This is a genomic window from Burkholderia cepacia, from assembly GCF_029962485.1.
Taxonomy (GTDB): domain Bacteria; phylum Pseudomonadota; class Gammaproteobacteria; order Burkholderiales; family Burkholderiaceae; genus Burkholderia.
Map to the genome: position 1 here is coordinate 283,402 of NZ_CP073638.1, position 114,953 is coordinate 398,354.

Genomic DNA, 114,953 nt, shown 5'->3' on the forward strand with positions numbered 1-114,953 from the left:
CGAGTCGAACGAGGCGATCGACCGCAGCCTGTACACGACGAACGGCCGCGGCGCGAATCAGGCGGCCGATTGGGTTCGGCTGCGCGGGCGCGTTTACGCGCTGTATCGCGACAGCCACTATGGCGTGGACGAGTTTTACCTGCTGCGGCCATTTACCGTCATCGACCAGGTGCCGATACTGACCGTGCACTACCGCTACCGCCTGTCGGTGCCGATCGCGCAGCACAAGGAAGGCAAGGCCGGTTCGACGATGCTCGACGGCACATTGCATGCGGCGCTCGAACAGGCGTTGCACGACGTGAGCGACCGTGCCGCGCGCGATGCGGGCGCCGACAAGCCGCTATGCCCGATTCCGCCGTCGGTGCAGGGCGATGATCGCGACGCGTATTCGAACTATGGCCCCGGTCACTATTCGTACGAGATCGTCGGCGACATGCCGGTGCATGTCGGCGGCACGTGCTACATCGGCCGGTTGATCGACTGGTTCGGTCAGTACGGGAAAGACGGCCTGATGGCGCAGTTGTCGATGCGTCTTCCCGCCAACGATGTGGACCGCGAGCAGACGTTCAGCGTGAACGGTGTCCGGACCGCGACGTCCGTCGCGACGTCGATCGGGAAAATGACGGTCAACAGCGGGAACTGACGCACGCGGCTTGCGTTCGGCCGCTTCGGCTTGAACGTGGCCGGCGCGTCACCGGTTCGCCATCGCGACGTCCTGGTTGCCTCGCCCGGTCACCAGGCAGCCCGACATGAAGGCCTCGCTCTGGCTGCCGGCGGCGGCGGCGCCGAAACCACGACCAAGCGCGTCGGCCCTGACCTGCGCGGCGCCTTGCTCACATGCGAGCGGGCTGGCGTCGCGGCCCTGCGCATGCAGGATTGCCCGATCGCCGATGAGATAGGCCAGCAGCGCGAAAACAGCGATATGTACGGCTCGTCTCATGATTCGTCTCCTCGTCGCTCAAGCGTAACGGGACACGTTCGACGAAGCACTTGGGGCTTCCCCCGGTAAACGTCTGCTGAAAACGGTGGCGGGGCGCGGTGACCCTGTCCCGATTTTCCATCGGAACCCGGTACGGCGATGATGCGCGCGAGTTTGACGAATGTCAGGGTACGGGCGGGAGGAGACGGTCGCGCGACCGTTCAAGGCGATAGCATGAATGCATGATTTGACGGAACGCGATGGCCGGTGAATGCATCGGTTCCGGCAAGCCGGTATGTGTTGAATATCGCTGTCGAAATAGTGAGGAATCCAAATGTTGAACGTCTCTTCCGTGCTGATCAGCCTTGCTCCGATGTGGGCCATTCTGCTGGTGGCGTCTTCGGCGGCCGCCTATTTCGTGTTCTGGCGAAAGGTCATCGACTGAGCGCTGCCTGATGGCGGGTACACGCGCGATGCACGATGCGCACACGTACCTCGTCGCTCGTTCGACGGCCGCGGGTGCAAGCCCGCGGGCCGGTCAGGGGGGCGGCTTCAACTGCGCCGCCCGCCGTGCCTGATGCCCGTCATTGCACGGCCGTCACCGGCACATTCGAAATGCGCACCAGCCGGCCCATCACGCTGCGGCGAAATACCGACATCAGCGCATGCAGCGGGTCGTGCCGCGGCGCGACCACCACGATCTCGTCGAACCCGGTCTCGGCTGCGGCGGTGGCGATCGTGTCGGCCACCGGGCCGACCTTCATCACGACGGTGTATTTCACGCCGGCCTCCCGCAGGATCCGCTCCGCCATCGCCAGATCGTCGGACGCGAACTTCTCCTCGATCGAGCGCAGCCGCGAAAGCGGGTGATAGGCCTCGAGCCGCGTCGATTCGAGCGGCGCCTGGACGTTGATCAGCACGATTTCCGACGCGCAGCGCTCGCGATACAGGAATGTCGCGTGGCGAACGGCCTGGAGCGAACGCGGCGAGTGGCCGACCGGAACCAGCAACTTGAGCATGAACGGTGTCCTGGGAACGAGATGCTTTCAGCGTAGCGCGCAGCCGGAGCGGGCAATCTAAAGAGATCGGGCGGCCGCGTAAAAATGTCGTTAACGTGCGCCGCCGCATGACACGTCTATTAGAAATATAAGAAATTTAAGTTTATGCGCATAAACGATTTCATCGGCCGGGAGGGTGTGAGCGGCCCGGCGAGCATCGCCCCGATTTAGTCGGATCCGCAATGAATCGCGACGGAAAATATCGGAGGTCGCCGATCCGGCGTCGCGTAGAGTAGAGCATCGGCCGCGGCGGCGGCCTCTCCCGGCCGGTCCGGGAGCGCCCGCCGCCGCCACGCGGCCCGCCATTCCATTCCGATTCCAGGAGACCCCGCATGCCGCACGGCGCCCCGCAGCTTCTCGCTCCCGCTTCCATTTCCGTCGATCCGATCGTGCGCCTGTCGGCCGGCGAGCTCGCCGCGGCGATCCGCAGCAAGGCGGTCTCGTGTGTCGAGACGATGCGCGCGTACCTCGATCATGTCGAGCGCGTGAACGGCGCGGTCAACGCGATCGTCGCGCTGCGCGACCGCGACGCGTTGCTGGCCGAAGCCGCGGAAAAGGATGCCGCACTGGCGCGCGGCGAGTATCACGGCTGGATGCACGGGATGCCGCAGGCGCCGAAGGATCTGGCGATGACGAAGGGGCTGCGGACGACGTACGGCTCGCCGATCTTCCGCGAGAACGTGCCGCAGGCCGATTCCGTCGGCGTCGCGCGGATGCGCGCGGCCGGCGCGATCTTCATCGGCAAGACCAACACGCCCGAGTTCGGGCTCGGCTCGCACACCTTCAACGAGGTCTATGGCGCAACGCGCAATCCGTACGACCTGACGAAGAGCGCGGGCGGCAGCAGCGGCGGCACGGCGGCGGCGCTTGCGGCGCGGATGCTGCCGGTCGCGGACGGCAGCGATTTCGGCGGGTCGCTGCGCAACCCGGCCGCGTTCTGCAACATCTACGGCTTCCGTCCGTCGCAGGGCCGCGTGCCGCGCTGGCCGGGCGTCGACGTGTTCGTGCAGCAGCTCGGGATCGAAGGGCCGATGGGCCGCACCGTCGGCGACGTCGCGCAGCTGCTCGCGATCCAGGCCGGCTACGACGCGAACGATCCGCTATCGCTCGCGGAAGACCCGGCCGTGTTTGCGCAGCCGCTCGATGCGGATCTGCGCGGCAAGCGCATTGCCTGGGTCGGCGACTGGAACGGCTATCTCGCGACCGAGGCCGGCGTGCTTGCGCAGTGCGAGCACGGGCTCGCGACGCTGCGCGAGATCGGCTGCGACGTCGATGCCGCATTGCCGGCGTTCGCACCCGACCGCATCTGGCGCCTGTGGCTTGCGCACCGGCATCTGCTGTCCGGCGGCGGGCTGCTCGCGCACTATCGCGACCCGGCGCGCCGTGCGCTGCTGAAGCCCGAGGCGATCTACGAAGTCGAAGGGCTGCTCGCGATGCAGGGTGCGGCGGTGTTCGACGCGAGCGTCGAGCGCACCGCGTGGCATCAGGCCGTGCTGAGTTTCTTCGACCGCTACGACTTCATCGCGGCGCCGACCGCACAGGTGTTCCCGTTCGACGTCGACCAGCGCTGGCCGAAGGCGATCGCGGGCCGCGCGATGGACACCTACCACCGCTGGATGGAGACGGTCGTGCCGTGGACGCTGGCCGGCTGCCCGGTGATCAACGTGCCGGTCGGCTTCAACGATGCAGGGTTGCCGATGGGGATGCAGTTGATCGGGCGCCCGCGTGCCGATCTCGCGGTGTTGCAGCTCGCGCGCGGTTACGAGCAGGCGGCCGACTGGGTCGGCCAGCGGCTGCCGGCGTGGATGGCCGCGTAACGTCGCGGCCGGCCGTTGGCCGGTAGCAGGGCGATGAAGCGGGCGGCGCGAGCTGCCCGTTTTGCGTTGATCGCCGAACCTGACGCCCGGCGGCGATGCATTTTGCTGCGCTGCGCACAAAGACCGGATGTCGCCTGCATTGCCGCAACCGGAGAACGAATGCCGGTGCGCGCGTGACATCGCGCGGCAAACGTGGACGAATCCACGTGACGACGTCTGCCGGTCGCGGAATTGCAAGCGGCCGCGCGCCGTGATTTCGTTTCCATGTGTTTCAGTCGTTGCGGCACCGCGCGACGCGCTTCGACAATATCGGCCTCAATCATTCGGGCACGAGGAAAGCACATGAAGCACATTCGCGCGACGGGCCGTCACCTGGCCTCGGCAGGTATCGCGTTCGGCATCCTGATCAGTAGCGCCGCGCACGCGCAGCTCGACCTGCAGTCGCTCGGCGCATCGCTGCTCGGCGGCGGGCAGCAACAGCAGGCAGCCCCCGCGCAGGGCGGCGGGGTCGCGCAGTTGCTGCAGGCCTATGTCGGCGCGAACCAGCAGGTGCTGACCGGCCAGTCGTCGCTCGCATCGGCGATGGGGCTGACCGGCGCGGCCGGGCAGGCACAGCAGGCCGCGAGCCAGCTGTCCGGCGGCAATGCGCTGACGCCGGCCGCGCTGTCGCAGATGGGCGGCGCGCAGCAGTCGGTGTCGCAGGCGCTCGGCCAGGCGTTCGCGAGCGGCGGTGCAACCCACGCCCCGGTCGACAAGCAGGCATTCAGCAATGGCCTCGCGTCGCTCGGGCAGGGCCTCACGCAGTATTCGCAGTTGCAGTCGGGGCTCGGCAATCTCGGGTCAACGAGCGCGGCGTCGCTGCTGCAGTCGGGCCTGAATCCGCAGAACATGCAGGCCGCGTCGTATTTCGCGCAAAGCGCGCCGGGCCAGCTGCAGTCGCTCGCGGCGACGCTCAGCCAGGCCGTGCAGTTCGCGACGAGCCAGGGCATTTCGGTGCCGTCGGTCGCATCTTCCGCGCTGAAGCTGCTGCCGTAACGTCATGCGGGTGCGCGCGATGCGGTGACGGCATCGCGCGACGGCGGACAATCGCCCTGCCCAACATGGGGGTTTCGCGCGATGCTATCGTGGCGTATCCCTTTATCGGTGCCGGTTCATGACTGACTCGTTCGACCTCTCGCGCTATTTCTCCCGCATCGGCTACGACGGCCCGGCCGAGCCGACGCTTGCCGTACTGCGCCGGCTGCATCTGCTGCATCCGCAGGCGATCCCGTTCGAGAACCTCAATCCGCTGACCGGTGCGCGCGTCGCGCTCGACCTGCCCGCGATCGTCGACAAGGTGATCGGGCACCGCCGCGGCGGCTACTGCTTCGAACTCAACAAGCTGTTCTACACCGCGCTCACGGCGATCGGTTTTCGCGTGACGCCGTTGATCGCGCGCGTGCGCTGGATGCTGCCGCCCGAGATCGTCACCGCGCAGACGCACATGGTGCTGCGCATCGATCTCGACGGCGCGGTCTGGCTCGCGGACATCGGCTTCGGCAGCGCGACGTTGACCGCACCGCTGCGCTTCGTGCCGGGCGAGCGACAACCGACGCCGCACGGCGCGTTTCGCGTGGTCGACGCGCCGGTCGACGGCGAATTCGACCTGCAGTTCGAGATCCCGGACGGCTGGCAGACGACCTACCGTTTCTCACTGAAACCGGTCGAGTGGATCGATTACGACGCCGCGAACTGGTTTACGTCGACGTACCCCGAATCGATCTTCGTGAACGACCTGATCGCATGCCGTGTGCTGCCGGAAGGCCGCGCCGCGTTGCGTAACACCACGCTGACGCTGCGCGACGCGGCGGGCACGGGGCGCTCCGTCACGTTCGACAACGCGACCGAGTGGGGCGCGTGCCTGCGTGACACGATCGGCATCGATACGGCGGGGTTCGATCTCGACGCGCTGTTTGCACGGCTGGCGGCGCGCACCGCGCAATAGCGCGAACACGCGATAGCCGAGCGGCGGTCCGCATGCGGCCGCGCCCGTTTTTCGTCATCCATCCCGTCGTACTTGCGATTGACTTTTGCTAGATTGCTAGCATACTAGCCTTCATGACCGACGAAGAAGTGAAGCAATTCAACGTGTACCTGCCGCTCGGCCTGATCCGGCAGGTCAAGCATCGCGCCATCGAAACGGAGCAGTCGCTGTCCGCGCTGGTGGCCGATGCGTTGCGCGCGTACCTGGCCGCGCCGCCGCCAGGCGCGGAACCGTCCACCAAGGAGGAGTGACATGTCATCCGAGCGAATCGAAGCCGTGTACCTGACGACGCACAACTGGGGCAAGTCCGCGAAGTTCTTCCAGGCGCTGGGCTTCAAGCTGGAATTCGAAACCGATCACAGCTCGGGCCAACTGCGCAGCGGCGACGGTCCGTTCCTGTTCATCGCCGAAGTGCCGCCGGGCGAGACGCCGGACATGCAGGTCGTGCTCAAGGTGTCCGACGAGCAGGCGGTGCAGCCGCAGCCGATCGTCGATGTCGTCACGCCGTTCGAGGACACGCACTGGGGCACGCGCGACATGACCGTGCGCGATCCGGACGGTCGCGTGTGGCGCCTGCAGGCGCCGGGCAAGCAAGGCGCGTGAGGCCGGCATGACCGATATCCGCGAAGACGCCCCCGACAGCACGGCCGCGCGCGTCGCGCTGTGGCGCGCGCTGCACGTCGAACTCGACGCGCCGCCGCACGTGCTCGCCGACGAGGTCGGGCTACAACTGCTCGCGCCGGAACCGGGCTGGCAGCAGCGCGGCGACATGGATCCGCAGTTCACGCGGCCGTTTCGCGCGTCGATCGTCGCGCGGGCGCGCTTCATCGAGGATCTCGTGGCCGAGCAGGCCGCGCGTGGCGTGAGCCAGTACGTGATCCTCGGCGCGGGCCTCGACAGCTTCGTGCAGCGCCGGCCCGACATGGCGTCGCGCGTGACGGTGTTCGAAGTCGATCCGCCGGCGCCGCAGGCCTGGAAGCAACGCCGCCTCGTCGAGCTCGGTTTCGGTGTGCCCGACTGGCTGCGTTTCGTGCCGGTCGATTTCGAGGCGAAAGAGTCGTGGCGCGATGCGCTCGTCGGCGCGGGCTTCGATGCCGGCAAGCCGGCCGTCGTGGTGTCGACCGGCGTCAGCATGTACCTGACGCGCGAAGCGAATGCGGCCGCATTGCGCGAGGTTGCGTCGCTCGCGCCGGGCTCGACGCTCGCAATGACGTTCCTGCTGCCGCTGGAGAACGCGGATCCGGACGTGCGTCCGGGGCTCGAAATGGCCGCGAAGGGTGCACGCGCAAGCGGCACGCCGTTCATCAGTTTCTTCATGCCGGCGCAGATCCAGGCGCTGGCGCACGAGGCCGGCTTCGCGAAAACCGAGCACATTTCGGCTGCCGAACTGACGCGCCGCTATTTCGCGGATCGTGCGGACGGCCTCAGGCCGCCGAACCACGCAGAGGAACTGCTGGTTGCGACGGTCTAGCGTCGCGCGCACGCAAGCGGGCGCGCGTGCCGGCTCCGGTCATGGCGGACCGGCGACGCTCATCCACTGGGCGCCCGCCAGCCCGGTCACGCGCGTTCGAGCACGGCCATTTCCCGCACGACCACGAGCAGTACCGCCAGGCTCGCGCCACCCGACGCGCGCAGATCCGCCAGCAGGTGCTCGTAGCGCGCGAGCGCGGCGTCGCGGCGCTCGCGCCACGCGACGACGATCGTCTCCACCGTCGTCGAATCGGGCGATTCCGCGAGCGCACTCGTCGTCAGCGTGCGCTTCAGGCGCGCGACTTCCGCGAGTGCGGCCGCGCGCGCGAGCATGTCCCAGTGCGTCGGCGTCGGCAATGTCGCCGCACGTTCGCTGATCCACCCGTAATTGAGCAGCGTACCCAGCGAGAAATAGACGCCCGCGACGAGTTCGAGGCTGCGGTTGCAGGTCGCGGCCACTTCGGCGATGTCGAGCAGCGCGGCTGAAATATCGCCGCTCGCGACGCGCACCGCGAGCGCGCTGTCGACGCCGGCTTCGACGAGCACGCGCTGCCGTTCGGACAGCGCATCGAGATCGTCGGCCGGCAGCAGCGACGGCAGTTGCGGTGCGAGCCGTTCCGCTGCGTCACGGCAGCGTGCGATCAGCTCGGCGACGCCGCCGTCGGCCACGGCGCCGGATTGCAGATGGCGCAGGAACCACAGCGCCGCGCGCTCCAGCAGCCGCGCGACGTCGACGAACATGCGCGCCTGCACGTCGTCGGCCACGCGGTTGTCGAGTGCGTCGATGTCGCGCCACACCGCATCGAGGTCGAACACGTCGCGCGCCATGATGCATGCGCGCACGATGTCGCCCGGCTTCGCATCCGTTTCCTCCATCAGCCGGTGCACGAACGCGCAGCCGACGCGGTTCACCAGCGCGTTGGTCAGGTGTGTCGCGAGAATCTCGCGCCGCAGCGGATGGCGGCTCATCGGTTCGCTGAAGCGCTGTTGCAGCGGCTTCGGGAAGTAGTCGACGAGCATCGCGGCCACCAGCGGATCCTCGGGCACGTCGGATTCGAGCAGCGCGTCGTAGAGCCACATCTTGCTGTACGCGAGCAGCACCGCGCGCTCCGGCGACGTGAGGCCGAGCTTCGCGGCTTGCCGCTCGGCGACTTCGTCGTCGGTCGGCAGGAATTCGATCACGCGGTTCAGGCGGCCCGCGCGTTCGAGCCAGCGCATCAGGCGCGCTTCGGCGTCGAGCAGCTCGACCGCATAACGACCGGCGATCGACAGCGCCTGCGTCTGGTAGTAGTTGTCGCGCAGCACGAGCAGCCCGACTTCGTCGGTCATTTCCGCGAGCAGTGCGTTGCGCTGCTTCTCGGTCATTTCGCCGTCGGACACGACGAGCCCCAGCAGGATCTTGATGTTGACTTCGTGATCCGAACAATCGACGCCGGCCGAGTTGTCGATCGCATCGGTGTTCATGCGCCCGCCGCGCTGCGCGAACTCGATGCGGCCGAACTGCGTGCAGCCGAGGTTGCCGCCTTCGCCGACGACCTTGCAGCGCAGGTCCGCGCCGTTCACGCGTACGGCGTCGTTCGCGCGGTCGCCGACCTGCAGGTGGGTTTCGCGCGCGGCCTTCACGTAGGTGCCGATGCCGCCGTTGTACAGCAGGTCGACCGGCGCCTGCAGGATCGCGCGGATCAGCTCGGTCGGCGGCAGCGCGTGCGCGTCGATGCCGAGCGCGGCCTGCACGGCCGGCGACAGCGGGATCGTCTTCGCGGTGCGCGGATATACACCGCCGCCCGACGAAATCGCGGCCGGATCGTAGTCGGCCCAGCTCGAGCGTTCGAGCGCGAACATGCGCGCGCGCTCCGCGAAGCTCGTCGCGGGATCGGGGTTCGGGTCGAGGAACACGTGCCGGTGATCGAACGCGGCGACGAGCCGGATATGCGGCGACAGCAGCATCCCGTTGCCGAACACGTCGCCCGACATGTCGCCGACGCCGACCACGGTGAAGTCGGTCGTCTGCGTATCGATGCCCATCTCTCGGAAGTGCCGCTTCACCGATTCCCATGCGCCGCGCGCGGTGATCGCCATCTTCTTGTGGTCGTAGCCGACCGAGCCGCCGGACGCGAATGCGTCGTCGAGCCAGAAGCCGTATTCGTGCGAGATCGCGTTCGCGTAGTCGGAGAAGGTGGCCGTGCCCTTGTCGGCGGCGACGACCAGGTACGGATCGTCGGCGTCATGGCGCACCACGTCGGGCGGCGGCACGATCGCGTTGCTGACGAGGTTGTCGGTCAGGTCGAGCAGCCCGCGCAGGAAGGTCTGGTAGCACGCGATACCTTCGCGCATCCACGCTTCGCGATCGCTTGGCGGCGGCGGGTTCTTCACGACGAAGCCGCCTTTCGAGCCGACCGGCACGATCACGACGTTCTTCACCATCTGCGCCTTCATCAGCCCGAGCACCTCGGTGCGGAAATCCTCGCGGCGATCCGACCAGCGCAGGCCGCCGCGCGCGACGCGCCCGCCGCGCAGGTGCACGCCCTCGACACGCGGCGAATACACCCAGATCTCGAACATCGGCTTCGGTTCGGGCAGGCCGGGCACCTTGGCCGGATTGAACTTGAACGACAGATACGGTTTCGATTCGCCGTTCGCGTCGGCGAGGAAGTAGTTCGTGCGCTCGGTTGCGTTGATCACGCCGAGGAACTGGCGCAGGATGCGATCCTCGTCGAGGTTCGGCACCTGGTCGAGCGCGCCTTCGATCGCCTTCAGCAGGCGTTCGGCCTGCACGTCGCGCGTGTCGCCGGTGGCCGGATCGAAGCGCAGCAGGAAAAGCTCGACGAGTTGTCGGGCGATCGCCGGATTGCCGGTCAGCGCGCGTTCGATATACGCATCGCTGAACGTCGAACCGACCTGCCGCAGGTATTTCGCATACGCGCGCAGGATCGTCACTTCGCGCGCGCTCAGGTGCGCGCGCAGCACGAGGCGGTTGAAGTCGTCGTTCTCGATCCGGCCGCTCCAGATCCGGTCGAACGCATCCTCGAACAGGCCTTTCACGCGCTCGATGTCGAACTCGGTATCGTCCGCGAGCTCGAGGCCGAAGTCGTGGACCCACGCGTGCGTCGCGTCCTGCGTCTGGATCCGGTACGGCCGCTCCTCGTCGACACGCACGCCGAGATGCTCGAGCATCGGCAGGCTGCGCGACAGCGCGATCGGGTCGCCCGCGCGATAGACCTTGAAACGGAACGCGCGCGGCTCGGCCTCGATCGGCCGGTACAGGTTCATCGCGAGCTGGCCGGTGTCCTTCACGCGCTCGATCAGCTCGATGTCGCGCACGGCCGTGCGCGCCGGGTAGTCGTCGCGATAACCGGCCGGGAACGAATCGGCATAGCGCTGCAGCAGGCGGTTGCCTTGCTCTTCGCCGAATGCGTCGAGCAGCGCGTCGGCGAGATCGTCCTGCCAGCGGCGCGCCACTTGCACGAGCCGCGTTTCGAGCTCGCGCGTGTCGACGTCGGGCATCGTGCCCGGTTCCGCATGCACGACGAAATGAATGCGTGCAATCGCCGATTCCGACAGCAGCGGCGTGAACTCGACGTTCACGCCGTTGTACGCGTCGATGAGCAGCTTCGCGATGCGGCGGCGCAGGTCGGTGTTGTACTTGTCGCGCGGCACGAACACGAGGCACGACACGAAGCGGTCGAACCGGTCGCGCCGCACGAACAGCCGCGTGCGCTGATGTTCCTGCAGCCGCAGGATGCCGAGTGCGATGTCGTAGAGCTGGTCTTCGTCGGCCTGGAACAGTTCGTCGCGCGGATAGGTTTCGAGCACCGTCACGAGCGACTTGCCGAGATGCCCCTTCGGCAGGAAGCCCGCACGCCGCACGATGTTCGCGCACTTGCGGCGCACGATCGGGATCTCGGCGCTCGACACCATGTAGGCGGTGGACGTGTAGAGCCCGATGAAGCGGCGTTCGCCGGTCACTTTCCCGTCGGCGCCGACGAGTTTTACGCCGACGTAATCGAGGTAGCCGGGCCGGTGCACGGTCGCGCGCGAGTTCGCCTTGGTCAGGAAGATCGGCCACGCGCCGGTGATGATGTCGGCGGCGGCCTGCGGCAGCGGCGTCACGTCGGGCGCGCCCGACGTGCGCAGCGATTCGCGCAGGATGCCGTAGCCCGAGCCTTCGATGCCGCGCAGGCCGAAGCCCGTGCCGTCCGACACCAGTGCGTAGTCGCGCTGGCCGAGGAACGTGAAGTGATCGGCGGCCATCCATTCGAGGAACGCGCGCGCCTCGATGTCTTCCGCGGTCGATTCGCGCGCCTTCATTTCCTTGATCGTCGCACGGGCGATGTCGACGATCTTCGGCCAGTCCTCGACCGACGCGCGCACGTCGCCGAGCACGTGCGCGATGTCCTCGCGCAGCGTGTCGAGCAGCGCGGCGTCGCCGCAGCGGTCGACTTCGAAATGGATGAAGGAAGCGAGTTGCGACTGGCCGTCGCCGGGTGTCGCGCCGCCCGCATCGACGCGCTCGATGCCGCCGCCCGCGCCGCGCCAGATGCGGAACACCGGGTGCAGCGCCGAGTGCAGCGCGAGCCCGAGGCGGTTGACGGCCATCGTCACCGAGTCGACGAGGAACGGCATGTCGTCGTTGACGATCTCGATCACCGTGTGATCGGAATGCCAGCCGTGCTGTTCGAGGATCGGGTTGTACACGCGCAGCCGTTCGCTGCCGGGGACGAATTTCTGGGCGGTCTGCCAGTGCGCCATCGCGGCGCCGTACAAGTCGGCGATGCTGCGGTTCTGCAGATCGTCGGCGTCGACGAAATCGTAGTAGTGACGCAGGAAGGGTTCGACGATCCGGAAGGTGGCTTCGGGCAGGCGCCCGCGCGCGAATTCGACGACATCGGAGAGCAGGTGTGCGACGACTTCCTCGTTCTTCGCTTCCATGGCGGTCTCCTCGTCGGGTGGCCAATGGCTGCTGCGTGTGTCCGGCATTATGGCGCTGATTGCGTGACAAAGCGATGTGCGAGCGCACAACGCACGCGGCCGGAGGCGGCCGCGTGCAGCGCCCGTCGCGGGCGCCGCAGCGTGTGTGTGAATCAGCGCGGGGCGGGCGGTGCCGAAGCGGCGGCGCCCTTGATGGTTAGCGCTCGTCGCTCCACAGCTTCCCGGCCGTCGCCCAGTTCTCCTTCTTCACGTCGGTGAGGATGATGTCGACCGAGCCCGGCTCGCAGCCGAGCGTGTCGCACGTGACGCGCGTGATTGCTTCGACGAATGCGCGCTTCTGGTCGACGGTGCGGCCTTCGAACAGCTGGATATTGAAAGTCGGCATGGCAATGCTCCGGTTGAGGTTGAACGATTCGGCAGGATGAGGATGAGGCAGGTGGCGTCAGTCGCGATACGACGGATCGATCCGGTCGAGCCGGCGCAGCAGCGCCGGCCATTCCAGTTCGCCCTCGATCGCGCCGCCGTCGCGCAGTTGTTCGGCGGTGCGGTCGGCCACGGCCGGGGCGGGCATCACGAGCGGCCCGCCGCCGGCCTGCGCGCGCACCTGGATGTCGCAGGCCTTGATCAGCGTATCCATCAGCACATAGGCTTCGGCCACGGTGCGGCCGACCGTCAGCGTGCCGTGGTTGCGCAGCAGCATCGCGGATTTCGCGCCGAGGCTCGTGGTGAGCCGCGTGCCTTCGGCCGGCGAGAACGCGAGCGCCTCGTAGTCGTGGTACGCGAGGTCGCCATGAAACCGCAATGCGTGCTGCGACGCGGGCAGCAGCCCGTCGCGCTGGATCGACACGGCGATGCCGGGCGTATTGTGCAGATGCATCACGCAGACGGCATCGGTGCGCGCTGCATGCACGGCCGCATGCAGCGCGAAGCCCGTCACGTTGACCGCGTGCTCGCTGTCGCCGATCCGGTTGCCGGCCAGGTCGATCTTCACGAGGTTCGATGCGCGAACCTCGTCGAACGTCAGGCCGAACGGGTTGATCAGGAAGTGGCCGGGCTCGCCGGGCACGGTCGCGGAAAGGTGCGTGTAGATCAGGTCGTCCCAGCCGTTGATCGCGACAAGCCGGTAGGCTGCGGCGAGATCGACGCGCATCTGGCGTTCGGCGTCCGAGATCGGGCCGCCGGGTTTCACGACTTCAGGACGGTGTGCGAATGACGACATCGGGTTCTCCGAGGGTGAAGCGGCGCGCGACGTAGACGGTCACCCATGATGCGAGTGCGAACGGGGCCGTGAACACGGGGATGTTCGCGCGCATCGCGAGCCACTGGATCAGCGCGGCGAGGGCGGCGGCGGCAAGCGCCGCGCGCGGGCCGCGCGGCATCAGCGCGAGCGCGGCGAGCGCGCCGTTGAAGCCGAGGAGACCATCGGCGAACAATGCGCCGTTTGCGCCGAGCGCGACCAGCAGCACGGTCGACACGATCGCACCGCCGAGCGCGAACGCGGCCGCGCGGCGCGACGCAACGGCGATGCCCGCGGCGATCAGCACGCCAGCCCATGCGCCTTGCGCGAAGGTGGTCTGCGCGACGCCTGAAAGAAGGGCGTCTGTGGCGGAAGCAAGCGTCAACGCCGGGGCAACCGCCGCACCGCTCGCATGCTGCAGCGCGACAAACGGCAGCCACAGGGCGGTGACGGCGAGGCACGGGCTCGAATACGGGCACTGGCGCCAGCGGGCGAGCGGCCCGCGCATCGCGCGCTGCACGAGGGCCGCGCCGATCGAGACCAGCGGCACCAGCGCGATGGCGGCGAGTTGATGGGGCGCGAACAGTACGGCGATCAGCGCGGCAAGCGCGCCGTTGAAGCCATGCAGCCCCTGTTCGACGTCGCGGCGCTCGGCGCCCGTCAGCACGGCGGTCATGCTGGCGGCGGCCGAGCCGACCAGCGCCGCGCTCGCGAGCCGCAGGTCGGTCAGCGCCAGCGCGGCGAGCAGCAGCGCGCCGGTGAGTGCATTCGCCTGCAGCACGATCTGCCCGATGCCGCGCAGCAGGATACGCAGGTCGATCGACGGCGAAGCGGGGCGGGCGGTAGGCATGATGGCGGCGGAACAGGACGAGCCGCGAGCATAGGACACAATCCGATGCACCGGAATAGGGAATTCTGGATAGTCAGGATTTGTCGTCGGTGCCCCGAAATGGGGAATGTGGACGGCCGCTCGTCGCTGGCCGACGTGCATCGACACGAGGACGTCCTCGTCCGAAACACCGGCCGCCGCATTGTCTGACGATTCGACATATTCGATCACCTTGATCGCCGATAGCGCATCGAATCGTGAGCAATTCGTCATTTGCTTCGACTCGGCGGAGAATTCGCGGGGGACGTATCCCGGCCACCGGGACCGACGTGCCGCTCCGGCGAGTACGTCGCGAGGGCGCGTCGCGACCCATCGGCATACTGGATTCATGCACGTGAAACACGGTGTCGAGGAGGAGATATGCGTTTGACGGAAGACAACGCCGAGAAGACGTTGGTCGATGCCGACGCGGTGCGGGTTCGCCTGTTGCAGGCCGCGCCCCTGGTTGTCTCGGCGCCGGTCGAACTGCAGGAACATCTGGCCGCCGCGTGGTTCCGCAAGGTCGATGCGCTGGACACGCTTGGCCGGCATGCCGATGCGGCGGCCGAGGCCGATGCCTTGGCGCGATATTTCGACCAGGGCGCCGCGACGCCGGAGGCCGCGGGGCCCTGGTTGGTTCAAGCCGCGTGCCGCAAGGTCGTGGCCCTGGCCTCGCAACGCGAACTGGCGGACGCGCTGGAGATCGCCGAGGCCGTCCAGGCGCGTTTCGAGCACACCCGGGCGCTGGCGGTGCGCGAATGGCTGGCTTTCGCCGCGCTGGAGGAGATCAAGATCCGCACCGCGATGGGCGGGACCTTCGCGCGCGTGGACATGGTGCGCCGCGCGCATCACCTGGTCGAACGATTCGACAACGACGACTGGCCGGCGACGCGCGTGCTGGTTGGCCGGATTCGTCTGCAGCAGGCCCGGCTGCTGGGCGCACTCGACTACGATGCCGATGCGCTGAAGGCGTACGCGACCTTGCACGCCGATCTCGCGGGGGCGGACGATCCGGATTTGCAGGAAGTGGCGGCCGATGCGTTGCATGAACGCTCGCGTCGGCTCAAAACGTTCGATCTCGATGAAGAGGCGCGCGCCGATCAGCAGGCGCTGATCGCCGGGTATGCGCACAGTACGCATCCGGGCACCCGGTACACGCTTGCATTGGCCCGGTTCGACGCGCTCGAATGGGCGGAGACGGCGGCCGGCAAGGCTGGCAACGACGCCGAGCATCTCTCGGCATGGATCGACGCGTGCGATGCGCTGATCGCGAGCCATGCCGACAGTCACGATGCGTCGGTGCTCGAACTCGTCAATATCGCACTGCGCCGCAAGGCGCGCGCACTGCGCCGGCGCGCCGAGGCAGCGGACGACGAGGATGACCTGAACCGGGCCGACGAGGTCGCCGACGAACAATGGACGCGTTATCGCGATCATCCCGATGCCGCGGTGCAGGCCGTCCTGATCGATGCGATGCTGGAGCGGTTCGAGGCTGTGGAAGGCCCGCAGCAGACGCTCGACGGGGCCGAGCAGTTGTTGCGGCATCTGCGGCGCGACGGATCCATGCCGGCCGTGTCGCCGCAGTTGATGCGCATCCTGCTGCTCAAATCCTGGGCCTTGCGCGCGCTGGGGCATCCCGAGCAGGCGCTCGATGCGTTGACGTTGCCGTCGGCCGGCGCCGTATCCGGCACGACGGAGCCAGCCTTGACCGCGCTGCGGATTCGCGTCCAGGTCCAGCGCGGCCATTTGCTGCGTCAGATGAAGCGGCCGGAGGAAGCGCTGCGGGCGTTGGAGCCGGGTTGTCTGGAGGGTGCCGCGGAGCCGGAGGACTTCGGCGCCAACGTATTGCTTCGTCGTACCGTGGCGCGCGCGATGGATCTGCGCATCGACATCCTGGCCGATGCCGTCCCGCCGAAAGCCGATGGCGTGTCGCCGGAACAGCTGCCGCCTGAACCCGCCGAGCAAGCCTACGCACGGGCCGTGCATGCGCTGGACGAACGCTTTCATGCCGATACGGACGGGTCCATCCGTTCGCGGGTGGCCGATGCGTTGTATCAGTTCGCGTGCCACCAGCGCGAACGCTTACGGTTCGACGAGGCCATGGCGAGTTACGACCTGCTGCTGGAGCGCTTCGCCGCGGACACGGAATCCGCCATCGAGCCGCGTGTGGCGAGTGCGTATCTCAACAAGGCCTATCTGCTCCTCAACGAACTGGATCGTCCCGGCGACGCGTTGCCCTTGTACGACGCACTGATGGCGCGCTTTGCGAGCGCCACCAGCCCCAAACTGCGCGATACGCTGGCCAAGGGCGCGGCCAGCCGACTGACCTGCATCAACCGGTTGCGGGACGGCGGCGCGTCCGTGGACTATGGGGATCAATATGAAGACCTGACGCCGGAACAGCGTGACGCGATCAGCGGCACGCTGGATCGCGCCGATGTACTGAGAGACGAAGACAAGTATCGCGACGCGATCGCGCTGTATGACCAGGTGCTGACGCAGCATGTCGAGTCGCTTCACCCTGAACTGCGCCGCCAATGCCGCAAGGCCATGACGAACAAGGCGTTTTGTCTCGCGCGTCTGAGCCAGCGCGAAGCGTCGCTGGCGGTCAACGAGGAAGTGATTGCGCGCTATGGCGACGATCTGTCGATGACCGCCGAGAAGGACGTGGCGCTGGCCATGTCGAACAGGGCCATCGACCTGAATCGGCTGGGCCGTCACGATGAAGAACTGCAGGCCTATACGCAAATCATCGAGCGCTGGCGGCATGCGGACGTCGCCTATTTGCGCTTGCGCGTGGCTGCCGCGATGTACGGCAAGGCATACACGCTGGCCGACCGCGATCCGGGCGCCTCGGAGGCGGGATATCGCGAGGCCCTGAATCTCTATCTGGGTGCCGGCGAGGCGAACGTCAGGCTGCAGGCTGCGATGTCGGCGGTCAGCCTCGGCATCCTGCTGCGCAAGCTGGGCCGCCATGCCGATGCGCTCCACCCGTGCGAGCGGTTGCTGCAGGCGTGCGGCGGCGAAACCGACGAGCAGATCAACGCGCAGTTGACCAGGGCGCGCATCAGCCTGGCCCGTAGCTATGCGCCTGCGGGCGAGCCCGACAAGGCGGAGGCGATGTATCGCGAATTGCTCGCGCTGCCGCCGCAGCAATTGAGCGATACGCAGCGAACGGAACTGACCAACGAATTGCGGGCGCTGGCCGGCGGGCGAAGGGGGCTGCGTGGTTTGCTCGGTGCCGTGCGAGGCTGGCCGTGGTCGAAATGAAGCATCTCCTCGTTGCGCTATCGATCGTCGGTCTGAGCGCGTGTCAGGCCGGCCTGCGCGCGGCTGCTCCCGCAAGCGGCCCCACGCCTGCCGTATCGCAGACGGATACCGGGCCGGGCCCCGAGCTCCATCCGTTCGAAGGCGATGTCCCCCGCCTGAAGGCCGGTGATGACGCGTCGTCCGCCGCGGCTGCTTCAGCCGTGTCCTCGGCGCCGATGTCGCAAGAGGCACGCGTCGAAGCCTGCAGGACCACCGACCCGAGCCGCTGCGAGAAAGTCGGGCTCGACTATGTCGCTGCCGCGAAGGAGGCGTCCGATCATGCGGCGTATTTCTACGGCCGGGGTTGCGACAATTCGGATGTCGCGAGTTGTACGCGCCTGGGGACCATGCTCATGAACGGCGAGGGTGTGGATAAGGACTGGGTTGCCGCCGTGCAAGCCTTCGAACGAGCCTGTGCGTTGAGCGACGGCACGGAATGCTCGAATCTCGGTCTGGCGTACGAATTCGGCAACGGCGTGCTGCGCGATACCCGGCGGGCCGCGCAACTGTTCGACAGGGCGTGCCGCCGCGGCAGCGCATCGGGTTGCTCGAATCTCGCCACGGCCTATATGAAGGGGCTCGGTGTGCGCCGCGATCGCAAGCATGCAATCTTCCTGTACAAGGGCGCGTGCAGCGACGGCGATCCGCTCGGCTGCTTCAATCTCGGCGTGATATATGCCACCGGCCAGGGCGTCGCGCGCGATCCGAGCCAGGCCGTGTCGTATTACCGGTCCGCATGTAATCGCAGTCATGGCGAAGCGTGCGGTAATCTCGGGCAACTGCGGCAGGCGGGGCGGGGCATCGGCGTGCGCGACCCGCGAAGCGCGATACCGATCTTCCTGCGCGGGTGCGGTCTGGGCGATGCCGAAAGCTGCTTGTACCTGGGGCTGGCCTATCAGGCGGGCGACGGCGTAGCGGCCAACGCGCGCGATGCACGGCGCTATTTGTGGCTCGCGCTGGCGCTCAACCCGAAGCTGCCTGCCGCACAACGTGCGCTTGTCGGCATCGAACGCGGCGCCGAAGACGAACATGCGTTGCCGCCGGTCGGCACGCAACCTCGGGGAGAATGAATGCGCCCGGCCAGCACGCTTGTCGCGACCCTACGAGGCTCGTGGATTGCGCGGACCCTGATTTCAGGCATCTCGTTCCTCGTGCCGTTCATCTGGGTGCTGTCGACCGATCTGATCTGGGAAGCATTGAAGAACATTTCGCTGGTCACGATCGATGCGGCGATCAATATCCCGACCGGCATCCCGTTGATTTCATGCGTGGCCGGTGCGTGGCTGCTTTGCGCGTTCGCGCTCGCGCGCGCCGTCAAATCCACGTTACGCACGGTACTCGTCTGCAACGTGGTGGCGACGATCGTCTTCGTCGTCGCCTCCACGGCGACGGTCGGCGCGTCGATCTGGACCCTCGTCTCGGGCGAATTCAATATCTATCCGATTCGATTCGGGCTGGCCATATTGATTGCGTTTGCCGCGAGCATCATGACGAGTCGCGTTTTTTCGGGAACGAAGGATACGTGAGCGTGAATGTGTTCCGTCCATCGCGCGCCAGCACCGGAGTCGACGCCGACACGCTTGCGGCGGCGCGCGATGGTCATGGCAGTGTCCATGGTTTGCGCTTGGGCACGGAGCAATCGTCATGAAACGCCTCATTGCCGATCAATCCCCGTGGAGCGACCCATTCGACGTCGAATTGCGTTCGCGCCGGTTTCGTCGGTTGGCGCCGTTCCTGATCGGTGCGTTTGCGCTCCTGGCATGCGGATGTTCGGCAGGCGAAACCCCGGAGGTTTGGCCGGACGGGCTGATCGGACAAGCATGCGGTCCCAACGATGCGCCCGTGGGTGTCATCACGTCCACCAGGAAGGACGGCGTGAGCGTGTGGTTGAATGGGCCGGATGCCGAAGTCGACGCCGGATCGGCGCCCGGACGCTCCGATCCCGGGAAAGGCAGCGTTTATCTATGCGATGCCAAAGGCCGCGATCCGGGAAAGGCGGCCGGTTTCAAGGTTCGCGCGGTCGGCCCCGATGCCTGGCGAGTCGATTTCAAGGGTACCTTCATGCGAGCGGGCCGCACGCAGGTGGTTCACGGGTCGTTCATCGCCCATCGATCCGGTGTCGGCCCGGCGATGCCATGCGGGTAGCGGAGGTTGCCATGCGCGGGCATCGTGCCGGAATCAAGAGGGCGTGAAGGCGTCGCCTGATGGCATGAGCCCGTTTCCGGCTGATCTCGAATCGAACGCGGTTGACGTGCGCAAGGCACGCTGTGCGACGATGCCCGACATGGCGGAAACCGAGGAGGTGCAACGATGCGAGAAGTGCGATGGGCGTCGCTCGAAGGCGACGGGGTCGAACATCTGACGTTCGACCGGAGCGGCGGCGGGATCGTCGTCGAAAGCGCGGTGGTCGGCCAGCGGTACGGCCGCGCGTACGGGCTCGCGTATCGCGTCGAGTGCGATCCGCACTGGCGCGTGACGTATGCGGTGATGAAGGTGATGGGCGGCGGCACGCTCGAACTGCGCGGCGACGGCGAAGGCCACTGGCGCGACGGCGCGGGCCGTGCGCTGCCGGAGCTCGACGGCTGCATCGATATCGACATCGCGGCGACGCCATTCACGAATTCGCTGCCGATCGGCCGCCTGGGGCTCGTGCGTGGCGAGCGGCGGCCGATCGACGTCGTGTACATCTCGACGCCGGACCTGAAGGTCACGCCGGTCAAGCAGGCTTACGCATGCATCGAGCCGGGCCGGCGCTACCGTTACGAAGGCATCTTCCGAAATTTCACCGCCGAGATGGACATCGACGACGGCGGGCTCGTGATCGACTACGAGACGCTGTTCAGACGTCTGCCGGCGCCGACGGGGCGCTGAACCGCCGCATTCGCGACCGCCGGCCGCTCCTGCGCGGACGCGAAGCGATCAATCCGCGACGCAATCATGTCCGGGTGGCGCAGCACGACCCAGTGGCTGCCATCGATTTCCTCGCGCACATGGTCGCCGAGCCAGCGGTCGAGGTCGACCGACATCTCGGGTGTGACATAACGGTCGCGCACCGGCACGAGGATCTGCACCGGCGCCTGCGCGTACCGCTCCCGCGGCTTGCGCGCCCGTGCGAGGAAGTTCGCGCGGTACAACTGCAGCCCGTTCAGCGCGTTCTTCAATTGCACGGGGTCGCGCTCGGCGCGCACGCGTTCGGTGATCTGCAGCCAGCGCGGCCACAGCGCCGCACCGCCGAGCCGCCACACCAGCGACGGCACGACCGGCAGGTGGAAGAACGCGATGTACCACGACTTCAGGCTCTGCTTGAGCCGCATCTTCGCGCGGAACACATGATCGAGGCACGGGCCCGAGATCGACGTGTACGACGCGATCCGGCCGCGGAATGCGGGATCGGTCACGGCTTCCCAGCACTGGATCGAACCCCAGTCGTGGCCGACGAGATGGAACGGCCGGCCGCCGCAGGTCGCGTCGGCCACCGCCTTCAGGTCGGCGGCGAGCCGCTCGAGCGTGTAGTCGGCGCGGCGGCGCGGCGCATCGGACGCGCCGGCGCCGCGCACGTCGTATGCGATCACGCGGTAGCGCTTCGCGAGCCGCGCGCGGATCGGCGCCCACACGGCCGCCGAGTCGGGGTAGCCGTGCACGAGGATCAGCGGCGGCGCGCGACGCGACCCGCTTACGTAGACGGCGAGTTTCACGTCGCCGGACTGAACGGTCAGCATCTCGTGGGCGCGCGCCATGGCGTCATGCCTGCGGGACCGGGTGCAGCGGCACGCGGCGCGGAGCGGCTTGCGCCGCGTAGCGCGCATTGGTCGCGTCGATGTTCTCGAGCAGCGTGTCGAGCCCCTGCAGGTACTGGTGGTTGTCGTGGTCCCACGGGTGGAAGCCCGGGCGGAAGTAGTCGAGCCATTCGCGCGCGATGCTCGGGAACACGCCGTGCTTCGGGCCGTACAGATACTTCACGAGGCGCCACATGCCGCCGAACTTGCCGTGTTCGCGACGGTGCGCGCGCATCAGGCGCACGTGGAAGTCGAACACGATCGCCCAGAAGAATACGGTGGTGGTCAGCATCGTGCCCGTGCGCAGCAGGTAGCTGCCGAGGCCCGGCTTCATCACGGTGGTCCACACGTCGTAGGACACCGCCTTGTGCTCGGTTTCCTCCATCGCGTGCCACATCCACATCTGCTGGTAGCCTTCGACCGAGCCGTCGATCCGGTGCTCGTGGCCCGACAGCAACTGGTTCGCGAGAATCGCCGTGTAGTGCTCGAGCGCGATCGTGATCGCGAGCTGCATCGAATGCGGGAGCGCCTTCTTGAACCAGCCGAGGATCGTCCACAGACGCTTGTCGAGCTTGTGTGCGGGCAGACCCGACGACTGCAGCAGATCGTTGTATTCGATGTGCTCGCGCGTGTGCATCGCTTCCTGGCCAATGAAGCCGAGCACCTGTTTCTTCAGCTCGGGATCCTCGATCCGGTCGCGGTAGTTGCGCACCGAATCCATGAAGAAGCGTTCGCCGGCCGGGAACAGCAGCGACAGCGCATTCATGAAGTGCGTGACCGGCACGCCCTGCACGTGCCAGTCGCGCGCGCGTTCGGGGGGCAGTGCGAAACGGATGTCGCGCCGTACGGGCATCATGTTCGGGGTCGTCATGATTGTTCTCCTCCCTGATTGCCTGCATTGTTGTAGGTGGCGTGCAGCGGTGCGGGCGCCGGCGTGCCGCGCGCGGCGTCGCGGCGCGCGCGGGCGGCCTCGCGGCGCGTCGCGAGCACGACGAGCGCCTGGTATGCGGACGGCAGCACGCGCGCCATCCAGTCGCCGGCCTTCGCGTCGCGGCCGATCAGCACGCGGCGCTTGTTCTTGCGCACGCCCGAGAGGATCGTGCGCGCGGCATCGTCGGCGGTCGTGATGAAGAACTTCTCGAACGTGTCGCGGCCTTGCTGCTCGCTCGCGACCATGAAGCCGACCATGTTCTTCGACACGCGGCTTGCCTGCGCGATGTTCGTGCGGATGCCGCCCGGATGCACGCAGGTCGCCGATACGCCGCACTTCATCATGTCGAGTTCCTGGCGCAGCGATTCGGTGAAGCCGCGCACCGCGAACTTGGTCGCGTTGTAGCCGCTCATACCCGGTTGCGCGAAGATCCCGAACAGGCTCGACGTGTTGATCACGTGGCCGTCGCCCGATGCCTTCAGGTGCGGCAGGAACGCCTTCGTGCCGTGCACGACGCCCCAGAAGTTGATGTTCACGATCCACTCGAGATCGCTGTATTCCATTCCTTCGATCGTGCTCGACAGCGCGACGCCCGCGTTGTTGAAGATCAGGTTGACCTTGCCGTGTTCCTTCGCGGTGTCGTCGGCCCACGCGAACATCGCGTCGCGCTCGCCGACGTCCAGCACGCGCGTCGATACGCGCGCGTTCGGCGCGATCGCGCGGACGATCCGCTCGGTTTCGGCGAGACCGACGCCGTTCTTGTAGCGACACGTGGCAGCCGGCCTGCGCGAGCTGGATCGCGAGCGAGCGGCCCATGCCCGAGCCGGCACCCGTGATCGCGGCGACCTTGTTGGCGAAATCTCTCATGTCAATGGCTCCTTGTCTGGCTCAGGCCGCTTCGGCGGACGTGGAAGTCGAAGCGGAAGCGGCGGGCGCGGCGGCGGGCCGCGCGGTCGTGTCGTGTTGCGGCGCGCGATACGCGTGGTAGTCGGCGATCGAGAAGTGCGCGGTCGCCTGGCGGAAGCGCCACGTGAAGCCCGGCCACAGCGTCGTGTTCTTGCCGGTGCGCGGATCGAGGTACCAGCTCTTGCAGCCGCCCGTCGACCAGATCGCCTTCTTGAGCCGGCCCTGCAGGTCGCTGTTGAACTGCGCCTCGACGAGCGGGCGCACCTCGATCGCGTCCGCCCGTTCGCGGTGCATCGCCTGCAGCGCGCCGAGGATGTATTCGATCTGCGACTCGATCATGAACACCATCGAGTTGTGACCGAGGCCCGTGTTCGGGCCGACAATCATGAAGAAGTTCGGGTAGCCGGGCAGCGTCGAGCCGAGATATGCGTGCGCGCCGTCGCGCCACGCGTCGACGATGTCGAGCCCGCCGCGGCCGATGATCGCGCCGCGCGGATACGGATCGGCCACCTGGAAGCCGGTGCCGTAGATCAGGCAATCGACTTCATGACGGCGGCCGTCGGTCGTCACGACCGCATCGGCCTCGATGTGGTCGATGCCGGTCGTGACCACGTCGACGTTCTTGCGCGACAGCGCCGGGTAGTAGTCGTTCGAAATCAGCACGCGCTTGCAGCCGAGCGTGTAGTTCGGCGTGACGGTCTTGCGCAGCTCCGGATCGGGAATCTGCTTGCGGATGTGGCGCAGCGCGAGTTTCTGCACGTTCTTCATCAGCGACGGATGGATCGCGAAGCCGAGCACGCGCGATTCGAGCATCCAGTAGATGCTGCTGCGCACGGCTTTCTGCGTGAACGGCAGCGTGCGGAACAGCCATTTCTCGAGCCCGGTCAGGTTGCGGTCGGGCTTCGGCATGATCCACGGCGGCGTGCGCTGGAACAGCGCGAGTTCCTTCACGCGCGGTGCGATCTGCGGCACGAACTGGATCGCGCTCGCGCCGGTGCCGATCACCGCGACGCGCTTGCCTTCAAGCGCATAGTCGTGATCCCACTGTTGCGAGTGGAACGCGCGGCCCTTGAAGTTCTCGACGCCGGGAATCGACGGCAGCGCGGCGCGCGACAGGCCGCCCATCCCCGACACCAGCACGCGCGCGGACAGCCGCTTGCCGTTCGCGAACGTGAGGCGCCAGCGCTGCGCGGCTTCGTCGTACTCGGCGCGCTGCAGCTCGTGGTTCAGGCGCAGGTGCGGGCCGACGCCGAAGCGCTGCACGCAGTCTTCCAGGTACGCGCGAATTTCCGGCTGCGGCGCGAACATGCGCGTCCAGCGCGGGTTCGGCGCGAACGAGAACGAATAGACGTGCGATTGCACGTCGCATGCACACCCAGGGTAATGATTGTCGCGCCACGTGCCGCCGACCGACGCGGCCTTCTCGAGGACGACGAAGTCGGTCACGCCTGTTTGCCGCAGGCGGATCGCCATCCCGAGACCGGCGAAGCCGGTGCCGATGATGGCGATGTCGGTGGTTTCGTCCTGGCCGTCGTGGCCGGGTGGACCGAAAGGCAACGTGCGAGCATTCATCCGGGTGTCTCCGATTTGGCTCATTTTAGAATGTTACATTGTTTGATGTAACGATAGTGGGTGAGCCCGGAAACCGCAAGAGGCTAGAAGCGGCGCTCTAAGGGCCGGAAGCCAGACGGGAAAAGGCTGAGCGGGGTTTGGAACGGTCTGATTTCCGCGATGCGGGATGGGCGGAAAGGGCCGTCGGCAGGACGAGACAGGCGGTGGACGAGACCGCCGGCGCGCGGCGGTCTGTTTGAAACAGTATCAGGGACGGATCGATCGGGCGGCCGTCTCATGGAAAACCCCGGCCACGATCGTGACCTGCGCGAGCGCGTAGAGGCCCCAGATCAGGTAGTCGATGCCCGGAAAACCACCGAGGAACCGGCCAACGCCGATCAGCGTGTCGGAGCCGACGAAGATCAGGCTGCCGATCGCGACCAGCGCGCCGTGCGTGCGGGCGGCGAGCGCGAAGCTCGCCATCACGCACAGCACGAGCATGTAGACGGCGACCGGCGCCAGCAACTCGCCGAGGTGCGGGAAGAACGCCACGTAGAACGACGGCGCGGCGATCCACAGCCCGATCAGCGCGACGATGCGCCAGCCCTGCGGCCGTGCGCGCCAGCGGAAGAAGATCGCGCAGTAGCACACATGCGTGAGCAGGAACGCGCCGAGGCCGAGGACGAACGACAGCGGCCAGTCGGGCAGCGCGAGCAGCACATCGCCGAGCACGGCGGTGACGAGCGCCGCGCACAGCCACGCGCGCTCGCGCGCCGCGCCGCAGGTGCTGCCGGCCGCGAGCAGCAGGATGCCCATCGCGGCTTTCGCGACGGCCTGGCCCGGATAGGGCGCGGCGGCGAGCGACAGCCCGTAAAGCAGCGCGGCGGCGATGGCGAGCGGCCAGAGCCGGCGGTAGGTGGCGGGAAGCGTGGCGATCAAGGCGGGTGTCTCCGGTTTGTTGTTGTCTGCGGCGGACGGCGCGCCGTCGAGGGCGCGGCTGCCGGCCATTATCCGGAAGAACGGGCGTGCAAAAACCGGTGAATCCTTCTAGGACGCGGTCGGGATGGCATGCGCAGGCGCGTGCCCGCCGTCGCGTCGGTCCGGCGATGCCGCACTCCGATCCGCGGGCGTGGCCGCCGGAATTCTTCAACGCGTTGCCCCGGCTGAACCGGGGCAACGACTTCAATTCGGCTTGCTATGATCGCCGCGGTATTGCCGTTGTCGTTGTCCTGCCCGGCCGCGCGACTGGATGCGCAAGCCGGTGCGTGCCCGATGAATCCATGCCGTGCCCGGCCCGCGCGCCCATAGAAAGCGGGGCGGCGCCGGCTCCCCACGAAAACAGGTCCGACCCATGACCGAACTTCTCCACGGCGACGGTGCGATCCGCCGCACGACGCCGTACGGCGCCTCGATCGAAAACACCTATGCGGGCGTGCTGTCATTCATGCGCCGCAACTATTCGCGCGTGCTCGACGGCGTCGACGTCGCGATCTCCGGCGTACCGCTCGACCTTGCAACGACCTATCGTTCCGGCGCGCGGCTCGGCCCGGCCGCGATTCGTGCGGCGAGCGTGCAGCTTGCGGAGCTTCATCCGTATCCGTGGGGCTTCAACCCGTTCGACGACCTCGCGGCCGTCGACTACGGCGACTGCTGGTTCGACGCGCACAACCCGCTGTCGATCAAGCCCGCGATCATCGAGCATGCGCGCACGATCCTGCGTTCGGGCGCGAAGATGCTGACGTTCGGCGGCGACCACTACATCACGTATCCGCTGCTGGTCGCGCATGCGGAGCGCTACGGCAAGCCGCTGTCGCTGATTCATTTCGACGCGCACTGCGATACGTGGGCCGACGACGAGCCGGACAGCCTCAATCACGGGACGATGTTCTACAAGGCCGTGAAGGAAGGTCTGATCGATCCGGCGACGTCGGTGCAGGTTGGCATCCGCACGTGGAACGACGACTTTCTCGGGATCGAGCGGCTCGATGCCGCGTGGGTGCATGACCATGGTTCGCGCGCGGCGGTCGAGCGGATCGCCGAGATCGTCGGTGCGCGGCCCGCGTACCTGACGTTCGACATCGACTGCCTCGATCCGGCGTTCGCGCCCGGCACGGGTACGCCGGTCGCGGGTGGGTTGTCGTCGGCGCAGGCGCTGGCGATCGTGCGCGGGCTCGCAGCGGTGAACCTGGTCGGCGCGGATGTGGTCGAGGTTGCGCCGGCTTACGATCACGCGGATATCACCGCGATCGCCGCCGCGCATGTTGCGTGCGATTTGCTGTGCCTGTGGCGGCAGAAGAAGGTGGCGGGAGCGTTGAAGTAAACGGGGGTGCGTGGTCCCGCAATGCAAAAGGCCAGCGGGTAATTTGCCCGCGGCCTTTTGCCCGCTGACCATGGATTTTCATGCGTTTTGCGTGGCTTCCCGCGGTGCCGGTAAAAGCGTGGCTCGCGGAATGCCGTGATTGGTGTTCTCCGAGCAGTAGCAGTCTTGCGCGAACTCGGAATAGGGGGCGTTTGCGAACCCGGGCGGCCGCCCGCATGAGGCACCCGGGATCGTGCGCAAAGGCCGCGGCGCCCCCCTCGGCGGCTAGCCGAATTTGACGAGATTCAGCACCGGCAACGGGCCGCCCGGGATTTGCACGAGCCGCCCCCCGCTTTCGAGCAAACCCAGGTCGATGCCGAAGAAGCCGAGCCGCCCGATCAGTCCGCTCACAACCGATTTCGCCTGCACGTCGTCTCCCGCGAAGAACAACACGCGGTGCCCGCCCTCGGCCTGTGGATCGTCGGAAAGGAGGTGCGCCGGCAGATGATTGAACGCCTTCACGACGCGTGCGCCCGGCACGAGGTCCGCGAATACAGCGCTCGACGTGCGGCCATGCAATTCGGCGGGTTCGAACGTCGGCGCCTCGATCGGGTTGTTCGCGTCGATCACGATGCGTCCACCGAAGTCCGGCAATCCGGACAGCGCGGACGGCAGCTTCGCCCAGTTCACGGCGACGAGGACGATGTCCTGCGCGGCCGCTTGTTCGCGGGTTCCCGGCGTGATTGATGGGCCGAGTTCGCGTGCGAGGCCCGCGAGCGAATCCGGGCCCCGGCTGTTCGCGATGATGACTTCGATGCCTTTGCCCGCCAGCGTTTTCGCGAACGCGGACCCGATGGCGCCTGCTCCGATGATACCGATGGTGCTCATGTCGATGCTCCTGGTGAAGGGGATGAATCAAGTGATAACGCCGATGCCTGTGTCGACAAGGGGACGAACAGGTGACGTTCACTCCCCAAGGTCAGGTGAGCGAATGTTGCCGCCTTTATTGCTTGACGATTAGCGGGTAATTGTTTGAATTATTTTCAAGCAATGCTTTAAGATTCACGCATGGAAACGCTCGCCAACCTCGAATCGTTCGTGCGCAGCGCCGAAACGGGCAGCTTCTCCGCGGCCGCGCGGCGTCTTGCGCTGACACCCGCCGCTGTCAGTCGCAACGTTGCGCTGCTGGAACGCAATCTCGGCGTGCGGCTGTTCCAGCGCTCGACGCGCAAGCTCACGCTGACCGAGGCGGGCGCGCGCTTTCTGGTGGAAATCGGCGGCAATCTGGACGCGCTGCAGGCGGCGATCGCGTCCGTGTCGACCGATCGCAGCGAGCCGGCTGGCGTGCTGAAAGTCAGCATGGCGCCGACGTTCGGCATGACGTACGTCATGCCGCTGCTGCCGGCGTTCCTCGCGCGCTATCCGATGATTCGCCCGGACTGGCACTTCGAGAACCGACAGGTCGACCTGATTGCGGAGGGATACGATGCCGCGCTGGGTGGCGGGTTCGATCTCGCGCCGGGCGTCGTGTCTCGCCCATTGGCGCCTGCGCATCTCGTGGCGGTTGCGTCGCCGGCCTACATGGCCGGCCGCACACCGCCCACCGATCCCGGCGATCTGGCAGCACTCGGCGGCATCGTGATGCGCTCGAGCCGCACCGGCCGTGTGCGTCACCGGACGATGCGCGACTCGGCAGGCGTTGAAATGCCTGCGCTGCTCGGCGAGACCATCGTGGTCAACGACCCGGCCGCGATGCGCCAGGCGGCGATTCTCGGGCTGGGCGTCACGTTGCTGGCCGTGTCGGACGTGCTGTCCTCGATCGAACGGGGGGAACTCGTCCGTCTGCTGCCGCGCTGGTACGTGGATGCGGGGGCGATTTCGATCTATTTCGCGACGCGAGCGCTGCTGCCGGCGAAAACACGCGTGTTCGTCGACTTCGTTGTCGAAGCGTTCGGCCGGGAGCGGTTGGCCGAAAGGTTTGCGGGAGGCGTCGCATGACTCGAATCCCGGCAAGTCGATGCGCTTCGGCTGTCGCAGCGTCATGGCAGGGATGGGCGGGAACAGCTGCTCGTGGCCGAGCGGCGACGGTTGGGCCCGCGCTTCACGCAAACCAAAAAGGCCGACGGGCAGGGTGCCGGTCGGCCTTTTGGGAATGAGTGCGCGCTGCGCCGCCTGTTACTTCGCCGCGAGCGCGCTCGCCACGCCTTTATCGATCCACGCATTCTCCGCAACATTCAGCTTCTGCGGAATCAGCTTCGCCGCATGGAACGCATCGGCAACCCCTTGCTGCGCAGCGACGATCCGCGCATCGAGCGGCACCGCACCGAACGGCACGCGCTTGATCCACGTCTCGACCAGCGCTTGCGGCAGGCCGACCTTCGGTGCGAGCAGCGCGGCGGTGTCGGCCGGATGTCCGTTGACCCACAAGCCCGTCTCGCGTGCCTGCTTCAGGATCGCACCGACCACGTCGGGATGCTGCTGCGCGAAGTCGCGCGTCGCTTCGTAGAAGTTGTTGGTCGCCGCGAGCCCCGTGTAGTCGGACAGCGTGCGCACCTTCAGCGCGCTCTGCGCGGCCGCGTAGTACGGATCCCACACGGCCCACGCATCGACATTGCCGCTTTCGAATGCGGCGCGCGCGTCGGCGGGCGGCAGGTACACAGGGCGGATCTCGTCATAGCGCACGCCGGCCTGCTTCAGCGCTTCGAGTAACAGGTAGTTCGCGCTCGAGCCTTTCTGCAGCGCGACCTTCTTGCCCCGCAGGCCGGCGACCGAACGGATCGGCGAATCGGCTTTCACGAATACGGCTTCGTTGTGCGGCGCCGGCGGCTCCGCGCCGACGTAGACGAACTGCACGCCGGCCGCCTGCGCGAACACGGGCGGCGGCGCGCCCGTGTAGCCGAAGTCGATGCTGTTCGCGTTCAGCGCTTCGAGCAGTTGCGGGCCGGCCGGGAATTCGAACCATTGAACGCCATAGCCGAGCGGCTTGAGCCGCGCTTCGAGCGCGCCCTGCGCCTTGACGACCGACAGCAGGCCGGCCTTCTGATAGCCGATGCGCACGACCTTGTCGGCGCTGCCTTGCGCGAAGGCCGACGCGGCGGCGAACGTGACGAGCGTGACGGCAGCGGTGCGGGTGATCCAGCGGGTGAAACGAATCATCGAACGAACTCCATGCGAGATATCTTCCGGGAGCGGTGGGTGCCGCTCGGTTGGAAGAATCGTCGCATGGGCGATCGCGCCCGCAAACGAAGCATTGCCGATATGAATATGACGGCGGCGACCCTATGCTTTGTCGCCGGCGCCTGACGGATCGGACGTATCCGGCGTGCCGGACTGGCGCGCCGCTTCGTCGCTGAGCTTCTTGTCGAGGATCGTCGCGACGCGGCCGCCGAGATACGCGCTCGCCGCGGTTTCGAGCGCGCGGTTCGTCTCGCCTTCGACGAACACGGCCGCGAGCGGGCGCAGACGCCAGATCGCGTCGACCAGCTCGGGCACGTCGGTGGCGGGCGGCAGCGTGCCGGCGTCGTAGCGGTCGAGCCGCTTCACGACGAGATCGACGAGCAGCCGCGCGATCGCGTCGAAGTGCGGCCGCGCGAGGCTGATCACGTCGAGCAGTTCGCGCGGCGGGATGCCTTCCTTCGTCATCGCGGCCGCCGCCTCGAGCAGCGCGGGGCTCTTCGCGACGAACGACAGGCCGCGCCGTTCGAGCAGGCCGAGATCGGTGACGCGCGACAGCTGCGTGGTGGCCTGCGGGCCGAACATCTGCGCGAGCGCGGCGAGCGAATAGGTTTTCGGCAGTTCGTGCGACCAGCGGCCGCCGATCGCGTTTTCGAGGCCGAGGATCGAGCGCAGGTCGTGGCCTTCGTCGATTGCCTTGATCAGGTCCTGGATGTTCGACAGCGTGTAGCCGCGCGCGAGCAGATGGTTGATCAGCTTCAGGCGCGCGACGTGCGTGTCGTCGTAGATGCCGACGCGGCCGCGTTTTTCCGGCGGCGCGAGCAAGCCGCGATCCTGATACGCGCGGACGTTGCGCACGGTGGTATCGGACACGCGCGCGAGTTCGTCGACCGTGTACTCGTTGCCGGAATCCGGTGCAGCCTCGTCGGGCGTGGAATGAGTCTGTTTTGACATGCGGCCATTCTAGCGCGACGCGGCGGGCTCGGGCGAGGCAGGGAGCGCGTGTGCGCCGTCGCCGAGCGGCCGTTGCAGCAGCGCCGTGTCGATCCAGCGGCCGCGCTTGAAGCCGACCGCCTTCAGCACGCCGGCCGGTTCGAAGCCGAATGCGCGATGCAGCGCCGTCGAGCCGCCGGTGCCGCCATCGGCGATCACCGCGATCATCTGCCGCCACGGGCCGGCTTCGCAGCGCGCGATCAGTGCCGCGAGCAGTGCGCGGCCGATTCCGCGCCCGCGCTGCGCATCGTCGATGTAGATCGAATCCTCGATCGTGAAGCGGTATGCGCTGCGCGTGCGGTAAGGCGTCGCGTAGGCGTAACCGGCCACGCGGCCGTCGCAATCGGCGACGAGATACGGCAGCCCGTGGCCCAGTACCGCATCGCGGCGCGCGCGCAGTTCGGTGGCGTCGGGCGGCGTTTCCTCGAACGACGCGACGCTGTGGTGCACGTGGTGCGCATAGATCGCGTGGATCGCATCGAGGTCGGCGTCGGTCGCGTCGCGAACGACGCAGGCGGGAGCGGTGGACATGGCGGAGGGTCTGGCGAAATCAAATCGCTACTATGCCGGCCGCCGAAGCGCGTGGCAAAGCCGTTCGCCGTTTCGGTGACTCACAGCCGGCCGTCCGCCGCATGAACCGCATCGGCGATCGCATCCGCGACACGCTGCACGCGCGGCGAGCGGCGCACGTCCGGGTGCACGACGAGCCAGATCTCGCGCTCGATGTCGCAACGTGGCGCGGCCGTCAGTTCGACGAGTGGCGCACCGGCTTGCGCGGCCGGATCGTCGACGAGAAAGCGCGGCAGCAGCGCGACGCCGGCGCCCGCCGCGCACGCGCGATGCTGCGCGGCCAGGTCGTTGGCGATGAACGCGAAACGGCGCCCGGCCGCGAAACGTTCGAGCCACTGCTGCTGCGGCGTTTGCGCGAGCGCGTCGTCGTAGCCGACGAACGGCCAGGTGTCGGGCGGCGCGCTCGCCCATTCCGGCGACGCGCACAGCGCGAAGCGCATCGTGCCGAGCCGGCGCGCGGCGAGCCCCGGTTCGGTCGGCCGCGACAACCGCACCGCGAGATCGGCTTCGCGCGCGTACAGGTTCGCCGCATGCATCTCACCCATCAGGTCGATCCGCAGCGCCGGCCATGCCCGCTGCGCGCGGGCCAGGCGCGGCGCGAGGAAGTGGCTGGCGAATACCGGCGACGCCGATACGCGCACGACGCCGTCGAGCGCCGCCGCACCCTGGGCGGCGCGCGCGAACGCATGCGCGTCGGCTTCGAGGCGCGTGGCGTGCTCGGCAAGGTGCAGCCCTTCGTCGGTGGGCGGCCAGCCGCGCGGCAGCCGGTCGAACAGCCGGATGCCGAGCGCGGACTCCAGTGTGTCGATGCGGCGCGCAACGGTCGAATGCTGAACCTGCAGCGCCCGCGCGGCGGCCGACAGGCTGCCGCCGCGCATCACCGCGAGGAAGTAGCGGATGTCGTCCCAGCTCATCGGCGGCGCGGACGCGGGTGTGGGTGCTTGATCGGTCGAATTTTGCACAGTAGATGGGCAATCAACGGGAATTCCGATCGATTATGCACGATGGGATGATCGTGTCACTTCATTCGATTGTGAGGAACGTCATGACCCAAACCATTACCGCCATCCGGATCGGGATCGACCGCTACGGCGACGCTGGCGTGCTGCGCCGTGTCGATGCACCTGTTGCGCCGCCCGCTGCCGGCGAGGTGCGGATTCGCCAGACCGCGATCGGCGTGAATTTCGTCGACATCTATTTCAGGACGGGCGCGCATGCGTTGCCCGCGCTGCCGGATGCGCTCGGTGTCGAGGCGGCCGGGGTGATCGACGCGGTCGGGCCGGGCGTGACGGATCTCGTCCCTGGCCAGCGTGTCGCGTATGCGGGTATGCCGACCGGCAGCTATGCGAGCCTGCGCACGATGCCGGCCGAGCGCGTGGTGCCGATTCCCGACGGTTTGAGCGACGACGCAGCGGCCGCCGGGCTGCTGAAAGGGATCACGGTTTACATGTTGCTGCATCGCGTCCGGCAAGTCGGCGCCGGCGACACGGTGCTCGTGCATGCGGCGGCCGGCGGGGTAGGGCTGCTGGCGACGCAATGGGCGCGCGCGCTCGGCGCACGGGTGATCGGCACGGTCGGATCGGCGTCGAAGGCCGCGCTCGTGCGCACGCATGGCGCCGAGGCAGTCGTCGATTATCGCGAGGAGGATTTTGTCGCGGCGGCACGCGCGTTCGGGGGCGGCGCCGGGGTCGATTACGCGATCGACGGGATCGGCGGCGACGTGCTGACGCGCACGCTCGGTGCGATCCGGCCGTTCGGGATGGTCGCGAGCATCGGGCAGGTGGCCGCGATCGGCGCACGGCATACGTTCGATCTCGACGAACTGGGGCCGGCGCGGTCGATCGCGCTGGCGCGGCCGAGCGTGCTCGGTTTCATCGCACGCGACATTGGCGGGTATCGGGAGGCTGCGCGTGCGACGCTCGAACGGCTGGCGGGCGGGATGCATGTGGAGATCGGCGCGCGATTGCCGCTCGAACAGGCGGCCGATGCGCACCGGCTGCTGGAGTCGCGTGCGACGACGGGTGGGGTCGTGCTGGTGCCTTGAAGACGGGTGGAAGGGGATCGCGATGCAGCTCGACGCTCGCGTCGCGATCCACGGGAAACTCAGTTGTGCTTGCGCAGCGGCGCATCCTCGACGAACCACGCAAGCACGAACGCGATCGCGATCACCGTCGCGGCCGACAGATACACGACATGAAGCGAACCGGCGAACGCATGCAGGTATGTGTCGCGCACGGCATCCGGCAACTGGTGCACGGCGGCCGGGCCGAGCGCGGGCGGCAGCTCCGTGCCGGCCGGCAGCGCCTCCATCACCCGCGACTGCAGCCCGTGCGAGAACAGCGCACCAAACGCCGCGACGCCGAGCGAGCCGCCGATCGAGCGGAACAGCGTCGCACCGGACGTCGCGACGCCCATGTGCCGGAATTCGACCGTGTTCTGCACGGCGAGCGTGAGCACGGGCATCACCATGCCGAGTCCGATCCCGAGCAGCGCCATGTATGCATACATCGTATGCAGCGGCGTATCGAGCGTCAGCGTCGACAGCAGCGCCATCGCGATGCCGCCGGTCAGCGTGCCCAGGATCGGAAACATCCGGTACGAGCCGAGCCGCGAGATCAGCCGGCCGCTGACGACCGACGTCACGAGCATCCCGCCCATCATCGGCAGTAACTGCATGCCGGCCTGCGACGGCGTCGAGCCCTTCACGACCTGCAGGTAGAGCGGAATGAACGTGACCGAACCGAACAGCGCGATGCCGACGACGAAGCCGATCAGGCTGACCAGCACGAAGGTGCGATGACGGAACAGTTCGAGCGGCATGATCGGCTCGGCCGCAAGACGCTCCTCATATATGAAGCCGCCGATCGCGACGAGCCCGAGCACGAGCGTCATCCACAGTTGCGGCGACGTCCACGGCAGCAGCGAGCCGCCTTCGCTCGTGAACAGGATCACGCAGGTGAGGGCGGTCGCGAGGAACGTGGCGCCCATGTAGTCGATCCGGTGCTTCACGTGCGCGGTGTGCGGCCGGAACGCGACGCCGATCACCGCGAGCGCGAGAAAGCCGAGCGGCAGGTTGATCGTGAAGATCCAGCGCCACGAAAGGTGTTCGACGAGGAAGCCGCCGAGCAGCGGGCCAATGATCGTCGCGAGGCCGTACACGCCGCCGAACATCCCCTGGTAGCGCGCGCGGCGATCGGGCGGCACCAGGTCGCCGATCGCGGCCATCGTGACGACCATCAGGCCGCCGCCGCCGAGACCCTGCAGTGCACGCAGTACGATCAGCTGTGTCATGTCCTGCGCGACGCCGCACAGCGCCGAACCCGCGAGGAACAGCACGATCGCGGCCTGCAGCACGATCTTGCGGCCGTACAGATCGCCGAGCTTGCCGTACAGCGGCAGCACGACGGTGGACGACAGCAGGTACGCGGTGACGACCCATGACAGCTGGTCGAGCCCGCCGAGCTCGCCGACGATCGTCGGCAGCGCGGTCGACACGATCGTCTGGTCGAGTGCGGACAGCAGCATGACGAGCAGCAGCGCGGCGACGATCAGCCCGGTCGGCGCGTCGCGGCGGGCCGCTTCCGTGGCGGGCGGAGTGAGGAGGGTATCGGTAGTCATCGATATATCTGCCATGGCAGGAAATTGATTCGAACTATAGCGATGGATAGTTGACCAGTCAATTTCTGCTCAGCCTCGATATGTTGCAACCGTAACAGGAGATTGCCGGCATGGGAAATTGACCGGGATCAGGCAAGAAACGGGGACGGACTCAAGTTTTCTGCAGGCAAACCGTAATCCAGAGTGCTGCGGACCGATTGCCGCGGCATTTTTCACCGCTTACGTGCCGTCATGAACCTGAACGCCTTGTTTTCCCGTTTCTCGATCCGTACGCGGATCTTTTCCACGCTCGGTCTCGTCGCCGTGCTGCTCGTCGTGTCGGGGCTGATCGGCCTGGCCGGCATGCAGAGCTCGAACCGCGCGCTCGACGAGGCTTATACGCAGCAACTGGCTGCGAAGACCGCGCTGTCCGCGGCGAGCCTGAACCTGACGATCGTGCGCACGACGCTCGATCGCGCACTGTTGCATCCGGAAGCGCCGGAAGTGCCGGATCTCGTCAAGAAGGCCGAGAACTATCTCGCGAAGGCCGACACGGCCTGGCGCAACTACGCGGCGATGCCGCACGACGGCGACGAAGGCCCGCTCGCGAGCCGCCTCGAAGCCGCGCGCCAGGCGCTGATCGGGCAGGCGCTGAAGCCGATGATCGACGCGATCCGCGAAGGCCGGCGCGACGAGGCCGACCGGCTGCTGATGACGGTCGCGCCGCCGCTGTCGGTCGCGCTCACGCAGGCGACCGATGCGCTTGACGCGTACCAGGTCGCGCGTGGCAAGGACGTGTACGACACCGCGCAGACCTATTACGGCTGGATGCGTATGGGCGCGATCGCGGGCATCGCATTCGGCCTGGCCGCATGCCTTGGCTGCGCGATCGGTCTGCATTTCGCGATCACGCAGCCGGTGAACCGGCTGCTGTCGCATTTCCGCCGCCTGTCGGACGGCGACCTGACATCGGAAGTGCGCTGGTCGTCGCGCGACGAGATGGCCGAGCTGGTGAAGGGGGTGACGGGCATGCAGCGCAGCCTCGCGGATACGGTGCGCCAGGTCAGCCAGGGTTCCGAAGCGATCTCGACGGCGACGCACCAGATCGCGGCCGGCAACACCGACCTGTCGCAGCGCACCGAGGAGCAGGCATCGGCGCTGCAGGAGACGGCCGCGAGCATGGAGCAGCTGACGGCGACCGTGAAACAGAACGCCGACAACGCGCTCGAGGCGCAGGCCTGCGCGGACAGCGCAAGCGAGATCGCGACGCGTGGCGCGACGGTGGTCGGCGAGGTGATCGGCACGATGAACGAGATCGACCAGAGCTCGCAGAAGGTCGCCGACATCATCGGCACGATCGAGGGCATCGCGTTCCAGACCAACATTCTTGCGCTGAATGCGGCGGTCGAAGCCGCGCGTGCTGGCGAGCAGGGCCGCGGTTTTGCGGTGGTCGCCGGCGAGGTGCGTACGCTCGCGCAGCGCTCGGCGTCCGCGGCGAAGGAAATCCGCACGCTGATCGGCGAATCGGTCGAGCGTGTCGCGACCGGCTCCCGGCTCGTCGGCATGGCCGGCACGACGATGCAGGACATCCAGCAGGCGATCGGTCGCGTGACGGGCATCATGACCGAGATCGCGTCCGCATCGAGCGAGCAGCGCGACGGGATCGAGCAGGTGAACCGCGCGGTGTCGCAGATGGACCAGGTGTCGCAGCAGAACGCGGCGCTCGTCGAGCAGGCTGCGGCAGCGGCGGCGTCGCTCGAGGAGCAGGCGGACGGGTTGCGTCGTGCGGTGGGGGCGTTCCGGGTGGCTTGATCGACCGTGGGCGGCGACGGGACGGGCGCTTGCCCGTCTGTCGCCTACCGATTGCGTCAGCCCGCCGCGAGTTGCGCGGCCGCGCGCGACGACGCGACGATCAGCAGCTTCATCGTCGCGCGCGTCGCACCGACGAACAGCTTGCGCGCGGCACGCGCGTCGAGCGTGTCGAAGTCGACCTCGGTAAGGATCACGCACGGCGCCGACTGGCCCTTGAAGCGGTAGATCGAATCGAGCAGCACGTCGCCTTCGCGGTATTCGGGGTTGCCGAACAGGTCGTACTTGCCGGTAAAGCTCTTGATCCGGTGCGGGCCGAGCTGGTCGAGCGGCGCAAGCACCGAGCCCTCGCGGCCGCGATACGACAGTACCGCGATGTCCTGCTTGCGGAAGCCGAGCGACAGCGCCTGCGTGACCGCGCGCTTGGTTGCGTCGATACAGGCTTCCGACAATGCGTCGGCCGACGCGCCTTCTTCCCCGTATGCCGATACCGACGGATCCGACCCGTCGAACGGGCTGCCCGAGCGCAGTTCGGCCGCGAGCGGCTCGACGCGGCCGACGACGTCGCGCACGAATTCGAGCAGGTCTCGCGGGCTGCGGTAGTTCGTCAGCGCCTTCAGCGTGACCCAGCCGGGCAGTGCGACCGGTTCGCGCATGTACAGGTTCTGCAGCGGATCTTCCAGCCACCACCATGCGCCGTCCGGCGCCAGCAAGCGCTCGAGCGCGTCCGCCCACGGCGCATGGAAATCCTGCCCTTCGTCGACGACCAGCACGTCGAAGCGCCAGCGCTCGGGAATCGGCGCTTCCGCGAAACGCGCTTCGAGCCGCTCGAATTCGCCGGGCACCTGGAAGTCGGGTGTATAGCCACCGTCGCGTGCGACCCAGTCACACAACTGGTGGTAGTTCGCGATTTTCGCGCCGGGCGGCGCGATGCGCGCGATGTAGTCGGCGAGCGGCCGGTTGAAGCACACGTACAGCACACGCTTGCCGGCTGCGACGGCATCGCGCATCGCCTGTACCGCGAGCTGCGTCTTGCCCGAGCCGGCCGTGCCGGTGACGTGCAGCCGGAACGGCGCGAATTCGAGCTGGCGCGCCCACGCGGCCAGCCCGCCCGACAGCCGCGTGACGAGCGTGCCGGCCTGCCCGACGAGCGCGCTCGTGTCGGGCGTGAGCGCGAGTTCGTCCGCGAGGAAATGGTGGAGCTTCGACGCATTCGGCAGGTGTTCGTCGTCCTCGGGCAGGATTTGCAGGATCACTTGCGCGAGCTGCGCCTTGCGCGACGCATCGACGATGCGGTCGGCCGCGACACCCGCGATCGACGCGTCGCGAATCGAGTAGTCGGGGCAGTACAGCAACGCCTCGACGCCGTAGACGCCCGCGCCGAGCGCGGCCGTCAGGCGCCGGTGCAGCGTCTCCTGCGTGCGCGCGAGCTGGATCGGGACGTTGCGCTCTTTCTGCAGGTAGACCTTCACGAGCCCCTTCGGCGTTTCGCGCAGGAAGCCGGCTTTCTGCTCGATCAGCAGCACGCGGCCGGCCGGGCTCACGACGACGAACGCGGCTTCGCCGAATACCGAGAACGCCTGGTCGGCGCGCGTCCAGTGGACGCCGTGATACACGGTGTAGCTGTCGGGCAGCGCGTGTTCGAGCGCGGCGAGCGTTTCGCGCTCGCGTTCGGCTGCGCCGGTCGCGGCGAGGCTTTTCCAGTCGTCGGGGATGAGGCGGGCCATGGAGTCGAGCGGCGGATGCCGGCGTGGGCGTGAACAGGTGCGGCTATTGTACTGAGGAACCTGTTCGTGCCCGCGGCGCGGCGCGTGCGTTGGCCGCTCGAAGGGCGGCCGGCCCGGCGGACGTTATCCGCGTGCGAGCCGTTTCGCGAGATCGGCGCTGAGGATCGCCATGCGCGCGGGCTTTTCGTAGCAGACGACGTCGAACGCGCGGATCACTTCGCTGATGTCGGCTTCGCTCGCGCGGCCGGTGAGCAGGTCGCCCGTCAGCACGAAAATCGGTGCGCCCGGATTGTCGGACGTGCGCACGGCCTTGATCGCGGTGGCGGCCGTGCTGTCGTCGAACAGCCACTCGGTCAGCACGGCGTCGAAGGCCTGGCCCTGCAGCGCGTCGACGAACGGCGCGAGGCCGTCGAACGCGGCCGTCGCGAAACCCTGCCGTTCAAGGTAGCGGCACAGTTCGGTTGCGCTGACGCGATCGGGGTCGATCACCGCGACGACGAGTTTGTCGCTCTCCGCCCGGCGCGGATAGATTTCGATCTTGTGCACGTCGTACGCGTTTTGATACAGCACGCCGGTGTGGCGCAGTACGCGCCAACGGCCGTTCTGTTCGTAGGCGACGAACTCGGGGCGTGCGCCGGCTTCGAGCGGCGCGCCGATCCATGCGGTGCACGGAATCTCGGCGACGCCCGCATAAAGTACGGCCTCCTGCGAATAGGCGCCGACCATGCCGGGGTCGAGCGTTTGCGCGCCGAACAGCTGCGCGGCGGGTTCACCGTACGCTTCGGCGACTTTCTTGATCTGCGCGAGCGTCCAGGGGCTGCTGCCGCGCAGTTTGCGGTGGCCTTGCGAGAAACTCAGGTCGAGGATGCGACACAGCTCGGTAGTCTGCTGGCGCTTGCCGATGCCGTTGCGGGTCATCAGCTCGCGCACGCGCTCGGCGACCGCGAGGGAATCCGTGGTGATTGCTTCAATGGTCATGCTACGGGAACGGATCGTGACGTTCAGAACGACGCCTTGCGGCAGTCTCGACGGACAGTCTTCATGACGTCCAATGGCGAGCCGACCGGCCACGCGCGGAAAAGATAACTTTACCGCAAAATGGTCGTCATTCAGTGTCGCGTAAGGTGCGTTTGTGTGAAAGGTGTGTCATGACGTTACCGCCGCGCCCGCATCTCGCAGGAATTAACGACTGACAGGAAACAATGACGACAACCTATCCGCTGCACGATGCCCTGACCCGCGCCGAAACGGCGTTCCCGGCCGAAGCCGATGTCGTGATCGCCGGCGCCGGCATCATGGGCTGCGCAGCCGCGTACTACCTGAGCCTGCGCGGGTTGAAGGCCGTCGTGCTCGACAAGTCGCGCATCGCCGGGCAGCAGTCGACACGCGCCTGGGGCTTTGTGCGGCAGCAGGGCCGGGAGTCCGCCGAAGTGCCGCTGATGATGGCCGGCATGCGGATCTGGGAAGGGTTAGAGGAAACCCTCGGTTTCGATCTCGAATGGCGGCAGGGCGGCTGTCTTTATATTGCGGACAACGAAGCGGACTGGTCGTCGTTCAATGCGTGGCTTGCCGTCGCGCGCGAGCACGGGCTCGACACGCGCACGCTGACGCGCGCGCAGATCGACGCGCGCGTCAGCGGCCTTTCGCCGCAGGCGCGTACGCTCGGCGGGTTGTACACCGCGACCGACGGGCAGGCCGAGCCGCGTCGCGTGGCCGCCGCATTCGCCGCGCGCGCGACCGAGGGCGGGGCGCGTTTCTTCGAAGGCTGCGGCGTGACCGCGATCGAGACGGCAGGCGGCGCGGTGGTCGGCGTCGCGACCGAGCGCGGCACGATCCGCACGCAGCGCGTGATCTGCGCGGCCGGTGCGACCAGCTTCCGGTTGCTCGACGGGGTCGGCATCCGGCTGCCGCAGCAGGCCGTGCGCGGCACCTGCATGCGCACCAATGTGGTGCCGCCGGTGTCGGCGGCGACGGTGTGGGGGCATGGCCTCGGCATCCGACAGCGCACGAACGGTGCGATCAATCTCGCCGACGACATGCAGGTCGACGTCGACCTGACGCTCGGCCATCTGCGCGGGTTGAGTCTCTTCTGGCCGGAGTTCTGGTCGCAGCGCGACAAATTCCGGCTGCACGTGAGCGCGGCCGCGTGGCGCGATGTGCTGGCACGCATCAACGGCGCGGCCGGGCCGATCGAGCCGCGCGATCCGCAGCCGCAGCCGAATCGCGCGCATGCGCCGCGCGCGCTCGCGAAGCTCAAGGCGATCTTCCCTGCGTTGAAGGACGCGCAGATCGTCGAGGCGTGGGCCGGCCTGATCGACGTGCTGCCCGACGGCATTCCGGTGATCGATGCGCCGGGCACGCCGTCGGGGCTTGCGATCGCAACGGGGTTCTGCGGTCACGGATTCGCGATGGGGCCGATCGTCGGGCGGCTGCTCGCCGAATGGATCGACACGGGCGCGCCGTCGCTCGACCTGTCGGCGTTTCGCGCGCAGCGCTTCGTCGACGGAACGATGGTGCGGCCGCGCAGCATGCTGTGACGACCGGGTGCGCAGGTTCCCGTCGTAGAATCGAGCCCGCATTCATCAGGAGACTCCTCGTTGGCAACGCCCTCCGACCAGCGCCGCTCGTTGCGCTTACGCCTGCGTCGCGCCCGCAATCCATGGCAGGCGCCGCGCGCGCGCACGCTGTTCACGCGTCCCGCGACGTCGCCGCGGCGCACGCTGATGTTCCGCATCGGCGCGGTCGTGCTGCTGTGCACGCTCGCGTTCATCGTGCTGTATCTCGATCGCGACGGCCTGCGCGATTCGACCAAGAGCACGCCGATGACCGTCGCCGATCTCGTGTACTTCACGATGGTGACCGTCGCGACGGTCGGCTACGGCGACATCGTGCCCGTCACCGCGCGGGCACGCCTGCTCGATGCGTTCTTCATCGTGCCGATTCGTATCGTCATCTGGTTCATTTTCCTGGGCACGGCGTATCAGTTCGTGATCCAGCGCGTCATCGAGGAATTCCGCATGAAACGCCTGCAGAAACAATTGTCCGACCACATCGTCGTGTGCGGTTATGGCCTGTCGGGGTCGATCGCGGTGCGCGAGTTGCTGGAAAGCGGCGTCGATCCCGCGACGATCATCGTGATCGATTCGCAGCAGCAGGCGCTCGAAGCCGCGACGTCGCTCGGCGTGACCGGATTGCTTGGCGATCCTGCCCATGAGGATCTGCTGCAACAGGCGCAGGTGCGCGCGGCGAAGGCCGTGATCATTTCGGTGACCGACGATCCGACCGCGATCCTGCTGACGCTGTCGGTGCGCAGCATTGCACCCGACACGAAGATCGTCGTGCGGATCCAGGAGAACCTGTATCAGCGGCAACTGCGGCAGGCCGGCGCGGACGTGATCGTGTCGTCGACGAAGATCGGCGCGCTGCTGCTCGCGGATGCCGTGCACAGCCGCTACATCGTGCCGTTCGTGAACGACATGCTGTCGACGCGCGGGCGCGCGACGCTGCTGGAGCGCGAGGCGTTGCCGCACGAGATCGGCTGCATGACGAACGTCGTGCCGGGTGCGATCGTGGTCGGGCTCGATCGGTGCGGGAAGATCTTTTCGTTCTACGAGGACCCGCCGTGCAGGATCGAGGCGGGCGATACGCTGGTGGTGATTCAGTCGGCGCGGATTCCGGATCCGGATGTTTGAAGGAGAAGCGGATCGCGCAGGTATCGATGCATTGCTGGCGCCGGGAGGGCATGACTAGGACGCCATCTCCCGCGCAACGTCCGCAATCTGCTGCCGCAGCCACGCATGCGCCGGATCGTCGTGCGTGCGCTCGTGCCAGATCATCGACAGCGCGAAAGACGGCACGTCGACCGGCAACTTCACGAGCGTGACCGGCATCGACAACGCGACATGCCGCGCAAGCCGACGCGGCAATACCAGCGTCATGTCGCTCTTCGCGACGACCATCGGCGCCACCAGGAAATGCGGCAACCGCATTGCTATTCGTCGATGCAGGCCTTGCCTCGCGAGCGCCGCGTCGACCAGCTCACCACCGCGGCCACCGATTGTCACCAGCACGTGCGATAGCGCCGCGAAGCGTTTCGCCGTCAGCCGCGCCGACAGCGCCGGATGCCCGTTGCGTACTATGCACACCAGATCGTCGTCGTAGAGCTTTCGACGATAGATGCCGGCGGGCAACGTATCGTCGTCGAATACGCCAAGTGCGACACCAGCGGTGCCGTCCGTCACGAGTTCGACGTTGTTGCCGCGTGAGGGCGGAACGTTGAGATCCATGCCGGGCGCGCGCTGTTCCAGCCGCGCATTCACATCCGGGATCAACGTCAATGCCATGTGATCGAGGCTCGCGATCGAAAACTGTCCACGCGCGGTAGCCGGATCGAACACGGCGGGTGCGACGATGCCGGCCGCGTCCGTCAGCACACGCGATACGCGCAGCGCCAGCGATGCCGCGCGCGGCGTGAATTCCAGCCCCTTCGGCGTACGCACGACGACGCGATCGTCGAGCAGGGCGCGCAACCTGCCCAGTGCACGGCTCGCGGCAGGCTGGGTCAGGCCGAGCCGCATCCCGGCGCGCGTGACGCTGCGCTCCTGGAGCAACGCGTCGAGCAGCTTCAGCAGATTGAGGTCGACGGCGCGTAAATCCACTTGGTGCATGCTAGACATGATCGGTATGCATTTGAGTTATGTATGGCCAGCGTACATCATCGAAACCATCGCTCCAACAGGTGGAGCGGCTGTCGGGAGAGCACATGTACGTTGTCACGGGTGTTACCGGGCGCACGGGAGCCGTCGCGGCCCAGGCGCTGATCGATGCAGGGGTCCCGGTTCGCGTGGTCGTGCGCGATCGCGCGAAGGCGGCGCGCTGGGTGGAGCAGGGTGCAGAGGTGGCGGTCGCCGATCTGGCCGATTCCGCCGCGTTGACGCAAGCGTTCGCCGGCGCGCGCGGCGCGTATCTGGTCAAGCCGCCCAACTACGCGCTGGAGAATCTGTTCGAGCACGCGGACGTGACGGCGCGTGCCGTCGCAGCAGCGGTCCGCGCGTCGGGCGTGTCGAAACTCGTGCTGCTGTCGTCGGTCGGCGCGGACCGGCCGGACGGCACCGGCGTGATTGCGACGAACCGGGCGGCCGAACGGCAACTGGCCGAACTGGACATCCCGGTCGTGTTCCTGCGCGCCGCCTACTTCATGGAGAACTGGGCGCGCGTCGTCGATCCGGTTCGCTTGCAGGGCATTCTGCCAAGCCTGCTCGGGCCGGTCGACCGCGCGATTCCGATGGTCGCGACCGCGGACATCGGCCGTGTCGCGGCAGAGATTCTGCAGGAAGACTGGAGTGGCATCCGGAAGATCGGGCTGGAGGGGCCGATCGCCTATTCACCCGCCGACATTGCAGGCACCTTCGCGCGCGTGTTGAATCGGCCGGTGCGACCGGTGGCGCTCGAACCGTCCGCGTGGGCCGGCGTACTCGCGATGAATCCGTTCTCGACCGCGGCCATCGATGGATTCATCGAGCTGAATCACGGGCTGAACAACGGCCATATCGGCTTCGGAAGTGACGACACGATCGAGATTCGCAAAGGGCGCGTGCCGTTCGAGCGTGTCGCCGACGATATTCTGAGGGAGTGACATCTCGCGCATCCCGGCTCCATCGCGGAGCTGGTTCGCGGTGCGCCTCAACAAGCGCCGGGAGATATCGTCCGTGCTCGCGGGCGATGTCTTCCGGCGCGGGGCGCAGCCGTGTTTATCCGCGACCGACGAACGGCATCGCGGTTGCCATGATCGTCATGGTCAGGATGTTCGTGTCCAGCGGCAGGTTCGCCATCTGGACGATCGCGTTCGCGACATGCGTGACGTCCATGCGCGCCTCGGGCGCGAGGCTGCCGTCCGCTTGCGGGACGCCTTGCGTCATCCGTTCCGTGAGCGACGTCGCGGCGTTGCCGATGTCGATCTGGCCGCACGCGATGTTGTACCGGCGACCATCGAGCGCCAGCGATTTGGTGATGCCGGTGACCGCATGCTTGGTGGCCGTGTACGCGATCGTATCGGGGCGCGGCGCGTGCGCGGAGATCGAGCCGTTGTTGATGATGCGGCCACCCTGCGGCGTCTGCGCTTTCATCAGGCGCCACGCGGCCCGAGCACACAGAAAGACGCCGGTCAGGTTCGTCGCGACGACGCTGTTCCACACGTCGATGTCGTATTCGTCGAGGGACACGACAGGCGCATTGCGGCCGGCATTGTTGAACAGAACATCCAGCCGGCCGAACTGCTGCGCAATTTGCGCGAACGCGTGGTCGACCGAGGCTTCGTCGGTGACGTCGGCGGGAAACACCTGCGCGTCGCCGCCGGCGGTGCGGATCGCGTCCTGAGTTTCGCGCAACGATGCTTCCTTGCGTCCGAGCAGCGCGACGGTGAATCCCGCCTGGGCGAGCGCGAGGGCCGCTGCGCGACCGATGCCGGAGCCGGCGCCCGTGACGGCTGCGAATTTCTTCGAGACAGACATGGCTTGATTTCCTGCTGGTTGAATGAGGAACGAGGCGACCGAGGGGCGATGGCGTCACCCCTTCGGCAATGTAGTCGAAATGCGCGGCGCACGGATTCGAGCATTCGAGCGATGTCGTAAAGCGCATGCGACCGCGCGGTGACGGCGATCATTTCTTCCGGCCGGGCAAGGCCTTCCGCGCCCGCGCGCCCGTCTCCGCGAACAGGTCGACCACCACGTCGCGCAGCCACCGGTTCCCTTCGTCCTGATTGACGCGCGTATGCCAGAGCATGTGGATCGGCGCACCGGGCAGCGTGACGGGTAGCGCACGCCAGCCGAGCGAAAACGGCGCGGCGAGCTGCAGCGCGAGATGTTCGGGCACCGTTGCGATCAGGTCGGTGCGCTGCAGGATGTAGCCCACGCTCATGAAATGCGGCACCGTCAGCCGCACCTGGCGCTTCACGCGGCGCCGTTGCAGCCATTCGTCCACCTGCCCGTGACCGGTGCCGGCCGACACCACGACCAGATGTTCGGCGTCGCGCCAGGTTTCGAGCGTCAGCGGCGCTTCCTCGAGTGGATGGCCGCGCCTGAACAGGCACACGTAGCGCTGATCGAACAGCCGACGCTGATAGAACCCGCCCTTGAGCTGGGGCAGCAGGCCGATCGCGAGATCGACACGGCCGTCGGCCATCTCGTCGCCGAGGTTGACGCTCGTGTTGCGGACAGTATTGAGCGCGATGCCCGGCGCCGCATGCGACAGGTGTTCGAGCAGCGCGGGCAGGAACACGACTTCGCCGATATCGGTCATGCCGATGGTCAGCGTGCGTGTTGCGCGCAGCGGATCGAAACCGGTCTCGGGATTCAGCGCGGCGTGCAGCGTCGCGAGCGCATGTGCCACCGGTTCGGCCAGTTGCAGCGCAAATGGCGTCGGCACGACGCCGCCGGGCCCGCGCACGAACAGCGGATCGCCGAGCCGGCGGCGCAGTTTGGCGAGCGCGTTGCTGACGCCCGGCTGGCTCATGTTCATCTGCTCGGCGACGCTCGACACGCGCCGCTCTTGCATCAGCCGCTGGAAAAGCAGCAGCAGGTTGAGGTCGATCTCGCTCAGTTCCATGGGTTTTGCGTGGCCCGGCTCATTGCATTCCGTGATGAAGTAGATTCATTTCATTTTATTGCGGGATGAAAGTCCACTCCTGAAAATACCGATACGGCACATGCATTCGACATGACCGCTGCGCAAGTCGCGCGCCCCACATATGAAGATCGGAGACACCTTCATCATGCAGACGAACCTGAAGATTGCGATCGTCGGCGCCGGCATCGGCGGCCTGACTCTCGCGCTCGCATTGCGCGAGCACGGCATCGACGCACAACTCTACGAACAGACTCATGAATTGCGCGAAGTCGGCGCGGCCGTCGCGCTGTCGGCCAATGCGACGCGGTTCTACGAACGCATGGGCTTGCGCGTGGCCTTCGATGCGGTGTGCGCGGACATTCCGGGCCTCGTGTATCGCGACGGGCGCAGCGGCGCGGTGATCGGCCATCATCGCGGCGAACCCGACTATCGCCGGCAATTCGGCGGCGCGTACTGGGGCGTGCATCGCGCGGATCTGCAGGCCGTGCTGTCGAAGGCCGTCGGTCTCGAATGCATCCATCTCGGCCATCGTCTGGTCGATCTCGCGCAGCATCCCGATCGCGTCACGCTGTCGTTCGACAATGGCGCGCGCGTCGAGGCCGATCTCGTGATCGGCGCGGACGGCGCGCGTTCGATCACGCGGCGCTGGATGCTCGGCTACGACGACGTGCTGTATTCGGGCTGCTCGGGCTTTCGCGGCGTGGTGCCGGCCGCGCGCATGAACCTGCTGCCCGATCCCGACACGATCCAGTTTTGGGTCGGGCCGCATGGGCATCTGCTGCACTATCCGATCGGCGACAACGGCGACCAGAACTTCCTGCTGGTCGAGCGGCATCCGTCACCGTGGCCGTCGCGCGACTGGGTCATGCCGGCCGAGGAGGGCGAGCAACTGCGCGTGTTCAGGGACTGGCATCCGGCCGTGGTGCAGATGATCACCGCGGTGCCGGTCAGCCAGCGCTGGGGGCTGTTCCACCGTCCGCCGCTGGGCCGCTGGAGCCGCGGGCGCGTGACGCTGATCGGCGATGCCGCGCATGCCTTGGTGCCGCACCACGGGCAGGGCGCGAATCAGTCGATCGAGGACGCGGTGGTCCTGGCGGCGCAACTCGCGAAGGCCGGGCCGGGCAACTGGCGCGAAGCGCAGGAAGCCTACGAGCGGCTGCGTCGCGGCCGCACGCGCAAGGTGCAGTACGCGTCGATCTCGGCGGCCGACGTGCTGCACCTGCCCGACGGGCCGGCCGCGCAGGCGCGCAACGCGCGTCTGGCCGAACGCGACAGTGTGCTGCATCACCTGGACTGGATTCACGACTTCGACGCGCTTAACGAGGAACCGAGCGAGCGGCAGGGCGGCACGTGGCTTTGAGCCAGCCGATTCAGCCCAGCAGCGGCGGCAGCTCCGCCTTCAGAAAATCGACCAGCGCGCGCACGGCCGGCATCATGCCGCGCCGGGTCGGGAACAGCAGCACGAGCCGCCCCTCCCGCGAGCGCCACGCGGGCAGGACCACCTGCAGCGTGCCGGCCGCGATTTCGGTACGGCACGCATACAGCGGCAGGCTCGCGATGCCCAGGCCGGCCAGCGCGGCCTCTTTCAGCGTGGCGACATTGTCGCTCTGCACGCGAGGCCGGATCGTCCGCATGACGACGTCGGCGTTCGCGCCGATCAGCCGCAGCGACGCGACCGGGTCGCCGATCGGCGCATGGATCAGGACATCATCTTCCGGGAGCGCATCGGGCGCGTCGATCGGGCCGGCCGCCACCAGATAGGCCGGGCTGGCGACCAGCCCCCAGCGCGCCGTGCATAGCGGAACCTGGATCAGGCTCGACGATTCGACGTCGAAACCCACGCCGCGCACGGCCACATCGATGTGCTCGTCAACGAGATCGACTTGCCGATGGCTCGCTTGCAGCGCGAGCCGGACCTTCGGGTAACGCTGCATGAAACGCGGCAGCAGGCCGGCCAGCACGATATCGGTGATCGCGATCGGCATGCTGGCGCGCACCAGCCCCGACGGCTCGGCCGTGCGGCGCCGCACGGCCTCCTCGCCGGCCGTCGCCTCGTCGATCATCGCACGGCAATGCACGTAGAGCGCTTCGCCGGCGTCCGTCAGGCTGAGCCGGCGCGACGTGCGGTGCAGCAGCCGGGTGCCGAGACGGGCCTCCAGATCGGTGACGCGCCGGGAAATATGCGACTTGCTGACGCCGAGCGCGTCGCCGGCCGCGGTGAAGCCGCGATGCTCGACGACCTTGGCGAACAGGTAGAGGTCGTTCAGATCGGAGGAGGCCGGAGGCACGCTGGATTCACCACGGAGAAAACGTCGATTGATCGTTTCCATTTGGAAACGATAGGTTGATTGATAGTGTATTTATCGTTTGTCGTTGCGTAAATATCATTCTTTCCAACCGGCGCTGACATGCACCGGGCGATTCGGCGGGTGGTTCGGGCCGCCGATCTGTCATCTCAAGGTCAACGTGAGGAAAGACATCATGAAACGCTTCGCACTTCTGAAATCCGCGGTGCTCGCCATCGCGCTTGCCGGCTCGGCCGGTGCAACGGTACCGGCCGCCAACGCTGCGCCGGTATCTGCATCCGCGCCGGCCGCCGTCGCGCCGTCGGGTGCGCCGTATTCGCTGCTGTCGCGCGACAACACCGTGCTGTTGCTGGTCGATCACCAGGTCGGCCTGTTCACGGGCGTACGGGACATCGACGTCGGGCAGCTCCGCCACAACGTGGTCGCGCTGGCGAAGGCCGCGAAGACGCTTGGCATCCCGGTCATTGTCACCGCGACGATGCCCGACGGCATGTGGGGGCCGACGATTCCCGAACTGAAGGCGGCGCTGCCCGGCGTGCCGGTGATCAGCCGCACGTCGATCAACGCGTGGGACGACCCGAACGTGCGGGCCGCGATCGAGAAGACGGGCCGCAAGCAGGTGGTCATTGCCGGCGTGTCGCTGGAAGTCTGCGCGACGTTCCCGGCGCTGGCGCTGAAGGCGGCCGGTTACGACCCGCGTGTGGTGCTCGACGCGTCCGGCACGTTCAGCGACGCGAAGCGCACGGCCGGGCTGCAGCGTCTCGCCGGTGTCGGCATCCCCGTGACCGATTACGCGACGGTCGGCGTCGAGCTGCTGCACGGCAACGACGATCCGAAGGCGCAGCAGGTGTATGCGGACCTCGACATGCCGTTCGCGAACCTCGTGTGGCAGCTCAGGAACGCATCGGGCAAGTGACGATTCACGCAGTCTCGCGGCCGGGTGGGGGCGCGTAGCGTCCACGCTGGCGCGCGGCGGACCCATTGGATATCCAGCAAGGAGCACGACGATGAACGACTTTGTGCGGCTGTCGCGCGCGGTTGCCGGCCGCGACTTGACCATCGGCGAATCATTCCGCGCGAAGAATTTCGACGAAAGCATGCTTGGCGGGGCGATGGACCCGGTCGTCATGCTCGATCACTTCGAGATGACGGCCCCGACGTTCGAGCCGCACCCGCATGCGGGCATCTCGGCCGTGACGTACGTGTTCGAGGATGCAATGGGCGCGCACGTCAATTACGATTCGCTCGGCAATCACGGGCCCATCGAGCCGGGCGCGCTGCACTGGTTTGCCGCCGGCCGTGGCGCAGTGCATACGGAGCAGCCGGAAGGCATCGGGCATCGGGTTCATGCGCTGCAAATCTTCGTGAACCTGCCGGCCGCGAAAAAGTACGATGCACCGTATGCCGTTCACGTCGAGCCGCACGAGATTCCGGAATTCACGGCGCCCGGCGTGCGCGTGCGGGTCGTCTCCGGCAGCAGCAACGGCGTGAACGCATCGGTCACGCCGAAGCTTCCCGAGCCGTTCACGTTGCTGGACGCGTTCGTGTCGCGCACGGCGTCGTTCGGCCACGAGCTGCCGCGCGGCTGGAACGCGACGATTCACATCGTGTCAGGCGCGGTGCGCGTGGAGGCTGCCGGGATGACGAGCGGCGTGAAGCAGGGGGAGGCGGTCAGTGTGACGTTCGATCGCGAAGCGTCGGCCGACAGCGTGCGGATTCGCATCGTTGCCGACGAGGACGCACATTTCGTCGTGCTGTCCGGTGCCGCGTTGCAGCAGCCGATCGCCCGTCACGGCCCATTCGTGATGAATACGCACGCGCAGCTCGACGACCGGATCAGCGCATACCGGAGCGGGGCGTTCGGGCAACTGCGCGGGCCGGTCGGCGCGCCGTGAGCGGCGCATGGCCTGATGCCCGCGCGTTGCTTGCGCATCATGCGGCCGGTCGTGTTCCGGCAATGAAGGTCATCGCTCGCCGGCACGGGCGGAGCGTCACTTCACGCACTCGAGCGCGTACTTCAACCCCTGCCCGAGCAACCCGCGCCACACGTCCCACGTATGCCCGCCGTCGACGATGCGCAGCTCGGCCGGGTTCTGCGCGCGGCGCAGGTGCGTGTACAGCACGCTCGATTCCGCCTGGATCGTCAGGTCGTCGTCGCCGGCCGCGATGAACATCGGCACGCGCCAGGTGCGCGCGAAATAGCCGCGCAGCAGCGCCGGGTAGTTGAGCTCGTGCCACACGCGCGCGTCGAACTGCCGGTCGCCGAACACGCCGACATAACGCGCGGCGGAATTGAGCGGCGGCTCGTTCGCATAGATCGCGGGGCTCAGCAGCATCGCGCCGCAGAACAGCCCCGGTTCGAGCAGCGAGAAGCGCAGCGCGCCGAACCCGCCCATCGACACGCCGCCGATCGTGCGGCCCGCGCGCTGGTTCGACACCGCAAAGTGCGCTTCGACCTCGGGCAGCAGGTCGTTGAGGAACGCACTCTGCATCTTCTCCTTGCGATCGACGTACCAGTCGGTGCCGCCCTGCGGCATCACGATTACGACGGGCGGAATCTCGTGGCGCTCGATCAGCGTGTCGGCGGTGGCCTGCAGCCGGCCCTGCGTGACCCAGTCGTTCGCATTGCCGGCATTGCCGTGCAGCAGGTACATCACGGGGTAGCGCGCGCCTTCCGGGTTGTAGCCGGGCGGCAGGTAGACCGTGTACGACCATTCGCGCTTCAGCGACGCCGACCGGAACGTGCGCAGCACGACGCTGCTGCCCGGGTTGACCGGCGGCTCCTGGGCGGTCGACGGCGTCGTCGCGGTCTGGACGGCCGGTGGCGGCGGCACGGGCGAGACCGGCGGCGCGGCCGGCGTGGCGCGGGCGGTGGCGATGGAGCCGGCGATCAGGGCGATGGCGAACGGAAGGGCGAGTCGGCGCATGGCGAAGCGTTTCAGGAGAGGCGCCGGCTATCGTAGCAGCGGCGCATGACGGCGCGGCGCGTCATCGCCGCGAACGGAACGGCAGCCGCGCGACGAGCGGCCCGTAGAGTTTGGCCACGAGATACAGCAGGCCCATCGCGACGACGTCGGCGATCAGTCCGAGCTTCACGTCGAGATAGCCTTCGGTCGCCTGGTAAAGCAGCGAATCGACCGCGAGCGAGATGCCGGTGCCCGCGACGAAGCACAGCAGCCCTTGCCGGCCGATCGTGCCGATCCAGGGCATCGCGTGCGCGACCTTCTTCATCCAGCCGAGGTGCACGAGCTTGGCGGCGAGCCACGCGATCGCGAGGAAGTTCACGAGGCGCAGCGCGCCGAGGTTCTGCTTGATCGACGGATCGGTCGGGAAGGGCTCGATGCGCAGCCGGTAGTACGCGCCGGCCGCGACGATCGCGAGCGATACGGCCGTCAGCAGCCAGCCCTGCGGCTTGGGCGCGAGCGTCTGGTACACGGGCTGACAGCGCGCAATCACGCCGAGCACGAACAGGAACTGCCACGCGAACGGGTTGAAATCCCACGGCGCGCCTTCGACGGTCGGCAGGAAACGCGCGACGTGCGGCGCCGCGTACCAGAGCGACCCGCTGAACGCCAGCATCAGCCACGGCTGCGTGCGCGCGAGCGGCAGCGCGAGCGGGACGAGCAGCGCGAAGAACGCGTACATCGGCAGCACCGACGCGAGGTAAGGCTGGCGGCGGAACAGCAGGATGTCGCGCAGCGCGGCAAGCGGTTTGTGCAGCAGGCCGTCGAGGTCGTTGGTCGGCATGTTCGGGCCGTCGATCGCGAACGCGTTCAGCGCGGCGGTGATCAGCAGCATCAGCCCGGCCGTCACGAGGAACGCGCGATAGATCTCGAACGCGCGCCGGATGAAGCGCTGGCGCGCGGCGGCCTCGTCGTGCCGCTCGGCGAGCGAGTTGTACGCAATGGCGGTCGCGAAGCCGCCGAGGAACACGAACACCTCGGCCGCGTCGCACAGCGCGTACGCATGCAGCGTCACGCGCGACAGGATGCTGCCGCCGATATGGTCGACGACGATGACGAGCAGCACGAGGCCGCGGAAGAAATCGAGTTCGGCGTAGCGGCCGGCCCGGGCGGGCGCGGTCATCGGGCCGCCACCCGGCGCGGGCCGCGGGCGCGGCCGACGCATGCCGCGCGTGAATCGGGGTGAAGCATGACTTCGTGAAGAAATGGCGAACGGATGCGCATTGTGCCACCGATGCGACGCCTGCCGGGTTTACGCGGATGGCGGGCCTGCCTGCCGCTGCCGATAAGCCCGGTCAGGCTGTCCGCGCAACGGGGCAGTTGGACGAGCGCAACGCTTTGCGCGCGGTGACGAACCCCCGATGGACGGACGGTTTGCGACGTGACACCATTTTGTCCTCACGCGGCCGCACACCGCGTCGTCCGCCCTGCGGGCCAAACATACAACAGATCAAACATTCGCCGGGCGCTCGGCCTGCCCGGCCCTCGGCTCCGGAGATCCGTCATGAAGAAGCACGTCATTTTTGCCGCCGCGCTCGCTGCGTTCGCCGCGCCGGCCTTTGCCCAGAACAGCGTGACGCTGTACGGCCTGATCGACGAAGGCTTCAATTACACGAACAACGTCAACGTCAATGGGGTCGGAAAGACGAATTACCAGCTCGCGAGCGGCTACGCTCAGGGCAGCCGCTGGGGCCTGAAGGGCAGCGAGGATCTCGGCGGCGGGCTGAAGGCGATCTTCACGCTGGAAAACGGTTTTGACGTGAACAACGGCCGGCTCGGCCAGGGCGGCCGCATGTTCGGCCGCCAGGCGTTCGTCGGGCTGAGCCAGTCGCGCTTCGGCACGCTGACCTTCGGTCGCCAGTACGACTCCGTCGTCGACTATCTCGCGCCGCTGACCGCGAACGGCAACTGGGGCGGTACGCTGTTCTCGCACCCGTTCGACAACGACAACACGGACAATTCGTTCCGCGTCAACAACACGGTCAAGTACGCGAGCCCCGACTGGAACGGCCTGACATTCGGCGGCACGTACAGCTTCAGCAACAGCACGGGCTTCTCGAACAACCGCCAGTACAGCATCGGCGCGCAGTATTCGCTGGCCGGGCTGCAGGTCGCGGCCGCGTACCTGCAGGCGAACAACCCGGGCATCGGCAACGCGGGCGCGATCGCGGCCGACGACGCGAACTTCGTCGCCGACCGCCTGCGCATCTTCGGCGGCGGCGTGAACTACACGTTCGGCCCGGCCACCGTCGGCTTCGTCTACACGAAGACGGACGTGAAGAACCCGGTGTCGACCGTCTACCTGCCGGCCTCGACGTTCGCCGGCCTCGGGCTGACCGCGACCAAGTTCCAGAACTTCGAGATCAACGGCAAGTACCAGCTCACGCCCGATTTCTATCTCGGCGCGCAGTACGTGTACACGGACGGCAAGTTCGATGCGACTGCCGGCTCGTTCAAGCCGAAGTACCACACGGTCGGCCTGATGGCCGACTACAGCCTGTCGAAGCGCACCGACGTCTACCTGCAGGGCGCGTGGCAGAAGGTGGCCGGCGACAAGACCGGTACGGCGGCCGACGGCGGTTATGTCGTCGGGACGGACGGCCCGTCGGCGTCGTCGAACCAGTTCGCGGTACGCGCCGCGATCCGCCACAAGTTCTGATCGTTTCGACCGGCCGGCGACCGGCGGCCGGCGACCGGCGACCGACGGCTGGTGATCGGGGCCGGGCGCCCCGGCGCCGGCCCGCGTCAGCCCGCGCGGTGCATGCCGCCGAGCGTTTCCGCGAGCCAGTCCACGAAAATCCGCACACGCGGTGCCAGGTGCCGGCCGGTCGGAAACACCACCGATACCGGCAGCGCCCCGGCACTCCACTCCGGCAGCACTTCGACCAGCGACCCGTTGGCGAGTAGCGGCGCGAGCCCGTCGCGCGGTGCCTGGATCAGTCCGAGGCCCGCGACGCAGCACGCGAGATACGCCTGCGAGCTGTTGACCGACACGACGCTTTGCATCTTCACCGTGTGCACCTCGCCCGAATCCATGTCCGCATATTCCCAGTCCAGCTCGCGGCCCGTCCGGCTCGAGAAATAGCCGACCGCGATGTGGTCCGGCAGCTCGTCCGGCGAGCGCGGCGTGCCGTGGCGGGCCAGATACGCGGGCGACGCGCAGTTGATCTGCGCCATCTCGCCGACGCGCCGCGCGACGAGCGACGTGTCGGACAGCACGCCGACGCGTACCGCGCAGTCGATGCCGTCGGCGACGAGGTCGACGAAGCGGTCGGTCGTGCTGATCACGACGCGCAGGTCGGGGTAGCGCGCGTGGAAATCCGGCAGCGCCGGGATCACCTGGTTCAGCGCGAAACGTTCGGGCAGGTCGACGCGGATCACGCCGCGCGGCGACGTGCCGGCATCCTCGAACAGCGTTTCCACATCGTCGAGATCGGCGAGCAGTCGCGCGCAACGCTCGTAGTAGGTCGCGCCTTCGGCCGTCAGCGCGACGCGCCGCGTCGTGCGCTGCAGCAGGCGGATCTTCAGGTGCTTCTCCAGATACTGGACAGCATTGCTGACGGTCGGGCGCGGCAGTTGCAGCTGCTCGGCCGCTTTCGTGAAGCTGCCGAGGTGGGCGACGCGCGCGAAGATGCGCATTGCTTGCAGATGGTCCATGCGGGCGGAAGTCTCGGCGGGGATGGGAACAGGCTCCATTGTTAATCAGCGTCGAATGGTTTGGTGGAGCGTTTCGCGTTTATCGCGCATGGCGAAGCGTCCAGAATCCGGTCCATCCACTCACCACTTGAAGGAAACGGACATGGACACGCGTCAACTGGGCCGCACGGGCCCGCAGGTTTCGGCGATCGCGCTCGGCTGCATGGGGATGTCGGATTTCTACGGGCCGGCCGACCGCGACGAAAGCATCGCCACGCTGCACGCGGCGCTCGACAACGGCATCACGATGCTCGACACCGGCGATTTCTACGGGATGGGCGACAACGAGATGCTGATCCGCGACGCGCTGCGCGGCCGCACGCGCGACCAGGTGCTGATCAGCGTGAAATTCGGCGCGCTGCGCGATCCGGCCGGCGGGTTTGCCGGCTACGACGCACGGCCCGACGCGATCCGGAACTTCGTCGCGTATTCGCTGAAGCGGCTCGGCACCGACTACATCGACATCTACCGGCCGTCGCGCGTCGATCCGGCCGTGCCGATCGAGGACACGGTTGGCGCGATCGCCGATCTCGTGAAAGCCGGGTACGTGCGTCATATCGGGCTGTCCGAAGCCAGCGCCGACACGATCCGCCGCGCGGCGGCCGTCGCGCCGATCTCCGATTTGCAGATCGAATATTCGCTGCTGTCGCGCGGAATCGAAGCCGACATCCTGCCGACCTGCCGCGCGCTCGGCATTGGCGTGACGGCCTACGGCGTGCTGTCGCGCGGGCTGCTCGGCGGGCGTTGGAGTACGGCACGGCAGGGCGAGCGCGATTTCCGCGCAGCGAGCCCGCGCTTCCAGGGCGAAAACCTGGCGCACAACCTCGCGCTCGTCGACGCGCTGCGCGCGATCGCCGACGAGAAGGGCAGCAATCCGGCGCAGGTCGCGATCGCATGGGCGCTGTCGCGCGGCGCCGACATCGTGCCGCTGGTCGGCGCGCGCAAGCGCACGCAACTGCAGGACGGCTTGCTGGCGACTAAATTGCAACTAACGGTCAATGATCTCGCTCGTATCGAAGCGGCGGTGCCCGCCGGGGCGGCTGCCGGCGAGCGTTATCCGGCCGCACAGATGGCGCACCTCGACAGCGAGCAGGGTCGGGGGTGATCCGTGGGGCCGGATTGGCGGGCGTGACAGGCCCGTGCGGCGGGCCCTAGCCAGCCTCAGGCAAAACCAGATGGCGGGCAGCATGGCGGGGAGGCACCATCGGCGCCGTACTCAACCGGACGGAATGCCTTCCATGCAAATTCATACGCTGACGATCATCGTGCTGGTGTTCCTGCTCGCCGGCGCGGTCAAGGGCATGATCGGGCTCGGACTGCCGACGATCGCGATGGGGCTGCTGACGCTCGCGATGCCGCCGTCGGCCGCGGCCAGCCTGCTGCTCGTGCCGTCGTTCATCACCAACGTGTGGCAGTTGTGGCTCGGCCCGTCGTTCGGGCCGTTGCTGCGCCGGCTGTGGCCGCTGCTCGCCGGTCTGACGATCGGCACGCTGGCGGGCGGCCTGCCCGCGCTCGCGGCCGGCAGCACGTGGACGCACGCGGCGCTCGGCGTCGTGCTGATCCTCTACGGGCTGTGGGGGCTGGCCGCTGCACGCTTGCCCGCGCCGGGTCGCCACGAGAAATGGCTGTCGGCCGTGGTCGGCTACCTGACGGGCGTCGTGACGGCCGCGACCGGCGTGTTCGTCGTGCCGGCCGTGCCTTATCTGCAGGCGCTGCGCTTGTCGAAGGACGACCTGATCCAGGCGCTCGGGCTGTCGTTCACCGCGTCGACGATCGCGCTTGGCCTGCAGCTGCACGTGTCGGGCGCGTTGCAGACGGTCGACCTCGGTGTGTCGGCACTCGCGCTCGTGCCGGCGTTGGCGGGGATGGCGGGCGGGCAGTATGCGCGACGCGTGATGAGCGAGAAGGCGTTCAAGCGTTGCTTCTTCGTCGGGCTGATCGCGCTCGGCGCGTATATGGCAGCAGCCGGGTGGCTGTGAGCGGGTATCGCGGGTAAAGGGGGATGCCGGTGTTGTTTCGAAGCGCCCGAAGCCGGTTTCAGCGACCGGCTTCGGGCGGGTTCACATGGCGTGGATCACACGGTTCAGGCCGGATCGGCGTACTTCAGCGACCACCCGAACGTGCGCGTCGTGCCTGCGCCGAGTGCAAACGGCTTCGTCGTGCACGCGAAGTTCGAATGCAGCTGGCCGATCGGCGTCGTCGACAGCGGGTTCGTCGTGCCGTTCGCCGTGTCGAAGGCGGACAGCGCGCAGGTGTCGAACCCGGATGCCGCGTAACCGGTCGCGGCGCTGTTGGCGTAAGTCACCGACACACCGTCGCCGTTGGCCTGCGTCGACGCGAAATCAGCGAACGACGTGAAGTCCGTCTCGACCGCGAGGTTGCCCGTGAGCGTGCCCGAACTCAGCGTATCGCTGCGCGAGACGGTGCCGTGCGCGAACGTCAGCACCGTATGCACCTGCAGGTCGAGATCCGTCGTGTATGCCGCGTTCTTCGATGCGAGACGGAACTTCGTCGTATCGAACGACACGATCACCTGGCCGTTGCTTTGCTGCACGTTCAGGTTCTTGTAGTACGTGACGGGAATGTACGTCTTCGCGTTGTACGTCACCTGCGGCACCAGCAGCGCATAACCGAGATCGGTCGTGCCGTAGATCAGCTTGTCCGAGAACGGTACCGGGTAGTACGGCGTGAACGAGTTGTAGTCGGGCGCCTGGCTCAGGTTCAGGTTGATCACGCGCCGGCCGTCGCGCACGGTGAGCAGCGCGGCGCTGTACGGATGGGCCGCATCGGTCGGCTGGTTGTACCAGGTAAGCGTGTAGCGCGGCAGCGCGTCGAGCCATGCGCCGTAGTCCGCATCGGCCATCGGCGCCTTCCCGCCGAAGCCGAGCTTGTTCCACCACGCGTTCACATACAGGTACTGGTGCAGCAGGCTGAAGTTCTCGCCCATCACGCGCGGCTTGCCGCGATACGCGTCGGTGCCGCGGCCCTTGACCCACATGTTCACCGACGGCGTCGGCAGCGACGGGTCGTACCAGTACGTGTCGAAACGATGCGCGGCCTGGTAGATGAATGCATACGCGACCTGCTTCTCCTGGTCGGTCAGCACGCCGGCGTTGGCGGCGGCCGTCAGCACTTCCATGAATGCGGAATCGCCGTACGGGCCGATCGAGCGGCCGTAGTTGAAGCCCTGGCCGTTGGCGTTCAGCTGCGGCAGGATCAGGTCGACCGACTTGCGCAGATAGCCCTTCAGTTCGGGCGTGAGATTCGCCACGTTGTCCATCTCGAACGTGCGCTCGACCACTTCGCCGATCAGCAGCGTGCTGTAGCGGTCGAAGCGCGCCTGGTCGTAGTAGGTCGTGTGCGTGTTCGACGCTTCGTCGGAGAAGCCGCCCGACGAGTCGTTGCGGATGTGGTTCGTCAGCGTGTACAGCAGCGCGTCGCGCGCGCCCATCGTCGCGACGGACGGATCGGTCTTCGAGGCGAAGGTCGGGCTGCTCCAGCCGAGCTTCTGGCGCAGCCCGGCAATTCCGTAGGACACCGCATAGTAATTCTGCGCGGTGTTGAGCGACGCAATGTCGATCGGCGTGCCGGCGGCCGGGCACGTACTGGTCTTGCCGCTCGCATCAGGGCCGAACATGTCGCAGAAGGTGAGGCGCTGCTGCAGCGTCGCGAGCATCGCGTCGCTGAAGACTTCGTTGAGCATCCCGTGCGCCTTCAGGTTGTTCAGCGCGACGAGGTAGTAGTACTCGCCCCACGACGTGTTCGCATACGTGTAGTTGCCGCCCGACTGCGCCATCATCGCGGTCGTGATCGTCTGGTACGTCGCGAGGTAGCTCGCATACTGCGGGTCGTTCTTCGACTTCATGTCGATCAGGATGTACGACAGGCCGAGCGCGAGCTTGCCGGGCAGGAATTTGTCGCCGGTGTTCGTGTCGAGCACGTGGACGGGCGTACCGTCGCCGAGATCCATCACGACCTGCGTGAAGTCGGGCGATTTCCGGATCAGGTCGAACAGCGCGCGCATCTGGCCCATCATCGTGACCGGAATGTTCGTGCCGGCCGGCACGCTCGTGTCGGGCGCGCCGTAGACGAGCGCCTGCAGCGAGTTCGCCGCGAGCGTCGGTGTCGTGGACGGGGGCGGCGATGACGGCGGCGTGTCGGTCACGTCGTTGCCGCCGCACGCGCTGACGAACACGACGGAAAGGGCGCTGAGCGCGGCGCCGAGCGCGAATCTGCTGCGCGGATGCATTGTGTCTCCAGTTTTGAATAGTGATGAAGGACGGGCGGGTGTGGCCGCTGCCGCGCTCGATGCCCGTACCCGACCGTTGCCTTGAAACCCTGATCCCTGAAGGCGGACGGCCTGAATCACAACTCGAGCGGGCAAGCGTTCCCCCTGCACGGGCCGTGACCGGCGTCGCGCTGAAGCATTGGAAAACGTTTTCCAAATTTAGGCATCCAGCGACGCGATGTCAATGATCTTTCACGCAGGATGCGCCGGTGAAAACCCGAATAGTGGGAACGAAGAGGCGGGCGTTCTGATCAGAATTGCGCGTGAATCGCCCAAAATTCTCTCGATGAGTGAGCGCGTATCGTGCGGGTGGCGTGCGCTGAAGCGGCAGGAGGCAAGACTGAATGTCGACGTGCTTACGATGGATAATGAGAGAAAACGTTATCCATAAGGATCGAAGCACATCACGACGGATATCGGCGTGTCGGTCGCGACCGGCGAGCGGCCGCCGCGACGGGGCTAAAGCTGCGCCTCGATCGCCGCCTTGTCGATCACCGACCAGACCTGGCGGATCTTGCCGTCATGAAATTCGTAGAACACGTTCTCGGCGAAGGTGACCTTCCGGCCGTCGACAGCGAGCCCCATGAACGTCCCCTTCGGCGAACAGGCGAAGCGCAGCCGGCACGCGATGCGAGGTGGCTCGCACGCGAGCAACCGGATGTCGAAGCGGAGATCGGGAATGTCGCGGTAGTCCTGTTCGAGCATCGCGCGGTAGCCGGCGAGGCCGAGCGGCCGGTCGTTGTGGATCACGTCGTCGGAGACGTACTCGCCGAGCGCCGGCCAGTCCTGGCGGTTCAGGCAGTCGATATACGCGCGATAGCGGGTGGCGAGATCGGTTTCGGTCATGGTCATGCCTCCGTATAACGACGATGCGGCGCGCGTTACCGCGACGGTGTCGCGCCGGACAGGAACGCGACGAACTCCCGCGTGTATTTCGGCAGCGCGTCGAACGACCGCGCGCACAGTGTCAGATTCCGGTGGCTCCACGGATCGGACAGCTCGACGAGCCGCACGTCCATCGTCTGCACGCTCGGCCGCGTGCCGCGACACGATGCCGATGCCCACGCCGCTCGCGATCACGCAGCAGATCGCATCGAAGCTCTTCAACTGCACGCGGTAGCGGATCCGCTTGCCGAGCGCGCGCGCCTGGTCGGCGAGATGCACCTGCAGCGCGCTGCCGTCGGTGAGGCCGATGAAATCCTCGCCGGCGATGTCGTCGAACGCAACTTTCCGGTGCGACGCCAGCGGATGCGCGGCCGGCACGACGACGATCAGCCAGTCCTCGCGGAACGGCTTCTGTTCGAGCCCGCCCGAGCCCGACCGAATCGGCGACGATGCCGACCTCGGCCGTCTTGTTGCGGATCGCATGCACGATCTCCTGGCTCGAGCGCTCTTCGACGCTGATCGACAGCTTCGGATGGTGCGGCAGGTAATCGGCCAGCGCGTCGGGCAGGTATTCGCTCAGCGAAGCCGTGTTGCACAGCAGCCGGATATGGCCGCGCAGCCCCTGGCCGTATTGCTGCAGTTCGCCACGCATGTGGTCGATCTGCTGCAGCACGGTGCGCGCGTGGTGTTCGAGCGCGCGGCCCGCGTCGGTCGCTTGCGCACCCGACTTGGTCCGGTGCAGCAGCGGCACGCCGAGCTCGTCCTCCATGCCGCGGATGCGCTCGCTCGCGGCTTGCAGCGTGATGTGCGTGCGCTCGGCGCCGCTCGTGATCGTGCCGGCCTCGCAGATGTTCAGGAAGAGCCGCAGGTCGGTCAGGTCGAAGCGCATGATGGGCCGGGAGTGAAGGCGTTGAATGGCCGATAAGTTAGCAGGAACCGCCGCGCCGGTCTCAGGCTCAGCCTGAGACCCGATTCGCCAGGTCCGCATTTTCGGGGTGCGATCGATGGCCGATCATGAATGCACATCAACCGGGGAGCCTGTCATGCAGATCGATTCGTCGTGGGGCGTGTCGTTCAAGATCGCGTTGCATCTACTGTTCCTGTGCGTCGGCATCGCGTGGGCCTGTTCCGAATTCGTCCGATGGTTGCGTTGAGTGTCGATTCGCGCCTATTGAAACAAATCTGTCATAGTTTTTCGCGACGAAAATTCTTCCGCCTTCCTGCAAAAAGACCATCAAGTTTTTCTGAATCGGACCGTATTACCGGTAGCGTATGCCGGCCGGCATCCGGTTCGTGATCGTTTGTCATCATTGTTTGCATCCGGTTACACGTCGGCCGTTCCGTTTTTGAGATGCTTGAAAGATTGTCAAACCGGAGTCGGATCGTCCATGAAAACGCGCGAGATTTACCGCAACGCGGCGTGGCTGCCAGGCCTGGCAGCCGTGCTCGTCATGGCCGGTTGTGCAGGCACGCAGTCCGTCCCGCCGAGCGATACGCTGGCAGGCTCGTCGTCGGGCCAGCCGGCTGCCGCGCCGTCGGCTACCGCGTCCGCCACGCTGCCGCCGGCGCCGATTCTCGTCGCGCAGAAGTACGTCGTGAAGCGTGGCGACACGCTGTCGGGCATCGCGTCCGCGAACGACTGCAGCGTTGCCGACCTGCGCACCTGGAACAAGATGACCGCGAACGGCCGGCTGCGGATGGGGCAGGTGCTGCGCATCGTCAAACAGCAACCGCTGCCGCCGGCGGGCGCGGCCGGTACGCAAACGGCCGCGGGCAACGGGGCCGCGGATGGTCATGCAACTGCGCAAACCACTGCATCGAACGCGAACGATCGCCAGGTCGTCAAGGAAACGAAACGTCATGCGGGCGGCGTCGCGCTCAAGTGGCCCGCCAGCGGCAAGATCGTCGACGGGTTCCGGCCGGGGCAGAACCGCGGCATCCAGATCGCCGGCCGGCCGGGCGACCCCGTGCGCGCCGCGGCCGACGGCCGCGTGATGTATGCGGGCACCGGCCTGAACGATTACGGCAGCCTGATCATCGTCCAGCACAACGCGGATTTCCTGACCGCGTATGCACACAACCGCAAGCTGCTCGTGAAGACGGGCGACATCGTGCGCCAGGGCGACGAGATCGCCGAGATGGGCGACCTCGACAACTCGCGCGTCGCGCTGCTGTTCGAGGTGCGGCGCGACGGCAAGCCGGTGAATCCGATGCCGTACCTGCCTTCGTCGCAAGGGTGAAGCAGGGCCGTTTTGCTGGAACGTGGCGGCGGTCGCTGCTACGCTAGGGTCTGTTCATGCGAGTCCCGTGCATTGCGGGGCCGACGGGCGTCTTTCGGGGATGCGCGGCGAATGCCGTCGCGGGCCGGCCGTCGGCGTGAACGGGCGCGCTTCGCCGAGGCACGCCCGCGTCGCTTCGCGCCACTGTTTCCGACAGAACACACCTCATTCATGGAACACTCTCCGACACGCCGCTCGCTGTTGCTTGCCGCCGTCGCCGCGCCGTTCGTCGCCGCGTGCACGTCCGCGCCGGTGGCCGACCAGGGGCGCGCCCACACCGCACAAGCCGAACTGGCCGCGCTCGAAAAAGCATCGAACGGCCGGCTCGGCGTCGCCGCGCTCGATACGTCGAACGGCGTACGCATCGCCCACCACGCGCGCGAACGCTTCCCGCTGTGCGGCACGTATGCCGTCATGGCGGCCGCCGCGGTGCTCGCGCGCGGTTCGCTCGACGCGTCGCTGCTGCCGCGCCGCATCCTGTATCGCCGCTATGAAGTGGTGTCGGGCTCGCCGATTACCGAAAGCCACGTCGACACGGGCATGACGATCGCGCAGCTGTGCGAGGCGATGCTGCAGGCGGGCGACAAGGGTGCGGGCAACCTGCTGATGGGCGTGCTCGGCGGCCCGCAGGCCGTCACGTCGTTCGCGCGCGAGAGCGGCGACACGACGTTCCGCCTCGATCGCTGGGAGCCCGAACTGAACAAGGCCGCGCCCGCCGACGAACGCGACACGTCGACGCCGGTCGCGATGGTCGACACGCTGCAGCGGCTGCTGCTTGGCAACACGCTGCAGGAGCCGCAGCGCACGCAGCTGACCGAATGGATGGTCGGCGGCGCGCGCGGCGCGACCGGCATCGCGGCGGGCGTGCCGCCGGGCTGGCGCATCGCGGACAAGGCCGGGACCGGCGGTTACGGCACGACAACCGACATAGCGGTGCTGTGGCCGCCGTCGCGCGCGCCGATCGTGATGGCCGTATCGTTCACGCAGCAGCAGGCCGACGCGGCGGCCCGCGCGGACGTCGTCGCGTCGGCGGCACGCATCGCGGCGGGTGCGCTGACCGCGACGGCCTGAGCGTCCGGCGTCTCGCGCAAAGCGGGCGTTTGGCTTATCGTGTCGGTCTGCGCGCGCCGGTGTCGGCGCGCGGTCCTTCCGCGTCGTTTTTCCTTGTTCCGTTCGCCATGCGCCGACTTCCGCCCCTGCACGCGCTGCAGATCTTCTCGACCGTGGCTCGCCACCGCAGCTTCACGCGCGCGGCCGAGCAGCTGTGCATCACGCAGGGCGCGGTGAGCCGGCAGATCCAGACGCTGGAGGCGCATTACGGCTTTCCGCTGTTCAAGCGGCATGCGAAGGGCCTGACGCTGACGGCGGAGGGTGAACAACTGCTGCCGGTCGTCAACGAGAGCTTCGCGCGGATCGAGGACATCTCGATGAAGCTCACGCGGCAGCGTACCGATCTCGCGCTGATGGTGCCGACCTGCGTGATGCGCTGGATGCTGCCGCGCATCATGCGTTTCCAGGGCGAGCACCCCGATCTCCATGTGCAGATCACGACCGCCTGGCAGCACGTCGTCGATTTCTCGACCGAGCCGTTCGATGCGGCGATCGTCTACGGCACGTCGCCGGGCCCGGGCGTGATCGCGCTGCCGTTGTTCGACGAGCGGCTCACGCCCATTTGTTCGCCGGAATTGCGGCAGGCGTCGCCGCTCGATGCGGTCGGCGATCTCGCACGTCATACGCTGTTGCATCCGACGCGCGACCATCGCGACTGGCGCGCATGGCTCGATCATGCGGGCGAGCGCAGCGTCGATCCCGCGCGCGGGCCGACGTTCGACACGCTCGATCTCGCGACGAACGCCGCGATGCAGGGTTTCGGCGTCGCGATCGGCGATGTGATGCTCGTCGACGACGACGTCAGCGCACGCCGGCTCGAACGGCCATTCGACATCGTGCTCGAAACCGGCGCGCGCTACTTCTTCGTGTATCCCGAGGCCATCGGCAGCCAGCAGAAGATCCGCGCGTTCAGCGACTGGATCGCACGCCATCGCGACTGACGCACGGCGTCGGCGCGGGCGCGTCCGGCAGCGGGCTTTACTGGTACGTCACGACGGCGATCATCGGTGCATGATCGCGGCCCGGACGGTCAGGTAAAACGATTGCGCGCGAGGCCTGCGTAAAGGTCGTGGTCTTGATCGTGCGCAGGCTTGCCGCATCGACGAACGCGACTTGTCCGCTGGCGGGACGCGGACAGTCGGGGCGTACGTGTGCGTGAGCGACATCGGCCGTTTCGAGCGCGAACGAGCACGGTGGCTCGACGATCATGCCGGAGAAGTGAATGATGCCGGACGTGCCGCCGGCAAAGGACGAGGACGTGGCCAGAAGCGAGGCAGCCAGGACGAACGAGGCGGCGAACAGGCGATGCTTCATGACAGGCTCCAGAGAGGAAGCGCGTCGCAGCGGGGCCGCTCGGGTGGCAGTCCGTCAACGCTGCGATGCTGTATGCGTAAACGGCAAAACCATCGGACCTCTTGAATCAAAAAACGGAAATATAGGTAATAAGCACATGACCGCGTATTGCTTCAACCAATGTAGGCCGAATCTGCGCAACTGCAAGTCGGGGAAATGCCGGGCGGGATAGGATCGTGGGACGAACGGTCGCCGTGACCGTTGCGCGGGCAACGGCCTTGCGCTGCCCGGAAAGCAAAACGGCCGCTCGTTTTGAGCGGCCGTTTTGCATTGGCGCGATGCGTGCGGGGTTCAGCCCGCGCGCTTGCGAATCGCGCCGACAACGACGAGCAGCACGATCGCGCCGATGATCGATGCGATCCAGCCTGCGCCCTGGCCCGGCGCGTACCAGCCGGCTGCGCGGCCGACGTAGCCGGCGACCAGCGAGCCGACGATGCCGAGCACGGTGGTCATCACGATGCCCATCTTGTCGTCGTCGGGCTTGAGCGCGCGGGCGAGGAGGCCGACGATGAGCCCGACGACCAGGGTTTCGATGAATTGCAGCATGAACGCCTCCCTATTGCGGTTGAGCTGTTGACGAAAGGAAGTTGACCCGTGCGACGCACAAGGGTTCCATGCGGCGGCCTGGCCGGCGCGTGGCGTGCCGAGTATCGCATGCCGGTGCGTCGCTCGGATGTCAGGCGGCCGGCGCGCCGGCCACCGGGTCGAGACGGCGATAACCTTCGGTCGCATTCAGCAGCGTGCGCGTGTAGTCGCGTGCAACCTGCCCGGCGCGCACGTCCTCGATCCGGAGCTGCTCGACGATCTCGCCCTGCTGCATCACGGCGACGCGCTGGCACAGGAAGCCGATCACCGCGAGGTTGTGGCTCACGAGGATCATCGTCAGCTTGCGTTCGCGATGCAGGCGGCGCAGCAGGTTCAGGATCTCGGCCTGCACCGACACGTCGAGCGCGGACGTCGGTTCGTCGAGCAGCAGCACGCGCGGCTCGACGATCAAGGCACGCGCGATCGCGACGCGCTGCCGCTGGCCGCCCGACAACTGGTGCGGATAGCGGAAACGGAACGCGGGGCCGAGCCCGACTTCGGACAGCGCGCGGGCGATGCGTGCATCGGCGTCGCCGATCGCATGAATCGACAGCGGCTCGCGCAGTGTCTGGTCGACCGTGAAGCGCGGATGCAGCGACGCGTACGGATCCTGGAACACCATCTGCACGTGGCGGCGAAACGCGCGATCGGGCGTGCCGCCGACCGGCCGTCCGTCGATCGACAGGCTGCCGGACGCGAGCGGCACGAGGCCCGTCAGCGCGCGCAGCAGTGTCGACTTGCCGGAACCGGATTCGCCGACGAGCCCGAACACTTCGCCGTCGCGCACCGCGAAGCTCGCGTCGCGCACGGCGTCGACGTGACCCGTGCGGGTCGGGAAACGGATCGATGCGTGATCGACGTCGATCATCGTGCGGCCTCCTGTCGGTCGGCGGGCTCGAGCCACGCCGGATCGCGGCGCAGCACCGGCAGTTCGTCGGGCGGGTTCGCGAGTGGCGGGTTCGCCGCGAGCAGCCCGCGCGTATAGGGATGCGATGCGTTGCGCAGGTCGCGCGCGGCGCAGGTTTCGACCACGCGGCCTGCATACATCACCGCGACGCGGTCGCAGAACGACATCACGAGCGGCAGGTCGTGGCTGATGAACATCAGGCCCGTGTCGTGGCGCGCGATCATCGCGTCGAGCACCGCGAGCACCTGCATCGACACCGCGACGTCGAGCGCCGAAGTCGGTTCGTCGGCGATCAGCAGGCGCGGGCCGGTCGACACCATCATCGCGATCATCACACGCTGGCCCATGCCGCCCGACAGCTCGTGCGGATACGCATCGGCGACGCGTGCCGGGTCGCGGATCTGCACGGCCTCGAGTGCTTCGACGATCCGTTCGCGCAGCGCGCGGCCGCGCAGCCCGGGCTCGTGCAGCCGGAACGCTTCACCCATCTGCTTCGCGACCGTCATCACCGGGTTCAGCGAATATTTCGGGTCCTGCAGGATCATGCCCATCTGGCTGCCGCACAGCCGCCGGCGCTCGCGCGGCGACATCGCGAGCAGGTCGTGGCCTGCGAAGCGCATCGTGCGTGCCGACCAGCGCGCGGCGTCGGGCAGCAGGCCGAGCAGCGCGCGGCCCGTCAGCGATTTGCCGGAGCCCGATTCGCCGACGATGCCGAGCCGTTCGCCGGGCGCGAGCGTCAGCGACAGGTCGCGCACGGCGTCGGTGACGACGCCGTCGTGGCCGCGAAAGCCGATCTTCAGCCCGTCGATCTCGCAGAGCGGCGCGGGCGCGGTGGCGGAATGCATCGGCATGTCATGCTCCATGGCGGGGATCGAAGACGTCGCGCAGCCCGTCGCCGAGCAGGTTGAATGCCAGGCTCACGAGCAGAATCGCGATGCCGGGCAGCGTCGCGACCCACCAGGCGTCGAGCAGCACGTTGCGGCCCGACGCGACCATGAAGCCCCACTCGGGGCTCGGCGGCTGCGCGCCGAGGCCGAGAAAGCCGAGGCCCGCGACGGTCAGGATGATGCCGGCCATGTCGAGCGTCGCGCGCACGATCACCGACGACATGCACATCGGCATGATGTAGCGCAGCAGGATGCGCAGGCCCGACGCGCCCTGCAGCCGCGCGGCGTGGATGTAGTCGGCCTGTGCGATACGGATCGTCTCCGCGCGTGCGAGCCGCGCATACGCGGGCCACGCGGTGATCGAGATCGCGACGACCGCGTTGATCACGCCAGGCCCGAGCGCGGCAGCGAATGCGAGCGCGAGCACGATCTTCGGGAACGCGAGCGCGATGTCGGTGATGCGCATCAGCACGCTGTCGACGAAGCCGCCGCAATAGCCGGCCGTCGTGCCGATCAGCAGGCCGATCGGCACGACGATCACGACGACGAGCAGCGCGATGCCGAGCGTCAGGCGCGACCCGTCGATCAGCCGCGAAAGGATGTCGCGGCCGAGCTGGTCGGTGCCGAACCAGTGCGACGGCGAGCCGGGCGGCAGCAGCCGGTCGGACAGCACCTGGCGCAGCGGGTCGTGCGGCATGATCAGCGGGCCGACGATCGCGACGACGATCAGCGCGACGAGGATCGCGAGCCCGAACAGGTTGAGCGGATTCGTGGCGAACCGGCGCCAGCGTCGGTACGCGAGGCCGAGTGCGGCCTGCGAGCGCGACGCGGGCGCATCGGACAGCAGCCACGCGCGCAGCGTGAGGCGCTCGGCGTTCATGATTGGACGACCTTCGGCATGGACGATGAAAGAAGCAGGGAGGAAGCGGTCATGTCGGGGCGGCCCTCAGCGCGCACGCGGATCGAACACGCGGTACAGCGCGTCGGTCAGCAGGTTGACGGTGATGAACATCGCGCCGATCACGAGCGTCGCACCGAGCACCGCGTTCATGTCGGCGTTCAGCAGCGCGCCGGTCAGGTACGAGCCAAGCCCCGGCCACGCGAACACGATTTCGGTCAGCACCGAGCCTTCGAGCAGGTTGCTGTACGTGAGCGCGATCACGGTCAGGAGCGGCACGGCGATGTTGCCGAACGCATGCCGCCAGATCACGCGCCGCTCCGGCAAGCCTTTCGCGCGCGCGGTGACGATGTATTCCTGGCTCAGCTGGTCGAGCATGAACGAGCGCGTCATGCGGCTCAGGTAGGCCACCGAGTAGTAGCCGAGGATCGCGGCCGGCAGCGCGATGTGCGACACCGCGTTGCGGAACACGTCCCACTCGCCCGCGAGCGCCGCATCGATCAGCAGGCTGCCCGTGCGCGGGTCGACCATTCCGTCGTACACGGGGTCGAGCCGGCCCGGCCCGCCGACCCAGTGCAGCCGCGCGTAGAACAGCAGCAGCCCCATCAGCCCGAGCCAGAACACGGGCACCGAATTGCCGATCAGCCCGACGAAGCGCGCGATGTGGTCGATCGGCCGGTTGTGCTTCACGGCGGCCGCGACGCCGAGCGGCACGCCGATCGCGATGCCGATCAGCGTCGCGATCGTCGCGAGTTCGAGCGTGGCCGGGAACACGCGCTTGATGTCGTCGAGCACCGGGTTCGCCGTCAGCAGCGATACGCCGAGATTGCCGTGCAGCACGTCGCGTACATAGATCAGGAATTGCGTGACGAGCGGCTTGTCGAGCCCGAGCGCGATGCGTTCGGCCGCGTATGCCTCGGCCGACGCACGATCGCCGAGGATCGCGAGCACGGGATCGATCGGCACCTTGCGGCCGATCACGAACGTCAGCGCGAGCAGCCCCGCGAACGTGACGGCGAGCGTGAGCGCCCAGCGCAGCACGCGCAGTGCCCAGCGGACGGCCGGGCGCCGCGCGGGCAGCGTGCGCAGTGCTTCGAGGGAGGAGGCGGGAGTCGACATGCGGCGAATCTTATTGCTTCTTCAGGTTGCGGTACGACACGAGATCGTTGATCGGTCCGACTTCGAGCCCGCTCACGCCGGGCCGCGTCGCGACCTGCGCGACTTTCTCGAACATGATCACGAACGGCGAGCGCGCGAGCATTTCCTTCTGCATCGTCTGATACAGCTGCGCGCGTTTCGCGGCGGCCGGCTCGGCGAGTGCGGTGTCGGTTTCCTTGGTCAGTTGCGGGATGTCCCAGCTGTTGCGCCAGGCCAGCATTTTATAGCTCGACTTGTCGGAGTTGTCCGGATTCCACGCGAAACCCTGCGCGTTGCTGTGCGGATCGATGTAGTCGGCCGACCATTCGCCGATGTAGATGTCGTGCTGGCGCGCGCGGTATTTCGCGAGCGTCTGCTTGTTGTCGCCGGGGATCAGCTGCACCTTGATGCCCGCCTGCGCGAAGTTCGCCTGCACGGCCTGTGCGATCTCCGTGTACGGATAGTCGTTGCGCACGTCCATCGTCACCGAAAAGCCGTTCGGCACGCCGGCCTTCGCGAGCAGCGCCTTCGCCTTCGCGACGTCGAGCTTGTACGGGTTCGTGTTCAGCGTGCCGAGGAAGCCTTCGGGCAGGAAGGTCTGGTGCACCTTGTAGGTCGTCTTCACGACGTTGCCCTGGATACCCGCATAGTCGACGAGCCATTTCAGCGCTTCCTGCACGTCGGGCTTCGCGAGCGTCGGGTTCTTCGTGTTCAGGCCGAGATACAGGAGCGTTGCTTGCGGCGAAGCCGAAACCTTCGCCTTGCCCGATTTCACGACCGAGGCCAGATCGTCCGGGCTCAGGTCGCGCGCCGCGTCGACGTCGCCGTTTTCCAGCAGCAGGCGCTGGCTCGCGGCTTCGGGTACATGGCGCAGCACGATGCGTTTCATCGCGAGCGGCAGCCGGTAGCCGTCGAAGCGCTGCAGCACGATGCTGTCGCCGGCCGCCCACTTGACCAGCTTGTACGCGCCGGAACCGGCTTCGTTGGTCTTCAGCCACGCATTGCCGAAGTCGGCGCCTTGCTGGTGCGACAGTAGCAGCTTCTTGTCCAGCACCGACGCGGGCCACGAGCCGAGCACGTTCAGCACGAAGGTCGGCGCGTACTTGCGGTCGGTCGTGACCGCCACCGTCAGGTCGTCGAGCTTCCTCACGTTCGCCGCGACGTTTGCCTTCGTTAGGCCGATGCCGGTCAGCACGGCCGCGGGCCCCTTGTCGAGCAGCACCGCGCGCTGGATCGACCACGCGACGTCGTCGGCCGTCAGCGGATTGCCCGAGTGGAACTTGAGTCCGGGGCGCAGCTTGAACGTATAGGTCAACCCGTCGGTGCTCACTGTCCACGACTGCGCGACGTCGCCGTTGAATTTCGACGGATCGCGCAGGTCGACGCGCACGAGCCGGTCGTAGGTGTTCGCGACGTATTCCTCCGGCACCAGTTCGTAGATCTCGCCCGGGTCCAGCGTCGTGAATTCGTCGAGCAGCGTGGCCATCACGAACAGGTCCTTCGGCGTCTCCGCATGCGCGGCGGACAGCGGAACGGCGGCGAGAACGGATGCGGCGGCCAGCGCCGCGACGAGCCGGGATGTCAGGGGTTTCATCTGCGCTCCATGTGTCGTTGAAATCGTTGAACGTGAACGGTGAGGAGAATGCGTCGGGCCATCACATCAGGCGCCACGGGCCGCTCGCCGCGTTGTCGATCTGCGGCAACGCGTGCGAGCCGGGCAGTTCGTAGTGCCACCATTCGCTGTCGATATGCACGAAACCGGCCGCGTGCATCACGCCGAGCAGCAGCAGGCGGTTGCGTTGCACGGTTTCGGGCAGCCCCGCGTGGAAGTGGCCCGACGCGGCGACCATCTCGTCGAAGCCCGTGCCCATGTCGAGCGGTTCGCCGCTCGCGTCGACCAGCGTCAGGTCGAGCGCCGTGCCGCGGCTGTGATTCGAGCCGCGGCCGAGATCGGCGATGAAGTCCGGATCGGGCAGGAAATCCCACAGCACCTGCTGCGCTTGCGGCGGCCGGTATGCGTCGTAGATGCGCAGTGTGAAGCCGGCTTGCGCGGCAATGTCCACCGCGCGGCGCAGCGCGGCTTCGGCCGGCGCCAGCAGCAGGCAGTGCGCGTGGCGGTAGATCGGCTTGCCGGTCAGGTTGCGCCCGGTCGCGTAGACGAGATCGATGTCGACACGATGCGTAGCGGGCGTGATTTCGACGAGGCGGTGATCGTTCATCGGCAGGGCAGGCTCACTCAGGATTCGAATTGGTCGAACGTGTGCTGCAGTTCGCGGTTGCGTGCGACACGCCGGTCGATCGCGGGGCCGAGGCGATCGACCACGGCCGTGATCAGCAGGTTGAACAGGCAGGTGAGCGGCGCGAGCGAATCCCAGAACTGGCCGACGTCGGTCTTCACCTGCAGCAGGTCGGCCGGCCAGTCGCGCGCCCACGGGCACGACAGATCGGTGACGAGCGCGAATGGCTGTCCGCGCTCGGCGGCCGCCTGGCAATAGCGGCGCGCGCTGCGCGAATACGCGCGCGTATCGGTGACGATGCAGTACGGCCGCTCGAATTCGGAGTTCAGTGAATCGACGTACGAGCCCGACTGGCCGTCGGAATAGAACACGCGCGGGCGCAGGTATTCGAGGTAGCTGCTGAAGGCGTTGCTGATCCCGCGCGTCGACTGGATGCCGAGGATGAACACCGCGTCGGCCTGCGCGATCCGGTCGGCGACCTGCGCGAACACGGGGCCTTCGGCGAGCCGGTACACGTGCCGGATCGCATCGAGTTCGCGTTCGAGCGACGACGCGAGCGTGCCGTCGTTGCCGCTGCCGTTGCGTTCGGCCGGTGGCGTGCCGGCGACACGGCGGTATTCGTCGAGCCGGTCGGTGATCATCCACGGACGATCGCCGCCGCCGCGCAGTTCGCGTTTCAGGTCGTCGAGATTGCGGTAGCCGACGCTGCGCAGGAAGCGTCCGACCGAGATGCCGCTGGTGCCGGCCTGCTGCGCGATCTGGTCGGCCGTTTCAAGCCCGAGCCGGTCGAGGTTCGCGAGCATGTAGCTCGCGATGCGCTTGGCGGTCGGCGTCAGCTCGGCATAGCGGGATTCGACGGTACGGGCGAACGCGCAGGTCATCGGCTGTTAGATCATTGTCGTCTGATGATCGAATGTCATCCATCTAACAAAGCCAAAATCATTCGCGCCAGCGGAGAAAAACTATGGTGTGAGGATAGGTGATAGGGTCGAAAACGCGTTAGAGGGAGGGGCGGTACGTCAGGGCACGTTTATGTCTGTCAGGCATATTTCGCGTTTATGTCTGACAGGAATAATTTGCGTTTATGTCTGTCAGGCATATACTGCATTGATTGTCCTCGGGGATCCACGCCGTGAACTTCATCGTCAATACGCCCGCGCAACTGGGCGAAATCCTGTCTTCCGCGCGTCAGGCAAAGGGCCTGACGCAAGCGGAAGCGGCCGGGAGAATCGGCGTGGGCCAGTCGCGCCTGTCGTCGCTCGAAACCTCGCGTACCGAAAGCCTGTCGCTCAGCCAGTTGCTTGAGTTGACCGCGCTGTACGGTCTCGAACTCAGCATCCGCACGAAGGACGGGCGCGACGCAGCCGACGTCGAGTGGTAAGCGATGGGACGCAAAACGCACACGCGCGCGTTGTCGATCTGGACGAACGGCCAGCGGGTCGGCACGTGGCGGATTCCCGCACGCGGCGACATGGAACTGCTGTACGACGCCGGCTGGAAACAATCGGCCGTCGGCCGCCCGTTATCGCTGTCGCTGCCGTTCGGTGTCGGCGACGCACCGCTGCGCGGCGAACGCGTGAATCACTTCTTCGACAACCTCTTGCCGGACAGCGATGCCATTCGGCGCCGCCTGGCCACTCGGTTCGGCACGGCGACGACCGAGCCGTTCGATCTGCTCGCCGCGCTCGGCCGCGACTGCATCGGCGCGGTGCAATTGCTCGGCGAGGACGATGCGCCGGCCGGTCTGGATCGCATCGACGGTACGCCGCTGTCGGACGACGACGTGGCACGTGTGCTCGATCAGGCGAGCGGGGTCGCGACGGCAGGCGGGGACGACGACGATTTCCGGCTGTCGCTGGCCGGCGCGCAGGAAAAGACCGCACTGCTGTTTCATGACGGGCGCTGGATGCGCCCGCATGGCGCGACGCCGACGACGCATATTCTGAAATTGCCGCTCGGGCTGGTCGGTAACAAGCGGGCCGATCTGACGGCCTCCGTCGAGAACGAGTGGTTGTGCCTCGCGATCCTGCGTGCGTTCGGCCTGCCGGTCGCGCAGGCGGAAATCGAGCGTTTCGGCGCGTACAAGGTTCTGTCCGTCGCACGCTTCGATCGCGCGTTGCATCGCGATGGCGGGTGGCTGTTGCGCTTGCCGCAGGAGGACTTCTGCCAGGCGCTCGGCGTGCCGCCTCATCTGAAGTACGAGTCGCAGGGCGGCCCCGGCATACCCGATCTCGCCGGCCTCCTGCGCCGTTCCGAAACGGCGCGGGAGGATCTCGACACGTTGTTCGCCGCCCTGATCGTGTTCTGGATGCTCGCCGCACCGGACGGGCATGCGAAGAACTTCAGCCTGCGCCTGCTGCCCGGCGGCCGTTTCCGGCTGACGCCGCTTTACGACGTGATGTCGATCTGGCCGGTCGAAGGCGACGGCGCGAACCAGTGGTCGTGGCACAAGGCGAAGCTCGCGATGGCCGTGCACGGCAAGCGCAAGCACTATGCGATGCGCGATATCACGCGACGGCACTTCAGCGCGATGGCCGAGCACTGCCTGCTCGGCGATATCGCGACGCCGATCGTCGAACGGCTCGTCGCGATGACGCCGCATGTGATCGAATCGGTCGCCTCGGCGTTGCCGCCCGGTTTTCCGGCACGGGTCGCGGAACGGATTCTGGGCGGCTTGAGGTTCGCCGCGCAACGGCTCGACGCGATGCCGCTGGAGTGAACCGCTTCCGGTCGCGGCACGGTAACCGGTATCCGGCGTATCGGCATCCGTACGGGTCCGCTCGATACGATCAGTGATCCGAATCGACTGGGTCGTATCCCGATCCCGCGTTGTCGCAATGCGTGTCATCAAGACCGGGCACAAGCGTATCTCTCAATCACCGAAATCCGTCGCCACCAGCCACTCCGTTGCACCGCAATAATTACAAAATTAAAGCCGATCAGATTAAATCATTAATTCAGGTTAATAATTCATTTAAATTATTCGTCGAATTGTATTTAACTTGCGTGACGGGATGTTCGATTTTCGATAATCCGAAAAGCGGCAGGTATTCCGTAATGGGAATTCGCTTAATCGCAAGAATGAAGAGGAAATCATGACGAATCTTTCTCGACGCAAGATGCTGGCGGGTACGGCTGGCGCCATTGCCGCCGCGGGTATTGCCGTATCGGCCAAGGCGGCCTCGTTCGGTAATCCGGACAGACCGCCGGAAGGCGCGGTGAATGCACGCAATCGCCAGAGCCTGACCGACCCGGGCCCGAAAAATCCGGCAATCTCCAATCAGTTTCCGTCGTTTCAGGATCCGCCGGCCACCGATATCAACGGGATGCCATTATTCTGGGCATCTTTCAATAATGCCCATAAACGCATTCAAAATGGCGGGTGGGCGCGCGAAGTCACGCAGGACGATTTTGCGATTTCCGAAACCATTTCGGGCGTGAACATGCGCCTGACGCGCGGCGGCATTCGTGAGATGCACTGGCACCAGCAGGCCGAGTGGGCGATCATGCTCGACGGCCGCTGCCGGATCACGGTGCTCGACGAACTCGGGCGGCCGTCGGTGCAGGACGTCAAGACCGGCGATCTCTGGTATTTCCCGCCCGGCCTGCCGCATTCGCTGCAGGGCCTCGGCACCGATGGCGCCGAATTCCTGCTCGCGTTCGACAACGGCCGCGCATCGGAATTCAACACGCTGCTGCTGACCGACTGGGTCGCGCATACGCCGCCCGACGTGCTCGCGCTCAACTTCGGCGTGCCGGCCGATGCGTTCAGGAACGTGCCGCTCGACAACCTGTGGATCTTCCAGGGCGACGAGCCGGGCCCGCTCGCGGACGCGCAGCGCGCATCGGCTTCGTCGGCCGGGGCGCCGCCGCATCCGTTCATTTTCTCGCTCGGCGACATGAAGCCGGTCAGGAAAACGCGCGGCGGCGAAGTGCGGATCGCGGACAGCACCAACTTCAACGTGTCGACGACGGTCGCGGCAGCGCTCGTCACCGTGCATCCGGGCGGCATGCGCGAACTGCACTGGCACCCGAACGCGGACGAATGGCAGTACTACTTGCAGGGTGAGGCGCGGATGACCGTGTTCGATACAGGGCCGAAGGCGCAGACGGCCGACTTCCGCGCGGGCGACGTCGGCTATGTGAAGAAGAGCCTCGGGCACTACGTGCAGAACACCGGCAAGACCGACCTCGTGTTCCTGGAAATCTTCAAGACCGACCGCTATGCGGAGGTGTCGCTGTCGGACTGGCTCGCGCATACACCGCCGAAGCTCGTCGAAGCACACCTGAACGTCACGCCCGACGTGATCGCGCAGTTTCCGCGCAATCGTCCCGACGTCGTGCCGCTGTAACGCGATGGTCGCGCTGCCGCGACCGGCCGGCGGCATGCCGGCCGCGGCGCCCGCTCCCGAATCGGCCTTCCTCATTCGAACGGAAACTCCACCATGCTTCCTGTCCCGAGCAAACCTGCCGGTGGCTTCGCGCTGCCTGGCCTGTCCCCCGAGCGTACCGACGGCGCGGCGCGCGCCGCGCTGGAAGGGCGCCGCACCGGCATCGCCGCGCTGCTGCCGTTCGTCGGCCCGGCCGTGATCGCGTCGATCGGCTATATGGATCCCGGCAACTTCGCGACCAACATCCAGGCCGGCGCCGCGTACGGCTACCGGCTGCTGTGGGTCGTGCTGGCTGCGAACGCGATCGCGATGCTGTTTCAGGCGATGTCCGCGAAACTCGGCATCGTGACCGGCCGCAATCTCGCCGAGCTGTGCCGCGACCGTTTCCCCGCGCCGGTCGTGTCGGGCATGTGGATCGCGTCGGAGATCGCCGCGATGGCGACCGATCTGGCGGAATTCCTCGGCGGTGCGCTCGCCTTCGGGCTGTTGTGCCACCTGTCGCTGTTCGCGGGGATGATCGCGACGGCGTTGGCGACCTGCGCGATCCTCGCGCTCGAGAAGCGCGGCTTCCGGCCGCTGGAAGCCGCGATCGCGGCACTGGTCGGCGTGATCGGCGCGTGTTATCTCGGCGAACTGCTGATCGCGCCGCAGGACTGGCATGCAGCCGCGTTTCATCTGGTCGTCCCGCAGATTCCCGATCACGCGGCGCTGACGATCGCGGTGGGGATCATCGGCGCGACGATCATGCCGCACACGCTGTATCTGCATTCGGGCCTCACGCAGGATCGCACGGCGCCGCGCGACGACGCGGAGCGGCGGCGGCTCGTGCGGTTTTCGAACCGCGAGGTCGTCGTCGCGCTCGGGCTGGCCGGGTTCGTGAATCTCGCGATGGTGATGATGGCGTCGTCGGCGTTCCACCGGAGCGCGCCGGGCATGACCGACATCGGCGACGCGTATCACACGCTGATCCCGGTGCTCGGTCCGGCGGCCGGCGTACTGTTTCTGGTCGCGCTGCTGACGTCGGGCGTGTCGAGCTCGGTGGTCGGTACGATGGCCGGGCAGGTCGTGATGCAGGGCTTCATCCACCGCCGCATGTCGGTCTGGGTGCGGCGCGCGGTGACGATCGCACCCGCGTTCGCGGTGGTCGCACTCGGCTGCGACGTCACGCGCGCGATGGTCGCGAGCCAGGTCGTGCTGAGTTTCGTGTTGCCGATCCCGATGATCGCGCTGTTGATGCTGTCGGCGCGCGAGGACGTAATGGGCGCTTATGCGATGCGGATGCCGCTGCGGATCGTCGCCGGCGCGGCGACGGTCGTGATCGTCGGGTTGAATGCGTACCTGGTGTGGGCGGCAGTCGGTTGATCGGCAGCGGCCCGGCGCCTACTGCTGCATGTCCGGCGCCTCGCGCAGCCGCCAGATCGCGTTGCACTGCTGACCGCCGAGGCTCGTCGCGCGCAGCGTGATGACGGTGCCGGCCGCGACCTGGTACCAGAAATGCGCCATCAGCTCGGTGCCTTTGCGCTGCGCCTGCCCGTTGACCAGCACTTCGCACAGCAACGGCGACGGCGAACCGGACGGGTGCGTGACGTAGATGTTCAGCCGCGCGATGTCGCGGGTCGCGGTGAACACGATTTCGTGGTTCCCGCTGCCGACGAGCATCGTGCCGCCCGGTTCGTCGATCGCCTGCAGGTACGCGCCGGCGCTTGCCTCGATCGCTGCCGCGGAAACAGTCAGCCCGGCCGATTGCACATAGTCCGCCGCGGCAATATGCGTGGCGACCGTGTCGGATGGCACCGGCGTGCCGTCCGACAGCGCGAACGGCACGCCGTCGCGCAGCGCGGCGTCGGTGTGGTTCGCGTAGTAGCGCCACCGGTCGAAGAAGCGGATGTCGCCGGTCATGTGCAGCGCGCGGATCGGTTCGTCCTGGTAACGGAGCGTGGTCGTGCCGCTGCCCGCATCGAACGACTCGTGAATGCCGTACTTGCTGACGAAGTTCTGGACCGGATCGAGCAGCGCCGTTTCGCCTTGTGCGCTCCACAGATGCAGGAACGTCGTGTCGATCCCGAAGCATTCCTGGAAGTCGGTGCCGACGCGCGCGATGCAGTCGCGCAGGTGGTCCGCGTAGCGTGTCCAGGCGTCGGCGGTCCCGGCCACGAGCCCGGCCTGCAGCGCACCGCCGTGGCGTGCGGTGACGTCATCGACGACGAGACGCCAGTGATGGTCGCGCCGCTCGCCGATCAGCGGCGTGACGACGAACGTGCAGAACAGCGGGTCGGGGCACACGTGAATGCGGTTGTCGCCGATCTGCGAGAACAGGTCGAACCGCGGCGCGCAGAACCAGATGTCGGCGTCGTACAGCGCGAGCTTGCGGATCTGCGGGTCGCGCGCGCAATACTCGGCGGCCTCGATGAAGCGGCCCACTGGCAGCGCATACGCTTTCGACGCGTCGATCACGTCGACCGACTGGCTCGCGAGGATCTGCCGCTTGCGTTCGGACAGCCCGTAGCCGATCACCGCGATTCGCCCGTCGTAGCCGGTCTGCCGCAGCGACAGCAGGAACGGCACGAGCATTTCGTACCACGCGCGGTTGTTGTCGTTGATCGCTACGCAGACCGCGTGTTCGCTCGATTGCATGTTCTCCCCCCCGTTGCACGCGCCCGGCTCAGTAGCCGACATGGCGCTCGCAGACGACCGCGCCGCAACCGCGGCTGTCGTGATACGTAATATGAAACTGCTTGTTGTCCCACAGCCACTGGAACACGGCCTGGTATACGCCGGCCGTGGTCATGTCGTGCAGCACGATCTTCTTGCGCGCCAGCGGGCCGAACCGGTTCAGTTTGGCGAGCGTCTGTTCGTACGTATGCGTGGTATCGATGAACAGCAGGTCGGCGGCGAGCGGCTCCATCGCGAGATCGTCGGCGATCCTGAATTCGAAGTCGATCGACAGGTCCTTCGCCGCATGCTCCAGTTCGGGCCGGATGTGGAAATACTCGTCGGAGATGTCGACCGACACGAGGCGCTTCGGCTGCGCGAGCAGGAAGGCCGTCGTGGTCAGCCCGGTAAACACGCCGAGCTCCAGGATGGTGTCGCATCCGGCGGCCGTTTGCGTATAGAAGTCGAAGCGGGAAGGGCTGTCGCCAATCCAGCCGATCGGCTCGATCTTGTACTGCAGGAACTCCAATCGCAGTTGCTGTAGCGTACGCATCCTGTTTTCCATGGCGAAGCGGATTCGATGGTCTCGCGCGTCGCCGGTCGCGGCCGGCATCCGTGGCGTCGGGCATTGTAGATCGCCCGCGCCGCACGGCAAAGCATCGCCACGGCGGCCCGCGGCGATTACCCGCGCGCCGGCATGGCCGGGCGCGCGGGCCGGCGCCATTATTTCGCAAGCGTGCGGTATGACACGAGGTCGTTGATCGGCCCGATCTCCGGCCCGGTCGCGCCGGGGCGCGTCGCGACCTGCACGACCTTCTCGAACATGATGATGAACGGCGAGTTCGCGAGCACGGCCTTCTGCAGCGCTTCGTAACGCTGCGCGCGCTTCGCGGGCGACGGCTCGACGAGCGCCGCCTCGGTGTCCTTCGTCAGTTGCGGAATGTCCCAGCTGTTGCGCCACGCGAGCATCTTGGTCGGCGATTGGTCCGAGTTGTCCGGATTCCACGCGAAGCCGCGTGCGTTGCTGTTCGGGTCCATGTAGTCGGGCGACCATTCGCCGATAAAGATGTCGTGCTGGCGCGCGCGGTACTTGCCGATCGCCTGCTTCGCATCGCCGGGGATCAGCTTCACGCGGATGCCGCCCTGCGCGAAGTTCGCCTGCAGCGCCTGCGCGATCTCGAGGTACGGATAGTCGTTCGGCATGTCCATCGTCACGTCGAAGCCGTTCGGCAAACCGGCCTTCGCGAGCAGCGCCTTCGCCTTCGCGACGTCCTGCTTGTACGGCCGCGCGTTCGACGCGCCGAGGAAGCCTTCGGGCAGGAAGGTCTGATGCACCTTGTAGGTCGTGCTGACGATGTTGCGCTGGATGCCGTCGTAGTCGACCAGCCATTTCATTGCCTGCTGTACTTCAGGCTTCGCGAGGTTCGGGTTCTTCGTGTTCAGGCTCAGGTACAGCAGTGCCGATACCGGCCACGACGCAACCTTGATCTTGCCGGCCTTCGTCAGCGCGGCGAGGCTGTCGGGGCTCAGGTTGCGCGCGGCGTCGGCGTCACCGTTCTCCAACAGCAGCCGCTGCGCGGACGCTTCGGGCACGTGGCGCAGCACGACGCGCTTCATCGGGTAGGGTGCGCGGTATTTCTCGAAGCGCTGCAGCACGATCGTCTCGTTCGGCGTCCACTTGACGAGCTGGTACGGGCCCGAGCCCGCGTCGTTGGTCCGCAGCCAGCCGCTGCCGAAATCGTTGCCCTGCTGGTGCGACAGCAGCAGCTTCTTGTCGAACACCGATGCAGGGCACGCACTCAGCACGTTGAGCACGAAGCTCGGCGCGTACTTGCGGTCGGTTTCGAGCACGACAGTTTGTGGATCGACCACGCGTACCTTCTGCATCACGTTTGCCTTCGTGAGGCCGAGATCGGCGAGCACGCCGGCCGGCCCCTTGTCGAGCAGGATGGTGCGCTGCAGCGACCACGCGACGTCGTCGGCGGTCACGGGGTTGCCGGAATGGAACGTGAGGCCGGGGCGCAGCTTGAACGTGTAGGTCGTGCCGTCGGCGCCGACCGTCCACGATTGCGCGATCTGCCCGTCGAAGCGCGTCGGGTCCTTCAGGTCGACGCGCACCAGCCGTTCGTAGGTGTTCGCCACGTACTCGGACGGCACCAGCTCGTAGATCCCGCTCGGGTCGAGGGTCGTGAATTCGCCGAGTTGCGTGGCGACGACGAAGATGCCGGGCGGCGTGGCAGCCTGTGCCGGCAGCGCCGGAACAAGCGCGACGAGCGCGGCGCTGACGAACAGCCGGGACAGCAGGTGCTTCATGCGGGCTCCATCGGAAAGGAATCGTGGTGCGATTCTCTCATCGACGGCCACCCGGATGAAAATATTCGGCGTGCGCGCGGTGCGGCGCGCAGCGGTGGGCCGGGCGGGCGCCCGGCGCCGGCAGGGATCAAATCACGCAGCGCGCGATCGCGAAGCGCATCGCTTCTTCGGCCGGCTCGCTGCCCGAGCCGCGCACGACCTTGACGACCGAGCCGTTGCCTGACGGCGTCAGCGTGACGAAGTACGAATTCGAGCCGACGGAGATGTCGGTCACGCCGTTGTGCTGCGATTGTTCGGTGCCCGACAGGCGGCTGTCGAGGCAGTTCGCGATCGCGTAGGCCGGACGTTGCGACGACACGTAGATCATCGGTGCGGCGCCCGACGAGGCCGAGTCGGACGAGGGAGCGGAGCCGCAGGCGGCGAGCAGGGCGGCGGGAAGGAGCAGCAGGAATCGTTTCATGGTCGGTCGTCGGGTGTCTCGTATCGAGGCTGGGGCGCGGGGTAGGCGAAACGCGAAGCTTCGCGACGAAACCGCCCGGAATCGGGCCGTTTTTGACGGACGACGATGCGACAGGCGGCTGACGACGGAGTATACCCGCGGCATTTGGCGCCGTTGGCGCGTTGAAACGATTCGATACAACAAGCACCCGCTGCCGCATCGCGGCAGCGGGCGTTTCAGGTCGTGGCGAATGGGCGCTTGCCGGTGTTGTCGGTGTTATTGGCCGATCTTGTTGCTGACCGCATTTTCCTGCTGGTTCAGCACGTGCTTTTCGCTCTTCGTGATGTGGCTGTGATCCTGCGCAGCCATGTCCCGCTCTTCCTGGCGGATCTTGCGGTCGTCACGGTGCAGGCGCGCGGCCTGCGCGTGCGACATCTCGCCTTCCTTCACTTCGTGATGGATGCGGCGATTCTGGTTGGCGAGACGCTGGTTGACCTCTTCGCGGCGCGGATGCGCGTTTTGCCACGGCGTGTCGGCGAACGCGGTGCCGGTCAGTACCGACATCAGGGTGGCGGCAATCGCGATGTGGCGGGTAAGGGCTCGCATGGTGGTTTCTCCTGTCGTTGCGCGTCCGGATCGTGGGCGCTTGAGGAAAAAACGCGGGGCGGGCGCCGGCTGTTGACGTTTCCGCCTGTATCGATTGCAAGTCTTTATTACGTCTGCCGCGGCGCGGGGTGCGCGCCGCAGCGGGTCTGGATCAATGTGCGCCGGCCGCCGCCGCGTCGGCATCGCCGCCGCCCGAGCGAGCCGGCTTCGTGATCCAGATCAGCGGGATGATCGCGATGAAGATGATCGCCGACACGTAGAAGATGTCGTTCAACCCCATCACGGCCGCCTGCGAATCGACCGATGCGTTGAAGAGCGCGAGCGCCGAATCGGGGTTCAGGTGCAGCAATGAACGGGTCGCGTCGACCTGCTGCGTGAAGACCGGATTGGTGACGCTCGCCTGTTCGGTGAGCCGCATGTGATGCAGGATCGTGCGGTCGTTCCACGCATTGCTGATCAGCGACGTGCCCACCGCGCCGCAGAACGTTCGGCCGAAATTCGACAGGCCGGCCGCGGCCGGGATCTTTTCGGGCGGCAGGCCGGACAGGATGATCGACGTCAGCGGCACGAAGAACATCGCCATCGGAATGCCCTGCAGCAGCGTCGGCAGCACGAGGTCCCAGCGCGACACGTCGGTGTAGAACGTCGTGCGCATCATGAACACGACCGCGAAGCCGACGAACGCGAGCGTCGCGATGAAGCGCGGGTCGGTGCGCGGCAGCAGGCGCCCCATGACCGGCGTGAGCAGGACCGCGAACAGCCCGAGCGGCGCGGTCGCGAGCCCCGAATCGACCGCGCGGTAGCCGAGATAGCCTTGCATCCATTGCGGCAGCAGCACGAGCGTGCCGAAGAACATCCCGTACGCGACCGAGATCGCGATCGTGCCGCCCGCGAAGTTGCGCTGCGTGAAGAGCCGCAAGTCGACGATCGGGTTGGCCTCGTGCAGTTCCCACACGAGGAAGAACGCGAAGCCGATCAGCGCGACGATGCCGAGCGCGACGACGACGGGCGAGTTGAACCAGTCGAGATCCTTGCCCTTGTCCAGCATGATCTGCAGCGACGCGACCCACAGCACGAGCAACAGCAGGCCGACCGTGTCGATCGGCAGGCGGCGCGTGGCCGATTCGCGGTCGCGGAACACGATCCACGTGACGGCCGCCGCAAAGAAGCCCACCGGAATGTTGATGTAGAAGATCCACGACCAGTTGTAGTCGTACGTGATCCAGCCGCCGAGCGACGGCCCCGCGATGGGGCCGACGAGCGCCGTCATCGACCACAGCGCGAGCGCGCTCGACGATTTCTGCCGTGGCCACGCGCCGAGCAGCAGCGCCTGCGACAGCGGTGCGAGCGGCCCGGCGACCGCACCCTGCAGGATCCGCGCGGCGAGCAGCGTCGGCAGGTTCGGCGCGATCCCGCACAGCCACGACGCGAACACGAACAGCAGGATCGACGTGACGAACAGGCGCACCTGGCCGAAGCGCTGCGTGAGCCAGCCGGTCAGCGGAATCGATACCGCGTTCGCGGCCGCGAAGATCGTGATCACCCACGTGCCTTCGTCGACCGACACGCCGAGGTCGCCCGAGATCGTCGGGATCGCGACGTTTGCGATCGACGAGTCGAGCACGTTCATGAACATGGCGAGCGATACCGCGATCGTGCCGATCGCGAGCTTGCCGCCCGACAGCGGCGCCTGGGGTGACGGAGATGACATGGTGTTCCTGCGTGATGAAAGGGGGCCGGGCGGCGCACGCCGGCAGTCGCGCACGCGCGCGCGCGCGACGCCTGCGCGGGCGGACACGCACCACGCGCGGGCGGCCCGGCAAACGGGGGCCGCCCGCGCGTAGCGTGCGGTTCAGGTGGTCGATCGGTTCGGCGAAGCCGTGGCGGACTTCGGGGCGCGGGCAGGCCGGTCAGGAGGGCGCGACGCGCGTAACGCGTCGGCGGGCAGCGGGCACGTGGCTGCCGTAGCGTGCTTGGCGATTTTTCATGGGCACAGGCTAACGATGCAACGTACGTCGATCAACGCTTGCGCGGTCATTAATTCCTTTCGTGCGCCGCAATAATGCAGCCGGCGTGCATCGATGGCCGGTCGCGCGGTGCCGGTTACGGCGCGGTCCGCCACGCGGTGAAGACGTCCGTCAGGAATTCGACGAATGCGCGCACCTTGCTGTCGAGCGTCGCGCGCTTCGGGTAGAGCGCGTGCAGCTCGACGTCGTCGGTGCGGTGCCAGTCGGGCAGCACGATTTCGAGTTCGTTGTTCGCAAGCCGCCGCGTGGTGAAGTGCGTGGAGATCAGCGCGATGCCGCCGCCGCTCGCCGCCTGGCGCAGCACCGTGACCGATTCGTTCGAGATCAGCACGGGCCGCACCGGCACGTCGGCGACGTCGCCGGCCGCGTTCGTGAGGCGCAGCGTCAGGCCGGGCGTGTCGCGGCCGACGAACAGGATGTCGTGATCGGCGAGATCCTGCGGCGTCTGCGGCCGGCCGACGCGGTCGAGATAATGCGGGCTGGCCGCGAGCTTCGCGTGCGACCAGCCGAGCGAGCGCGCGACATAGCCGGAATCGGTCAGCACGCCCGTGCGCAGTGCGACGTCGAAGCCGTGCTCGACGAGATCGAGCGCGCTGTTGTCGTAGATCAGCACGAGCTGGACCAGCGGGTAGCGCCGGCGAAACTCCGCGAGCGCGGGCTCCAGTTCCAGCAGGCCGATCGCGTAGGGCACCAGCACGCGCAGCGTGCCTTCGGGCTCGGTGCGCAGCGCGCGCACCTGGCGGTCGGCGTCGAGCAGGATTTCCTCGGCGCGCAGGCAGCGCTCGTAATAGTCGCGCCCGGCTTCGGTGACGGACACGCGGCGTGTCGTGCGGTACAGCAGCTGGACGCCGAGGTCGTCCTCGAGCTGCCTGACCTTGCGGCTCACGCGACTGAGCGGCATGTCGAGTTGCGTGGCGGCGGCGGTGAAGCTGCCGCGTTCCACCACGCGCAAGAATATCCGGATGCTTTCGAGGTCCATACAGGGCGTTTCAGGGTTCGGCCTGCGCGCATCTTACCGTCGCGCGCCGGATCGTAGCGGGTCGCGCCGATTATCCTGCCCGGTGCAATAACGCATCCCGCCGCCGCCCCGTAGTGGCGGCCGGCGCGCGACCGTATGCTCGCCGGATGAAATTCGCCTTCCCCAGCGTGCCGCCGCTCGCGGCCGTCCGGGCCGCGCTGCGCGATGCGCGCCCGACGTTGCCGCCCGGCGCGCTCGCGTTCGCGCTGCGCAATACGGCCGCGTCGTTGCTCGCGCTCTATATTGCGTTCCGGATGAATCTCGACGATCCGAAATGGGCCGCGTCGACCGTGTGGATCGTCGCGCAAAGCAGCCGCGGGATGGGGCTGTCGAAGAGCCAGTACCGGATTCTCGGCACCGCGATCGGCGCGGCCGTCGCGCTCGCACTGACCGGCGCGTTCGCGCAAACGCCCGAGCTGTTCCTGCCGGCGCTCGCCGCGTGGATCGGGCTGTGCGCGGGCGTCGCGACGTTCCAGCGGAATTTCCGCGCGTATGCGGCGGTGCTTGCCGGCTATACGGCCGCGATCATTGCGATGGATGCGGTATCGGCGCCGCTGCACGCGTTCGACATCGCGGTCGCGCGGTTCCTGTACGTGGTGGTCGGCATTCTGTGCGGCGCGCTGTTCGAAACCGTCTTCTCGCCGGGCACGCCGCTGAGCGATGTCCGGACGCGGCTCGCGCGCTATCTCGACCGTGCGGTGGCGGTCGGCGCGGGCGCGCTGCGCCGCGAGCCGAACGGGACGGCCGTGCACCGCCTGTTTGCGGATGCGCTCGAACTCGACACGGCGGCCGAATATGCGGCGGCAGGCGCACCGCCGGTGCGCAACGCGATCGGCCATCTCCGTGCGGCGGCGCTGGGCGTGCTCACCGCGCAGGCCGCCGGGCAGGCGATCCGCGAGCATGCGGCGCGCGCCGGCGATGCGACGGATCCGCTGGTCGACGAGGTCGCGCGTGTGCTCGAGCATGTCGCCGTGTCGGGCGATGCGCGGCACGAGATCGCGGTGCTGCGTGCGCGTGTGGACGACGCGCTGCACGCGGAGGCAGCCGCGCAGCGCAGCCCGGACACGTCGCGCCTGCTCACGCTCGACCGGCTGGCGGCGCTGCTCGCCGGGTTCGACCGTGCGTTCGCGAGCCAGGCGCTGCTCGACCGGCCGGAGCCGCCGCCTTCGCGCGTGCGCTACGCGTTCCACCACGATCCGGTGCTCGCGTGGCACAACGGTATCCGCGCGTTCATCGCGGTGCTGGCCGCGTCGGCGATCTGGATCGTCACCGCGTGGCCGTCGGGCGCCGGCTTCGTCGCGATCACCGCCGTGGTCGGCGCGCTGTTCTCGACGCGGCCGAACTCGGTGCGCGCGGCCGTCGGCTTCCTGAAAGGCACGGCATGCGCGGCGGTCGCGGGCGTCGTCTGCAACTTCATCCTGCTGCCCGCGGTGTCGGGCTTCGAGATGCTCGCGTACATCCTCGGCGTGTTCCTGGTCGCCAACGGCATCGCGATGCGTCATCCGCGCACGGCCGCGATGGGCAGCGCCTTTGCGATCTTCTTCTGGAATTTCACGTCGCCGGACAATACCGCGCGCATCGGCGACGCCGCGTTCCTGAACAGCGCGCTCGCCACGATGCTCGGCATCGCGTTCGGCGCGCTGATCTTCGCGCTGGTGTTTCCCGGCGATCCCGGCACGAGCCGGCAGCGGTTGCATCGTGCGGTGCGCCGCGACCTGGCCGGCATCGCACGCGACCCGCGCGCGTGGTCGGAGAGCGTGTGGCTGAGCCGGACGGCCGACCGTCTCGCGCGCGAACTCGGCTTTGCAGGCAGCCTGCCGCAGACGCTGATCGAGCGCGACATGAGCGACCTGCTCGCGATCTGGGGAATCGGCGACAGCCTGCTGTTACTCGCCGGACTGGCATCGCGCGAGCCGGCCGCACGCCGTGCGGTAGCCGTGGTGCGCGGGCGAGTCGCGCGGGCGGAATTCGCGCAGCTCGAGCGGACCTGCGACGCGGCGGCGCGCGTGCTGCGGCGGCGCGCGGCCGTTCTCGACGGCGACGACGCGAACGCGTTGCTGCGCGGCGTCGTGCTGTTGCGGCGGATCGCCGACGCAGCCGCCGAACATGGCCGCTTCCTGCGCGGCCGCGGCGACTGAGCGGTTCAGGTGAGGCGGTACGCGCGGCCGGGTGTCACTTCGGCCGGCAGCGGCTCGCGGTTCAGTTCGAGCAGCGTGCGCTCGATCTGCCGCGTCATCGCATCGAGCGCGAGATGGTTCGGCCCGTCACCGAACGGCTCGGCGATCGCATGTGCGATAGCGTCGAGCGCGATCAGCGTATAGGCGACGAACACCGTGACGAACGGCGTCGCCGCGCCGATCGAGTCGACGAGGCCGAACGGCAGCAGCACGCAGTACGCATAGATGGTCCGGTGCAGCAGCACGTCGTATGAAAACGGGATCGGCGTCGATGCGATCCGTTCGCAGCCGCTGACCATCGACACGAGATCGTCGAGGCGCGCATCGAGCATCCACAGGCGTGTGTCCGCGAGGCGGCCCGCATCGGCGCGTGCGGCGAATGCTTCGCGCAGCGCGTGCACGATGACGACCGGGCGGAACTGCGAACCGGCGATGCGCGCATAAGTGGCCTCGTCGAGCAGCCCGCGCAGATCGACGGCCGGATCGGTGCCACGCAGTTGATGCTTGAGCGCATAGACGAATGCGACGACCGTGCGCACGAAGGCGCGCCGCGACGCATCGTCACGGTCGACCGCGCCGTAGCAGAGCGCCTGCGAGACCAGCGTGCGCGTGGCGGTCAGTACGCCGCCCCACAGTTGCCGGCCCTCGCGGTAGCGTTCGTAGCTCGCGTTGTTGCGAAACCCGGCGAAGATCGCCAGCGTGAGGCCGATCAGCGTGAACGGCGTCGGGTTCAGCGGCACCTTCTCGCCGAGCACGCGGCCGCCGCCCCACACCGCGACGAGGCTGATCGCGAGCGTCAGCACGAGCTGCGGCAGGATGGTCGGCAGCACCGAGCCGTTCCAGACGAGCAGCATCCGCAGCCAGTGCTCGCGCGGACGAACGATCATCGTCGCGCTCCGTCAGGCGGCGATCGACGCCGGCGCGGCCGCGCGATGCAGCAGCACGGGCACCGACTTCGACGTCGGCGTGTTGCACACGTCGCCGACGCTGTCGAGCGGCACGAGCGGGTTGGTTTCCGGGTAGTACGCACCGATGCAGCCGCGCGGGATGTCGTACTCGACGAGCAGGAAGCCGTCGGCGCGCCGCTCGATGCCGTCGTGCCACACGGTTTCCATGTCGACCCATTCGCCGGCCTTCAGGCCGAGCATCGCGAGATCGTCGCGGTTGGCGAACACCACGCGGCGCTGGCCGAACACGCCGCGATAGCGGTCGTCGAGCCCGTAGACGGTCGTGTTGTACTGGTCGTGCGAGCGCGTCGTCATCAGCGTCATCAGCCGTTCGCCGTGCAGCGCGCGGGCGCGCTGGATCGGCGTGTCGGTCGGCAATGCGTGCGCGATGAAGTTCGCCTTGCCCGTCGGCGTGAGCCATTCACGGTCGCGCGACGCGACGCGCAGGTGGAAGCCGCCCGGCCGCGCGATACGCGTGTTGTAGTCGTAGAAGCCGTCGAGCGTCGCCTCGATCGCGTCGCGGATCTTCGCGTAGTCGTCCTTGTACGCGAGCCAGTCGATCTTGCCGCTGCCGAACAGCGCATGGCCCATGTGCGCGACGATGGCAGGCTCCGACATCAGGTTCGGCGAAGCCGGCTTGTTCATCCCGTACGAAACGTGGACCATGCTCATCGAATCCTCGACCGTCACGCCTTGCGCGACGTTGTCCTGCAGGTCGATCTCGGTGCGGCCGAGCGTCGGCAGGATCAGCGCGTCGCGGCCGTGGATCAGGTGGCTGCGGTTCAGCTTGGTCGTGATGTGCACCGACAGATCGCAACGGCGCATGCCTTCCCACGTGCGCGGCGTGTCGGGCGTCGCCATCGCGAAGTTGCCGCCGAGGCCGATCAGCACCTTCACGTGGCCCTCGAGCATCCCTTCGATCGTCTCGACCACGTCGTAGCCGTGGTGGCGCGGCGGTTCGAAGTCGAACACGTGGCCGAGGCGGTCGAGGAACGCCTGCGACGGTTTTTCCTCGATGCCGACCGTGCGGTTGCCCTGCACGTTCGAGTGGCCGCGCACCGGGCACAGGCCCGCGCCGGGGCGGCCGATGTTGCCGCGCATCAGCATCAGGTTGGTCAGCATCTGCACGGTCGCGACCGAATGCTTGTGCTGCGTGATGCCCATGCCCCACGTCGCGATCACGCGTTCGCTGCGCGCATAGAGCTGCGCGAGGCTGTCGATCTGCTCGTACGGCACGCCGCTTTCGGCGGTCAGCGCGGACCAGCTTTCGGCGCGAAGATCGTCGGCGAACGCGTCGAAGCCGGCCGTGTGCTCGCCGATGAACGCGGTGTCGAGCACACGCGGCGCACCGGCGGCGCGCGCGGCATCGTCGAGTTCGAGCACGCGCTTCGCCATCCCCTTGATCAGCGCGAAATCGCCGCCGATCGTCGGCTGGATGAACGTCGACGCGATCTTCGTGCCCGACATCGTCAGCATCTCGATGGGGCTTTGCGGATCGGCGAAGCGTTCGAGGCCGCGCTCCTTCAGCGGGTTGATCGAGACGATCGTCGCGCCGCGCTTCGCGCATTCGCGCAACTCGCCCATCATCCGCGGGTGGTTGGTCGCGGGGTTCTGGCCGAAGATCAGCAGCGTGTCCGCGTGCTCGAAATCGTCGAGCGTGACGGTGCCCTTGCCGACGCCGACCGAGGCCGGCAGCCCGCGGCTCGTCGCCTCGTGGCACATGTTCGAGCAGTCGGGGAAGTTGTTCGTGCCGTACAGGCGCACCAGCAACTGGTACAGGAACGCCGCTTCGTTGCTCGCGCGGCCGGACGTGTAGAACGCGGCCTGGTTCGGGTCGGGCAACGCGCGCAGGTGGCGCGCGATCAGTTCGAACGCGTCGTCCCATGCGATCGGCACGTAGCGGTCGGTTTGCGCGTCGTACACCATCGGGTCGGTGAGGCGGCCGTGCTGTTCGAGTTCGAAATCCGACTGTTCGAGCAGCTCGGTGACCGTGTGCGCGGCGAAGAATTCGGGCGTCACGCGCTTGCTCGTCGCTTCGGCGGCCACCGCCTTCACGCCGTTTTCGCAGAATTCGAACGTCGATGCGTGCTGGCGGTCGGGCCACGCGCAGCCGGGGCAGTCGAAGCCGTCCGGCTGGTTCTGGCGCAGCAGCGTACGGTAGTTGCCGCCAGCGACCTTTTCCTTGATCAGGTTGATCGTGACGGCTTTCAGCGCGCCCCAGCCGGCGGCCGGGTGGGTGTACGGTTCGATGCGCGCGGTGGCGGATTTCTTTTTCATGATGCAGCGGGTGTCGGGGTCGATGGCTGCAGAGTACGCGCGGCACCCGTCCGGCTGTGTGTACACCTGTTCACTTCAAAAAAGAGTACAGTTGCGGCGATTCGGACAGTGCGGATCGCAACTGTGTTGTTGAATGGAAGTTGAAAGGGAGGCGCGTGAAGCGTTACGAACAACTGGCCGACGATCTCCAGGCGCAGATCGAGCGTGGCGTGTACCGGCCGGGCGAGCGGATTCCGTCGGTGCGGCAGGCGAGCCGGCAGCAGCAGCTCAGCGTCACGACCGTGTTGCGCGCGTATCTCGTGCTGGAAAGCCGCGGCCTGATCGAGAGCCGGCCGCAGTCGGGCTATTTCGTGCGTGCACGCGCGGCGGCGCCGGCCGAGGCCGAGCTGCATACGTCGGCACCGACGGCCGAGCCGTCGGCCGTGGATGTGAGCCGACTCGTGCTGTCGACGCTGCGCTCGATCGCGCGCGACGACGCCGTGCCGCTCGGCTCGCCGTATCCCGACGCATCGCAGTTTCCGGTGCAGCGCCTCGCGCGCTATGCGCAGGCGATCGGCCGCCGCCGCACGCGCTGGGGCGTGATCGACGACCTGCCGCCCGGCAACCAGGAGCTGATCCGCCAGATCGCGCGGCGCTACGCGGAACGCGGGATCGCGGTCGAGCCGGGCGAGATCGTGATGACGATCGGTGCGACCGAGGCGATCAACCTGTGCCTGCAGGCCGTCGCGAAGCCGGGCGACACGATCGCCGTCGAATCGCCGACGTTCTACGCGATGCTGCACGCGATCGAGCGGATGGGCATGCGCGCGCTGGAAGTCGCGACCCACCCGGGCGACGGCATCGACCTCGATGCGCTCGAACGGATCCTCGAGCGCGAGCGCATCGCCGCGTGCATGGTGATGCCGAACTTCCAGAATCCGCTCGGCTTCCAGATGTCCGACGCGCGCAAGCGCGCGCTCGTCGAGCTATTGGCGAAGCACGGCGTGCCGGCGATCGAGAGCGACGTCTATCACGAGCTGCATTTCGGCGACACGACGCCGAGCGCGCTGAAATCATTCGACCGCGACGGGCTCGTGCTGCATTGCGCATCGTTCACGAAGAGCCTGTCGCCGCGCTACCGGATCGGCTGGGCGATGCCGGGCCGCTATCGCGACCAGGTCGAGAAACTGAAATTCCTGAACACGCTCGCGACGCCCGCGATCGAGCAACTGGCGATCGCCGAGTACCTGAAGTACGACGGCTACGATTTCCACCTGCGGCGCATGCGCAAGCAGTACGCGCAGCAGGCCAGCCTGATGAGTGCGATGGTGCGGCGTTTCTTTCCGGAGGGCACGCGGCTGTCGCAGCCGCAGGGCGGCTACGTGCTGTGGGTCGAACTGCCGAAGCAGGTCGACGCGATGAGGCTGTACACGCTCGCGCTCGCGCAGCGGATCACGGTCGGGCCGGGCCACATGTTTTCGGCGGGCACCGATTACCGGCATTTCATCCGGCTCAACTACAGCTATCCGTGGTCGCGGCAGATCGAGGACGCATTGAAGGTGCTCGGACGGCTCGCGTCGGAGTGCGCGGCGCGGTAAATGCGGCCGCGTCCGACGGCAGGCGGCGGCCGGTGGGCGGCCGCCGTGTGGCGCTCGTCAACCGGCGCGCGGCGCCTGCAGCCCGGCTTGCGCGGCGCCGGCCATCTGCCGCATGTCGAAGCCCGACGGGTGCTGGTACACGCGCAGCCCGAACTCCGGCAGCACCGCGATCAGGTGATCGAACAGGTCGGACTGGATGGTTTCGTAGTCGACCCACGATGTCGTATCGGTGAAGCAGTACAGTTCGAGCGGAATGCCTTCGGCCGTGAGCGGCAACTGCCGCGCCATGCAGGTCATGTCGCGGCGGATGCGCGGATGACCCTTCAGGTAGTTCGCGACATACGCGCGGAACGTGCCGAGATTGGTCAGCTGGCGGCGGTTCGCCGGGCAGTCGCCGGCCGCGCCGAGCGTGCCGTTCCATTGCTCGATCGCGTCGACCTTGTCCTCGAGATAGTCCTTCAGCAGCGTCAGGCGTTCGAGTCGTTCGATTTCGTCGTTCGACAGAAAACGCACGCTCGTCGCATCGACGAACAGCGCGCGCTTGATGCGGCGCCCGCCCGCTTCGGTCATCCCGCGCCAGTTCTGGTAGCTCTCGGTGATCAGCTTCCACGTCGGCACCGTGATGATCGTGTGATCGAAGTTCGCGACCTTGACGGTGTTCAGCGTGATGTCGATGACGGTACCGTCCGCACCGGCCGACGGCATCGTGATCCAGTCGCCGATCCGCAGCATGTCGTTCGACGACAGCTGCACGCCGGCGACGAGGCCGAGCAGCGTGTCCTTGAAGATCAGCATCAGCACCGCGGACATCGCGCCGATGCCCGACAGCAGCAGGCCGATCTGCTTGCCGGTCGCATCGCCGATCACGACGAGTGCCGCCGTGATGAACATCACGAGCTTGACGAGCTGCATCGCGCCTTTCAGCGACAGGTGCGGCTGGTCGCGTTGATCACGCTGGTATGTGCGATGCGTGTGCTCGAGCGCGGACAGCGTTGCGCTGATCGTCATCGTCACGAGGAACACGATCAGCGCGAACAGCACCTTGTCGGCGGCCTGCGTCGCGCGCTCCGGAATGCCCGGCACCGCGCCGAGCCCGAGCTTGATCACGACGAACGGGACGATGCGGTTCAGCCATTTGAATGCGCCGAACTCGAACAGCGCGTCGTCGACGCGCGTGGCGGACAGCCGTGCGAGCCGCGCGACCACGCGAAACAGCAGGAAATGGACGGCGGCGGTGATCGCGCCGGCGGCGGCGAGCAGAATGAGGATGCCGACGAGCGGCGTCAACCAGGATTCGTTCAGGGTCATAGGGGCGGACAGGGGCCTTCTCGTGCGTTGAATCGGCGTCGCGATGCGGCGCGCGCCCGGTGAAGGGCGCATGAAAGGGACCGTGATTGTGCCATCGGGTTCCGGACGTGTGCGGTGAAGGCGTGTCGAACGGCTCCCGAATCGGCTCACCTTTGTAGAGGTGTCCTCTGCATCGTGGTGAGGACGGGAGGTGAGCGTGTGTCACCGCCACTCGGTGTGCGAGTCGGTTGCGCGGAGGCATTGCGCGCATGCCGATGATCGGCGCGAGCCCGTGACGGCGGGCCTTCGCGCGTCGAAGCGCGTGATCGGCGATCCATGCAATCATGCGAACGGCGCATGTGTTGTCGGGGTGTCGCTCGCGCAGGCGTGCGACCGATTCGCCAACGGTGAGCGACGCGTTCGCGCACTTGCCATGCAAGGCCCGCCCGGGGCACGATGCGCGAACGACTTCGCGAACCCCGTCACTTCGACCTCACGCATTTCACGCATGCAAGATTCCAACGAAAGCCGCCCGTCAGGTGTGCGGCTGCTGAAAGGCATTCTCCCGATCCGCCGGGCAGGCGCCACCCGCGACGTATTCGCGGGCATCTCGCTCGCCTCGATGGATATCCCGCAGGTGCTCGGCTACGCGCGCATCGCCGGGATGCCGGCCGTTACGGGTCTTTATACGGTGTTTCTGCCGCTCATTGCGTTCGCGTGCTTCGGCGCATCGCGCCATCTCGTCGTCGCCGCCGACTCCGCGACCGCGACGATCTTCGCGAGCCGGCTGTCGTCGATGGCGCCGGCCGGCAGCGCGGAATATGCGGCACTGGCCGGCATGGTCGCGCTGCTGACCGGCGCGATGCTGCTGCTCGCGCGCATCTTCAAGCTCGGCTTTCTCGCCGATTTCCTGTCGCGCACGGTGCTGGTCGGCTTTCTCGCCGGCGTCGGCGTACAGGTGTCGATCGCGATGCTCGGCGACATGCTCGGGCTGGCGGTGCCGTATCCGGCGTCGCGCAGCCTCGCGCAACTCGACTACGTCGTCACGCATCTCGTCCATGCGAACCGGCCGACGCTCGCGCTTGCGGCGCTCGTGGTCGTCGCGATTCTCGCGTGCAAGCGGTTCCTGCCGCGCGTGCCGATGCCGATGATCGTCGTCGCGGGAAGCATCGCGGCGAGCGAGATGTTCGGCTTCGCCGCACATGGCATCGCGGTGCTCGGGCCCGTCGCGGGCGGGTTGCCGCCGCTGCGCTGGCCGTCCGTCACGTGGCAGCAGTTCCTCGATCTCGTGCCGGTCGCCGCCTCGTGTTTCGTGATGATCATCGCGCAGAGCGCGGCCGCCGCGCGCGTGTTCGCGCAGCAGTACGGTGAAGACGTCGACACCAACGCCGACATCCTCGGCCTCGCGGCCGCGAACGCGGCGGCGGCGGTCGGCGGCGCGTTCGTCGTCAACGGCAGCCCGACGCAGACGGCGATGGCCGACGGCGCGGGCGTGCGCAGCCAGATCGGCCATCTCGCGTTCGCGGCCGTCGTGGCCGTCGTGCTGCTGTTCTTCAGCACCTATCTGCAGTATCTGCCGCATGCGGTGCTGGCCGGCATTGTCTTCACGATCGCGCTCGGGCTGATCAACGTGCGCAGCCTCGCGGCGATCCGCAAGGAAAGTCCCGGTGAATTTACGCTCGCGCTCGTGACGGCCACGGCCGTCGTGACCGTCGGCGTCGAACACGGCATCCTGCTGGCCGTTGCGCTGTCGCTGATGCGGCACGTGCGCCACAGCTACCAACCGCACACGATGGTGCTCGAACCCGTCGAAGGCAACGGGCGGTGGCAGCCGGTGCCCGCGCGGCGCGGCGCGATGACGGCGCCGGGGCTGATCGTCTACCGGTTCGGCTCCGACCTGTTCTTCGCGAACGACCATCTGTTTGCCGGCGAAATCACCGAGCTCGTCGACGCGGCGCCGGTGCCGCCGCGCTGGCTCGTCGTCGATGCGGGGGCGATCACCGATGTCGACTATTCGGCTGCGCGGACGCTGACCGACCTCGTCAAGTCGTTGCACGCGCGCGGGATCGGCGTGCTGTTCGGGCGCGTGAACCGCTACCTGCGCGCGGACATGGATCGTCACGGGATCACCGACGTCGTCGGTGCGTCGTGCATTTTCGCGACGCTGCATCAGGCGTTGGAGGCTGCCGGCACGACGCCCGTACCGCAGGAGCCGGGCACCGTGTAGCGGGAACGTGCCTTTCCGCCCACATTGCGGCGTCGTGCGTCGCTTGTCCCCTTGGGGGACGGGCGGAAAGGCACGTTCGCAAGCCCGTTATTCGCGTAAACAGGCCCTAGGCGGCCGCGCGCAGGCGTGCGAAGCCGTTGCGCAGGTAGCGGGCCAGTTCCGTCGCGGCCGGCGTGAGCTGGCCGCGCGGCACATGCAGGTTGATCGAGAAGTTCGGCAGCGCGGGCAGGCCGCTGCCGGCCGGCAGGATGTCGAGGTCGGCCGGCACGGTGGACGCGAGCCAGACGGTTACCGCGAGATCGGAACGCACGGTCGCGGCCGTTGCATCGAAGCTGCCGTTCTCGAACACGGTGCGCCAGGCGCGATCGCAGCCGCGCAGCGCGTCGAGCACGGTCGGGCGGAACGCGCAGGTCTGCGCGACCATCGACACCGGCAGCGGCGTGTTGCGGTGAGCGGTGCCGCCTTTCGCACCGACCCAGACCAGCCGGTCGACGGCGATGCACTCGCCGCGCGCCGATCCGACCGGCGCCTCGATCAGCGCGACATCGAGGTCGCCCTGCGTGAGCCCGCGCCGCAGTTCCGGCGATGCCGCGCACACGAGCGTGAGCGCGACTTGCGGATGCGCCTGTGCATAGTGCTTCAGGATCGGCGCGAGACAGGTGCCGACCAGATCCTGCGGCGCACCGAGACGAACGGCGCCTTCAACCGCACCGGCCGTCATGTCGGTGAGCAGCGCATCGTGTACGGCGAGCAGCCGGCGCGCCTGTTCGAGCAGCCGCTCGCCGGCCGCCGTGAGCAGCAGGTTGCGATGCTCGCGGACGAACAGCGGGCCGGACAGCATTTCGAGCCGTGCGACCTGCTGACTGATCGCGCCTTGCGTCAGGTGCAGCGCATGGCCGGCCGCCGTCATGCTGCGATGATCGGCGACCGAGACGAATGCGCGCAGCAGTGCGATGTCGAGATTGCGTGCCATGCCTCATATTATGAACACTAATGACAGGCATAAAAATCTTTCGCTGTTGTAATGGAAGAGGCGAGGGTAAAACGGGGCTTCGATGACGACAACCGGGAGCCGCCGTGCCGCTTCACGACTACCTGCCGCTGATGCTGTTCGTGATGGTATCCACCGTGACGCCGGGCGGCGCGACGACGCTCGCGACCGCGTCGGGTGCGCATTTCGGCTACCGGCGTTCGCTGCCGATGATGACGGGCATCGCGGCCGGTCTGGCGTCGATGGCAGCCGCGGCGGCGGCCGGGCTCGGCGGCGTGCTGCTCGCACTGCCGGCATTGCAGCTCGCGATGAAGGCAGCCGGCTCGTTGTACCTCGTATGGCTGGCCGTGCGCATCGGGCGCGGCGGCAAGCCGCGGCTCGATGCCGCCGTACACCGGCCGCAAGGGTTCATCAGCGGCGTGTGGATGCTGTGGCACAACCCGAAAGGCTGGGCGATGACGCTCGGCGCGGCCGCGTCGTTCGCCGCGCTTGCGTCCGGTCCGGCACGGCTCGGCGTGTTGCTCGGGGTCGCGTTCGGCGTGGCCGCGATGGCGTCGCTGTCATTGTGGTGTTTTGCCGGGCTCCTGTTCGCGCGCGTGTTGCGCAGCGAGCGGCAGTGGCGTTGCCTGAATGCGGGGCTCGGGCTGCTGCTCGTGATCTCGATCGTACCGATGTGGCTGCCATAGCGGGGCGACCGCGCGCGTCGCGCGGCGCGCCCCTTGTTCAGCGCGAACCGGCCCGCGCAGCGCCGGCCGGTCGGCCGCCGGCGCCGCTCGACCATAGCGGCAGCCACAGCGTCGTGACGAAGCTCGCCGCATGCAGTGCACACAGCAGGCCGAATGCCCACGCATACGCGACAGCCTGCGAGCCGCCGGCCGACACCGATTCGGCATGCAGCCGCCATGCGAGGAACAGCGTGCACATCGTCGTGAACGTCGGTCCGCCGAGGCGCTGCACGATATTGAGTGATGTCGTCGCCATCGGCAGGTTGCGGCGTTCCACTGACGCATACGCGGCGGTGATCGACGGCGCGCCGATCGCGCTCTGGCCCATGCCGCGCAGGAAAAGCGCCGGTACGAGCACAACCGGGTCGAAGCCGGTCAGCGCGAGGAACACGAACGGCAGCGTCGCGACGAGCGCGAGCAACGCGCCGGCCGCGGCCAGCCGACGCACGCCGAACCGGCTCGTCAGCGCGCCCATCGACGGATAGGTGACGAGCATGCCGAGCCCGAGCGGCGCGAGCAGCCAGCCCATCTCGCCCGGCGAACGCCCGCACGCCTGGATCAGGAACACGGGGATCAGCATCTGACCCGCATACATCGCGCCGTTCGACAGGAACTGCGTGCCGGCCGCCGCGCCGAACACGCGCGAGCGAAACAGCGCGAGATCGATCAGCGCATGTTCGCCCTTGCGTCGCTCGAAGCGCAGGAACGCGGCGAGCAGCAACGCCGAGCATGCGACCGCGGCGATGCCGAATGCCGAGCCGATTCGTTCGGCGCCGTACAGGAACAGCACGAGGGCGGGCGACAGCAGCGCGAGGCCGACCCAGTCGAGTTCACGGCGTTGCGCGTCGTCGCGGTCGCCGGGCAGGAAGCGCGCGGCCAGCGCGAGGGCGAGCGCGCCGACGGGCAGGTTCACGAGAAACAGCCAGCGCCACGACGCATGCTGCAGGATCGCGCCGGCGACCACCGGGCCGAGGATCGGCGCGAGCAGCACGGGCACCGCCGCGTAGCCGATCACGCGCGCCATCTGCTGGCCGGCGACACGCGCGATCATCATCTGCGCCATTGGCGCGAGCAGCCCGCCGCTCACGCCTTGCAGCACGCGGAACGCGATCAGCGACGGCGCGGACCACGCGAGCCCGCACAGTGCCGACGTGAGCGTGAACGCCGAGAAACACCACAGATACAGTGCTTTCGCGCCGATGCGGTCAACCAGCCAGCCATTCAGGGGCAGCACCAGCGTGAGCGCGAGCAGGTAGCCGCTCGTCACCCACTGGATCGTCGACAGGCTGGTGTGCAGGTCGGACGCGAGGCTCGACAGCGATACGTTGACGATCGTCGCGTCGAGTTGCGACAGCAGCGAGCCGAGCGTCGCGACCGCGCTGACCTTCCAGATCGACGGATCGAGACGGCCGGTTGCCGGACCCGGCGTCGGCTGCGTGTGTTTTTCGCTCACGCGCCGCGCTGGTCGAGCAGCGCGACGATGTCCTGCGTCGTGCCGGTCTCGCCGAGGCGCGGGAACAGGCGCTCGATGCTGTTCGCGTGCGCGTCCGCGTTGAGGTCGGTCATCGCGTCGACGGCGAGCGTCACGTTGTAGCCGAGTTCATGGGCCTGCCGTGCGGTCGATTCGACGCCGATGCTCGTCGAGACGCCGGTCAGCACGATCTGCGTGACGCCGGCCGCCTTCAGGTGCGCGTCGAGATCGGTGCCGGTAAATGCGCCCCAGGTCTTTTTCGTCACGACATGGTCATTCGGTTGGCGGTCCAGTTCGGGCACGAGTTCGGCCCAGTCGGCCGGCAGCGCGTCCAGGCGTACTTGTTGCTGCGTGCGGCCCGGCGCACCACCGGCGACGTTGACGAGCACGACCGGCAGGCCGCGGCTGCGGAATGCGTCGAGCAGCGTGCGGGCGTGCGCGATCACCGGCGCGACCGGGTGCGCGGTGGGGAGGGCGACGATGCCTTTCTGCAGGTCGATGACGACGAGTGCCGTGTTCGTGTCGAGACGGGTTGCGCTCATGATGGGGCTCCGTGAAAAGGGCAGGGAAAGCCGGGCGCGCGGATGCCGCGTGGCGCGCCGGCCGGATTCATTGGTCGCCGATGCGGCGGATCAGCGGGATCGCCGCGGCGAGCGTGCGGATTTCTTCGGGATCGAGCTTTTCGATCGCGGCACCGAGCCACTGGTGCTTCGCGATATGGCGCTTGCGACGCGCGTCGAGGCCGACCGCGGTCAGCTGGAACAGGATCTGGCGGCCGTCGGTCGGATGCGGTTCGCGCTCGACGAGCCCGTCTTCCTCGAGGCTCGCGAGAATCGCCTTCATCGACTGCGGCTTCATCGCTTCGGCGCGTGCGAGGTCGGCGGTCGTCATCGGCCCTTGCTGCTCGAGCCGCGCAAGCGCGCTGGTCTGCGACATGCCGAGCCCTTCGGATTCGATCTCGGAGCGCAGCCGGCGGATCAACTGGCCGACTGCGAGGGTCAGGTCGGCGGCGACGGTGTCGGCGGAAACGCCGGTTTTGCGTGGCGGGTTCATGCGGCGGATCATAGGATACGACAGTTTAACTTGCAAGTTTAACTGTGTAATTTTCCGCCGGATCGTAGTGTGGCCCGGCCTGCGATTACGCGCAGCGCGGGGCGACCGGGACGACTTCGCTGTTTTTCGGGGTCGCGTTCTCGTGCAGCAGGTCGCCGAGGTATTGCGCGAGTTCGTCCGCGGCGAGCGCGGACGGAATCTGCAGGTTGGCCGGGCGCCGCTTGCCTTCGACACCGAGATCGAACACGGCCCAGCGGCCGTTCGCGCGTACGACGGCGAGCAGCCTTCCGAAGGCGTTGAAGCGGTATTCGTCCTGCATGGCATCGCTCCTGTCGGGGGAAGTGCCGTCTGCCTGCGCGTGCTTACTGGATCGAGCAGGACAGCCAGCGGTGGATCTTGAGCGCGTCGCTCGATACGCCCGCACGCGTCGGCGCGCCGAGCAGCACGACCGTTTCGCGGCGGCCCTTCACGCGCATGCGCATCACGACGCCATGCCCCGATTCGTTGATGAAGCCGGTTTTCTGCAACCGGATCGGCAGGCGGCGATAGCGCGCGAGCGGGTCGGAATTCACGTACACGAGTTCGCCGTCGCCCGGGCGCACGGTGGTCGACGTGTCCGTCGAGAAATAGCGGATCAGCGGATCTTGCGCCGCCGCGTCGACGAGCTTCGCGAGGTCCTCGGCCGTCGACACGTTGTGCGGCGACAGGCCGGTCGGCTCGCGGAAGTGCGTTTGGCGCATGCCGAGCCGACGCGCTTCGCGGTTCATCGCCTTGACGAACGCGGCGCGCCCGCCTGGATAGTCGCGGCTCAGCGCGGCGGCCGCGCGGTTCTCCGACGACATCAGCGCGATATGGAACATCTCGCGGCGCGACAGCTCCGAGCCGACCTGCAGGCGCGAACCGGTGAACTTGATCGTGTCGCGGTCGTGCGCGGTGACGCGCAGCACGCCGTTCAGCGGACGGTCGGCATCACGCGCGACGACGGCCGTCATCAGCTTCGAGATCGACGCGATCGGCCGGACCGTGCGTGCATTGCGAGCCAGCAGCGGCGTGCCGGAATCGACGTCGAGCACGTAGGCCGCGCGTGAATGCAGGGAATTGACTGCACGCGGCGTGTAGCCGCAACTGGCGAGCAGCTTCGGTTTCGCGGCCGGGCGCGGGCGCACGGCGGTCGTGCGCTTCGCGCGCCGCTGCTGCGGCGCGGGTACGGCGTGACGTTTGACGGGCGGATGCTTCACGCGCGGGCGGCGATGCTTGACGGCCTTTTTCTTGCGATGGGGCTTTTTCTTGACGGCTTTCGTGTGTGCGTGCGGCTGGGCCTGCACGGTGCGATGCGGCTGCACGCGTTGCGCGGAAGCATTCGCGGCAAACGCAAGCAGCAGGAACGAGAGGGCGAGGATCAGGGTGGTCCGGGCGCGAGGCACGCGCGCGATGAGGCCGGTCAAGCGAAAGTCTCCTTTTCACGCGCAATGCGACTGCGCGGAATACATGGGCGGTCAGCGGGTGCGGGAAATTATACGGTCGATCGCGTGGCGATGACGATGGGATGAGTCGCAATGACGCGTGATGCGCGCGGATTCGGCGCGTTTTCGCACTGCCTGTCGGCGGTGCGCGTGTGCTGAAGTCCGGGCCGGCGTGCCGTTCAGCGCGGCCAGTTCCGCCGTGACACGACCGCGAAACTGATCGCGATCGAACCTGTCACGGCGCGCGGCGGCGGAGCTTCGATCGCATCGCCGAAGCGGAAACGGCGGCTGCGTCCGTCGGCGCGTTCGGCACGACGTTTCGGTGTACGCACATCGGGTGTGGCTGCGTGCTGGGTTGCGTCCGCGTTATCGCATGACGGCTCGACCACATGATCAACGGTTTGATCGAAAGACATGACAGTGAATTCCGGGAAGGGCATGTCCGTATTGAACGCCACCCCATTCGATCAGTAAAATGAATATTTCGATCGATACGATTCCTTCCAAGAATGGAACTGAAACTGCTTCGCACGTTCCTGACGGTCACCGAGCTGTGCCATTTCAGCCGCGCGGCCGATGCGCTGCACATGAGCCAGCCGGCGCTGAGCAAGCAGATCGGCGCGCTCGAGGCGAGCCTCGGCGGCAAGCTGTTCGAGCGCGGCCGGCACGGCGCGGAACTCACACCGTTCGGCGAACGCTTCCTGCCCGATGCGCAGGCGCTCGTGCGCGACGCCGACGAGATCCTCACGCGTGCACGGGAAGCGACCAGCGGGCAGCGCGGGCATTTGCGGCTCGGTATCTGCCTGTCCGTGCTGACGCTCGTACCGAAACTCATCGCCGAGTTCCGGCGCCGCAATCCGGGGATTGCGGTCACGCTGAGCGACCTGTCGTCGTCCGAGCAGACGCGCCGGTTGCGCGCGGGCAAGCTCGACGCGGGTTTCCTGCGTCTGCCTTCCGATGAAGGATTGTCGTCGTTCAAGGTGATCGACGAAGCGCTCGCGCTCGCGGTGCCGCCGCATCTCGGCTTCAAGCGCGTGCCGGCCGACCTCGACGTGCTCAACGAAATCGGCTTCATCGCGCTGCAGCGCGCGCGCGGCGCGGGGCTCGCCGCGCAGATCGACCGGTGGTGCATCGAGCGGCGCTTCGTGCCGCACGTGACGCAGCAGGCGGAGGATGTGCAATCGGTGCTGACCTCCGTCGCGGCTGGCGTCGGCGTCGCGTTCATCCCGTCGAGCGCGCGGTTTCTGCTGCGCGATGCGACGGTGCTGCCGCTCGACGGTCGCGACGCAAAGTGGCGCGTGGGGCTCGCGTGGCTGTCCGATCGCGACGATCCCGTCACGAAGCATTTCGTGTCGTTCATGCGCACCGCGCTCAAGGGCGCGTGACGCGGCGTATAGTGTCCGCGATTGCCTTTCCTGAATGAATGCCGGCCCGGCGCCGGCCGACGAACCCGAACCGATGACTTCAGAATCCGACGACTCCCCGCTCGATCCCGCACTCGTTGCGACGCTCGCGACCCTGAACGAGGCCGCGAACGATCCGGCCGGCAAGACGTGGTCGCTACCGAAGATCGCGAAGCGCACGCAACTGCCGATGAGTACGCTACGCCGCGTCTTGACGCAGCTCGACGCCGCGGGCCTGAGCGTGACGACGCTGAACGAAGACGGTACCGGCAGCGCAGCGCTGACCGACGAAGGGCGCGCCGTGTGCGCACAATTGTTCGGCGCGAACGATGCTTGATGAATGAAAGCGGGCCGCTGATGCGGCCCGTCGTGTCGTGGCTCGGTGCATGCATCGCGCCGTGTCGTTGCTGACGAGTGGATGGGCGGCACACGCTTCGAAGGGTGCGAGGAGCGTGCTCGCGGCGGCGAGCGGAAGGATTCTCTGCATCACGTTATCCGTAGCGTGTCGAGAGCGCGCCGGCCCGCACTATGGCGCGGGCCGGCCCGTCGTCCTCCGGACGGAATCAGTACGGATTCAGGACGGGTTCAGAACCACTGCTTGTAGCGGCACACGTAAATCGTCTTGACGATCTGCGCGAGCACGATGTAGCCGACCATCGTCGCAGCGAGCCACAGCCAGTAGGTGCCCGGCAGGTGCATGAAGCCGATCGCTTCCGCGAACGGCGAGAACGGCAGCCAGCAGCCGATCGCGATCGCGGTGAAGGTCGACAGCAGCACCGGCAGCGACGCCGTGCTCTGCAGGAACGGGATCTTCTGCGTGCGCAGCAGATGCACGACGAGCGTTTGCGACACGAGACTCTCGATGAACCAGCCCGAGTTCATCACGATCTGGCCGCCGGTGCCGCCGTTCAGGTGATACAACGCGCCCGCGCCGAACACGGTCCACATCAGGATGTAGGTCGTGATGTCGAATACCGACGACGTTGGCCCGACCCACAGCATGAAGCGACTGATGTTGCCGGCTTCCCACTTGCGCGGCTTCTTCAGGAACTCGGGGTCCATCTTGTCCCACGGCAGCAGCATCTGCGACGTGTCGTAGATCAGGTTCAGCACGAGCAGCTGCGTCGCGAGCATCGGCTCCCACGGCAGGAACGCGCTGGCGACGAGCACCGAGAACACGTTGCCGAAGTTGGAGCTGGCGGTCATGTTCAGGTACTTCAGAATGTTGCCGAACGTTTCGCGGCCCTTGATCACGCCTTCCTCGAGCACCATCAGGCTCTTTTCGAGCAGGATGATGTCGGCGGTTTCCTTCGCGATATCGGCGCCGCTGTCGACCGAGATGCCGACGTCGGCGTCGCGCAGCGCGGGCGCATCGTTGATGCCGTCGCCGAGGAAGCCGACCGTATGGCCGTTCGCCTGCAGCGCCTTGACGATGCGCGCCTTCTGCAGCGGCGTGAGCTTCGCGAACACGGTCGTGCGTTCGACGACCAGCGCGAGCGTTTCGTCGTCGAGCGCCTCGATTTCCGCGCCGAGGATCGGCTTGCCGGGTTCGAGGCCAACCTGGCGGCAGACCTTCATCGTGACGGTCGGGTTGTCGCCCGTCAGCACCTTCACCGCTACGCCGTTTTCGCGCAGCGCGGCGAGCGCCGGTGCGGCCGATTCCTTCGGCGGATCGAGGAAGGTCAGGAAGCCGCGCACGACGAGATCGTGTTCGTCGGCGGTGCGGTACTGTGCGCGCTCGTCGCCGCGTGCAATCGTGCGCGTCGCGAGCACGAGCACGCGGAAGCCGTCCTCGTTGTAGGCGGTGGCCTGTTCGAGCAGCCGTTTGCGCGCGACGAAGTCGAGCGGGCGTACGCCGTCCTCATCCTGCACGTGGGTCGATACCGCGAGCATTTCCTCGACCGCGCCCTTGCAGATCAGCAGGTGCGTGCCGTGCCGGTCCTCGACGACGACCGACAGGCGGCGTCGCACGAAGTCGAACGGCAGCTCGTCGATCTTCTTGTAGCCTTGCGGCTTGACGCGTTCGCCGATCTCGTCGGCGCGCGCGACGACCGCGATGTCGATCAGGTTCTTCTGGCCGCTCTGGTGGAAGCTGTTCAGCCAGCCGAGCCGCAGGACTTCCTCGTTCTTGTGACCGGACAGGTCGAGGTGGTGTTCGAGGATGATCTTGTCCTGCGTGAGCGTGCCGGTCTTGTCGGTACACAGCACGTCCATCGCGCCGAAGTTCTGCACCGAGTTCAGGCGTTTCACGACGACCTTGCGGCGCGCCATCGCGACCGCGCCGCGCGCGAGGTTCGCGCTGACGATCATCGGCAGCATCTCGGGCGTGAGCCCCACGGCCACCGCGAGCGCGAATGTGAGCGCGCTCAGCCAGTCGCCCTTGGTCAGTCCGTTGATCATGAACACGATCGGCACCATCACGAACATGAACTTGATCAGCAGCCAGCTCACGCTCGCGACGCCGCGGTCGAAGCTCGTCTCGATACGCTTGTGGCTCACGACGTTGCGCGCGAGCGAACCGAAGTACGTGTCCTCACCGGTCGCGACGACGACGGCCGTCGCCGTGCCGCTGACGACGTTGGTGCCCATGAAGCAGACGTTCTCGAGGTCGAGCAGCGACGCCGATGCATCGTTCGCCGCGCTGGCCGCGCGCGTGCTCGCGGATTTGCCGGCCACCGCGCCGAGCGTGTCGTATTTCTCGACGGGCAGTGCCTCGCCGGTCAGCACGGCCTGGCTGATGAACAGGTCGCGCGATGCGAGCAGGCGCACGTCCGCCGGGATCATGTCGCCGGCCGACAGGTGCACGATGTCGCCGGCCACGACTTCGCGCATCGGCACCTCGCGGCGCGAGGGCTCGGCCGTGTCGGTCACCGCGCGCTGCACGGTTGCCGTCGTGCGGACCATCGCCTTGAGCTTCTCGGCCGCGCGCAGCGAACGGAACTCCTGCACGAAGCGCAGCAGCGCGCTGATCGTGACCATCGTCAGCAGGATCGTCATGCCGACATAGTCGCGGTCGTCGGGCGCCGCGAACCAGACGTCGGTGCAGAAGCTGATGGCGGCCAGCACCAGCAGCACGTAGACGAACGGGTTGTGGAACGAGAGCAGCAACTGGCGGGTCCAGTGCGGCGGCTTGTCGTGCGCGATTTCGTTCGGGCCGTAGTGCTGCAGGCGGTCGGCGGCCTGGTCGTAGGTGAGGCCGCGCGTGCTGGTGTGCAGCGCCTTCAGCGTGTCTTCGAGCGGTCGGGCCGCTTCCTGCGCGGCGCGCATGATGCGCGGCTCGTTCTGCTGGCCGGCGCCGGTCTTGATGAAGCCGCGCTGTTTCTTCTGCGAGGTGTTGTGTCGTGTTGTCATGTGTCGCTCCTTGCGCACGAGGCGGCGGGCGGGGAGCGACCGTGACGTTATCGACGCACGAGCGCTCCCCGCCGCGTCGCGTCAGGCGCGATCGGCTGTGGATCGGTAAAGGCGGGAACGCTCGCCGGCGCGCGTGATGCGGTCGGCGTGTCGATGCGCAGCGTCGCACCGGCGAGCGGTAATCGACTACTGTCGTCTGAGTTCATCTGCACTCCTGTCGGTTGCGGATAGTCGGCACGGGCGATCGGCAGCCGCGCACGCACGAGGGCGCGCGGCCGGACGGCACGCGAACGGAGGGCGCACGCGGCTGGCGCCGCGCGCAACGCGAACGCACACGCGCGACGGCGCGTCGCGTGCATTCGACAACATCGAAAAATTCGGCGGGAGATCTGGCCCGTAGTCAGGCCGGAAGGACGCCGCATCCTGCTTCCCGGGATGCGGCAGAAGACGAGGCTCTGCGCGTTTTCCTCAGGCAGCAGTCAAGTTGGTCAAGCACCAACTACAACTCGCATCGGTGTTCACAGAACACTCCATGTAATTAGACGGGAGCGATGGTAATGGCTCGCTGTGCGAAGCGTCAACCCTTTTGTCAGGTGTTATTTCGTGATGCGTAATCGGGTCGATGCGGGCGCGCGGAATCGCCGGAGGGCCGGTAACGAAACGGCCGCGCGCACGCCGTGGTGGCGTGCGCGCGGCCGCGTCGAACCGGGTGCCGGTTACAGGTTTGCCGACGCGACAGCGGCCCCTGCGTCGAGGATGCCCGAGCCTGCCGGCATCGCGGTGCACGACGTGCCGGCTGCCAGCTTCGCCGCGCGCGTACCGCCTTGCAGCTTCTGCTGGATCTGCGCGGGCGTCAGGTTGCCGTTCACCGACAGCATCAGCGCGGCGACACCCGTCACTTGCGGCGTCGCGAGGCTGGTGCCGTTCGCGGGGCCGTAGGTGTCCGAGCCCGGTGTCGTGGTGCCGGTGTTCGACGTCGACAGGATGTTGACGCCCGGCGCGCTCAGCGCGACATCGGCGCCGAAGTTGCTGAACGATGCGCGGCGGCCCGTCGCGTCGGTCGCGCCGACGCTGATCACGCCGCGGCAGTTCGCGGGCTGGTCGAGCCCGGTCGACAGGCCGTCGTTGCCGGCTGCGACGATGACCGTCACGCCCTTCGCCGTCACGTCGTCGATCGCCTGCTGGAACGTCGTGCTGCATGCGCCGACGCCGCCGAGGCTCAGGTTGATGACCTTCGCGGGCCGCGGGTTCGTCGGGACGCCGTTGACGGCGATGCCGGCTGCCCAGCGCATCCCGTCCGCGATGTCGCTCGTCACGCCGCCGCACTTGCCGAGTACGCGTACCGGCAGGATCTGGCCGAGCCACGACACGCCGGCGATACCGGTGCCGTTGTTGGCGGTCGCGCCGATCACGCCCATCACGCGCGTGCCGTGCCAGCTGCTGTCGCTTGGCTGGCTCGCGCAGTGATAGTACGGGCCGTTTGCGTTGTCGAGTTCCTGCTGCGTGACCCAGTCGCCCGGATCGGTCGCGTCAGGGCTGCGCGTCAGTCCGTTGTTGCTGGTGTTGACGTTGCTGATGAAGCTGTAGCCGGACAGCAGGTTGCCGACGAGGTCGGCGTGCGGCCGGTAGCCCGTGTCGAGCACGGCCGTGACGACGGTCGGCGAACCCTTGGTCACGCTCCACGCGGGCGGCAGGTCGATCCCGGCCGTCGGATCGGACAGGTACCACTGCTGGCTGTAGAGCGGGTCGCTCGGCGTGTCGCGAACCTGCATCGGGTGATCCGGTTCCGCGTAGTCGACATCGCTGTCGGCCGCGAATGCCTGCGCGAGCGCGGCTGCGTCGGTCGCCGCCATGCGCTGGCCGAGCGACAGCACGGCTGCGCCGTTCGAGATCGTCCGCTCGACCTGCACGTTCACCGGCGCTTGCGCGACCGTGCTCGCATAGGCACGCGCGCTGCCGGTCACCGGTGCCGTCCAGCGCGTCATCGAGCGCTGGATGACCGCGTCGAGCCGCGTCCCGTTGTCGATGGCAGCCATCGCACGCGTGGCCGTCAGCGTCTTCAGCTTGACGATCAGGTGATCGACGGGCGGCTCGACCGGCGCCGTCTGCGCGGCCATCTGCACGGCGGCCTGCTGCGTGGCGCACGCGTTGCTGCCGGTGGAGGCGGGCGGGGTCGTGGGGGTGGTGGGCGTGGGGGACGGCGTCGGAGCCGGTGCGGCGTTGGAGGAGGAAGGGTTGCTGCCGTCGCCGCCGCCTCCGCCGCCGCAACCGGCGAGGGGCAGGAGGGCGGCGGCGGACAGCATGCCGGCGAGCATGCGCGCGTGTGCGGAGCGCGCCAGCGCAAAATTGAAACGTTTGGCTCTCATGTTGAAACTCGATCCTCGTAGATAACCGTCGTGCCGGCGGTGGCGCTGGTCCGGCTGACCCGGACCTTGTCTTTTTTTGTCTGACGGTTGCAGCAAGGTTGCTGCGACGCGCCATGCACTGGGTAACGGCCAGCGCGGCGGCTTCTTGAGTGCGTTTCACGAGAAAAACAGAGGGGGCCGCAAACGATTACGTTGCTGCGTTGCGGCATGAACGCGCGTTTGGAACGAGTGACACAGAGCATGGGGCGAGTCCGCGCGCGGCCGCTCAGCCAGACGTGCGGCGCGGACGCGATTGGCGCGGCACGGAAAACGTCTTTCACGGCGCGGCCGGGGTGGAAGGTTGTTTACGCTTTCCCTGATGCGACGCGAATATTGTCGGGCGTAGGATCGCGATTCGATCAACGTTTCATCAGGAGAAAAGCATGGATCGCCGCTTCCGTTTGCTGGCTGTCGCGCTGTCCTGTGCGCTGGCGGGCGCCGCGCACGCGCAGGCCCTCACCGGTACGCTGAAGAAGATCAAGGACACGGGTGTCGTGTCGCTGGGCATTCGCGAATCGTCGGTGCCGTTCTCGTATTCGGACAACCAGCAGAAGAACATCGGCTACTCGCGGGACATCGCGTCGCGCATCATCGACCAGTTGAAGACGGAACTGAACGCGCCGAACCTCACGGTAAAGGAAATCCCGATCACGTCGCAGAACCGGATTCCGCTGCTGCAGAACGGGACGATCGATTTCGAATGCGGCTCGACGACGAACACGCTCGAACGGCAGAAGCAGGCCTCATTTTCGAACAGCATCTTTTTGTATGGCATCCGCTTCAGCACGCGCAAGGATTCGGGCGTGAAGGACTTCACGGACCTGGCCGGCAAGACGGTCGCGACGACGGCCGGTACGTCGGACGAGCGCCTGTTGCGCAAGCTCAACGAAGAGAAGGCGATGAACATGACGATCATCAGCGCGAAGGATCACGCCGAAGCGTTCATGAACGTCACGACCGGGCGTGCGGTGGCGTTCGTGATGGACGAGCCGCTGCTGTACGGCGAGATCGCGAAGGATCGCAATCCGGGCGCGTATACGGTGACGGGCACGCCGCTCGTCCACGAGAACTACGCGTGCATGATGCGCAAGGACGATCCGGCGTTCAAGCATGCCGTCGACGGCGTGATCGCGAAGATGCAGACATCGGGCGCGGCCGAGAAGCTCTACAACCAGTGGTTCACGCAACCGATTCCGCCGAAGGGCGTGAGCCTCGACTATCCGTTGTCGGCGGAGATGAAGCAGCTGTTCAGGAATCCGACGGACCAGGCGCAGTATTGATCCGGTCATCGCGATGAAAAGCCGCCGGCGGGTGCCGGCGGTTCGGGAGCGGGGCGAAACGCGTCAGCGGTCGAGTGGATGACCGGCTCGCGTGGCGGGCGGGCCGGCACAATGACGGAACCGCCCCGGAGCGCGTATTTCAGGATGTGCGGCAATCGGCATTCAACCGCGCCTGCGCCATGGGAATCCTGTCGCCCGATGCAACAACAGGCACAATACGGGATTCGCCACGACCGCACGCATGTTCGCAATTCGAACATTGACGGCGCGTCACTGCTGCCCGAGATCCTTCCCAGTCGTCATGAACGCCACCCTCAACTCCGCGCGCGAGTCGAATTCGCCGCGCTTCCTGCTGTTCCTGATCTGCCTGTTTTCGTCCGCCGGTCAACTCGCCATCGATATTTACGTGCCCGCGCTGCCCGATATGGCACGGTCGTTCGCTACCACGCCGCAGGCGATCCAGTCGAGCGTGTCCGTTTACATGGCGGCCTATGCGCTCGGCCAGCTGATCTTCGGCCCGATCGCCGACGCGTACGGGCGCAAGCGCGTGCTCGCGTTCGGGCTCGTGATCTACACGATCGGCTGCCTGCTGTCGCTCGGCGCGCCGAATCTCGAGACGTTCATCCTGGCGCGCTGCCTGCAAGGATTCGGGATCGCGACCACCAATCTGCTCGCGAAGGCGATCATCACCGATTCGTTCTCGGGCCAGGCGCTGATGCACGCGTTCACGTACATGTCGATCGCGTGGGGGCTCGCACCGATCATCGCGCCGGTGATCGGCGCGCACCTGCAGGAATGGTTCGGCTGGCGCGCGTGTCTCGTGTTCCTGCTGGTGTACTCGCTGGCGATGTGGGCGCTGCTGTGGCATTACCGTGAAACCTTGCCGAAGCCGGTGCACCTCGAGCCACGCACGCTGATGACGAATGCGGGCAAGGTCCTGGCGAGCCCGGTGTTCCAGAGCTGCTTCCTTGCGCAGGGCCTGTGCTACAGCATCCTGCTCGTGTTCAACATCGTCGGGCCGTTCATGGTGCAGACCACGCTGCACAAGCCGCCGACCTTCTTCGGCTACCTCGCGCTCGGGATCGGGCTGATGTATTTCCTCGGCGGCCTGTCGAACCGGATTCACGGCCGCGGGCTGCCGAGCGCCGAGCAACGGCTGCGCATCGGCGCGCGCGTGATGGCCGGCGCATCGGTCGCGATGCTGGTGCTCGCGTTGACCGTCGGCCTGCGCGTGTGGACGCTCGCGACGCCGGTGCTCGTGATGGGCTTCTGCGCGGGTGCGATGTATCCGACGCTGATGGCCAAGGGCAATTCGCTGTTTCCGCACATCGCCGGGCTGACGAGCGCGATCCTCGGCTGCGCGCTGCTGCTCGTGTCGTCCGCGATGATGGGGCTGGCCGGTTTCGTGTCGATCCATGTGCTGACGCCGCTTGCCGTGTTCTTCGTCGCGCTGTCGTTCATCGTCGTGTGGATGGTGACGAAGCTGCTGCGCTACCTGTCGCAGCAACAGGCCGCGCCCGTCGTGTGCGGGAGCGGGGAGGCCGCGTAAGCGCTGCCTGCCGACCACCATGAACCGGATCCTGCTGAACCGCGTCGCCCGATCCGACGCCGCCGACCTGATCGCCGCCAACCGCGCGAGCCGGCGTCACCATCTGCCGTGGGTCGACTCGTTCATCGACCAGGCAGGATTCGACCAATGGTTCACCTGCTGCCTGACGGGGCCGAACGTCGGCCTCGTCGCGCGCGAGCAGGCTTGCGGCGCGGTGGTCGGTGTCGTGAATCTCAACGAGATCGTCGGTGGCGTGTTTCAGAGCGCGTACCTCGGGTACTACGGGATGGCGGATTTCAGTCGCAAGGGGCTGATGACGGATGCGCTGCGCGCGGCGATCGCCATCGCATTCGGCGAGCTGGGTCTGCATCGGCTCGAAGCGAACATCCAGCCGGGCAACCACGCGTCGATCGCGCTGGTGCGGCGGCTCGGCTTCACGAAAGAGGGTTTTTCGCCGCGCTATCTGCGCATCGGCGGCGAGTGGCGCGACCACGAACGTTGGGCGTTGCTGGCGGACGGCGAGGGCGAAGCGGGCGCGTGACGTCCCGTTCTTCTTCGGTGCCAGACTGCCTACAGCGGATGTGCGGCGCCGGCCTGCGCCAATAACGAAACGGCGGCCGGATCGGGCTGTCCGTTCGAATCGATCGCGCCGGCCTTGGCGAGCGCAACGAGGTCGCTGTCGACACCCGGTTGCCCGACCACGAACGATGTGGTCAGGAACGCAGGCGCCGCGAGCGTGACCGCGTAACGCTGCTGCAGGTTCGACACCACGGCCGATTGCGCGGCCTGGACCGCGTTCGGGTCGTTCATCACCTGCTGATCGTGCAGGCTGCCCTGGAAATTACCGATCAGCCCGGCCGTGTTCGTGCCGAGCTGGGCCGCGAGATACACGAGCATCAGCTCGGTCTCGGGCGTCGTATTGAAGGTGCCGCCCGCATACGCCAGCGAATGCAGGCTCGTGCCGCCCGACGTCACGGTGATGACGCACGGCAGCGTGGCGTTGACCGTCACGCGGTAGTTGCCGCCGCCGTCCGTCAGCGTCGTCGCCGAGCCCGCCGCGCAACTGACCGTCACCTGCGCGCTCGCGAGCGCGTCGCCCGTTGCGGCCGTGCCGGACAGCGCGACGGTCTGCGTATTGTTGTTGAAGCAGACATCGACGCCGAAGCAGGCATCGCCGTTGCACGCCTGGAGGGCTGCGAGCGTTGCAACGCACAAAGCGCCCAGCGCGGGGCGGGTGAAGCGTTCGTGGCGAATGTTCATGGTCGCGGGCAATCGGGAGAATGGGGCAACCGGCGAGCGTCGGGAATGCGGCGCTGTTCTCATTCTAGGTCCCGGATCGGCGTGCTGCTTGCCCGTTTGACCCGGTCGCGACGACATCGACGCAAATGCGTCCGCGTCGGGGCTGGCCGCCTCACCCGTTCAGGGCTTGCGCGCGGCCGTCTTCGTGAACGCGCCGCGCACCTCGAAGGTGATCGCATCCGCGACGTTGCCGCGTGCGTCGACGAGTTCGAGCCGGTGCCGTCCCGGCCACGGCAGCCACGCGACACGATCGGCATGCCCGATCACCTTGTCGTCAAGCCGCCACGCGAACTTCGTCGCGTGCCCGGCCGAGCGCTCGAACCAGATGCGCTGGTTCTTCGGCGGAATGTCGGGGTCGATCGCGAAGATCGTGCCGTCGGTCGGCGCGCCGATCGTCAGCGGCGCACGCGCGCCGTCCTTGCCCGGCGTGACGGGCGCGGCGAGCCGGATCGTGTCGACCGCCGTCCCGGACAGGAACCACTCGTTGCGTGCCGGCTCGATATCGCGTTCGAACGCGATGCGGCGCGTCTCGACGCCCGCCGGCGCGCGCGGCGCACGGCTCGGCAGGTCGCGGTGCAGGTAGCCGACGACGGCCGACCACACGGGCGACGCGCCCGTGACGCCCGACACGTCCCACATCGGCGAGCCGTCCGCATTGCCGACCCACACGCCGACCGTATAGCGCGACGTGTAGCCGACGGTCCAGTTGTCGCGCATGTCCTTGCTGGTGCCGGTTTTGACGGCCGAGAAGAAGCGCGTCGCGAGCGGGTTGTCGAAGCCGAACGTGCGGACGCGCGCGTTGTTGTCGGACAGGATGTCGGTGATGACGAAACTGGCCGCCTCGCTGAACACGCGCGTGCCGCTGTCCGTACGCGCAGCCGCTGCCGTGCCGGACGCCGGTGCCGGAACGCCGGCCGGCAGGTCGACGACCTTGCGCGCGACGCCGCCGTTCGCGAGCGCGCGATACGCGTTGGTCAGCGACAGCAGCGTGACGTCCGCACTGCCGAGCGCGAGGCTGAAGCCGTAGTAATCGCCTTCCTGCGCGAGCGGCAGGCCGAGCGCGGTCAGCGTGCGCGCGAAGCGGTGCGGCGTGACGAGCACGAGCGTGCGCACGGCCGGCACGTTCAGCGAGCCGCCGAGTGCGCTGCGCACGCTCACCCAGCCCTTGAAATCCTTGTCGTAGTTCTGCGGAATGTACAGGCCGCCGCCGGCGGCGAGGTTGATCGGCGCGTCGTCGAGCAGCGACGCGGCCGTCAGCCGCTTTTCGTCGAGCGCCTGCGCGTAGAGGAACGGCTTGAGCGTCGAGCCGGCCTGGCGCGGCGCGAGCACGGCATCGACGTCGCGCGCGCTCGACAGCGCACCCGACGATCCGACCCATGCGCGAATCTCGCCGGTCGCGTTGTCGATCACGACGACCGCGCCGTCCTGCACGTTGCGCCGGTGCGCGGGCGCGTTGAGTTCGGTCAGCGCGCGCACCAGCGTGTCGCGCGCGAAGCGCTGCAGCGGCGCATCGAGCGTCGTGCGCACCTGCGCGCCGGCCGCCGGTTTGACCTCGGCCGCGATGCGCCGCGCGAAGTGCGGGGCGAGGGCGGCGCCGTCGTCGCGCACCGCGTTGGCCGGGCGCGCAACCACGAGCTGCACGTAACCGTCGAGCGATGCGCACGCCTGCTCGGCATGCATGTCGCGCAGGATCCGGCATGCACGCTCGGCGATCTTCGCGGGCGCCGCGTTCGGCGCGCGCACGAGCGCGGCCGCGATCGCGGCTTCGCGCGCGTCGAGGCCCGACGGCGCCTTGCCGAACAGCACCTGCGACAGCGCGCCGAGCCCGACCGTCTCGCCGCGGAACGGCACCAGGTTCAGGTAGGCCTCGAGCACCTGGTCCTTGCGCCAGCCGCGTTCGAGCAGCAG

General features: G+C 67.3%; 100 protein-coding genes and 3 pseudogenes (2 of these 103 only partly in view). 41 read left to right on the forward strand and 62 right to left on the reverse strand.

Annotation, left to right across the window (positions count from 1 at the left end; all coding sequences use genetic code 11):
• Positions 1–643, forward strand: partial view of a lysozyme inhibitor LprI family protein gene (locus tag KEC55_RS17795; RefSeq protein WP_282509118.1) — the 3' portion only. 740 nt of this gene lie to the left of the window's left edge; the window shows 643 of its 1,383 coding nt (coding positions 741–1,383); the start codon falls outside the window, past its left edge; its stop codon occupies positions 641–643.
• A gap of 48 nt (positions 644–691) precedes the next feature.
• On the opposite strand, the gene KEC55_RS17800 is transcribed toward KEC55_RS17795, so the two are convergent.
• The gene (locus tag KEC55_RS17800; RefSeq protein WP_282509120.1) at positions 692–940 is read right to left on the reverse strand and encodes an adhesin; all 249 of its coding nucleotides are present in this window, start codon (positions 938–940) and stop codon (positions 692–694) included.
• Between the two features lie 563 nt (positions 941–1,503).
• Positions 1,504–1,938, reverse strand: coding sequence for a universal stress protein (locus KEC55_RS17805; protein WP_282509122.1), 435 nt, complete (start codon positions 1,936–1,938; stop codon positions 1,504–1,506).
• A gap of 371 nt (positions 1,939–2,309) precedes the next feature.
• Between KEC55_RS17805 and KEC55_RS17810 the strand changes: the two genes are divergently transcribed.
• The 6 genes from KEC55_RS17810 to KEC55_RS17835 all read left to right on the forward strand — a co-directional run bounded on the left by KEC55_RS17810 (position 2,310) and on the right by KEC55_RS17835 (position 7,288).
• Entirely contained in the window at positions 2,310–3,794 is a 1,485-nt protein-coding gene (locus tag KEC55_RS17810; protein WP_282509124.1) for an amidase, read from the forward strand.
• Positions 3,795–4,136: 342 nt separating this feature from the next.
• Complete coding sequence (locus KEC55_RS17815) at positions 4,137–4,829, forward strand: hypothetical protein (RefSeq protein ID WP_282509125.1); 693 nt, start codon at positions 4,137–4,139, stop codon at positions 4,827–4,829.
• Between the two features lie 118 nt (positions 4,830–4,947).
• Entirely contained in the window at positions 4,948–5,778 is an 831-nt protein-coding gene (locus tag KEC55_RS17820; RefSeq protein WP_282509127.1) for an arylamine N-acetyltransferase family protein, read from the forward strand.
• A 113-nt stretch (positions 5,779–5,891) separates the two neighbouring features.
• Entirely contained in the window at positions 5,892–6,068 is a 177-nt protein-coding gene (locus KEC55_RS17825; protein WP_176050107.1) for a ribbon-helix-helix protein, CopG family, read from the forward strand.
• Between the two features lies 1 nt (position 6,069).
• A complete protein-coding gene (locus KEC55_RS17830; protein ID WP_282509130.1) occupies positions 6,070–6,420 on the forward strand; it encodes a VOC family protein in 351 nt (116 codons plus the stop codon).
• Positions 6,421–6,427: 7 nt separating this feature from the next.
• Positions 6,428–7,288 (forward strand): class I SAM-dependent methyltransferase, encoded by an 861-nt coding sequence (locus KEC55_RS17835; RefSeq protein WP_282509132.1) that lies wholly within the window; start codon positions 6,428–6,430, stop codon positions 7,286–7,288.
• A gap of 86 nt (positions 7,289–7,374) precedes the next feature.
• Here KEC55_RS17835 and KEC55_RS17840 read toward each other — a convergent pair whose 3' ends face one another.
• From KEC55_RS17840 to KEC55_RS17855, 4 genes are all read right to left on the reverse strand, one after another.
• Positions 7,375–12,216: an NAD-glutamate dehydrogenase gene (locus KEC55_RS17840; protein WP_282509134.1), complete on the reverse strand. Its 4,842-nt coding sequence runs from the start codon at positions 12,214–12,216 to the stop codon at positions 7,375–7,377.
• Positions 12,217–12,412: 196 nt separating this feature from the next.
• The gene (locus KEC55_RS17845; protein WP_282509136.1) at positions 12,413–12,601 is read right to left on the reverse strand and encodes a 4-oxalocrotonate tautomerase; all 189 of its coding nucleotides are present in this window, start codon (positions 12,599–12,601) and stop codon (positions 12,413–12,415) included.
• 57 nt (positions 12,602–12,658) lie between these two features.
• On the reverse strand, positions 12,659–13,435 hold the full coding sequence (locus KEC55_RS17850) for a class II aldolase/adducin family protein (protein WP_282509138.1): 777 nt from the start codon (positions 13,433–13,435) through the stop codon (positions 12,659–12,661).
• Positions 13,410–14,303, reverse strand: coding sequence for an urea transporter (locus tag KEC55_RS17855; protein WP_282509140.1), 894 nt, complete (start codon positions 14,301–14,303; stop codon positions 13,410–13,412). Before KEC55_RS17855 ends, KEC55_RS17850 begins: the two co-directional genes overlap by 26 nt.
• A 405-nt stretch (positions 14,304–14,708) precedes the next feature.
• Between KEC55_RS17855 and KEC55_RS17860 the strand changes: the two genes are divergently transcribed.
• The 5 genes from KEC55_RS17860 (at position 14,709) to KEC55_RS17880 (ending at position 20,501) form a co-directional block, all read left to right on the forward strand.
• The gene (locus KEC55_RS17860; RefSeq protein WP_282509142.1) at positions 14,709–17,591 is read left to right on the forward strand and encodes a hypothetical protein; all 2,883 of its coding nucleotides are present in this window, start codon (positions 14,709–14,711) and stop codon (positions 17,589–17,591) included.
• On the forward strand, positions 17,588–18,700 hold the full coding sequence (locus KEC55_RS17865; RefSeq protein ID WP_282509144.1) for a tetratricopeptide repeat protein: 1,113 nt from the start codon (positions 17,588–17,590) through the stop codon (positions 18,698–18,700). The genes KEC55_RS17860 and KEC55_RS17865 overlap by 4 nt, the downstream gene beginning before the upstream one ends.
• Complete coding sequence (locus KEC55_RS17870; protein WP_282509146.1) at positions 18,701–19,156, forward strand: hypothetical protein; 456 nt, start codon at positions 18,701–18,703, stop codon at positions 19,154–19,156.
• Positions 19,157–19,274: 118 nt separating this feature from the next.
• Positions 19,275–19,775, forward strand: a complete 501-nt coding sequence (locus tag KEC55_RS17875; protein WP_282509148.1) for a hypothetical protein — start codon at positions 19,275–19,277, stop codon at positions 19,773–19,775.
• A 165-nt stretch (positions 19,776–19,940) separates the two neighbouring features.
• Positions 19,941–20,501 (forward strand): putative glycolipid-binding domain-containing protein, encoded by a 561-nt coding sequence (locus KEC55_RS17880; RefSeq protein ID WP_282509150.1) that lies wholly within the window; start codon positions 19,941–19,943, stop codon positions 20,499–20,501.
• Here the strand turns inward: KEC55_RS17880 and KEC55_RS17885 are convergent.
• The 5 genes and pseudogenes from KEC55_RS17885 to KEC55_RS17905 form a co-directional block, all read right to left on the reverse strand.
• A complete protein-coding gene (locus tag KEC55_RS17885; RefSeq protein ID WP_282509152.1) occupies positions 20,456–21,367 on the reverse strand; it encodes an alpha/beta fold hydrolase in 912 nt (303 codons plus the stop codon). The two genes, KEC55_RS17880 and KEC55_RS17885, sit on opposite strands and share 46 nt — an antisense overlap.
• Before the next feature lie 4 nt (positions 21,368–21,371).
• A complete protein-coding gene (locus KEC55_RS17890) occupies positions 21,372–22,277 on the reverse strand; it encodes a metal-dependent hydrolase (protein WP_282509154.1) in 906 nt (301 codons plus the stop codon).
• A pseudogene (locus KEC55_RS17895) lies at positions 22,274–23,204 on the reverse strand (SDR family NAD(P)-dependent oxidoreductase). The gene KEC55_RS17890 and the pseudogene KEC55_RS17895 overlap by 4 nt, the downstream one beginning before the upstream one ends.
• Positions 23,205–23,225: 21 nt before the next feature.
• The gene (locus KEC55_RS17900; protein WP_282509155.1) at positions 23,226–24,815 is read right to left on the reverse strand and encodes a flavin-containing monooxygenase; all 1,590 of its coding nucleotides are present in this window, start codon (positions 24,813–24,815) and stop codon (positions 23,226–23,228) included.
• 246 nt (positions 24,816–25,061) lie between these two features.
• Positions 25,062–25,733: a lysoplasmalogenase gene (locus KEC55_RS17905; protein ID WP_282509158.1), complete on the reverse strand. Its 672-nt coding sequence runs from the start codon at positions 25,731–25,733 to the stop codon at positions 25,062–25,064.
• A gap of 412 nt (positions 25,734–26,145) precedes the next feature.
• On the opposite strand from KEC55_RS17905, the gene speB reads away from it, so the two are divergent.
• Positions 26,146–27,114: an agmatinase gene (gene speB / locus KEC55_RS17910; RefSeq protein ID WP_282509160.1), complete on the forward strand. Its 969-nt coding sequence runs from the start codon at positions 26,146–26,148 to the stop codon at positions 27,112–27,114.
• A gap of 264 nt (positions 27,115–27,378) precedes the next feature.
• On the opposite strand, the gene KEC55_RS17915 is transcribed toward speB, so the two are convergent.
• A complete protein-coding gene (locus tag KEC55_RS17915) occupies positions 27,379–27,981 on the reverse strand; it encodes an NADPH-dependent F420 reductase (protein WP_282509162.1) in 603 nt (200 codons plus the stop codon).
• 180 nt (positions 27,982–28,161) lie between these two features.
• Here KEC55_RS17915 and KEC55_RS17920 point away from each other — a divergent pair, with 180 nt between their 5' ends.
• On the forward strand, positions 28,162–29,091 hold the full coding sequence (locus tag KEC55_RS17920; RefSeq protein ID WP_282509164.1) for a LysR family transcriptional regulator: 930 nt from the start codon (positions 28,162–28,164) through the stop codon (positions 29,089–29,091).
• A gap of 177 nt (positions 29,092–29,268) precedes the next feature.
• Here KEC55_RS17920 and KEC55_RS17925 read toward each other — a convergent pair whose 3' ends face one another.
• From KEC55_RS17925 to KEC55_RS17940, 4 genes are all read right to left on the reverse strand, one after another.
• Entirely contained in the window at positions 29,269–30,249 is a 981-nt protein-coding gene (locus KEC55_RS17925; protein WP_282509166.1) for a sulfonate ABC transporter substrate-binding protein, read from the reverse strand.
• 123 nt (positions 30,250–30,372) lie between these two features.
• Positions 30,373–31,221 carry a MerR family transcriptional regulator gene (locus tag KEC55_RS17930; RefSeq protein WP_282509168.1) on the reverse strand — a complete coding sequence of 283 codons (849 nt, stop codon included), beginning with the start codon at positions 31,219–31,221 and terminating at the stop codon, positions 30,373–30,375.
• Positions 31,222–31,230: 9 nt separating this feature from the next.
• Positions 31,231–31,791 carry a GNAT family N-acetyltransferase gene (locus KEC55_RS17935; protein ID WP_282509169.1) on the reverse strand — a complete coding sequence of 187 codons (561 nt, stop codon included), beginning with the start codon at positions 31,789–31,791 and terminating at the stop codon, positions 31,231–31,233.
• Positions 31,792–31,871: 80 nt separating this feature from the next.
• Positions 31,872–32,744, reverse strand: a complete 873-nt coding sequence (locus KEC55_RS17940; protein WP_282509171.1) for a LysR family transcriptional regulator — start codon at positions 32,742–32,744, stop codon at positions 31,872–31,874.
• Between the two features lie 131 nt (positions 32,745–32,875).
• Here KEC55_RS17940 and KEC55_RS17945 point away from each other — a divergent pair, with 131 nt between their 5' ends.
• Positions 32,876–33,874 carry a quinone oxidoreductase family protein gene (locus KEC55_RS17945; protein ID WP_282509173.1) on the forward strand — a complete coding sequence of 333 codons (999 nt, stop codon included), beginning with the start codon at positions 32,876–32,878 and terminating at the stop codon, positions 33,872–33,874.
• Between the two features lie 59 nt (positions 33,875–33,933).
• Here KEC55_RS17945 and KEC55_RS17950 read toward each other — a convergent pair whose 3' ends face one another.
• Positions 33,934–35,448 (reverse strand): MDR family MFS transporter, encoded by a 1,515-nt coding sequence (locus tag KEC55_RS17950; protein ID WP_282509175.1) that lies wholly within the window; start codon positions 35,446–35,448, stop codon positions 33,934–33,936.
• A gap of 231 nt (positions 35,449–35,679) precedes the next feature.
• Here KEC55_RS17950 and KEC55_RS17955 point away from each other — a divergent pair, with 231 nt between their 5' ends.
• Complete coding sequence (locus KEC55_RS17955; protein WP_282509177.1) at positions 35,680–37,239, forward strand: methyl-accepting chemotaxis protein; 1,560 nt, start codon at positions 35,680–35,682, stop codon at positions 37,237–37,239.
• Between the two features lie 56 nt (positions 37,240–37,295).
• Here KEC55_RS17955 and KEC55_RS17960 read toward each other — a convergent pair whose 3' ends face one another.
• Entirely contained in the window at positions 37,296–38,963 is a 1,668-nt protein-coding gene (locus KEC55_RS17960) for an ATP-binding domain-containing protein (RefSeq protein WP_282509179.1), read from the reverse strand.
• Between the two features lie 123 nt (positions 38,964–39,086).
• Positions 39,087–39,941, reverse strand: a complete 855-nt coding sequence (locus KEC55_RS17965; RefSeq protein WP_175840076.1) for a helix-turn-helix domain-containing protein — start codon at positions 39,939–39,941, stop codon at positions 39,087–39,089.
• Between the two features lie 224 nt (positions 39,942–40,165).
• Between KEC55_RS17965 and KEC55_RS17970 the strand changes: the two genes are divergently transcribed.
• Both KEC55_RS17970 and KEC55_RS17975 read left to right on the forward strand, forming a co-directional pair.
• Entirely contained in the window at positions 40,166–41,500 is a 1,335-nt protein-coding gene (locus tag KEC55_RS17970; RefSeq protein ID WP_282509185.1) for an NAD(P)/FAD-dependent oxidoreductase, read from the forward strand.
• A 60-nt stretch (positions 41,501–41,560) separates the two neighbouring features.
• On the forward strand, positions 41,561–42,655 hold the full coding sequence (locus KEC55_RS17975; RefSeq protein WP_282509187.1) for a potassium channel family protein: 1,095 nt from the start codon (positions 41,561–41,563) through the stop codon (positions 42,653–42,655).
• Positions 42,656–42,709: 54 nt separating this feature from the next.
• On the opposite strand, the gene KEC55_RS17980 is transcribed toward KEC55_RS17975, so the two are convergent.
• Positions 42,710–43,630 carry a LysR family transcriptional regulator gene (locus KEC55_RS17980; RefSeq protein WP_282509189.1) on the reverse strand — a complete coding sequence of 307 codons (921 nt, stop codon included), beginning with the start codon at positions 43,628–43,630 and terminating at the stop codon, positions 42,710–42,712.
• Positions 43,631–43,725: 95 nt separating this feature from the next.
• On the opposite strand from KEC55_RS17980, the gene KEC55_RS17985 reads away from it, so the two are divergent.
• Positions 43,726–44,598, forward strand: coding sequence for an NmrA family NAD(P)-binding protein (locus KEC55_RS17985; protein WP_282509191.1), 873 nt, complete (start codon positions 43,726–43,728; stop codon positions 44,596–44,598).
• A 115-nt stretch (positions 44,599–44,713) separates the two neighbouring features.
• On the opposite strand, the gene KEC55_RS17990 is transcribed toward KEC55_RS17985, so the two are convergent.
• Both KEC55_RS17990 and KEC55_RS17995 read right to left on the reverse strand, forming a co-directional pair.
• On the reverse strand, positions 44,714–45,472 hold the full coding sequence (locus KEC55_RS17990) for an SDR family oxidoreductase (RefSeq protein WP_282509193.1): 759 nt from the start codon (positions 45,470–45,472) through the stop codon (positions 44,714–44,716).
• 148 nt (positions 45,473–45,620) lie between these two features.
• On the reverse strand, positions 45,621–46,565 hold the full coding sequence (locus tag KEC55_RS17995; RefSeq protein ID WP_282509195.1) for a LysR family transcriptional regulator: 945 nt from the start codon (positions 46,563–46,565) through the stop codon (positions 45,621–45,623).
• 166 nt (positions 46,566–46,731) lie between these two features.
• On the opposite strand from KEC55_RS17995, the gene KEC55_RS18000 reads away from it, so the two are divergent.
• Positions 46,732–47,946 (forward strand): FAD-dependent monooxygenase, encoded by a 1,215-nt coding sequence (locus tag KEC55_RS18000; RefSeq protein ID WP_282509196.1) that lies wholly within the window; start codon positions 46,732–46,734, stop codon positions 47,944–47,946.
• Between the two features lie 10 nt (positions 47,947–47,956).
• Here the strand turns inward: KEC55_RS18000 and KEC55_RS18005 are convergent, their stop codons facing one another.
• Positions 47,957–48,874, reverse strand: a complete 918-nt coding sequence (locus tag KEC55_RS18005) for a LysR substrate-binding domain-containing protein (RefSeq protein ID WP_282509198.1) — start codon at positions 48,872–48,874, stop codon at positions 47,957–47,959.
• Between the two features lie 193 nt (positions 48,875–49,067).
• On the opposite strand from KEC55_RS18005, the gene KEC55_RS18010 reads away from it, so the two are divergent.
• Both KEC55_RS18010 and KEC55_RS18015 read left to right on the forward strand, forming a co-directional pair.
• The gene (locus KEC55_RS18010) at positions 49,068–49,808 is read left to right on the forward strand and encodes an isochorismatase family protein (protein WP_282509200.1); all 741 of its coding nucleotides are present in this window, start codon (positions 49,068–49,070) and stop codon (positions 49,806–49,808) included.
• Between the two features lie 91 nt (positions 49,809–49,899).
• Positions 49,900–50,787: a pirin family protein gene (locus KEC55_RS18015; RefSeq protein ID WP_282509201.1), complete on the forward strand. Its 888-nt coding sequence runs from the start codon at positions 49,900–49,902 to the stop codon at positions 50,785–50,787.
• Between the two features lie 96 nt (positions 50,788–50,883).
• Here KEC55_RS18015 and KEC55_RS18020 read toward each other — a convergent pair whose 3' ends face one another.
• Together KEC55_RS18020 and KEC55_RS18025 are read right to left on the reverse strand one after the other, a co-directional pair.
• The gene (locus KEC55_RS18020) at positions 50,884–51,819 is read right to left on the reverse strand and encodes an alpha/beta hydrolase (RefSeq protein ID WP_282509203.1); all 936 of its coding nucleotides are present in this window, start codon (positions 51,817–51,819) and stop codon (positions 50,884–50,886) included.
• Positions 51,820–51,880: 61 nt separating this feature from the next.
• The gene (locus KEC55_RS18025) at positions 51,881–52,978 is read right to left on the reverse strand and encodes an OpgC domain-containing protein (protein WP_282509205.1); all 1,098 of its coding nucleotides are present in this window, start codon (positions 52,976–52,978) and stop codon (positions 51,881–51,883) included.
• Positions 52,979–53,359: 381 nt separating this feature from the next.
• On the opposite strand from KEC55_RS18025, the gene KEC55_RS18030 reads away from it, so the two are divergent.
• Positions 53,360–54,514, forward strand: a complete 1,155-nt coding sequence (locus tag KEC55_RS18030) for a porin (protein WP_282509207.1) — start codon at positions 53,360–53,362, stop codon at positions 54,512–54,514.
• Between the two features lie 86 nt (positions 54,515–54,600).
• Here KEC55_RS18030 and KEC55_RS18035 read toward each other — a convergent pair whose 3' ends face one another.
• Positions 54,601–55,512: a LysR family transcriptional regulator gene (locus KEC55_RS18035; RefSeq protein WP_282509209.1), complete on the reverse strand. Its 912-nt coding sequence runs from the start codon at positions 55,510–55,512 to the stop codon at positions 54,601–54,603.
• A 142-nt stretch (positions 55,513–55,654) separates the two neighbouring features.
• Here KEC55_RS18035 and KEC55_RS18040 point away from each other — a divergent pair, with 142 nt between their 5' ends.
• Both KEC55_RS18040 and KEC55_RS18045 read left to right on the forward strand, forming a co-directional pair.
• Positions 55,655–56,656: an aldo/keto reductase gene (locus tag KEC55_RS18040; RefSeq protein WP_282509211.1), complete on the forward strand. Its 1,002-nt coding sequence runs from the start codon at positions 55,655–55,657 to the stop codon at positions 56,654–56,656.
• 133 nt (positions 56,657–56,789) lie between these two features.
• Positions 56,790–57,530 (forward strand): sulfite exporter TauE/SafE family protein, encoded by a 741-nt coding sequence (locus KEC55_RS18045; RefSeq protein ID WP_282509213.1) that lies wholly within the window; start codon positions 56,790–56,792, stop codon positions 57,528–57,530.
• 104 nt (positions 57,531–57,634) lie between these two features.
• Here KEC55_RS18045 and KEC55_RS18050 read toward each other — a convergent pair whose 3' ends face one another.
• The 5 genes and pseudogenes from KEC55_RS18050 to KEC55_RS35130 form a co-directional block, all read right to left on the reverse strand.
• Complete coding sequence (locus tag KEC55_RS18050; RefSeq protein ID WP_282509215.1) at positions 57,635–59,800, reverse strand: hypothetical protein; 2,166 nt, start codon at positions 59,798–59,800, stop codon at positions 57,635–57,637.
• Between the two features lie 498 nt (positions 59,801–60,298).
• The gene (locus KEC55_RS18055; RefSeq protein ID WP_282509217.1) at positions 60,299–60,685 is read right to left on the reverse strand and encodes an ester cyclase; all 387 of its coding nucleotides are present in this window, start codon (positions 60,683–60,685) and stop codon (positions 60,299–60,301) included.
• Positions 60,686–60,720: 35 nt separating this feature from the next.
• On the reverse strand, positions 60,721–60,867 hold the full coding sequence (locus KEC55_RS35120; RefSeq protein WP_432626323.1) for a hypothetical protein: 147 nt from the start codon (positions 60,865–60,867) through the stop codon (positions 60,721–60,723).
• A pseudogene (locus tag KEC55_RS35125) lies at positions 60,812–61,207 on the reverse strand (LysR substrate-binding domain-containing protein); the annotation flags it as partial. The gene KEC55_RS35120 and the pseudogene KEC55_RS35125, both read right to left, overlap by 56 nt.
• A gap of 10 nt (positions 61,208–61,217) precedes the next feature.
• A pseudogene (locus tag KEC55_RS35130) lies at positions 61,218–61,712 on the reverse strand (LysR family transcriptional regulator); the annotation flags it as partial.
• Positions 61,713–62,112: 400 nt separating this feature from the next.
• On the opposite strand from KEC55_RS35130, the gene KEC55_RS18065 reads away from it, so the two are divergent.
• The 3 genes from KEC55_RS18065 to KEC55_RS18075 all read left to right on the forward strand — a co-directional run bounded on the left by KEC55_RS18065 (position 62,113) and on the right by KEC55_RS18075 (position 65,054).
• Positions 62,113–62,964: a peptidoglycan DD-metalloendopeptidase family protein gene (locus KEC55_RS18065; RefSeq protein WP_282509219.1), complete on the forward strand. Its 852-nt coding sequence runs from the start codon at positions 62,113–62,115 to the stop codon at positions 62,962–62,964.
• A gap of 210 nt (positions 62,965–63,174) precedes the next feature.
• Positions 63,175–64,074, forward strand: coding sequence for a class A beta-lactamase (bla, locus tag KEC55_RS18070; RefSeq protein ID WP_282509221.1), 900 nt, complete (start codon positions 63,175–63,177; stop codon positions 64,072–64,074).
• Positions 64,075–64,181: 107 nt separating this feature from the next.
• Positions 64,182–65,054 carry a LysR substrate-binding domain-containing protein gene (locus KEC55_RS18075; RefSeq protein ID WP_282509223.1) on the forward strand — a complete coding sequence of 291 codons (873 nt, stop codon included), beginning with the start codon at positions 64,182–64,184 and terminating at the stop codon, positions 65,052–65,054.
• A 37-nt stretch (positions 65,055–65,091) separates the two neighbouring features.
• Here the strand turns inward: KEC55_RS18075 and KEC55_RS18080 are convergent, their stop codons facing one another.
• The 9 genes from KEC55_RS18080 to sapR form a co-directional block, all read right to left on the reverse strand.
• A complete protein-coding gene (locus tag KEC55_RS18080) occupies positions 65,092–65,427 on the reverse strand; it encodes a type 1 fimbrial protein (RefSeq protein ID WP_282509225.1) in 336 nt (111 codons plus the stop codon).
• 330 nt (positions 65,428–65,757) lie between these two features.
• Complete coding sequence (locus KEC55_RS18085) at positions 65,758–66,012, reverse strand: GlsB/YeaQ/YmgE family stress response membrane protein (RefSeq protein WP_282509227.1); 255 nt, start codon at positions 66,010–66,012, stop codon at positions 65,758–65,760.
• 130 nt (positions 66,013–66,142) lie between these two features.
• Positions 66,143–66,919, reverse strand: coding sequence for an ABC transporter ATP-binding protein (locus tag KEC55_RS18090; RefSeq protein ID WP_282509229.1), 777 nt, complete (start codon positions 66,917–66,919; stop codon positions 66,143–66,145).
• Positions 66,916–67,809: an ABC transporter ATP-binding protein gene (locus KEC55_RS18095; protein ID WP_282509231.1), complete on the reverse strand. Its 894-nt coding sequence runs from the start codon at positions 67,807–67,809 to the stop codon at positions 66,916–66,918. Before KEC55_RS18095 ends, KEC55_RS18090 begins: the two co-directional genes overlap by 4 nt.
• A gap of 1 nt (position 67,810) precedes the next feature.
• Complete coding sequence (nikC, locus tag KEC55_RS18100; protein WP_282509233.1) at positions 67,811–68,725, reverse strand: nickel transporter permease; 915 nt, start codon at positions 68,723–68,725, stop codon at positions 67,811–67,813.
• A gap of 66 nt (positions 68,726–68,791) precedes the next feature.
• The gene (locus tag KEC55_RS18105) at positions 68,792–69,862 is read right to left on the reverse strand and encodes an ABC transporter permease (RefSeq protein ID WP_282509235.1); all 1,071 of its coding nucleotides are present in this window, start codon (positions 69,860–69,862) and stop codon (positions 68,792–68,794) included.
• Positions 69,863–69,872: 10 nt separating this feature from the next.
• Positions 69,873–71,474, reverse strand: coding sequence for an ABC transporter substrate-binding protein (locus KEC55_RS18110; RefSeq protein ID WP_282509237.1), 1,602 nt, complete (start codon positions 71,472–71,474; stop codon positions 69,873–69,875).
• Between the two features lie 61 nt (positions 71,475–71,535).
• Entirely contained in the window at positions 71,536–72,099 is a 564-nt protein-coding gene (gene ddpX / locus KEC55_RS18115; RefSeq protein ID WP_282509239.1) for a D-alanyl-D-alanine dipeptidase, read from the reverse strand.
• Positions 72,100–72,116: 17 nt separating this feature from the next.
• A complete protein-coding gene (gene sapR, locus KEC55_RS18120) occupies positions 72,117–72,998 on the reverse strand; it encodes a sap1 transcriptional regulator SapR (protein WP_282509241.1) in 882 nt (293 codons plus the stop codon).
• A 251-nt stretch (positions 72,999–73,249) separates the two neighbouring features.
• Between sapR and KEC55_RS18125 the strand changes: the two genes are divergently transcribed.
• The 4 genes from KEC55_RS18125 to KEC55_RS18140 all read left to right on the forward strand — a co-directional run bounded on the left by KEC55_RS18125 (position 73,250) and on the right by KEC55_RS18140 (position 77,870).
• Positions 73,250–73,498 carry a helix-turn-helix domain-containing protein gene (locus KEC55_RS18125; protein ID WP_282509242.1) on the forward strand — a complete coding sequence of 83 codons (249 nt, stop codon included), beginning with the start codon at positions 73,250–73,252 and terminating at the stop codon, positions 73,496–73,498.
• 3 nt (positions 73,499–73,501) lie between these two features.
• A complete protein-coding gene (locus tag KEC55_RS18130; protein ID WP_282509244.1) occupies positions 73,502–74,836 on the forward strand; it encodes a type II toxin-antitoxin system HipA family toxin in 1,335 nt (444 codons plus the stop codon).
• A gap of 376 nt (positions 74,837–75,212) precedes the next feature.
• Positions 75,213–76,469: an oxalate decarboxylase family bicupin gene (locus tag KEC55_RS18135; protein ID WP_282509246.1), complete on the forward strand. Its 1,257-nt coding sequence runs from the start codon at positions 75,213–75,215 to the stop codon at positions 76,467–76,469.
• Between the two features lie 93 nt (positions 76,470–76,562).
• On the forward strand, positions 76,563–77,870 hold the full coding sequence (locus KEC55_RS18140) for an Nramp family divalent metal transporter (protein ID WP_282509248.1): 1,308 nt from the start codon (positions 76,563–76,565) through the stop codon (positions 77,868–77,870).
• 18 nt (positions 77,871–77,888) lie between these two features.
• On the opposite strand, the gene KEC55_RS18145 is transcribed toward KEC55_RS18140, so the two are convergent.
• The 7 genes from KEC55_RS18145 to KEC55_RS18175 all read right to left on the reverse strand — a co-directional run bounded on the left by KEC55_RS18145 (position 77,889) and on the right by KEC55_RS18175 (position 85,524).
• Positions 77,889–79,142 (reverse strand): hypothetical protein, encoded by a 1,254-nt coding sequence (locus KEC55_RS18145; RefSeq protein WP_282509250.1) that lies wholly within the window; start codon positions 79,140–79,142, stop codon positions 77,889–77,891.
• 28 nt (positions 79,143–79,170) lie between these two features.
• Complete coding sequence (locus KEC55_RS18150; RefSeq protein WP_282509252.1) at positions 79,171–79,713, reverse strand: class I SAM-dependent methyltransferase; 543 nt, start codon at positions 79,711–79,713, stop codon at positions 79,171–79,173.
• A gap of 170 nt (positions 79,714–79,883) precedes the next feature.
• Positions 79,884–81,473, reverse strand: a complete 1,590-nt coding sequence (locus KEC55_RS18155) for an ABC transporter substrate-binding protein (RefSeq protein WP_282509254.1) — start codon at positions 81,471–81,473, stop codon at positions 79,884–79,886.
• Between the two features lie 127 nt (positions 81,474–81,600).
• Entirely contained in the window at positions 81,601–81,933 is a 333-nt protein-coding gene (locus KEC55_RS18160) for a sugar ABC transporter ATPase (protein WP_176050052.1), read from the reverse strand.
• A 255-nt stretch (positions 81,934–82,188) separates the two neighbouring features.
• Positions 82,189–82,518, reverse strand: a complete 330-nt coding sequence (locus tag KEC55_RS18165) for a hypothetical protein (RefSeq protein WP_282509256.1) — start codon at positions 82,516–82,518, stop codon at positions 82,189–82,191.
• Positions 82,519–82,669: 151 nt separating this feature from the next.
• Positions 82,670–84,229: a DHA2 family efflux MFS transporter permease subunit gene (locus tag KEC55_RS18170; protein WP_282509258.1), complete on the reverse strand. Its 1,560-nt coding sequence runs from the start codon at positions 84,227–84,229 to the stop codon at positions 82,670–82,672.
• Between the two features lie 392 nt (positions 84,230–84,621).
• On the reverse strand, positions 84,622–85,524 hold the full coding sequence (locus tag KEC55_RS18175) for a LysR family transcriptional regulator (RefSeq protein ID WP_282509260.1): 903 nt from the start codon (positions 85,522–85,524) through the stop codon (positions 84,622–84,624).
• A 146-nt stretch (positions 85,525–85,670) separates the two neighbouring features.
• On the opposite strand from KEC55_RS18175, the gene KEC55_RS18180 reads away from it, so the two are divergent.
• Positions 85,671–87,701, forward strand: coding sequence for an FUSC family protein (locus KEC55_RS18180; protein WP_282509262.1), 2,031 nt, complete (start codon positions 85,671–85,673; stop codon positions 87,699–87,701).
• Positions 87,702–87,706: 5 nt separating this feature from the next.
• Here the strand turns inward: KEC55_RS18180 and KEC55_RS18185 are convergent, their stop codons facing one another.
• Positions 87,707–88,627: a bestrophin family protein gene (locus tag KEC55_RS18185; protein ID WP_282509264.1), complete on the reverse strand. Its 921-nt coding sequence runs from the start codon at positions 88,625–88,627 to the stop codon at positions 87,707–87,709.
• Between the two features lie 12 nt (positions 88,628–88,639).
• Entirely contained in the window at positions 88,640–90,964 is a 2,325-nt protein-coding gene (locus KEC55_RS18190; protein WP_282509266.1) for an FdhF/YdeP family oxidoreductase, read from the reverse strand.
• Positions 90,965–91,119: 155 nt separating this feature from the next.
• Here KEC55_RS18190 and KEC55_RS18195 point away from each other — a divergent pair, with 155 nt between their 5' ends.
• Positions 91,120–92,541: a PLP-dependent aminotransferase family protein gene (locus tag KEC55_RS18195; RefSeq protein WP_282509268.1), complete on the forward strand. Its 1,422-nt coding sequence runs from the start codon at positions 91,120–91,122 to the stop codon at positions 92,539–92,541.
• A 57-nt stretch (positions 92,542–92,598) separates the two neighbouring features.
• Here KEC55_RS18195 and KEC55_RS18200 read toward each other — a convergent pair whose 3' ends face one another.
• Entirely contained in the window at positions 92,599–93,849 is a 1,251-nt protein-coding gene (locus tag KEC55_RS18200) for a mechanosensitive ion channel family protein (protein WP_282509270.1), read from the reverse strand.
• 487 nt (positions 93,850–94,336) lie between these two features.
• Here KEC55_RS18200 and KEC55_RS18205 point away from each other — a divergent pair, with 487 nt between their 5' ends.
• Entirely contained in the window at positions 94,337–96,055 is a 1,719-nt protein-coding gene (locus KEC55_RS18205; RefSeq protein ID WP_282509272.1) for a SulP family inorganic anion transporter, read from the forward strand.
• A gap of 106 nt (positions 96,056–96,161) precedes the next feature.
• Here the strand turns inward: KEC55_RS18205 and KEC55_RS18210 are convergent, their stop codons facing one another.
• The gene (locus tag KEC55_RS18210; RefSeq protein WP_282509274.1) at positions 96,162–97,028 is read right to left on the reverse strand and encodes a LysR substrate-binding domain-containing protein; all 867 of its coding nucleotides are present in this window, start codon (positions 97,026–97,028) and stop codon (positions 96,162–96,164) included.
• 104 nt (positions 97,029–97,132) lie between these two features.
• On the opposite strand from KEC55_RS18210, the gene KEC55_RS18215 reads away from it, so the two are divergent.
• Positions 97,133–97,732, forward strand: a complete 600-nt coding sequence (locus KEC55_RS18215; protein ID WP_282509276.1) for a LysE family translocator — start codon at positions 97,133–97,135, stop codon at positions 97,730–97,732.
• Positions 97,733–97,769: 37 nt separating this feature from the next.
• On the opposite strand, the gene KEC55_RS18220 is transcribed toward KEC55_RS18215, so the two are convergent.
• The 6 genes from KEC55_RS18220 to KEC55_RS18245 all read right to left on the reverse strand — a co-directional run bounded on the left by KEC55_RS18220 (position 97,770) and on the right by KEC55_RS18245 (position 102,216).
• The gene (locus KEC55_RS18220) at positions 97,770–99,224 is read right to left on the reverse strand and encodes a DHA2 family efflux MFS transporter permease subunit (protein ID WP_282509278.1); all 1,455 of its coding nucleotides are present in this window, start codon (positions 99,222–99,224) and stop codon (positions 97,770–97,772) included.
• Positions 99,221–99,784 (reverse strand): isochorismatase family protein, encoded by a 564-nt coding sequence (locus KEC55_RS18225; RefSeq protein ID WP_282509280.1) that lies wholly within the window; start codon positions 99,782–99,784, stop codon positions 99,221–99,223. The genes KEC55_RS18220 and KEC55_RS18225 overlap by 4 nt, the downstream gene beginning before the upstream one ends.
• A 67-nt stretch (positions 99,785–99,851) precedes the next feature.
• Positions 99,852–100,307: a MarR family winged helix-turn-helix transcriptional regulator gene (locus KEC55_RS18230; RefSeq protein WP_282509282.1), complete on the reverse strand. Its 456-nt coding sequence runs from the start codon at positions 100,305–100,307 to the stop codon at positions 99,852–99,854.
• 73 nt (positions 100,308–100,380) lie between these two features.
• Entirely contained in the window at positions 100,381–100,614 is a 234-nt protein-coding gene (locus KEC55_RS18235) for a DUF7661 family protein (RefSeq protein WP_282509284.1), read from the reverse strand.
• 43 nt (positions 100,615–100,657) lie between these two features.
• Positions 100,658–101,740, reverse strand: coding sequence for a serine hydrolase (locus KEC55_RS18240; RefSeq protein WP_282509288.1), 1,083 nt, complete (start codon positions 101,738–101,740; stop codon positions 100,658–100,660).
• A 197-nt stretch (positions 101,741–101,937) separates the two neighbouring features.
• Positions 101,938–102,216, reverse strand: coding sequence for a hypothetical protein (locus tag KEC55_RS18245; protein WP_282509290.1), 279 nt, complete (start codon positions 102,214–102,216; stop codon positions 101,938–101,940).
• A 51-nt stretch (positions 102,217–102,267) separates the two neighbouring features.
• Between KEC55_RS18245 and KEC55_RS18250 the strand changes: the two genes are divergently transcribed.
• Together KEC55_RS18250 and KEC55_RS18255 are read left to right on the forward strand one after the other, a co-directional pair.
• Complete coding sequence (locus KEC55_RS18250; RefSeq protein WP_282509293.1) at positions 102,268–103,143, forward strand: LysR family transcriptional regulator; 876 nt, start codon at positions 102,268–102,270, stop codon at positions 103,141–103,143.
• A gap of 73 nt (positions 103,144–103,216) precedes the next feature.
• The gene (locus KEC55_RS18255; protein ID WP_282509294.1) at positions 103,217–103,498 is read left to right on the forward strand and encodes a transcriptional regulator; all 282 of its coding nucleotides are present in this window, start codon (positions 103,217–103,219) and stop codon (positions 103,496–103,498) included.
• 248 nt (positions 103,499–103,746) lie between these two features.
• Here KEC55_RS18255 and mgtA read toward each other — a convergent pair whose 3' ends face one another.
• From mgtA to KEC55_RS18270, 3 genes are all read right to left on the reverse strand, one after another.
• Complete coding sequence (gene mgtA, locus KEC55_RS18260) at positions 103,747–106,512, reverse strand: magnesium-translocating P-type ATPase (protein ID WP_282509296.1); 2,766 nt, start codon at positions 106,510–106,512, stop codon at positions 103,747–103,749.
• 47 nt (positions 106,513–106,559) lie between these two features.
• Positions 106,560–106,718 (reverse strand): hypothetical protein, encoded by a 159-nt coding sequence (locus tag KEC55_RS18265; protein WP_174991229.1) that lies wholly within the window; start codon positions 106,716–106,718, stop codon positions 106,560–106,562.
• A gap of 510 nt (positions 106,719–107,228) precedes the next feature.
• The gene (locus KEC55_RS18270) at positions 107,229–108,878 is read right to left on the reverse strand and encodes a S8 family peptidase (protein ID WP_282509300.1); all 1,650 of its coding nucleotides are present in this window, start codon (positions 108,876–108,878) and stop codon (positions 107,229–107,231) included.
• 422 nt (positions 108,879–109,300) lie between these two features.
• On the opposite strand from KEC55_RS18270, the gene KEC55_RS18275 reads away from it, so the two are divergent.
• From KEC55_RS18275 to KEC55_RS18285, 3 genes are all read left to right on the forward strand, one after another.
• The gene (locus tag KEC55_RS18275) at positions 109,301–110,197 is read left to right on the forward strand and encodes a glutamate/aspartate ABC transporter substrate-binding protein (RefSeq protein ID WP_282509302.1); all 897 of its coding nucleotides are present in this window, start codon (positions 109,301–109,303) and stop codon (positions 110,195–110,197) included.
• Between the two features lie 301 nt (positions 110,198–110,498).
• Complete coding sequence (locus KEC55_RS18280) at positions 110,499–111,746, forward strand: multidrug effflux MFS transporter (protein WP_282509303.1); 1,248 nt, start codon at positions 110,499–110,501, stop codon at positions 111,744–111,746.
• Between the two features lie 19 nt (positions 111,747–111,765).
• On the forward strand, positions 111,766–112,287 hold the full coding sequence (locus tag KEC55_RS18285; RefSeq protein WP_282509305.1) for a GNAT family N-acetyltransferase: 522 nt from the start codon (positions 111,766–111,768) through the stop codon (positions 112,285–112,287).
• A 29-nt stretch (positions 112,288–112,316) separates the two neighbouring features.
• On the opposite strand, the gene KEC55_RS18290 is transcribed toward KEC55_RS18285, so the two are convergent.
• A complete protein-coding gene (locus tag KEC55_RS18290) occupies positions 112,317–113,006 on the reverse strand; it encodes a hypothetical protein (RefSeq protein ID WP_282509307.1) in 690 nt (229 codons plus the stop codon).
• A 159-nt stretch (positions 113,007–113,165) separates the two neighbouring features.
• Positions 113,166–114,953: the 3' portion of a penicillin-binding protein 1C gene (pbpC, locus tag KEC55_RS18295; RefSeq protein WP_282509309.1), read on the reverse strand. 456 nt of this gene lie beyond the right edge of the window; the window shows 1,788 of its 2,244 coding nt (coding positions 457–2,244); its start codon lies off the right edge, out of view; it ends in the stop codon at positions 113,166–113,168.

Coding starts and splice junctions, on each gene's coding strand:
- KEC55_RS17935 (WP_282509169.1), bottom strand. CDS start 31,791: ATGTCCACCGCTCCCGCCTGCGTCGTTCGCGACGCGACCGACGCCGAC.
- KEC55_RS18000 (WP_282509196.1), top strand. CDS start 46,732: ATGCAGACGAACCTGAAGATTGCGATCGTCGGCGCCGGCATCGGCGGC.
- KEC55_RS17995 (WP_282509195.1), bottom strand. CDS start 46,565: ATGGAACTGAGCGAGATCGACCTCAACCTGCTGCTGCTTTTCCAGCGG.
- speB (WP_282509160.1), top strand. CDS start 26,146: ATGACCGAACTTCTCCACGGCGACGGTGCGATCCGCCGCACGACGCCG.
- KEC55_RS17940 (WP_282509171.1), bottom strand. CDS start 32,744: ATGAGCTGGGACGACATCCGCTACTTCCTCGCGGTGATGCGCGGCGGC.
- KEC55_RS18145 (WP_282509250.1), bottom strand. CDS start 79,142: ATGCAATCGAGCGAACACGCGGTCTGCGTAGCGATCAACGACAACAAC.
- KEC55_RS17890 (WP_282509154.1), bottom strand. CDS start 22,277: ATGACGACCCCGAACATGATGCCCGTACGGCGCGACATCCGTTTCGCA.
- KEC55_RS17880 (WP_282509150.1), top strand. CDS start 19,941: ATGCGAGAAGTGCGATGGGCGTCGCTCGAAGGCGACGGGGTCGAACAT.
- KEC55_RS17835 (WP_282509132.1), top strand. CDS start 6,428: ATGACCGATATCCGCGAAGACGCCCCCGACAGCACGGCCGCGCGCGTC.
- KEC55_RS18110 (WP_282509237.1), bottom strand. CDS start 71,474: ATGAAACCCCTGACATCCCGGCTCGTCGCGGCGCTGGCCGCCGCATCC.
- KEC55_RS17865 (WP_282509144.1), top strand. CDS start 17,588: ATGAAGCATCTCCTCGTTGCGCTATCGATCGTCGGTCTGAGCGCGTGT.
- KEC55_RS18135 (WP_282509246.1), top strand. CDS start 75,213: ATGACGAATCTTTCTCGACGCAAGATGCTGGCGGGTACGGCTGGCGCC.
- KEC55_RS18155 (WP_282509254.1), bottom strand. CDS start 81,473: ATGAAGCACCTGCTGTCCCGGCTGTTCGTCAGCGCCGCGCTCGTCGCG.
- KEC55_RS17810 (WP_282509124.1), top strand. CDS start 2,310: ATGCCGCACGGCGCCCCGCAGCTTCTCGCTCCCGCTTCCATTTCCGTC.
- KEC55_RS17885 (WP_282509152.1), bottom strand. CDS start 21,367: ATGGCGCGCGCCCACGAGATGCTGACCGTTCAGTCCGGCGACGTGAAA.
- KEC55_RS18225 (WP_282509280.1), bottom strand. CDS start 99,784: ATGAGCGCAACCCGTCTCGACACGAACACGGCACTCGTCGTCATCGAC.
- KEC55_RS18075 (WP_282509223.1), top strand. CDS start 64,182: ATGCGCCGACTTCCGCCCCTGCACGCGCTGCAGATCTTCTCGACCGTG.
- nikC (WP_282509233.1), bottom strand. CDS start 68,725: ATGAACGCCGAGCGCCTCACGCTGCGCGCGTGGCTGCTGTCCGATGCG.
- KEC55_RS17990 (WP_282509193.1), bottom strand. CDS start 45,472: ATGTCTGTCTCGAAGAAATTCGCAGCCGTCACGGGCGCCGGCTCCGGC.
- KEC55_RS17855 (WP_282509140.1), bottom strand. CDS start 14,303: ATGCCTACCGCCCGCCCCGCTTCGCCGTCGATCGACCTGCGTATCCTG.
- KEC55_RS17915 (WP_282509162.1), bottom strand. CDS start 27,981: ATGAGCACCATCGGTATCATCGGAGCAGGCGCCATCGGGTCCGCGTTC.
- KEC55_RS18080 (WP_282509225.1), bottom strand. CDS start 65,427: ATGAAGCATCGCCTGTTCGCCGCCTCGTTCGTCCTGGCTGCCTCGCTT.
- KEC55_RS17955 (WP_282509177.1), top strand. CDS start 35,680: ATGAACCTGAACGCCTTGTTTTCCCGTTTCTCGATCCGTACGCGGATC.
- KEC55_RS17845 (WP_282509136.1), bottom strand. CDS start 12,601: ATGCCGACTTTCAATATCCAGCTGTTCGAAGGCCGCACCGTCGACCAG.
- KEC55_RS18290 (WP_282509307.1), bottom strand. CDS start 113,006: ATGAACATTCGCCACGAACGCTTCACCCGCCCCGCGCTGGGCGCTTTG.
- KEC55_RS18280 (WP_282509303.1), top strand. CDS start 110,499: ATGAACGCCACCCTCAACTCCGCGCGCGAGTCGAATTCGCCGCGCTTC.
- KEC55_RS18235 (WP_282509284.1), bottom strand. CDS start 100,614: ATGCAGGACGAATACCGCTTCAACGCCTTCGGAAGGCTGCTCGCCGTC.
- KEC55_RS18210 (WP_282509274.1), bottom strand. CDS start 97,028: ATGGCACGCAATCTCGACATCGCACTGCTGCGCGCATTCGTCTCGGTC.
- KEC55_RS17900 (WP_282509155.1), bottom strand. CDS start 24,815: ATGAATGCTCGCACGTTGCCTTTCGGTCCACCCGGCCACGACGGCCAG.
- bla (WP_282509221.1), top strand. CDS start 63,175: ATGGAACACTCTCCGACACGCCGCTCGCTGTTGCTTGCCGCCGTCGCC.
- KEC55_RS17815 (WP_282509125.1), top strand. CDS start 4,137: ATGAAGCACATTCGCGCGACGGGCCGTCACCTGGCCTCGGCAGGTATC.
- KEC55_RS17925 (WP_282509166.1), bottom strand. CDS start 30,249: ATGATTCGTTTCACCCGCTGGATCACCCGCACCGCTGCCGTCACGCTC.
- KEC55_RS17920 (WP_282509164.1), top strand. CDS start 28,162: ATGGAAACGCTCGCCAACCTCGAATCGTTCGTGCGCAGCGCCGAAACG.
- KEC55_RS17875 (WP_282509148.1), top strand. CDS start 19,275: ATGAAACGCCTCATTGCCGATCAATCCCCGTGGAGCGACCCATTCGAC.
- KEC55_RS18275 (WP_282509302.1), top strand. CDS start 109,301: ATGGATCGCCGCTTCCGTTTGCTGGCTGTCGCGCTGTCCTGTGCGCTG.
- KEC55_RS18230 (WP_282509282.1), bottom strand. CDS start 100,307: ATGATCCGCCGCATGAACCCGCCACGCAAAACCGGCGTTTCCGCCGAC.
- KEC55_RS18255 (WP_282509294.1), top strand. CDS start 103,217: ATGACTTCAGAATCCGACGACTCCCCGCTCGATCCCGCACTCGTTGCG.
- KEC55_RS18015 (WP_282509201.1), top strand. CDS start 49,900: ATGAACGACTTTGTGCGGCTGTCGCGCGCGGTTGCCGGCCGCGACTTG.
- KEC55_RS18040 (WP_282509211.1), top strand. CDS start 55,655: ATGGACACGCGTCAACTGGGCCGCACGGGCCCGCAGGTTTCGGCGATC.
- KEC55_RS18105 (WP_282509235.1), bottom strand. CDS start 69,862: ATGTCGACTCCCGCCTCCTCCCTCGAAGCACTGCGCACGCTGCCCGCG.
- KEC55_RS18175 (WP_282509260.1), bottom strand. CDS start 85,524: ATGGACCTCGAAAGCATCCGGATATTCTTGCGCGTGGTGGAACGCGGC.
- KEC55_RS18085 (WP_282509227.1), bottom strand. CDS start 66,012: ATGCTGCAATTCATCGAAACCCTGGTCGTCGGGCTCATCGTCGGCCTC.
- KEC55_RS18130 (WP_282509244.1), top strand. CDS start 73,502: ATGGGACGCAAAACGCACACGCGCGCGTTGTCGATCTGGACGAACGGC.
- KEC55_RS18055 (WP_282509217.1), bottom strand. CDS start 60,685: ATGACCGAAACCGATCTCGCCACCCGCTATCGCGCGTATATCGACTGC.
- mgtA (WP_282509296.1), bottom strand. CDS start 106,512: ATGACAACACGACACAACACCTCGCAGAAGAAACAGCGCGGCTTCATC.
- KEC55_RS17945 (WP_282509173.1), top strand. CDS start 32,876: ATGACCCAAACCATTACCGCCATCCGGATCGGGATCGACCGCTACGGC.
- KEC55_RS17820 (WP_282509127.1), top strand. CDS start 4,948: ATGACTGACTCGTTCGACCTCTCGCGCTATTTCTCCCGCATCGGCTAC.
- KEC55_RS18285 (WP_282509305.1), top strand. CDS start 111,766: ATGAACCGGATCCTGCTGAACCGCGTCGCCCGATCCGACGCCGCCGAC.
- KEC55_RS18010 (WP_282509200.1), top strand. CDS start 49,068: ATGAAACGCTTCGCACTTCTGAAATCCGCGGTGCTCGCCATCGCGCTT.
- KEC55_RS18045 (WP_282509213.1), top strand. CDS start 56,790: ATGCAAATTCATACGCTGACGATCATCGTGCTGGTGTTCCTGCTCGCC.
- KEC55_RS17850 (WP_282509138.1), bottom strand. CDS start 13,435: ATGTCGTCATTCGCACACCGTCCTGAAGTCGTGAAACCCGGCGGCCCG.
- KEC55_RS17805 (WP_282509122.1), bottom strand. CDS start 1,938: ATGCTCAAGTTGCTGGTTCCGGTCGGCCACTCGCCGCGTTCGCTCCAG.
- KEC55_RS18050 (WP_282509215.1), bottom strand. CDS start 59,800: ATGCATCCGCGCAGCAGATTCGCGCTCGGCGCCGCGCTCAGCGCCCTT.
- KEC55_RS17985 (WP_282509191.1), top strand. CDS start 43,726: ATGTACGTTGTCACGGGTGTTACCGGGCGCACGGGAGCCGTCGCGGCC.
- KEC55_RS17870 (WP_282509146.1), top strand. CDS start 18,701: ATGCGCCCGGCCAGCACGCTTGTCGCGACCCTACGAGGCTCGTGGATT.
- KEC55_RS17840 (WP_282509134.1), bottom strand. CDS start 12,216: ATGGAAGCGAAGAACGAGGAAGTCGTCGCACACCTGCTCTCCGATGTC.
- KEC55_RS18180 (WP_282509262.1), top strand. CDS start 85,671: ATGAAATTCGCCTTCCCCAGCGTGCCGCCGCTCGCGGCCGTCCGGGCC.
- KEC55_RS17980 (WP_282509189.1), bottom strand. CDS start 43,630: ATGCACCAAGTGGATTTACGCGCCGTCGACCTCAATCTGCTGAAGCTG.
- KEC55_RS18150 (WP_282509252.1), bottom strand. CDS start 79,713: ATGCGTACGCTACAGCAACTGCGATTGGAGTTCCTGCAGTACAAGATC.
- KEC55_RS18165 (WP_282509256.1), bottom strand. CDS start 82,518: ATGCGAGCCCTTACCCGCCACATCGCGATTGCCGCCACCCTGATGTCG.
- KEC55_RS18185 (WP_282509264.1), bottom strand. CDS start 88,627: ATGATCGTTCGTCCGCGCGAGCACTGGCTGCGGATGCTGCTCGTCTGG.
- KEC55_RS17950 (WP_282509175.1), bottom strand. CDS start 35,448: ATGACTACCGATACCCTCCTCACTCCGCCCGCCACGGAAGCGGCCCGC.
- KEC55_RS18025 (WP_282509205.1), bottom strand. CDS start 52,978: ATGACCGCGCCCGCCCGGGCCGGCCGCTACGCCGAACTCGATTTCTTC.
- KEC55_RS17800 (WP_282509120.1), bottom strand. CDS start 940: ATGAGACGAGCCGTACATATCGCTGTTTTCGCGCTGCTGGCCTATCTC.
- KEC55_RS18250 (WP_282509293.1), top strand. CDS start 102,268: ATGGAACTGAAACTGCTTCGCACGTTCCTGACGGTCACCGAGCTGTGC.
- KEC55_RS18140 (WP_282509248.1), top strand. CDS start 76,563: ATGCTTCCTGTCCCGAGCAAACCTGCCGGTGGCTTCGCGCTGCCTGGC.
- KEC55_RS17930 (WP_282509168.1), bottom strand. CDS start 31,221: ATGTCAAAACAGACTCATTCCACGCCCGACGAGGCTGCACCGGATTCC.
- ddpX (WP_282509239.1), bottom strand. CDS start 72,099: ATGAACGATCACCGCCTCGTCGAAATCACGCCCGCTACGCATCGTGTC.
- KEC55_RS18160 (WP_176050052.1), bottom strand. CDS start 81,933: ATGAAACGATTCCTGCTGCTCCTTCCCGCCGCCCTGCTCGCCGCCTGC.
- KEC55_RS18205 (WP_282509272.1), top strand. CDS start 94,337: ATGCAAGATTCCAACGAAAGCCGCCCGTCAGGTGTGCGGCTGCTGAAA.
- KEC55_RS18200 (WP_282509270.1), bottom strand. CDS start 93,849: ATGACCCTGAACGAATCCTGGTTGACGCCGCTCGTCGGCATCCTCATT.
- KEC55_RS17965 (WP_175840076.1), bottom strand. CDS start 39,941: ATGACCATTGAAGCAATCACCACGGATTCCCTCGCGGTCGCCGAGCGC.
- KEC55_RS18170 (WP_282509258.1), bottom strand. CDS start 84,229: ATGTCATCTCCGTCACCCCAGGCGCCGCTGTCGGGCGGCAAGCTCGCG.
- sapR (WP_282509241.1), bottom strand. CDS start 72,998: ATGACCTGCGCGTTCGCCCGTACCGTCGAATCCCGCTATGCCGAGCTG.
- KEC55_RS18090 (WP_282509229.1), bottom strand. CDS start 66,919: ATGATCGACGTCGATCACGCATCGATCCGTTTCCCGACCCGCACGGGT.
- KEC55_RS17960 (WP_282509179.1), bottom strand. CDS start 38,963: ATGGCCCGCCTCATCCCCGACGACTGGAAAAGCCTCGCCGCGACCGGC.
- KEC55_RS17825 (WP_176050107.1), top strand. CDS start 5,892: ATGACCGACGAAGAAGTGAAGCAATTCAACGTGTACCTGCCGCTCGGC.
- KEC55_RS18095 (WP_282509231.1), bottom strand. CDS start 67,809: ATGCCGATGCATTCCGCCACCGCGCCCGCGCCGCTCTGCGAGATCGAC.
- KEC55_RS17970 (WP_282509185.1), top strand. CDS start 40,166: ATGACGACAACCTATCCGCTGCACGATGCCCTGACCCGCGCCGAAACG.
- KEC55_RS18190 (WP_282509266.1), bottom strand. CDS start 90,964: ATGAAAAAGAAATCCGCCACCGCGCGCATCGAACCGTACACCCACCCG.
- KEC55_RS18270 (WP_282509300.1), bottom strand. CDS start 108,878: ATGAGAGCCAAACGTTTCAATTTTGCGCTGGCGCGCTCCGCACACGCG.
- KEC55_RS18065 (WP_282509219.1), top strand. CDS start 62,113: ATGAAAACGCGCGAGATTTACCGCAACGCGGCGTGGCTGCCAGGCCTG.
- KEC55_RS18035 (WP_282509209.1), bottom strand. CDS start 55,512: ATGGACCATCTGCAAGCAATGCGCATCTTCGCGCGCGTCGCCCACCTC.
- KEC55_RS18030 (WP_282509207.1), top strand. CDS start 53,360: ATGAAGAAGCACGTCATTTTTGCCGCCGCGCTCGCTGCGTTCGCCGCG.
- KEC55_RS18020 (WP_282509203.1), bottom strand. CDS start 51,819: ATGCGCCGACTCGCCCTTCCGTTCGCCATCGCCCTGATCGCCGGCTCC.
- KEC55_RS17830 (WP_282509130.1), top strand. CDS start 6,070: ATGTCATCCGAGCGAATCGAAGCCGTGTACCTGACGACGCACAACTGG.
- KEC55_RS18265 (WP_174991229.1), bottom strand. CDS start 106,718: ATGAACTCAGACGACAGTAGTCGATTACCGCTCGCCGGTGCGACGCTG.